The sequence below is a fragment of the Achromobacter sp. HZ34 genome, from assembly GCF_002209485.1.
Lineage (GTDB): Bacteria > Pseudomonadota > Gammaproteobacteria > Burkholderiales > Burkholderiaceae_B > Bordetella_C.
Window position 1 is genome coordinate 228,384 of record NZ_NJIX01000002.1, and the last position, 114,051, is coordinate 342,434.

At 62.5% G+C, this 114,051-nt stretch carries 110 protein-coding genes, 1 tRNA gene and 3 pseudogenes (2 of these 114 running past the window's edge); 51 read left to right on the forward strand and 63 right to left on the reverse strand.

Annotated features, from left to right (window positions below; all coding sequences use genetic code 11):
- Window positions 1-312, forward strand: the 3' end of a protein-coding gene (locus tag CEY05_RS07740) for a DmsC/YnfH family molybdoenzyme membrane anchor subunit (protein WP_088597927.1). 630 nt of this gene lie to the left of the window's left edge; 312 of the gene's 942 nt are visible here — the last part of the coding sequence; its start codon lies off the left edge, out of view; the stop codon is at window positions 310-312.
- 125 nt (window positions 313-437) lie between these two features.
- Window positions 438-1,385, forward strand: a complete 948-nt coding sequence (locus CEY05_RS07745) for a sensor domain-containing diguanylate cyclase (protein WP_088597928.1) — start codon at window positions 438-440, stop codon at window positions 1,383-1,385.
- A gap of 101 nt (window positions 1,386-1,486) precedes the next feature.
- On the opposite strand, the gene CEY05_RS07750 is transcribed toward CEY05_RS07745, so the two are convergent.
- From CEY05_RS07750 to CEY05_RS07805, 12 genes are all read right to left on the reverse strand, one after another.
- Entirely contained in the window at window positions 1,487-2,254 is a 768-nt protein-coding gene (locus CEY05_RS07750) for a PHB depolymerase family esterase (RefSeq protein WP_088597929.1), read from the reverse strand.
- Window positions 2,255-2,498: 244 nt separating this feature from the next.
- Window positions 2,499-3,563, reverse strand: a complete 1,065-nt coding sequence (locus CEY05_RS07755; protein WP_369825899.1) for an alpha/beta fold hydrolase — start codon at window positions 3,561-3,563, stop codon at window positions 2,499-2,501.
- Window positions 3,564-4,033: 470 nt separating this feature from the next.
- Window positions 4,034-4,921: a LysR family transcriptional regulator gene (locus CEY05_RS07760; protein ID WP_088597930.1), complete on the reverse strand. Its 888-nt coding sequence runs from the start codon at window positions 4,919-4,921 to the stop codon at window positions 4,034-4,036.
- A 67-nt stretch (window positions 4,922-4,988) separates the two neighbouring features.
- Window positions 4,989-5,825: an amidohydrolase family protein gene (locus tag CEY05_RS07765; protein WP_088597931.1), complete on the reverse strand. Its 837-nt coding sequence runs from the start codon at window positions 5,823-5,825 to the stop codon at window positions 4,989-4,991.
- Complete coding sequence (locus CEY05_RS07770; protein ID WP_088597932.1) at window positions 5,825-6,511, reverse strand: fumarate hydratase C-terminal domain-containing protein; 687 nt, start codon at window positions 6,509-6,511, stop codon at window positions 5,825-5,827. Before CEY05_RS07770 ends, CEY05_RS07765 begins: the two co-directional genes overlap by 1 nt.
- The gene (locus CEY05_RS07775; RefSeq protein WP_088597933.1) at window positions 6,481-7,440 is read right to left on the reverse strand and encodes a fumarate hydratase; all 960 of its coding nucleotides are present in this window, start codon (window positions 7,438-7,440) and stop codon (window positions 6,481-6,483) included. Before CEY05_RS07775 ends, CEY05_RS07770 begins: the two co-directional genes overlap by 31 nt.
- 27 nt (window positions 7,441-7,467) lie before the next feature.
- Entirely contained in the window at window positions 7,468-9,228 is a 1,761-nt protein-coding gene (locus CEY05_RS07780; RefSeq protein WP_088597934.1) for an L-aspartate oxidase, read from the reverse strand.
- Between the two features lie 2 nt (window positions 9,229-9,230).
- On the reverse strand, window positions 9,231-9,578 hold the full coding sequence (sdhC, locus tag CEY05_RS07785) for a succinate dehydrogenase, cytochrome b556 subunit (RefSeq protein WP_088597935.1): 348 nt from the start codon (window positions 9,576-9,578) through the stop codon (window positions 9,231-9,233).
- Complete coding sequence (locus tag CEY05_RS07790; RefSeq protein ID WP_088597936.1) at window positions 9,575-9,910, reverse strand: succinate dehydrogenase; 336 nt, start codon at window positions 9,908-9,910, stop codon at window positions 9,575-9,577. The genes sdhC and CEY05_RS07790 overlap by 4 nt, the downstream gene beginning before the upstream one ends.
- Window positions 9,911-9,913: 3 nt before the next feature.
- Window positions 9,914-10,684 (reverse strand): succinate dehydrogenase/fumarate reductase iron-sulfur subunit, encoded by a 771-nt coding sequence (locus CEY05_RS07795; protein WP_088597937.1) that lies wholly within the window; start codon window positions 10,682-10,684, stop codon window positions 9,914-9,916.
- 37 nt (window positions 10,685-10,721) lie between these two features.
- Window positions 10,722-12,386, reverse strand: a complete 1,665-nt coding sequence (locus tag CEY05_RS07800; protein WP_088597938.1) for a thiamine pyrophosphate-binding protein — start codon at window positions 12,384-12,386, stop codon at window positions 10,722-10,724.
- A 140-nt stretch (window positions 12,387-12,526) separates the two neighbouring features.
- Window positions 12,527-13,477, reverse strand: coding sequence for a LysR family transcriptional regulator (locus tag CEY05_RS07805; RefSeq protein ID WP_088597939.1), 951 nt, complete (start codon window positions 13,475-13,477; stop codon window positions 12,527-12,529).
- A 235-nt stretch (window positions 13,478-13,712) separates the two neighbouring features.
- Between CEY05_RS07805 and CEY05_RS07810 the strand changes: the two genes are divergently transcribed.
- The gene (locus tag CEY05_RS07810) at window positions 13,713-14,780 is read left to right on the forward strand and encodes a tripartite tricarboxylate transporter substrate binding protein (RefSeq protein ID WP_088597940.1); all 1,068 of its coding nucleotides are present in this window, start codon (window positions 13,713-13,715) and stop codon (window positions 14,778-14,780) included.
- A gap of 76 nt (window positions 14,781-14,856) precedes the next feature.
- Window positions 14,857-15,912 carry a tripartite tricarboxylate transporter substrate binding protein gene (locus tag CEY05_RS07815; protein ID WP_088597941.1) on the forward strand — a complete coding sequence of 352 codons (1,056 nt, stop codon included), beginning with the start codon at window positions 14,857-14,859 and terminating at the stop codon, window positions 15,910-15,912.
- An 8-nt stretch (window positions 15,913-15,920) separates the two neighbouring features.
- On the opposite strand, the gene CEY05_RS07820 is transcribed toward CEY05_RS07815, so the two are convergent.
- The gene (locus tag CEY05_RS07820; RefSeq protein WP_233161420.1) at window positions 15,921-17,294 is read right to left on the reverse strand and encodes an MFS transporter; all 1,374 of its coding nucleotides are present in this window, start codon (window positions 17,292-17,294) and stop codon (window positions 15,921-15,923) included.
- Window positions 17,295-17,394: 100 nt separating this feature from the next.
- Between CEY05_RS07820 and CEY05_RS07825 the strand changes: the two genes are divergently transcribed.
- The 6 genes from CEY05_RS07825 to CEY05_RS07840 all read left to right on the forward strand — a co-directional run bounded on the left by CEY05_RS07825 (window position 17,395) and on the right by CEY05_RS07840 (window position 20,651).
- The gene (locus CEY05_RS07825) at window positions 17,395-18,315 is read left to right on the forward strand and encodes a LysR family transcriptional regulator (RefSeq protein ID WP_198952720.1); all 921 of its coding nucleotides are present in this window, start codon (window positions 17,395-17,397) and stop codon (window positions 18,313-18,315) included.
- Between the two features lie 12 nt (window positions 18,316-18,327).
- Window positions 18,328-18,558, forward strand: a complete 231-nt coding sequence (locus CEY05_RS31680) for a hypothetical protein (RefSeq protein ID WP_233161421.1) — start codon at window positions 18,328-18,330, stop codon at window positions 18,556-18,558.
- Window positions 18,559-18,608: 50 nt separating this feature from the next.
- The gene (locus CEY05_RS31685) at window positions 18,609-18,758 is read left to right on the forward strand and encodes a hypothetical protein (RefSeq protein WP_233161422.1); all 150 of its coding nucleotides are present in this window, start codon (window positions 18,609-18,611) and stop codon (window positions 18,756-18,758) included.
- Complete coding sequence (locus CEY05_RS31690; protein WP_233161423.1) at window positions 18,755-19,042, forward strand: alpha/beta fold hydrolase; 288 nt, start codon at window positions 18,755-18,757, stop codon at window positions 19,040-19,042. The genes CEY05_RS31685 and CEY05_RS31690 overlap by 4 nt, the downstream gene beginning before the upstream one ends.
- Window positions 19,043-19,101: 59 nt before the next feature.
- Complete coding sequence (locus CEY05_RS07835; RefSeq protein ID WP_255407753.1) at window positions 19,102-20,088, forward strand: NAD(P)-dependent oxidoreductase; 987 nt, start codon at window positions 19,102-19,104, stop codon at window positions 20,086-20,088.
- An 80-nt stretch (window positions 20,089-20,168) separates the two neighbouring features.
- Window positions 20,169-20,651, forward strand: a complete 483-nt coding sequence (locus tag CEY05_RS07840) for a RidA family protein (protein WP_088597945.1) — start codon at window positions 20,169-20,171, stop codon at window positions 20,649-20,651.
- 112 nt (window positions 20,652-20,763) lie between these two features.
- Here the strand turns inward: CEY05_RS07840 and CEY05_RS07845 are convergent, their stop codons facing one another.
- Window positions 20,764-22,440 carry a 2-isopropylmalate synthase gene (locus CEY05_RS07845; RefSeq protein WP_088597946.1) on the reverse strand — a complete coding sequence of 559 codons (1,677 nt, stop codon included), beginning with the start codon at window positions 22,438-22,440 and terminating at the stop codon, window positions 20,764-20,766.
- A gap of 214 nt (window positions 22,441-22,654) precedes the next feature.
- On the opposite strand from CEY05_RS07845, the gene CEY05_RS07850 reads away from it, so the two are divergent.
- The 3 genes from CEY05_RS07850 (at window position 22,655) to CEY05_RS07860 (ending at window position 24,495) form a co-directional block, all read left to right on the forward strand.
- Window positions 22,655-23,530: a helix-turn-helix transcriptional regulator gene (locus CEY05_RS07850; protein ID WP_369825900.1), complete on the forward strand. Its 876-nt coding sequence runs from the start codon at window positions 22,655-22,657 to the stop codon at window positions 23,528-23,530.
- A gap of 72 nt (window positions 23,531-23,602) precedes the next feature.
- Complete coding sequence (locus CEY05_RS07855) at window positions 23,603-24,097, forward strand: NUDIX hydrolase (RefSeq protein WP_233161424.1); 495 nt, start codon at window positions 23,603-23,605, stop codon at window positions 24,095-24,097.
- A complete protein-coding gene (locus CEY05_RS07860; protein WP_233161425.1) occupies window positions 24,094-24,495 on the forward strand; it encodes a GFA family protein in 402 nt (133 codons plus the stop codon). Before CEY05_RS07855 ends, CEY05_RS07860 begins: the two co-directional genes overlap by 4 nt.
- Here the strand turns inward: CEY05_RS07860 and CEY05_RS07865 are convergent.
- The gene (locus CEY05_RS07865) at window positions 24,464-25,966 is read right to left on the reverse strand and encodes an MFS transporter (protein ID WP_088597948.1); all 1,503 of its coding nucleotides are present in this window, start codon (window positions 25,964-25,966) and stop codon (window positions 24,464-24,466) included. The two genes, CEY05_RS07860 and CEY05_RS07865, sit on opposite strands and share 32 nt — an antisense overlap.
- A 150-nt stretch (window positions 25,967-26,116) precedes the next feature.
- Entirely contained in the window at window positions 26,117-27,046 is a 930-nt protein-coding gene (locus tag CEY05_RS07870) for a LysR substrate-binding domain-containing protein (protein ID WP_088597949.1), read from the reverse strand.
- 105 nt (window positions 27,047-27,151) lie between these two features.
- Here CEY05_RS07870 and CEY05_RS07875 point away from each other — a divergent pair, with 105 nt between their 5' ends.
- Complete coding sequence (locus CEY05_RS07875; protein ID WP_158219281.1) at window positions 27,152-28,036, forward strand: EamA family transporter; 885 nt, start codon at window positions 27,152-27,154, stop codon at window positions 28,034-28,036.
- A gap of 54 nt (window positions 28,037-28,090) precedes the next feature.
- Here CEY05_RS07875 and CEY05_RS07880 read toward each other — a convergent pair whose 3' ends face one another.
- A complete protein-coding gene (locus CEY05_RS07880) occupies window positions 28,091-28,552 on the reverse strand; it encodes a MarR family winged helix-turn-helix transcriptional regulator (protein ID WP_088597951.1) in 462 nt (153 codons plus the stop codon).
- A 181-nt stretch (window positions 28,553-28,733) separates the two neighbouring features.
- Here CEY05_RS07880 and aceE point away from each other — a divergent pair, with 181 nt between their 5' ends.
- Window positions 28,734-31,436: a pyruvate dehydrogenase (acetyl-transferring), homodimeric type gene (gene aceE, locus CEY05_RS07885; protein WP_088597952.1), complete on the forward strand. Its 2,703-nt coding sequence runs from the start codon at window positions 28,734-28,736 to the stop codon at window positions 31,434-31,436.
- A 143-nt stretch (window positions 31,437-31,579) separates the two neighbouring features.
- Here the strand turns inward: aceE and CEY05_RS07890 are convergent, their stop codons facing one another.
- Window positions 31,580-32,098: a lipocalin-like domain-containing protein gene (locus tag CEY05_RS07890; RefSeq protein ID WP_088597953.1), complete on the reverse strand. Its 519-nt coding sequence runs from the start codon at window positions 32,096-32,098 to the stop codon at window positions 31,580-31,582.
- A 169-nt stretch (window positions 32,099-32,267) separates the two neighbouring features.
- Between CEY05_RS07890 and CEY05_RS07895 the strand changes: the two genes are divergently transcribed.
- Window positions 32,268-33,140 carry a LysR substrate-binding domain-containing protein gene (locus CEY05_RS07895; protein WP_088597954.1) on the forward strand — a complete coding sequence of 291 codons (873 nt, stop codon included), beginning with the start codon at window positions 32,268-32,270 and terminating at the stop codon, window positions 33,138-33,140.
- Window positions 33,141-33,238: 98 nt separating this feature from the next.
- Window positions 33,239-33,898, forward strand: a complete 660-nt coding sequence (locus tag CEY05_RS07900) for an arylsulfatase (protein WP_088598549.1) — start codon at window positions 33,239-33,241, stop codon at window positions 33,896-33,898.
- Here CEY05_RS07900 and CEY05_RS07905 read toward each other — a convergent pair.
- The 3 genes from CEY05_RS07905 to CEY05_RS07915 form a co-directional block, all read right to left on the reverse strand.
- Window positions 33,877-34,500, reverse strand: coding sequence for an FMN-dependent NADH-azoreductase (locus tag CEY05_RS07905; protein WP_088597955.1), 624 nt, complete (start codon window positions 34,498-34,500; stop codon window positions 33,877-33,879). The two genes, CEY05_RS07900 and CEY05_RS07905, sit on opposite strands and share 22 nt — an antisense overlap.
- Window positions 34,501-34,578: 78 nt before the next feature.
- Window positions 34,579-34,905 (reverse strand): multidrug efflux SMR transporter, encoded by a 327-nt coding sequence (locus CEY05_RS07910; protein ID WP_088597956.1) that lies wholly within the window; start codon window positions 34,903-34,905, stop codon window positions 34,579-34,581.
- 40 nt (window positions 34,906-34,945) lie between these two features.
- Window positions 34,946-35,590: a glutathione S-transferase family protein gene (locus CEY05_RS07915; protein ID WP_233161426.1), complete on the reverse strand. Its 645-nt coding sequence runs from the start codon at window positions 35,588-35,590 to the stop codon at window positions 34,946-34,948.
- A gap of 2 nt (window positions 35,591-35,592) precedes the next feature.
- Between CEY05_RS07915 and CEY05_RS07920 the strand changes: the two genes are divergently transcribed.
- Window positions 35,593-36,840 carry a pyruvate dehydrogenase gene (locus CEY05_RS07920; protein ID WP_143220315.1) on the forward strand — a complete coding sequence of 416 codons (1,248 nt, stop codon included), beginning with the start codon at window positions 35,593-35,595 and terminating at the stop codon, window positions 36,838-36,840.
- Here CEY05_RS07920 and CEY05_RS07925 read toward each other — a convergent pair.
- Window positions 36,837-37,694, reverse strand: a complete 858-nt coding sequence (locus tag CEY05_RS07925; RefSeq protein WP_088597958.1) for a LysR family transcriptional regulator — start codon at window positions 37,692-37,694, stop codon at window positions 36,837-36,839. The two genes, CEY05_RS07920 and CEY05_RS07925, sit on opposite strands and share 4 nt — an antisense overlap.
- Window positions 37,695-37,782: 88 nt before the next feature.
- On the opposite strand from CEY05_RS07925, the gene CEY05_RS07930 reads away from it, so the two are divergent.
- Together CEY05_RS07930 and CEY05_RS07935 are read left to right on the forward strand one after the other, a co-directional pair.
- Window positions 37,783-38,163: a tautomerase family protein gene (locus CEY05_RS07930; protein ID WP_088597959.1), complete on the forward strand. Its 381-nt coding sequence runs from the start codon at window positions 37,783-37,785 to the stop codon at window positions 38,161-38,163.
- Between the two features lie 99 nt (window positions 38,164-38,262).
- Entirely contained in the window at window positions 38,263-38,739 is a 477-nt protein-coding gene (locus CEY05_RS07935) for a YbaK/EbsC family protein (protein WP_088597960.1), read from the forward strand.
- 14 nt (window positions 38,740-38,753) lie between these two features.
- Here CEY05_RS07935 and CEY05_RS07940 read toward each other — a convergent pair whose 3' ends face one another.
- Complete coding sequence (locus CEY05_RS07940) at window positions 38,754-39,317, reverse strand: TetR/AcrR family transcriptional regulator (protein ID WP_088597961.1); 564 nt, start codon at window positions 39,315-39,317, stop codon at window positions 38,754-38,756.
- A 78-nt stretch (window positions 39,318-39,395) separates the two neighbouring features.
- Here CEY05_RS07940 and CEY05_RS07945 point away from each other — a divergent pair, with 78 nt between their 5' ends.
- Window positions 39,396-40,145 (forward strand): glucose 1-dehydrogenase, encoded by a 750-nt coding sequence (locus CEY05_RS07945; protein ID WP_088597962.1) that lies wholly within the window; start codon window positions 39,396-39,398, stop codon window positions 40,143-40,145.
- Window positions 40,146-40,170: 25 nt separating this feature from the next.
- Window positions 40,171-40,914, forward strand: coding sequence for an SDR family oxidoreductase (locus tag CEY05_RS07950; protein ID WP_088597963.1), 744 nt, complete (start codon window positions 40,171-40,173; stop codon window positions 40,912-40,914).
- Window positions 40,915-40,971: 57 nt separating this feature from the next.
- Here CEY05_RS07950 and CEY05_RS07955 read toward each other — a convergent pair whose 3' ends face one another.
- Complete coding sequence (locus CEY05_RS07955; RefSeq protein WP_088597964.1) at window positions 40,972-42,924, reverse strand: CocE/NonD family hydrolase; 1,953 nt, start codon at window positions 42,922-42,924, stop codon at window positions 40,972-40,974.
- A complete protein-coding gene (locus CEY05_RS07960; protein ID WP_088597965.1) occupies window positions 42,921-44,507 on the reverse strand; it encodes an ABC transporter substrate-binding protein in 1,587 nt (528 codons plus the stop codon). Before CEY05_RS07960 ends, CEY05_RS07955 begins: the two co-directional genes overlap by 4 nt.
- 228 nt (window positions 44,508-44,735) lie before the next feature.
- On the opposite strand from CEY05_RS07960, the gene CEY05_RS07965 reads away from it, so the two are divergent.
- The gene (locus tag CEY05_RS07965) at window positions 44,736-45,737 is read left to right on the forward strand and encodes a LysR family transcriptional regulator (protein ID WP_088597966.1); all 1,002 of its coding nucleotides are present in this window, start codon (window positions 44,736-44,738) and stop codon (window positions 45,735-45,737) included.
- Here CEY05_RS07965 and CEY05_RS07970 read toward each other — a convergent pair.
- From CEY05_RS07970 to CEY05_RS07980, 3 genes are all read right to left on the reverse strand, one after another.
- A complete protein-coding gene (locus CEY05_RS07970) occupies window positions 45,724-46,602 on the reverse strand; it encodes a tripartite tricarboxylate transporter substrate binding protein (protein ID WP_233161427.1) in 879 nt (292 codons plus the stop codon). The genes CEY05_RS07965 and CEY05_RS07970 overlap by 14 nt on opposite strands.
- A gap of 116 nt (window positions 46,603-46,718) precedes the next feature.
- Window positions 46,719-48,461: an acyclic terpene utilization AtuA family protein gene (locus CEY05_RS07975; RefSeq protein WP_088597968.1), complete on the reverse strand. Its 1,743-nt coding sequence runs from the start codon at window positions 48,459-48,461 to the stop codon at window positions 46,719-46,721.
- 9 nt (window positions 48,462-48,470) lie between these two features.
- A complete protein-coding gene (locus CEY05_RS07980; protein WP_088597969.1) occupies window positions 48,471-49,520 on the reverse strand; it encodes a tripartite tricarboxylate transporter substrate binding protein in 1,050 nt (349 codons plus the stop codon).
- Between the two features lie 120 nt (window positions 49,521-49,640).
- On the opposite strand from CEY05_RS07980, the gene CEY05_RS07985 reads away from it, so the two are divergent.
- Window positions 49,641-50,564: a LysR family transcriptional regulator gene (locus CEY05_RS07985; protein WP_088597970.1), complete on the forward strand. Its 924-nt coding sequence runs from the start codon at window positions 49,641-49,643 to the stop codon at window positions 50,562-50,564.
- On the opposite strand, the gene CEY05_RS07990 is transcribed toward CEY05_RS07985, so the two are convergent.
- The 3 genes from CEY05_RS07990 to prpC all read right to left on the reverse strand — a co-directional run bounded on the left by CEY05_RS07990 (window position 50,561) and on the right by prpC (window position 54,441).
- Window positions 50,561-51,721, reverse strand: coding sequence for an acyl-CoA dehydrogenase family protein (locus CEY05_RS07990; RefSeq protein WP_088597971.1), 1,161 nt, complete (start codon window positions 51,719-51,721; stop codon window positions 50,561-50,563). The genes CEY05_RS07985 and CEY05_RS07990 overlap by 4 nt on opposite strands.
- 89 nt (window positions 51,722-51,810) lie before the next feature.
- Window positions 51,811-53,262: a bifunctional 2-methylcitrate dehydratase/aconitate hydratase gene (locus tag CEY05_RS07995; protein WP_088597972.1), complete on the reverse strand. Its 1,452-nt coding sequence runs from the start codon at window positions 53,260-53,262 to the stop codon at window positions 51,811-51,813.
- Window positions 53,263-53,283: 21 nt separating this feature from the next.
- Window positions 53,284-54,441 (reverse strand): 2-methylcitrate synthase, encoded by a 1,158-nt coding sequence (prpC, locus tag CEY05_RS08000; protein WP_088597973.1) that lies wholly within the window; start codon window positions 54,439-54,441, stop codon window positions 53,284-53,286.
- 178 nt (window positions 54,442-54,619) lie between these two features.
- On the opposite strand from prpC, the gene CEY05_RS08005 reads away from it, so the two are divergent.
- Both CEY05_RS08005 and CEY05_RS08010 read left to right on the forward strand, forming a co-directional pair.
- Window positions 54,620-56,074 carry a short-chain fatty acyl-CoA regulator family protein gene (locus CEY05_RS08005; protein WP_088598551.1) on the forward strand — a complete coding sequence of 485 codons (1,455 nt, stop codon included), beginning with the start codon at window positions 54,620-54,622 and terminating at the stop codon, window positions 56,072-56,074.
- A 108-nt stretch (window positions 56,075-56,182) separates the two neighbouring features.
- On the forward strand, window positions 56,183-57,010 hold the full coding sequence (locus tag CEY05_RS08010) for a hypothetical protein (RefSeq protein ID WP_143220316.1): 828 nt from the start codon (window positions 56,183-56,185) through the stop codon (window positions 57,008-57,010).
- Here CEY05_RS08010 and CEY05_RS31220 read toward each other — a convergent pair.
- Window positions 56,995-57,171 carry a hypothetical protein gene (locus CEY05_RS31220; protein ID WP_158219282.1) on the reverse strand — a complete coding sequence of 59 codons (177 nt, stop codon included), beginning with the start codon at window positions 57,169-57,171 and terminating at the stop codon, window positions 56,995-56,997. The genes CEY05_RS08010 and CEY05_RS31220 overlap by 16 nt on opposite strands.
- Before the next feature lie 189 nt (window positions 57,172-57,360).
- On the opposite strand from CEY05_RS31220, the gene CEY05_RS08020 reads away from it, so the two are divergent.
- Window positions 57,361-58,119: a helix-turn-helix domain-containing protein gene (locus tag CEY05_RS08020; RefSeq protein ID WP_143220317.1), complete on the forward strand. Its 759-nt coding sequence runs from the start codon at window positions 57,361-57,363 to the stop codon at window positions 58,117-58,119.
- A gap of 57 nt (window positions 58,120-58,176) precedes the next feature.
- Here CEY05_RS08020 and CEY05_RS08025 read toward each other — a convergent pair whose 3' ends face one another.
- Window positions 58,177-58,689, reverse strand: coding sequence for a cupin domain-containing protein (locus CEY05_RS08025; protein WP_088598552.1), 513 nt, complete (start codon window positions 58,687-58,689; stop codon window positions 58,177-58,179).
- Window positions 58,690-58,774: 85 nt separating this feature from the next.
- Complete coding sequence (locus tag CEY05_RS08030) at window positions 58,775-59,242, reverse strand: hypothetical protein (RefSeq protein ID WP_088597976.1); 468 nt, start codon at window positions 59,240-59,242, stop codon at window positions 58,775-58,777.
- A gap of 530 nt (window positions 59,243-59,772) precedes the next feature.
- Between CEY05_RS08030 and CEY05_RS08035 the strand changes: the two genes are divergently transcribed.
- From CEY05_RS08035 to CEY05_RS08060, 6 genes are all read left to right on the forward strand, one after another.
- Window positions 59,773-60,927, forward strand: a complete 1,155-nt coding sequence (locus CEY05_RS08035) for a sensor histidine kinase (protein ID WP_088597977.1) — start codon at window positions 59,773-59,775, stop codon at window positions 60,925-60,927.
- A gap of 107 nt (window positions 60,928-61,034) precedes the next feature.
- Window positions 61,035-61,292, forward strand: a complete 258-nt coding sequence (locus CEY05_RS30850) for a hypothetical protein (protein WP_143220319.1) — start codon at window positions 61,035-61,037, stop codon at window positions 61,290-61,292.
- 204 nt (window positions 61,293-61,496) lie between these two features.
- A complete protein-coding gene (locus CEY05_RS08045) occupies window positions 61,497-62,372 on the forward strand; it encodes a manganese catalase family protein (protein ID WP_088597978.1) in 876 nt (291 codons plus the stop codon).
- A 538-nt stretch (window positions 62,373-62,910) separates the two neighbouring features.
- Window positions 62,911-64,314 (forward strand): ATPase domain-containing protein, encoded by a 1,404-nt coding sequence (locus tag CEY05_RS08050; protein WP_088597979.1) that lies wholly within the window; start codon window positions 62,911-62,913, stop codon window positions 64,312-64,314.
- 56 nt (window positions 64,315-64,370) lie between these two features.
- A complete protein-coding gene (locus CEY05_RS08055; RefSeq protein WP_088597980.1) occupies window positions 64,371-64,733 on the forward strand; it encodes a response regulator in 363 nt (120 codons plus the stop codon).
- Between the two features lie 255 nt (window positions 64,734-64,988).
- Window positions 64,989-66,554: a hybrid sensor histidine kinase/response regulator gene (locus CEY05_RS08060; RefSeq protein ID WP_158219283.1), complete on the forward strand. Its 1,566-nt coding sequence runs from the start codon at window positions 64,989-64,991 to the stop codon at window positions 66,552-66,554.
- 237 nt (window positions 66,555-66,791) lie between these two features.
- Here CEY05_RS08060 and xth read toward each other — a convergent pair whose 3' ends face one another.
- A complete protein-coding gene (gene xth / locus CEY05_RS08065; RefSeq protein ID WP_088597982.1) occupies window positions 66,792-67,580 on the reverse strand; it encodes an exodeoxyribonuclease III in 789 nt (262 codons plus the stop codon).
- Between the two features lie 257 nt (window positions 67,581-67,837).
- Between xth and CEY05_RS08070 the strand changes: the two genes are divergently transcribed.
- The 5 genes and pseudogenes from CEY05_RS08070 to CEY05_RS08090 all read left to right on the forward strand — a co-directional run bounded on the left by CEY05_RS08070 (window position 67,838) and on the right by CEY05_RS08090 (window position 70,733).
- Window positions 67,838-68,221, forward strand: coding sequence for a response regulator (locus CEY05_RS08070; protein ID WP_088597983.1), 384 nt, complete (start codon window positions 67,838-67,840; stop codon window positions 68,219-68,221).
- 299 nt (window positions 68,222-68,520) lie between these two features.
- Window positions 68,521-69,255 carry a sigma-70 family RNA polymerase sigma factor gene (locus CEY05_RS08075; RefSeq protein ID WP_198952721.1) on the forward strand — a complete coding sequence of 245 codons (735 nt, stop codon included), beginning with the start codon at window positions 68,521-68,523 and terminating at the stop codon, window positions 69,253-69,255.
- A gap of 4 nt (window positions 69,256-69,259) precedes the next feature.
- Window positions 69,260-70,012, forward strand: a complete 753-nt coding sequence (locus CEY05_RS08080) for a ChrR family anti-sigma-E factor (RefSeq protein ID WP_088597984.1) — start codon at window positions 69,260-69,262, stop codon at window positions 70,010-70,012.
- A 167-nt stretch (window positions 70,013-70,179) separates the two neighbouring features.
- Window positions 70,180-70,437 (forward strand): annotated as a pseudogene (locus CEY05_RS08085) (methylated-DNA--[protein]-cysteine S-methyltransferase); the annotation flags it as partial.
- A gap of 14 nt (window positions 70,438-70,451) precedes the next feature.
- A complete protein-coding gene (locus tag CEY05_RS08090; protein ID WP_088597985.1) occupies window positions 70,452-70,733 on the forward strand; it encodes an Ada metal-binding domain-containing protein in 282 nt (93 codons plus the stop codon).
- Between the two features lie 197 nt (window positions 70,734-70,930).
- Here CEY05_RS08090 and CEY05_RS08095 read toward each other — a convergent pair whose 3' ends face one another.
- The gene (locus CEY05_RS08095) at window positions 70,931-72,004 is read right to left on the reverse strand and encodes a LysR family transcriptional regulator (RefSeq protein ID WP_088597986.1); all 1,074 of its coding nucleotides are present in this window, start codon (window positions 72,002-72,004) and stop codon (window positions 70,931-70,933) included.
- Window positions 72,005-72,144: 140 nt separating this feature from the next.
- Between CEY05_RS08095 and CEY05_RS08100 the strand changes: the two genes are divergently transcribed.
- Together CEY05_RS08100 and CEY05_RS08105 are read left to right on the forward strand one after the other, a co-directional pair.
- Complete coding sequence (locus CEY05_RS08100; RefSeq protein WP_088597987.1) at window positions 72,145-72,879, forward strand: SDR family NAD(P)-dependent oxidoreductase; 735 nt, start codon at window positions 72,145-72,147, stop codon at window positions 72,877-72,879.
- Between the two features lie 72 nt (window positions 72,880-72,951).
- On the forward strand, window positions 72,952-73,551 hold the full coding sequence (locus tag CEY05_RS08105; RefSeq protein WP_088597988.1) for an NADPH-dependent F420 reductase: 600 nt from the start codon (window positions 72,952-72,954) through the stop codon (window positions 73,549-73,551).
- 208 nt (window positions 73,552-73,759) lie between these two features.
- Here CEY05_RS08105 and CEY05_RS08110 read toward each other — a convergent pair whose 3' ends face one another.
- Window positions 73,760-74,566, reverse strand: coding sequence for a tellurite resistance TerB family protein (locus CEY05_RS08110; RefSeq protein WP_088597989.1), 807 nt, complete (start codon window positions 74,564-74,566; stop codon window positions 73,760-73,762).
- A gap of 485 nt (window positions 74,567-75,051) precedes the next feature.
- Complete coding sequence (locus CEY05_RS08115) at window positions 75,052-75,951, reverse strand: LysR family transcriptional regulator (protein ID WP_088597990.1); 900 nt, start codon at window positions 75,949-75,951, stop codon at window positions 75,052-75,054.
- 126 nt (window positions 75,952-76,077) lie between these two features.
- Here CEY05_RS08115 and CEY05_RS08120 point away from each other — a divergent pair, with 126 nt between their 5' ends.
- Entirely contained in the window at window positions 76,078-77,037 is a 960-nt protein-coding gene (locus tag CEY05_RS08120) for an ABC transporter substrate-binding protein (RefSeq protein ID WP_088597991.1), read from the forward strand.
- 154 nt (window positions 77,038-77,191) lie between these two features.
- Window positions 77,192-77,782 (forward strand): hypothetical protein, encoded by a 591-nt coding sequence (locus CEY05_RS08125; RefSeq protein ID WP_088597992.1) that lies wholly within the window; start codon window positions 77,192-77,194, stop codon window positions 77,780-77,782.
- A 204-nt stretch (window positions 77,783-77,986) separates the two neighbouring features.
- Here the strand turns inward: CEY05_RS08125 and CEY05_RS08130 are convergent, their stop codons facing one another.
- Window positions 77,987-78,415, reverse strand: a complete 429-nt coding sequence (locus CEY05_RS08130; protein WP_088597993.1) for a hypothetical protein — start codon at window positions 78,413-78,415, stop codon at window positions 77,987-77,989.
- A gap of 782 nt (window positions 78,416-79,197) precedes the next feature.
- On the opposite strand from CEY05_RS08130, the gene CEY05_RS08135 reads away from it, so the two are divergent.
- From CEY05_RS08135 to CEY05_RS08155, 5 genes and pseudogenes are all read left to right on the forward strand, one after another.
- Window positions 79,198-79,503 (forward strand): 4a-hydroxytetrahydrobiopterin dehydratase, encoded by a 306-nt coding sequence (locus CEY05_RS08135; RefSeq protein ID WP_088597994.1) that lies wholly within the window; start codon window positions 79,198-79,200, stop codon window positions 79,501-79,503.
- Window positions 79,504-79,670: 167 nt separating this feature from the next.
- Window positions 79,671-79,829, forward strand: a pseudogene (locus CEY05_RS08140) (ectoine/hydroxyectoine ABC transporter ATP-binding protein EhuA); the annotation flags it as partial.
- A gap of 93 nt (window positions 79,830-79,922) precedes the next feature.
- Window positions 79,923-80,849, forward strand: a complete 927-nt coding sequence (locus CEY05_RS08145; RefSeq protein ID WP_233161428.1) for a LysR family transcriptional regulator — start codon at window positions 79,923-79,925, stop codon at window positions 80,847-80,849.
- 121 nt (window positions 80,850-80,970) lie between these two features.
- Window positions 80,971-81,972: a tripartite tricarboxylate transporter substrate-binding protein gene (locus CEY05_RS08150; protein ID WP_088597996.1), complete on the forward strand. Its 1,002-nt coding sequence runs from the start codon at window positions 80,971-80,973 to the stop codon at window positions 81,970-81,972.
- Window positions 81,973-82,058: 86 nt separating this feature from the next.
- Entirely contained in the window at window positions 82,059-82,871 is an 813-nt protein-coding gene (locus CEY05_RS08155; protein WP_088597997.1) for an amidohydrolase, read from the forward strand.
- A gap of 127 nt (window positions 82,872-82,998) precedes the next feature.
- Here the strand turns inward: CEY05_RS08155 and CEY05_RS08160 are convergent, their stop codons facing one another.
- Window positions 82,999-83,763 carry an SDR family oxidoreductase gene (locus CEY05_RS08160; protein WP_088597998.1) on the reverse strand — a complete coding sequence of 255 codons (765 nt, stop codon included), beginning with the start codon at window positions 83,761-83,763 and terminating at the stop codon, window positions 82,999-83,001.
- Between the two features lie 55 nt (window positions 83,764-83,818).
- Entirely contained in the window at window positions 83,819-85,228 is a 1,410-nt protein-coding gene (locus CEY05_RS08165; RefSeq protein ID WP_088597999.1) for an MFS transporter, read from the reverse strand.
- 115 nt (window positions 85,229-85,343) lie between these two features.
- On the opposite strand from CEY05_RS08165, the gene CEY05_RS08170 reads away from it, so the two are divergent.
- On the forward strand, window positions 85,344-86,213 hold the full coding sequence (locus tag CEY05_RS08170) for a LysR family transcriptional regulator (RefSeq protein WP_088598000.1): 870 nt from the start codon (window positions 85,344-85,346) through the stop codon (window positions 86,211-86,213).
- Between the two features lie 392 nt (window positions 86,214-86,605).
- On the opposite strand, the gene CEY05_RS08175 is transcribed toward CEY05_RS08170, so the two are convergent.
- From CEY05_RS08175 to CEY05_RS08220, 10 genes and pseudogenes are all read right to left on the reverse strand, one after another.
- Window positions 86,606-86,682: transfer RNA gene (locus CEY05_RS08175), tRNA-Pro, on the reverse strand.
- A 307-nt stretch (window positions 86,683-86,989) separates the two neighbouring features.
- A pseudogene (locus CEY05_RS08180) lies at window positions 86,990-87,367 on the reverse strand (MerR family transcriptional regulator); the annotation flags it as partial.
- A 67-nt stretch (window positions 87,368-87,434) separates the two neighbouring features.
- Window positions 87,435-87,797 carry an integration host factor subunit alpha gene (locus tag CEY05_RS08185; RefSeq protein ID WP_198952722.1) on the reverse strand — a complete coding sequence of 121 codons (363 nt, stop codon included), beginning with the start codon at window positions 87,795-87,797 and terminating at the stop codon, window positions 87,435-87,437.
- 22 nt (window positions 87,798-87,819) lie between these two features.
- On the reverse strand, window positions 87,820-90,261 hold the full coding sequence (pheT, locus tag CEY05_RS08190) for a phenylalanine--tRNA ligase subunit beta (protein ID WP_088598002.1): 2,442 nt from the start codon (window positions 90,259-90,261) through the stop codon (window positions 87,820-87,822).
- 13 nt (window positions 90,262-90,274) lie between these two features.
- Complete coding sequence (gene pheS, locus CEY05_RS08195; RefSeq protein WP_088598003.1) at window positions 90,275-91,297, reverse strand: phenylalanine--tRNA ligase subunit alpha; 1,023 nt, start codon at window positions 91,295-91,297, stop codon at window positions 90,275-90,277.
- 157 nt (window positions 91,298-91,454) lie between these two features.
- Window positions 91,455-91,814, reverse strand: a complete 360-nt coding sequence (gene rplT / locus CEY05_RS08200) for a 50S ribosomal protein L20 (RefSeq protein ID WP_057652409.1) — start codon at window positions 91,812-91,814, stop codon at window positions 91,455-91,457.
- Window positions 91,815-91,831: 17 nt separating this feature from the next.
- Complete coding sequence (gene rpmI / locus CEY05_RS08205; RefSeq protein ID WP_088598004.1) at window positions 91,832-92,029, reverse strand: 50S ribosomal protein L35; 198 nt, start codon at window positions 92,027-92,029, stop codon at window positions 91,832-91,834.
- Window positions 92,030-92,326: 297 nt separating this feature from the next.
- A complete protein-coding gene (locus CEY05_RS08210) occupies window positions 92,327-94,069 on the reverse strand; it encodes a gamma-glutamyltransferase family protein (protein ID WP_088598005.1) in 1,743 nt (580 codons plus the stop codon).
- Window positions 94,070-94,186: 117 nt separating this feature from the next.
- Window positions 94,187-95,386 carry an FAD-binding oxidoreductase gene (locus CEY05_RS08215; protein ID WP_088598006.1) on the reverse strand — a complete coding sequence of 400 codons (1,200 nt, stop codon included), beginning with the start codon at window positions 95,384-95,386 and terminating at the stop codon, window positions 94,187-94,189.
- 39 nt (window positions 95,387-95,425) lie between these two features.
- Window positions 95,426-96,406, reverse strand: coding sequence for a tripartite tricarboxylate transporter substrate binding protein (locus CEY05_RS08220; RefSeq protein WP_088598007.1), 981 nt, complete (start codon window positions 96,404-96,406; stop codon window positions 95,426-95,428).
- A gap of 202 nt (window positions 96,407-96,608) precedes the next feature.
- On the opposite strand from CEY05_RS08220, the gene CEY05_RS08225 reads away from it, so the two are divergent.
- The gene (locus CEY05_RS08225; protein WP_088598008.1) at window positions 96,609-97,499 is read left to right on the forward strand and encodes a LysR substrate-binding domain-containing protein; all 891 of its coding nucleotides are present in this window, start codon (window positions 96,609-96,611) and stop codon (window positions 97,497-97,499) included.
- 218 nt (window positions 97,500-97,717) lie between these two features.
- Window positions 97,718-98,659, forward strand: coding sequence for a LysR family transcriptional regulator (locus CEY05_RS08230; protein WP_088598009.1), 942 nt, complete (start codon window positions 97,718-97,720; stop codon window positions 98,657-98,659).
- A 20-nt stretch (window positions 98,660-98,679) separates the two neighbouring features.
- Here CEY05_RS08230 and CEY05_RS08235 read toward each other — a convergent pair whose 3' ends face one another.
- From CEY05_RS08235 to CEY05_RS08270, 8 genes are all read right to left on the reverse strand, one after another.
- Window positions 98,680-99,447 (reverse strand): ABC transporter ATP-binding protein, encoded by a 768-nt coding sequence (locus CEY05_RS08235; RefSeq protein ID WP_088598010.1) that lies wholly within the window; start codon window positions 99,445-99,447, stop codon window positions 98,680-98,682.
- Entirely contained in the window at window positions 99,444-100,310 is an 867-nt protein-coding gene (locus CEY05_RS08240) for an ABC transporter ATP-binding protein (RefSeq protein WP_088598011.1), read from the reverse strand. The genes CEY05_RS08235 and CEY05_RS08240 overlap by 4 nt, the downstream gene beginning before the upstream one ends.
- Window positions 100,303-101,229 carry an ABC transporter permease gene (locus CEY05_RS08245; protein WP_198952723.1) on the reverse strand — a complete coding sequence of 309 codons (927 nt, stop codon included), beginning with the start codon at window positions 101,227-101,229 and terminating at the stop codon, window positions 100,303-100,305. The genes CEY05_RS08240 and CEY05_RS08245 overlap by 8 nt, the downstream gene beginning before the upstream one ends.
- 8 nt (window positions 101,230-101,237) lie before the next feature.
- Complete coding sequence (locus tag CEY05_RS08250; RefSeq protein ID WP_233161429.1) at window positions 101,238-102,332, reverse strand: ABC transporter permease; 1,095 nt, start codon at window positions 102,330-102,332, stop codon at window positions 101,238-101,240.
- A gap of 8 nt (window positions 102,333-102,340) precedes the next feature.
- Complete coding sequence (locus CEY05_RS08255) at window positions 102,341-103,939, reverse strand: ABC transporter substrate-binding protein (protein WP_088598014.1); 1,599 nt, start codon at window positions 103,937-103,939, stop codon at window positions 102,341-102,343.
- A gap of 94 nt (window positions 103,940-104,033) precedes the next feature.
- On the reverse strand, window positions 104,034-105,461 hold the full coding sequence (locus tag CEY05_RS08260) for a M20 family metallopeptidase (protein WP_088598015.1): 1,428 nt from the start codon (window positions 105,459-105,461) through the stop codon (window positions 104,034-104,036).
- 135 nt (window positions 105,462-105,596) lie between these two features.
- Window positions 105,597-106,898, reverse strand: a complete 1,302-nt coding sequence (locus CEY05_RS08265) for a YbfB/YjiJ family MFS transporter (protein WP_088598016.1) — start codon at window positions 106,896-106,898, stop codon at window positions 105,597-105,599.
- A gap of 182 nt (window positions 106,899-107,080) precedes the next feature.
- Entirely contained in the window at window positions 107,081-108,592 is a 1,512-nt protein-coding gene (locus CEY05_RS08270) for a YifB family Mg chelatase-like AAA ATPase (protein ID WP_088598017.1), read from the reverse strand.
- A 232-nt stretch (window positions 108,593-108,824) separates the two neighbouring features.
- Here CEY05_RS08270 and CEY05_RS08275 point away from each other — a divergent pair, with 232 nt between their 5' ends.
- A complete protein-coding gene (locus CEY05_RS08275) occupies window positions 108,825-109,715 on the forward strand; it encodes a LysR family transcriptional regulator (RefSeq protein ID WP_158219284.1) in 891 nt (296 codons plus the stop codon).
- Between the two features lie 96 nt (window positions 109,716-109,811).
- Here CEY05_RS08275 and CEY05_RS08280 read toward each other — a convergent pair whose 3' ends face one another.
- The 4 genes from CEY05_RS08280 to araD all read right to left on the reverse strand — a co-directional run.
- Window positions 109,812-110,810, reverse strand: a complete 999-nt coding sequence (locus CEY05_RS08280; RefSeq protein ID WP_088598019.1) for a tripartite tricarboxylate transporter substrate binding protein — start codon at window positions 110,808-110,810, stop codon at window positions 109,812-109,814.
- Window positions 110,811-110,915: 105 nt separating this feature from the next.
- Window positions 110,916-111,965: a TauD/TfdA family dioxygenase gene (locus CEY05_RS08285; protein ID WP_088598020.1), complete on the reverse strand. Its 1,050-nt coding sequence runs from the start codon at window positions 111,963-111,965 to the stop codon at window positions 110,916-110,918.
- A 302-nt stretch (window positions 111,966-112,267) separates the two neighbouring features.
- Complete coding sequence (locus CEY05_RS08290) at window positions 112,268-112,984, reverse strand: ribonuclease activity regulator RraA (RefSeq protein WP_198952751.1); 717 nt, start codon at window positions 112,982-112,984, stop codon at window positions 112,268-112,270.
- Window positions 112,985-113,121: 137 nt separating this feature from the next.
- Window positions 113,122-114,051: the 3' portion of an L-arabinonate dehydratase gene (gene araD, locus CEY05_RS08295; protein WP_088598022.1), read on the reverse strand. It continues 810 nt past the right edge of the window; 930 of the gene's 1,740 nt are visible here — the last part of the coding sequence; the start codon falls outside the window, past its right edge; its stop codon occupies window positions 113,122-113,124.

The following is a 114,051-nucleotide window of genomic DNA, read 5'->3' on the forward strand; positions in this document are numbered from 1 at the left end:
CAGACGGCGACGGGCATCCACGCCCGCAAGCTGGAACAGAAGTCGCAGGGATTCACGTCCAGCTCGTTCAATATGCGCGAGTTTTTCCATGGCAAGAGCCCGGCCATGATCGCCACGGTCAAGGCAGGATTCCTGCTGGGCGCCTTCGTCATCCCCTTCGTGCTGGTGTCCTTTGCCTGGTCCATGACCGCCCCGGCGGCCGTACTCGCCGTTGCCTTCGTCGTGCAATATGCCGGACTACTGGCCGAGCGCTGGTTCTTTTTCGCCGAGGCGCGGCATCCGCAGAACCTCTACTACCAGCGGGCGGCGTGACCCTGGCTGGGGACCAGTAAGGCCAGATCGAATTCAAGGAAGACGTAAGGACGATCGCATCGCTATCAGATGTACACAATTTCAGGCTAAAGTGGCTCGCCACCATGGATGAGGAGAAATCGCGTATGTCCGACGTCAGCCCGCTTGATGACAACGCGGTATACCGCACCTTGCTGGAATCGACCAAGGCGATTCCCTGGAGGCTCGATTGGGCCACGATGAAGTTCACGTATATCGGCCCCCAGATCGAGGCCTTGCTGGGCTGGAGCGTCGATAGCTGGGTGAGCGTGGAAGACTGGGCCATGCGTATGCATCCGGAGGATCGCGAGTATGTGGTGAATTTCTGTGTGTCCCAATCCCAGGCCGGCGCGGACCATGAGGCGGATTACCGGGCGCTGACCAAGGAAAACGGGTATGTGTGGATACGCGACGTGGTGCACGTGGTACGCAATGCCAGCGGCGAAGCCGAAGCGCTGGTCGGCTTCATGTTCGACATCACCGAACGCAAGAAAACCGAAGAGAAGTTGCTGAGCCTGCAGAAAGAGCTGGAAGACCTGTCCTTCCGGGATGGCCTGACGAATATCGCCAACCGCCGTCGCTTCGATAGCAGTTTCGAACTGGAATGGGACCGTGCCCGCACCGAGGGCAAGCCGCTGTCCCTGCTACTGCTGGACGTCGATTTCTTCAAGCAATACAACGACTTATATGGTCATTCCCAGGGCGACCAATGCCTCATCGAGATCGCCCAGACGCTGAGCCTGGCCCTGGACGGCCCGCGCGATCTGGTGGCGCGCTACGGCGGTGAAGAGTTTGTCGTGCTGCTGCCCGAGGCCGATGCCGAGGTGGCCATGAAGGTTGCCGAGCGCTGCCAGCGCTTGCTCGATAAGAAAGCCATCGTGCATGCCCTGTCACCGCATGGCCGGCGCGTCACCATGAGCATCGGTGCGGGCACGGTGGTGCCGGGTGAACAGGCGGAGCGCGCCGCCTTCGTCAAGGCCGTGGATCAACAGCTATATACGGCCAAGAACAACGGACGGCACCGGATCGAATATGTAAGGTCGGATTCCGCATGATCCGCTCGTAGTTGCGAACATCGTGGTGACGTTTATCACCGGCGGATGTGCCGTGCTCGGGTGGCTGCTCGCCCAGCCTGCTGCTTTCCCGTTTTTCATGGCTACCGTGCGCGAGGCGTCTGCGCCAGGAAGAAATCGACTATCGTGCTGCTCGCATCGAGCTGCATGCTGGCCCACCCGACGATGCGGGGCCGTGCATACTGTGGTCCTCCCGGCCATGTGTGACCGCCGCCCAGCACGGTATATGCCGTAACCGGGGCGCCGGCCGCGCATCCGGCGTAGTCCGTCCGGGAGACGCGGGTACGGTCAAGAGCCGCGACTGGCGCCAGTAACTGTGCGGGCTCGGCGCGGGCACAGCCATTTCGTTGCGCCCAGGAGGCGACCGTCGCGGCCACCGAGAGCACTTGCCCCCCCTCGCCAGCACCACCGAAATCCGCGACGGCACCGCCTTCGAAGGGCATGATCGGATCCGCGTTGCCATCAATCTGCAAAACCGCCACCGGATGAGAAGGCCGGCACCGCGCTGCGATGTCCACGGGCATTGTTCCCGCAACGGCGGCGATGCCACCGATGCGCTCCGACAAATCGCAACCAAGCCGCTCGGCAAACAGCGCACCATTGGAAATGCCCGTTGCATAGACCTGGTGAGGGTTGACGTGGTAATCGTGCTGGGCGCGATCGATGATCGCCGTAATGAAACGGACGTCGTCCTGGGGATTCTTTATGGTTGAACGGCCGTCGTTCCAATGCCTGCCCACACCGTCCGGATAGATCACCACGACATCGCGCGCATCCGCCACGTCATCCAGATGCGTCAGCCTGCGCATGCCCTCGCCCTGCATACCGCCGCCGTGGAACGCCAGAATCAAAGGATATCCGCCAGCGGGCGGCGCCCGGTCGGGGACATGTACCGAAAAGGTACGCGCTTGCGCACCTACGCGTACTTGTGCGGAGACGTCAGCCGCGAAGGCGATAGTTGAGTGCGCGATAAATGCCACAGCGCAGATACCTGGCCACAGACGTAATGGGGTGACACGATGTTGGGCTTCTTGCACGGCAGGCGGGTAAGACATATCAGCGGCTCTGGTTGAGAATGTGGCTGCGGGGGTGGGGCTATGAAGCCAGATCCTTGAGCAACGTCGAATTGAACTGCTCCGGATATTGCATCTGCGGCGAATGGCCAGCGTCGGGGAACTCGATCAGACGTGCATTGGGGATCGCGGCTGCCGCCGCCTTGCCCAGTTGCGGATAGTTGCCCAGGCTGGAACGAAGCGCCTCGGGCGCATATTCCTTGCCAATGGCCGTATTGTCCTTGTCGCCGATGATCAAGGTCGTGGGCACCTTCAACCTGGGCAGATCGTAATAAACCGGCTGCGTCAGGATCATGTCGTAAAGCAGCGCTGAATTCCAGGCGACAGCCTGTTTCCCCGCACCACGATACATGCCCGCCAGCATTTGCACCCAAGGCTCGTACTTCTCGTTCCAGGTTCCGGCAAAGTAGGTATTTCGCTCGTAGTTGCGGATCCGGTCAGCGGTGGTGCCCAGTTCACGCTTGTACCACTGGTCCACGGAGACAGCGGGGACGCCCTTCGCGCGCCAGTCCTCCAACCCGATGGGGTCGACCAACACAAGTTTCGCGACGTGGTCCGGATAATTGAGTGCGTAACGTATGGCCAGCATTCCGCCGGTCGAGTGGCCGACGAGAATAGCTTTATCGATATGCAAAGACTTCAGAAGGTCATTCGTATTCAACGCCAGCTGATCGAAGGAAAACTGATAAGCCTGCGGCTTGCTGGACTTGCAGAACCCGATCTGGTCGGGTGCAACCACGCGATACCCGGCACCGTGCAGTGCCTGGATGGTGGTTTCCCACGTCGCGCCGCAGAAATTCTTGCCGTGAAGCAGGACCGCGGTCTGGCCATTACCCTTCCCTTGCGCGGGTGCGATATCCATATAAGCCATCCGCAGCGTCTGCCGCTGGGACGCGAATTCGAAGCGCTGAACAGGATGCGGATAGGTAAATCCCTCCAACATCGGGCCATAAACCGGCTCGGCCGCTGAAGGGCTCGCGGCCAGGGCAGGTGCGTTCACCGCGGCACACAGCGCAAACGCGCCAACAAAGGCCGCCATCTGGTGACGATTTAAGGGAAACAGCGCGTTCTTGATCGGCAAATTCATTACTGGCCTTCCTTCGGGTAGTTGTAGAGCTTCGACCGGCCTGCTCCCGAAAGGTTTCCCGGCAGGCAGACGCTGGGCGCTGACGCAAGCCAGACGTTCAGGTGCCTGAACGGTACGTCACTGATCCAGCCAGGACAGTGCGCACCATGTCACGCAAGGTACTGACGGCCGGCAGCCGGTCGCGCTTGGCAAGCGTGATCAATCCACCGCACGCTGATCGACATCGCGTGCTGTCCCGTCGTCAACTTGCCCAGGATCACCTACGGCTACTCCGTACGGTCTATCGAGGGCATCGAGAGGACGGCTCATCGCCATGCCAAGGGCCAACTGCTCCTGGTCGAACGGGGTGCGGTCAGCGGCGAGGTCGAGGGCGGGCTTTGGATAGTGCGGCCGCGCAGCGCGGTCTGGATTCGGCATGAGCTTCGGCCGCTGCCGGCAGCAGCTGCGCATCGTAATAAACACCGCTCACCCTACGCAATCTTCCGCGCCTTGGGCTTACTGACCTCTTCAAGCGCCCCCAGCAGCGACAGGGACAGGTGCGCGCGCGGGTTTTCGCGGGGCATCAAGAGCCCCAGGCGGCGCATGAGCGGAGGATCGCCGAAAGGTACGCTGCGTATGCTGGGCGGGAATTCATTCGCCACGCCCCGATTGGGCACCACGGATACACCCAGGCCATTGGCGACCATCGCGATCACACCTTCGATGGAGTCGATTTCCATGGCCGACTGCACTTCCAGGCCGCGCCGCTCGATCTCGGCACTCACCATGCGCCCGACCCGCGCCATGCGGTTGAAGCGAACATAGGGATTGTTTTCCAGCAAGGCCTGGTCCGTATCGCCCACGGCCGTCTTGTGCGCGATGACCACCATGGCCTCCGCAAAGAACGGATGAAACACCAACTCGCCCCGGCTCAGCTCAGGCTCGGTGACCACCGCCGCGTCGAGTTGCCCGCGCAGCACTTCGTTCTCCAGTTCGTGGGTCAGGCCCGTGGTCAGGCGGATCTCGATGCCCTGGCCCTGCTTCTGCAAGCGCCGCAACGCCAGCGGCAGCCACCCCGACACGGAAGTATGCACGGCGCCCAGCTTCAGCACACCACCCGACACCTCTCTCTTGAGACTGTCGCTCAGGCTTTCCCAGTGCGCAATCAGGTCACGGGCGCCGTCGATAAGGCGCAGGCCGCTGTCGGTCAAAACCGGTGGACGCCGCGTCCGATCGAATAAAACCGTCCCCAGCTCCTCTTCCAGCGCCCGGATCTGCATGCTGACCGCCGACAGCGTAAGGCCGATGGCCTTGCCGGCCTCGGCAAAACTTCCACGATCGGCAATCGCCACGAGGGTGTATAGGGTCTTGACGTCCATCGAGCTTCCCAGAAGACGCGCGCGCACTGGCACTGGCGCGCGCCGGTTGAGCGGGAATTGTAGACTGCTACAGACCCAGCAGCGCCCGCGCATTCTCCCGCATCAGCTTGCGCCGATTCTCCGGCCGTATCGGCAGGGTCTCGAACCAGTCCCGATACCCTTTTACCGGACAAAACGGGAACGAACTCGCATACAGCATCCGGTCCGCCAGGAAGGAATCGGCCGCTTTGACATACGCTTCCCAGCCCGGCATGCGCGAAAAGTACATGTCGGGAGAAAGATAGAGATTGGGCCGACGAAACGCGACATGCAGGATCTCGTTGACCCAGGGCCAGCCCCCATGCGCCACCACGACTTTCAGCAGGGGAAAATCCGCCAGCATGCGATCGGTCCGTATCGGATCCGAATAGCTCAGGTCCGGACCCGCGGTGCCGCCCACCATCAGGATGATGGGCACGCCACGGTCCTCGCAGTGCGCGTAGATCGGATACAGGCGGCGATCGTCGGCATACATGGGCACGGGGTACGCACCTGGCTCGATGTTCACCAGTTTGAAACCTTGCTCGATAGCCTGGTCGATGGTGTCGCACGCGCCCCGACGCGAGGTCGGATCGATGGACGCCGCCCCGATGAAGCGCTTGCCATGGGTCTGCATGATATGCAGCACATCGTCATTCGAAACGCTGCCCAGCATGCCGGCACGTCGCCCGACCACCACGCCATGTTCGATATCCGCATCGTCCATCTCCTTGAGCAGCAGTTCCATCGACTGCTGCTGGGCCGCCAAGGAAGGTTCGAAACCCACGGTGCGCGTAAAGCCATCCCGGCGCTCGCCGGCGTTATACATCAGCGTATCCAGGAAGCCCAGCACCGGCGGGCGCAACCGAAAGTCGATGATGCCCATTACATGACCTCCTTCTTGCGATCGTCGGTTTCGCCGTAGCGATGCAAGGCAGGCGGCTTGAGCCCGGCGTACAGGGCATCGATACCGGCATTGACCTGCTCACCGTGCAGCTGGAACAGCGAATTGCCCGCTGCGTCGCTTTCCACGATGAAGGGGCCGAAGTCCTTGACGTCGAATACCCACATCGCCTGCGCGATGCCCAGTTCATCCAGCCAGTGGACCTCTCGCACCCGGACGATGCCCCGCCCCAGCAGCGCACCGGTGCCGTAGCCGACGGTGGTGAGATAGACCGCGCCATGGGGCACCATGACCCGCGCGTAGTCGTCATGGGGCATGCCCCCCTTGCCGATCACGATGCGCGTGCCCGTCATCTCCAGCCACGCATCCATCCATTTGGAGAAACGGAAGCTGGCCGTGGCGGTCACCGCCCCCACCTTGTAGCCGCCCTTGCCGTCCGGCGCCGCCGCCGGCGAACAGTGGAAATTGACGTTGCTGACCGCCTTCAGGTCCAGGGGCAGTTGCACGCCATCGCCCAGCACCTTCTGGTACACGCCCTCGCGCGCGGTGTAGACGGTGCCCGTCATGTAGACGACGGCGCCGATCTCCAGGCGCTGTATGTCTTCGTCCCGGGCGGGAAGGTCTATGCGGAATACTTTCAGATCGTCGCTGTCGTTTCGGTCGTCCATTCGACTGTCTCCCTGCGCATGTACGGCGTGAACCATTGAGGATCGGTGCGATATTCGATACGCCCATCGGCATGTATGCGCGCCGTGGCACGCCGCGACGACAGGCAGAAGGTATGCATGCTGACGGGCATGCCGCCGGTGTGGGTGTAGCCCACTTCGATATGGCAATCCACCACCATGGACGATCCCACGAAACCCATGGCGCCCATGCCTATCGAATTGCCCATTTTCTTCAGTTCCAGTTCCAGCTCCGCGATGCGCGGATCCGGATTGCGGTCTCCCACCGTGCGCAGGCAGGCCGCCTGCTTGCCCAGCACCATACAGGTGTCCTTGGAACCGCCGATGCCCACGCCGACAATGGCAGGCTGGCACGCCAACCCGCGCTTGCCGAAGGCGATCAGGCCGTCGAGCACGAAGCGCTTGATGCCGTCGATGCCGTCACCGGGGAACAGCATGCGGTAGTCCGTACCGAACAGCCCGCCTTTGTGAACGGTGGTGATATCGATCCAGTCCGCGTCCGGTTCGAAGGTCCATTCGATTTCCGGCGCGTTGATGCCGACGTTGTTGTTATGTTCAGTGCGCCACAGCGGATGCACGCGGTTCGGCCGCAAGGGCACGTCGAGCGTGGCGCGCGCCGTCGCGGAACGCAAGGCGCGCTCCACCCCGACGAAACCCGTCTGCACGCTGGCCTGGTTACCCACCTTGACGTAGTAACGCGGCAGGCCCGTGTCGGCGCACATCGGCCGGCGATCCTTCTCGGCGGCATCCCAGTTTTCCACCATGGCGTGCAGGACGAAGCGCGACAGCTTGCCCTGCTCCACCTTCTGCATGTCACGGATGCCGTTCTCGTAGTCCTCTGGAATCTCGATGGCGGCACGAGACATGATCTCGTAGGCCGCCGCCTCTATCGTGTCGATCTTGATGGCCATATGCCTGTCTCCCAAATGTCCTTAGCCTTATGCCGCGGTGGCCGTCTGAACCACCGGTGGCGCGCCTGCCTCGTCTTCGATCAAGGACTCGCCGGGCTTGACGATGTCGAAGGAGACCGGGACCAGTTCCAATCGAAGCTGCTCGCCGTCCTGCGACACGCGTGTGTAGCGGCTGCCCATCAGGTCCGCCGTTTCCGGGAAATCCTCGCGGAAATGCGCGCCCCGGCTGTCGTCGCGGGCAAGGGCCGCGGTCCCGATGACTTCCGATATCGTCAGCAGGCTTTCCAGGTTCAGCCAGTCGTGCCAGCTGAGATTGAAGCGCCGGTCGCCATCCCTGACGCCGATCTGGCGCAAGGCGGCGCGGTGACCCGCCACGGCGGCCAGGCCGGCCTGCACGCTGTCGCGGGTGCGCAAGATGCCGATCTTGTCCCACATCGTCCGCGAAAGTTCTTCGCGTAGCGGCAGCGAGACGGCCTGTTGCCGGGAAAAGGGATATTCGGCACGGGCGATGCCCTGCTCGATCACGCGCTCGTCGGCATCGCGCCAGGGCGCGCCCGCCCTGACCGCCGCCGCCATGGAGTCGCCCGCGATGCCGCCGAAGACCGTGGAGTTGGCGACGCCGTTGCCCCCCAGGCGGTTGGCCCCGTGCACGCCGCCGCAATCCTCGCCCGCGGCATACAGGCCCGGCGAAGCCGTCGTGCAGTCCACGTCGAACTCGACGCCCCCCATCAGATAGTGCGCCGTAGGCACCACCTCCACCAGCCCGGCTGCCAGGTCGAAGCCGCAATCGGCGCAGCGCTTCACCATCCCGGGGAAGCTCTTGGCGACTTTCTCGGGACCCAGGTGCGCCATCTGGATGTAGACGCCGCCCATGGGCGAGGTGTTTCCGGCACGCATTTCCGCGTAAATGGCGCGGCTGACGATGTCCCGGGTGGCGCGTTCTCCGCGCGCGTCGTACTTGCTCATGAAGCGCTCCTGCGCGCCATTGAGCAGGAAGCCGCCCGCCCCGCGCAGGCCTTCTTCCAACACCGTCCCCGTCATGCGGGTATCGGGCCCGCCCAGCAGCCCGGTCGGGTGGAACTGCACCATTTCCATATCGCGCAGCTTCAGGCCGTAGCGCAAGGCCATGGCCAGGCCATCGCAGGTTTTTTCGCCCGACGGCGTGTGATAGAGGTACATCGTCGGCCCCGCGCCCGTGGCCAGGAGCACCGCCTTGGCCTGCACGAAGCGATAGCCGCCGCTACGCATGTCGATGAACAGCACGCCCGCGATGCCCGATCCGTCGCGCGCGGGCACCAGCTCGATGGCGCGGTGCTCTTCCAGACGGTGGACACCCGCCGCGCGGACCTGCTCCATCAAGCGGTTGATGATCTCGATACCCGTCAGGTCCGATTTGTGCACGGTGCGGTCGAAGCTCTGTCCGGCGAACGCTTTCTGGTGCAGGGTGCCGTCGGGATTGCGGTCGAAGAAGCAGCCGATCTCGTTTTCCAGTTCCTGCACTCTTTCGATTGCGCCCACTACCAGGCGCCATGCCAGGTCCTGGCGCGGCAGCCATTTGCCGCCCGCGATCGTGTCCATGAAGTGCCGCTCGATGGAATCGCCCTTGGCCAGCGCCACGTTGTAGCCGCCCTGGACCATGCGCGTACAGCCGCTCTTACCGATCAGGCCCTTGACCGCCACCGTCACGTCCAGCGTGGGGTCCGCCTGGCGCGCGTGCAGCGCGGCAAACAGGCCCGCGCCGCCTGAACCAAGAATGAGGATGTCCGTCTTGCTTCGTTCGATATGCATATTCAGAACACTCCCATCAAGAACACGACGCCGACCAGCATCGCCAGGCCCGTGCCCCATCCCACCCAACTCAGCCGCGCATCATTGGTCGCGCGCCAAGGGAAGAACTCCAGGACCAGCAGCCTGATCCCGAAGGCCAGATGCAGGCCGAGGAATATCACCAGCCCCCATTCGGCCACTTTCACCAAGGGCAACTCGGCGAATTTCAGAAAGCCGTCCAGCGGCGCCGCCCCTTCCAATGCCAGGCCGAGCGCAAGGAAGTGGAAAGGCAGGAACACCGCCAGCGCCAGGCCCGATACCCGATGCCCGATGAAGGCCCAATAGGCCTTGTGATTGCGCACTGGTTTCATGACATCCAGCCCCCCACCGCAACCACGGCACGCGCGCCCAGGCAGAACAGCACGACGCCAAAGACGGCACAGAGCTTCCCCGCCGCACCTCGCGGCATGCGGAACCACTCGATCAGGATGTTGCGCACGCCTATGGGCGCGTGAATGGCGGCCGCCACCACGAACACGCCATAGAACGCCAGCCAGAACCAGTTCCCTTGAGTGCGATGCAGGATGTCTTCGGCCCGCAGGCCGCCGCGCACCGCGTACAGGATGAGGCCCAGATGGATCAGGACGAACGGCGCCATCACCATTGCCGTCAGGCGCTGCAGGACGAAAAGCCGGTTATCCATCGCTCAATCCCCTTTGAAGAAATCCAGCAATGCCCGTTTTTTCAGCCCCGCGATACTGCCCGTCGGGCTCAGGCTGACTGGGCAATGGGTCATGCAGCTGCCCTGGGTATGGCAGGAGTTGCAGCCGCCATCCGCGGTCGCCTGCTTGATCGTGCCTCGTATGTCGCCATGGCGCTCGTCGTTGACCAGCGTCCAGGCACGATTCAGCGCCGCCGGGCCCAGATAATCCTTGTTCCAACTGACCACGTCGCAGGCGGCGTAGCAGACACCGCAATTGATGCATTCGATGGCCGCATCCGCGAGCTTGCGCTTGCGGCTCGTCGGATCCACCCGCGCGGGCGGATCTTCGCGGGTAGCGGTTCCCACGAAGCGTCCGCCTGCTTTCTGCCATTTGTCGAAGAACTCCGTCATGTCCACGACGAGATCCTTGATGCGCGGCATATTGCGCAAGGGCTCGATTTCGATGACGCCATCCTGCTGCACGTTGCTTACGTGACTGCGACAGGTCCAGCGCGGCTTGCCGTTGACTGTCATCGCACAGGAGCCGCATACGCCCACGCGACAGGAGAAGCGGTAAGACAGGTCCGGCTCGATCCGGCGCTGTATCTCGGTTACGACGTCCAGCACCGTCTGGTTCTCGCGCCAGGGCACTTCATAGGAGGCGAATCCCCCCTCCTCCGTCCCCCGCCAGATCCTGACTTTCAAGGTCTTGCCCTGGGCGACGGGACGTGCGCCGTCCTGCGCCGTGAAAGACGCACTCTTTGTTGTCTCCATCCTGCTATCTCCTGTGGGAGCTAAGCGCCGATCGCGGTCAGTGCGCGCCGGGCGCAGCCACCGCGACGTCGTAAGCGGGTGCCGCCTGTCCGTTCAATTCGATGTTGATGCAGGCGGCCCGGCGCGCCTGCCCCGCCTGTTCGAGCGCGAGGCCCAGGTCGGCCGGCGCCTTCACATAGGCGCCATGCGCGCCGAAGCCGGCCACGGCCAGGTCATAGCGCACGGACGGACTGAGGCTGCAGCCGATGAGCCGCTCGGGGCCGTACTCGCGCATCTGGATGACGTGCTCGGCGTTCCAGCGCGAGTCATTGCCCACCACGGCCATGAAACGGGCGTTCTCGCGGATGGCCGTCTCGAATTCCGTGAAATGAAAGCCCACCGTCCCATCGCCCATCAGCGCCACGATGGTGGCCTCGGGCCGCGCCAGGCTCGCCGCCACGGCATAGCAAAGCCCGCCGCCGATGGCGCCAGAAACGCCGTTGATCAATCGCGTAGGCGCATGGCAGAAGGCCTGGGCCCACTGGCCGAATTCCCCGCCATCGCAGATCAGGATGGGATCCGCGGACGTATCCAGGACTTTTTGCACCGCCGCACAGATTTCCGTCGGCAAGGCAGCGCCCGCCTGCCCATCGCCGGACTTGACGCTACCCGGCTTGAGCGTACGCATGGCCAGTGCGGCGTCGACCGTCGCACCCCACTCCCGGCCGCGCTGTCCCAGCCCGCCGGCCGCCGCGGTCGTCAACGCATCCAGCATCGCATCCGCATCGGCACGCACCGAGACCGTCAACCGGGTGCCCAGGAGATTACGCGCGCGGTCCAGCAGATGCTGTTCCGGGTCGACCACCAGCACCGGTGTCTCTGCATTCCAGGTGGGCGCCCGGCCAAAATCCAAGGTGAAGTCGAGCGGCTTGCCCACCAGCAGGACCAGATCCGCCTGCGCGAGCACGCTGGCAAAAGCCCCCAGCATCGGATCGCGCAGACCACGCGGGCTTTCCATGGGCACTACCGGCACACCCAATGCTTCCCGCAGCGCCTTCAAGCGCGACGCCGCGCGGCTTTCGTTGTGCATCGGGCCGGCCAGGATCAAGGGCCGCGCGGCTTGCGCAAGCTGCTGCGCGATGGCCGTCACGTCGGCTTGCGCCGGCTTCACGGTTTTGCGGGCTGGCGCATTCCCCTGGATGATCTGATCTTCGGGAACGGCCTGCTGCAGCAGGTCGAAAGGCAGCGCAACATGGACCGGCCCGGGCCGGCCCGACAGCGCCACGGTAATCGCCGCACAGACATCGCTCTGCAGCTCAGCCGCGCGGCGTGGCCGCAGGCTGGCTTTCACCAGAGGCGCGGTGATGTCCGTCTGCGCCAATTCCTGGAACGCACCCATGCCATCGGCCGCCAAGGGGGAATCGCCCGACAGCAGCAGCACGGGACTCTCCGCGCTACGTGCCGAAAACAGCGGCGACAGCCCGTTGGTCAGACCTGGCGCGGCCGTCAGCAGGGCGACACCGATCTGCCCCGTCAATTGCGCCCAGGCATCGGCCATATGCACGGCGGCCGCTTCGTGGCGCACGTGCACGATGCGTATCCCCGCATCGATACAGGCATCGTAGATCGGCATGATCTGATTGCCGGACAGACTGAAGACCGTCTTGACGCCGGCGCGTACCAACGCGTCGGTGACAAGATGCGCTCCTGAACGAGAGGACATGTCGCCACACTCCATCGGGACAGCACGCGACACCGCGATGCCGTCGATCACCCACAGGGCAGAATGGCGTCAGTTTATTGATCGTTGTTTTTTGAATCAAGCTTTTTTTAATACATTTTTTCTTAGCTTAATTCGAGCTTTCATCGCTGGGCGGCATTTCGGGGGCTGGACTTCGGGGCTCCCTTCGGCGCTTCATTTCCCCCTGTCCCGCCGCTCTCTTGCGCGAAGTACGCCTTGACCGCTTCCGTGAACCGGGTACGGGCGTGCTGCCGCCGTTCCAGCAGGCCCACGTCGCGACAGACGTGGACGCCCGGCACGCTGATCACCTTCAAGGTGCTGTCTTCGTCCCACGCGACGTTGGCCAGCCGCGGCACGATGGAAACGCCCAGGCCCTGCCGCACCAGCGCGACGATGGCCTCGACCGAATTCAACTCCATGCTGACCGTGATGTCGACGCCGCATTGCTTGATCGCTTCATCGACCAGACTGCCCGTCCAGGTGCCATGGTCAAAGCGCAAAAAGGGTGCGGTCCGAAGGATATGGAGCGGGTCATCCATTAGCAGGAAGTGGGGCTGCCTGGGCACGATGAGCACCAGGGGTTCGCTGTAGAGCGGGGTCCACACCATGGACACGGGCAAGGATCGGGGCGGCCGGGTGACCACCGCCGCGTCCAGTTCCCCTGCCTCGACCTGCGTGGCGAAATGCGCCGACAGCCCCGCGTAGAGACGCACATCCAGCCGGGGATAGTCGTGCTTGATACTCCACAAGGCATCGGAAAACGCGCCCATCAAGGCCGATACCAGGGCGCCCATCACGACGGACCCGCCCAGGTCTTCCGGACTCGATTGCTCCGACAAGCCCTCATAGCCCCTGACCAACTCCTGGATCTGCGGCAGGAGCTTGCGCGCCGAAGGATTCAGGACGACTGCCCGCGCACTGCGATCGAACAGCTGGCAGCGCAGGTCTTCTTCGAGCGCGCGAATCTGCAGGCCGACGGCTGCGGCGGTAAGCCCTACGTTCTTGCCCGCGGCGGCAAATGAGCCATGCCGCGCCACAGCAAGGAACGTCTTCAGCGTACGAATCGACGGCATGCCCGTCCCCCCTTGTTATTCGCAGATCTGCGCAATGACGCAGCGCGGCGAACTGATCGACGCCGTGCTTGCGCAAGCGATCGTGTGGCCTCTCGATGTCCCGGACCGTAAAGTGTTCCTTTGTCTCACGCCGAAAAATACTCGCTTTGCAAAGGGGATTCAATCACCAATACTCTGCGAAAAAAATCGTCGACACCATCCACGCGCTGTCGATGCACAACGATTGGAGACAAACATGCGTCGACCGCACGGCCGTTCTTCATCCCTGCTTTCCGCCTTCTTCCGCCGCCTGGGCATTTCCTGTCTTCCACTGCCCAAGCCCTGGTATGACGTGCCCGATCTCGTGACCATCGCCATGCTCATGATGGCAAGTGGCGCTGCCTGTGCGGCAGACCCGTACCCGAACCACCCCATCACGCTGGTCGCGCCGTTCACGGCGGGCGGCGACTCCGACATCGCCGCCAGGAACCTGGCCGCGCACGTCCGTGACGCCCTGGGCGGCACGATGGTCGTGTTGAATAAAGGCGGCGCCAATGGCGCCATCGGCTCGCAGTACGTTCACGATGCGGCGCCTGACGGGTACACCCTGCTGCTGGCACGCGTGGGATCGCAGGCCGTGCTCCCCGCCCTGCAAAAGGGTCTCACCTATAAATGGGATGACTTCACTTTCATTGGCCTGCTGGAACTCAATCCCATGGCCTGTGTGGTGAATTCAAAATCCAGGTACCACACACTCGATGATCTGGTAAGCGATCTCAAGGGCCGCCCCGGCAAGCTGAACTACAGCACGTCGGGCCCCGCGACGGTCTTGAACCTTGCCTCCCAGACCCTGCTTTCCGCCGCGGGCCTGCCTAAGGCCGGCGCTACCGAGATTCCTTACAAGGGCGGCGCCGACGCGACCACGGCGCTACTGGCCGGTGAAGTCGATTTTTCATGCAACAACGTGATTTCCCTGGTCGGACCGATCAAGGGAGGCACCTTGCGAGCGCTGGTCACCACATCCCCGCAACGCCTGCCCGATCTACCCGATGTGCCTACGGCGCGAGAACTGCACTATCCCCAGCTTGAATCAGTCAATGGGTGGAGTGCCTTATATGGACCGCCCGGACTTCCCGCCGACGTCAAGGCCAGATGGGCCAAGGCCTTGGTGGCGATGAAAACCAACCAGGATTGGCTGTCCGCGGTGCGACGTGTCGGCTCCGTGCCCAACGTGCTGAGCGCGGACGACACCCGCAAGTACGTCGCGGACCAGGTCGCCTTTTATACGACGCTCGGCAAGAAGCTCAATCTGGAGCTGAACTGAGCCCACGCTGTTCGCGGCACGGCGGCGTTGCTTGTCCGCAAGCGTGCCGCCCGACGCCTGTCATCCAGGAGACACAATGCGCTCACCCTCCCCTTGCTGTTCGCCCTTTCCTTCCCGCGTTGCGGCAACGCGTGACACCCGTCAGTGCCGTGGCCGGCGCAAGGCACTGCATGCCCTGGCCTGTGGGGCCGTGGCGACGGTGTTCGCCACTCTCGGTGCCCACGCCCAGGCTGCCGGCTGGCCCGACAAGCCTGTAAAACTGATCGTGCCTTTCGTTGCGGGCGGGGCGACCGACAACATCGGGCGCGCATTGGCGATGCGCCTGGGAACGATGTGGAAGCAAAGCGTGGTGGTGGAGAACAAGCCCGGCGCGGCGGGCATCGTGGGCGCCGAGTATGTCGCCCATGCGGAAGCCGACGGCTATACCCTGCTATTTGCGACTGGATCGATGTTTACGGTCAATCCTTCTCTCTACGCCACCATCCCTTACAAGCTCAAGGATTTCGCGCTGGTCAGCAATGTGGCGACGGGGCCCATGGTCGTCGCGGTTCGCACGAACTTGCCAGTACACAACGTCAAGGAGCTGATCGACTATGCCAAACAGCATCCCGGCAAGGTGAATTTCGGCTCGGCCGGCGTCGGCAGCCAGGTACACATGGCCGCGGAGAAGCTGGCCGATGCGACGGATATCAAGGTCGTCCATGTGCCGTACAAGGGCGAGGCGGCCGCCTACGCCGACTTGATGGCGGGCCATATCGATTTCGTGGTGGGCAATATCGCGGGGCTGGCGCCGCTGGTATCGAGCGGGAAAATCCGTGCGCTCGCGGTAACGGATAAGACCCGCGCCAAGATGCTGCCGGACGTCCCGACTGTCGTCGAGGCGGGCTATCCCCAGCTGCAAACCTACGGCTGGTTCTCGGTGGTGGCACCCGCCCGCACGCCACAGGCCGTGCTGGACAAAATTCAGCACGACATCGCGACCGCCTTGGCCAACCCGGAAACGAAACAGACCCTGGAAGCACAGGGTTGCGTCGCCACTCCTGATACGCCGCAACGGTTGGCGCAGACCATCGACACTGAATCGAAGCTCTGGCATGAGCTGATAATGAAACGGCAGTTGGCGGCCAATTAGGTGGATGCCTACCGGTGGATTCGGGCGATGCTGACCAGCGCCGATACCATTGCGACCGTGGATGCGATCAGGAAGGACAGCCGGGTAAACGCCGTATCGTATGCGCCGCTGCCCGGCACAATCGCCAAGGTCGCCGCTACCAGCGCGGCGCCCAGGGACTGGCCTATGGTCTTCGCGGTCGACAGCACGCCCGAGCCGATTGACGACAGCGGCGCCGGCACATTGCTCAAGATTTCGCTGTTGTTTGGAGGCAGGAATAGTCCATAGCCGATCCCGCACACCGCAACGCGCCAGAGGATGGAAATCAGCGCGGCCTGGGCCGGCAGGACTGCTATAGCGGCAAGCCCGATCGACATCAGGATCACCCCGGCTGACGAGAGCAACGTTCCGCTTACCCTTGCCGCGAGCTTGCCCGCCACCGGGGCGACCATCACGACGGCGAGAGGCCAGGGTGTAAAAACCAGGGCCGACTCCAGGACGCTGTAGCCGTAACGGTGCTGCAGCACGAAGGGCAACGCCACGATTGCCAGCCCCTGGGCCGTGAACATGCACAAGGAAGAAAGCACCGCCATCGAGAATCGGCTGGAACGGAAGATGTCGAGGGGCACGAGCGGTGTCCTCGCCCGCCTTTGCCAATACACCCACACCAAGGCAAGCAGCGCCATCGCCAGGAAATTGGTGACGACCGCCGCGCGGCTCCAGCTTCCCAACTGGTCCACGCCGACTACCAGGCCGCCCAGGACCGCGGCTGACAGCAAGGCGCCAGGGACATCGAAGCCCTTGCCGCTGCCACGGTCAGGCGGCAAGTTCCGATAGGTATAGAAGATGGCCAGGAGACCAAGAGGCAGGTTGATGAGAAACAGCCAAGGCCATGACAAATACAGAATGATCACGCCACCGAGCGCGGGGCCCGCCGACATGCCAAACGACACGACCAGCGCATTCCAGCCTAGCACGGTACTTAACAGCCTTGGCGGGAAAATCGTCCTGTACAAGCCGAGGCCCACCGTCACCATCGCCGCATAGCCGATACCCTGCAACGCGCGCATCGCCACCAGGGTACCGATCGATGTGGCTACCGCACAGCCCAGCGAAGATAGCGTGAAGACAATCACCCCCGCTCCGAACACGCGCCGCCGGCCAAGCTGGCCAGCCAGCGCAGCGAAGACCAGCATGCAGACCGCGCTGGCCACCTGATAGCTGTTGGCCACCCAGACGACAGACGCCTCCTCCACTTTCAACGCCGTGGCCATGGTTGGAAGCGCGATGTTCACGATTGAACTGTCGAGCGATCCCATCAATATCCCCAGCATGATGGCTGCCGCCGCCGCAACGCGCTGACGAGAAGAAAATTCCGGGCTTACATTGCTGGCATCTGGCACCGTACACGCACCTGTCTGAGTTCAAGCGGATCGGGCCGCAATCATCGGAAAATACCCAAGGACACACAATGCGGATTTCTTTCAGTCAGCCTTCCGCTGCTTGAAAGCCACGATCTCTGGTATCTTCCGCGGCATGCGTTTCGACCTGATGGACCTCCGCCTGTTCCTCGCTGTCACGGAAGCAGGAAGCATCACGCACGGCGCGGCTGCGGCAGGCCTTTCCCTCCCTGCCGCCAGCCAGCGGCTGCGCGACATGGAGACCGCCACCGGCGTGACGCTGCTCGATCGCAGCCGGCGCGGGGTGAGTCCCACGAGCGCCGGCGAAGCGCTCGCCCACCATGCCATCCTGGTGCAGCGGCAGATGGCGCAAATGCGCAGCGAGCTTGACGAGTATGCCCAGGGGCGCAGGACGGTGGTACCGCTGATGGCGCCTACCGCGGCGATCACTGAACATCTGCCGGCGCGCCTCGCGCCCTGGATGACGGCGCACCCCGAGATTGACGTCGAACTTAAAGAGCGACAAAGCTCGGAGGTCGTGCGGGCCATCCTGGCCGGGCTGACGGAAGTGGGCATCGTCTCCGACACGGTGAACACGGAAGGCCTGCATCTACGCCCATTTGCCGTCGACCGATTGGTCGTGGTGGCATCACCGGGCCACCCTTTGGCAACCCTGGAACACGTGTTCTTCGCGGATATTCTTCACGAAAATTTCGTGGGACTGGCACAGGGCGCACTGCAGGACAACCTGGACGGCCGCGCGCTCATCGCAGGAGGCCGGCTCAAGACCCGCATACGCACCCGGACGTTCGAGAGTATTTGCCATATGGCCGCAAAGGGTGTCGGCCTGGGCATCGTGCCGGAGACCACCGCCCTCGATTTCCAGCAGCGTACCGATCTTGCGACGCTGCGACTGGCCGACGACTGGGCCACCCGCCGGTTGTCGGTATGTACGCGCGCCAGCAACGATATGAGCGCATCGGCTCGCTCACTTGCAGACCATCTGGCATCCACTGATTCCTGAGCAGAGGCAAACATGTCGCCTATCATTCAGGCAACTATCGAAGCGCCCGGTCCCGCCGGTCCCTTACAGGGTACGCTGCTCTCCCCGGCCGCGAGTGGCGTTCCCGTGGTCCTCATCCTGCCCGGATCGGGTCCGACGGACAGAAACGGCAATAACCCCGCGGGCCTGAAATCCTCCACCTACGAATTGCTTTCCAACGGGCTGCTGCGCGCTGGTATCGCATCGGTGCGTATCGACAATTGAGGGAACAGCTTCGATCGAATCCCGCGAATGCCCCTGTCCTGGACAACGCGATGTCGGTGCTGCAATCGCTCGACGCCGGCGTGCCCGTTGAGTCCGGCAAGATCGATCCTGCATTGCTGCCGTTGTTCGCTCCGCCGGTCCAGCGTTTTCTGATGAGCGAGCTGACGGTTACCCGCGGCGCCTGCTGGCACACTATATGAAGCCGGTATTGATCGTGCAGGGTACGAAGGACATCCAGGTTTCTCCGCAAGATGCACAACTGCTGCGGCAAGCAAACCCACGCGCTGAGCTGGCGATGATTGCCGAAGCGAACCATGTGCTCAAGACCGTTCACACCGAGGAGAGGGACGAGAACCTTGCAGCCTATTCGCATCCTGGCCTGCCTCTGGCTGAAGGTGTACTAAGGACAATTTCCACGTTCATTCTTCGAAACGCGGGCACCACGGCTGTCACGCCCAAGACGCCGCCGGCAGGAGCAAAATAAAGCGGACACAGGCGATTAATTGCATTTACAATCGCCGCCGTTGCACACGAAATCAGGCATTGGCACCTGTATTCCAGAGCGGTGCCGCATGCGCCAAATCTCCAAGTCGACCGGTTCCAAGCTTTCAGGAGCTTCACCTCATGAACAACTCGATCGGATTCATTGGCCTGGGCGTGATGGGAACGCCAATGGCCCTCAACCTGGCCCGCAGCGGCGTGCCGCTCGCCGTCTGGAGCCGCTCCAACACCCACTACGATACGCTGCGCGAGGCTGGTGCCACGGTGGCCGAGAGTCCCGACACCTTGTTCTCCAGTTGCAAGACCGTCTTCCTGATGCTGGCGCACGAGGCGGCGATCGACGAGGTTCTCGGCCGGGGCACGCCCCTGTTCGACCGTCGGGTCGAGGACCGGTTGATCGTCAATATGAGCACCACCTCTCCCGAATATTCCCGGGCGCTGGCCGACGCCATCGAAGCCAGTCAGGGCCAGTATGTCGAAGCGCCCGTTTCAGGGTCGCGCAAGCCAGCTGAAGCGGGCCAGCTCGTCGCCATGGTGGCAGGCGCACCGGATCAGGTCGAAGCGGTCCGCGAGCTGATCAAGCCCATGTGCCGTGACAGCCTCGTCTGCGGGGATGTCCCAGGCGCGCTGACGATGAAGCTCGCCGTGAACCTGTTCCTCATCACCATGGTCACCGGCTTGGCCGAGGCCACGCATTTCGCCCAGTGCCATGGCATCGACTTGTCACAGTTCGCGCGAGCCTTGAATTCCGGCCCGATGGCCAGCGACGTTTCGCGCGTCAAGATCGACAAACTGGTGAAGCAGGATTTCTCCGTGCAGGCGGCCATCACGGACGTCTTGAAGAACAGCCGTTTGGTGGCGGAAGCCGCTCGCGGGATAGGCATCGCGTCGCCACTGCTGGACGTGAGCCACGCTCTCTATGGCGAAACCGAAGCGCTGGGACATGGACCGCTGGACATGGTGGCGGTGATCCATGCCATCGCACAGCGGACCGACCAAGCCGCCGGAAAAATGCCGCCTGCGCCATGACGTAGCGTGGCATTATTCATCTGCTGCTTCTGGCGCGCCAGGCGCGTTGCGATATTACGCTTCTACCGGAGCCACCTCCCATGTCCGCAGACCGCCGTTTCGAAGACCAGGCCCATGCCCTGGGCTTTTCCCTCACCGCCCCGATCAAGATCGGCGGCGATTACACGCCTGCGTTACGCGACGGCGACCTCGTCTACGTCAGCGGCCAGATCCCCCGCATAGGCGATGCCATCGCGGTCGTCGGCGCCGCCGGGGCGGACGTCGCGCTGGATCGTGCCTGCTTCGGGGCGTGCATCAGTACCATTCGTGCGCTGGCGCTGGTCAGGCAGATCTGTGGCTCGCTGGATTCGGTGATCAGCGTCCCTCGTCTCGGTGTCTTCATCCGCTCGGCGCCCGATTTCACCCAGCAAAGTGAAGTGGCAGACGCGGCCTCGCAGTTGCTGCGCACCGTCCTGGGCCCGCACGGCGCCCACACGCGCACGTCCGTAGGCGTCGCGCAATTGCCCAAGGGGGCAACCGTGGAACTGGAGTTCATCTTCAGGGTTACGCCTGCCACGGATTGATGCCAACGCTGGCATTGGCATAGGCTCAGGCGCCGCGGGATAACGCCCGCAGCGCCTTTTGCCCCGCCCTTTTTTGCTTGGGCTTGGTCAGCCGGCCCCATTCAGCCCCCTCTCAGCCGACCGCCTCCGCGTCGGCCGAGAACCTCGACGCCGCGCTCAAGACGGCCATTACCGATGCGGTAGCGATGTTGGCATGCCGGCCCACACCGAACCGCGACCCCGGCACACCTGGCCATGCGGCCTCCACGATCGCCAGCGCCGTGGCGTCCGCCCCCGCGCCCAGGCTGCGCTCCTCGTAGCTGTCGATACGCAGGGGCAAACCCAGCGCCGCCACTGCTGCGGCGATCGGACCGTTGCCCGCGCCTTCGAATGTCTGGACATGACCATCCTCCCGAACCAGTTCCAGGGTGATACCTTGCCCCAGCGGGTGCTCGCTCAATCGGTGGCCGCGATAGATGTAGCCGGGCTGCACGCGGGGAGGCGCCAGGTACGTCCGCTCGAACACATTCCACAGTTGCTCGCTGCTGAGTTCGGTCTCACTGGCATCGGCCAGCGCCTGGACGATGGCGCTGAATTCCACTTGCATACGACGCGGCATCACGACGCCGTGATCCCGTTGCAGCAAGAACGCGATGCCGCCCTTGCCCGACTGGCTATTCACGCGCACGATGCTGTCGTAGGTACGTCCCAGGTCCTTGGGATCGACGGGCAGGTACGGCACGCGCCAGCGCGCGTCGGGCTGTTGCGCGGCAAACCCCTTGGCGATGGCATCCTGGTGCGAACCGGAGAACGCGGTGAACACAAGGTCACCGACGTAGGGATGACGCGGATGAATGGGCAGTGCCGTGCAGGCCTCGGCCACACGCGCCACGGCGGCAATGTCCGAGAAGTCCAGTCCTGGCGCGATGCCCTGCGTATAGAGATTCAATGCCAGCGTCACCACGTCGAGGTTGCCGCTACGTTCACCATTTCCGAACAGGCAGCCCTCGACCCGCTGTGCGCCGGCAAGCAAGGCCTGCTCGGCGCACGCCACGCCCGTGCCGCGGTCGTTGTGCGGATGCACGGACAACACCAGGTGTTCACGCCGCTCCAGGCGCCGATCCATCCATTCGATCTGGTCGGCAAAGACATTGGGCGTGGACACCTCGACGGTGGTGGGCAGGTTGATGATCATCGGCCGTTCGGGCCCCGCGTCCCAGGCGCGGATGGCAGCATTGCAGACCGCCAGTGAAACCTCCAGCTCAGCCATGCAGAAGGTCTCCGGTGAGTACTGCAACACCCACTGCGTCTGCGGATGCCTGGCCGTCAACTGCTTGAACAGGTCTATGTAATGCTCCACCATGGCGATGATCTGCGCCACGCTCATCCCGAACACGATCTGCCGCCAGGCGGGCGCGATGGCGTTGTAGAAGTGGACAATCACGCGCCGCGCGCCGGCCACGCTGCGCACGGTTTCCTCGATCAAGTCGTCGCGCAATTGCGTGATGACCATGGGCGTGACATCGTCGGGGATCTTGCCGGCGTCGATCAGGTTCCGCACGATCTCGAAATCGGTGCGGGAGGCCGATGGAAAGCCGACCTCGATCTCCTTGAAGCCGATGCGCACCAGTTCGTCGAACAGGCGCAGCTTGCGCTCGCGGTTCATCGGTTCGAACAGCGCCTGATTGCCGTCACGCAGGTCGGTGGACAACCAGACCGGGGCGTGGGTCAACGTGCGCGATGGCCAACGACGGTCGGCGAGATCTACCGTGGGGGCGGGATGGTACTTGCGGGAAGGGTCGGTCAGCATGAGAAAGCTCCTGGGAAATCCGATGGCATCCGATTCCCCTTGCTCAAGACAAGCTGACGACGGTCGGGGTCAGGGGGAATCAGGATGGGTCAATGCGCGAACGTGCGCGCGCCGACCCCGACCGGGAGTCAGCGCGGATAGTCGGCGTAGCGAATGACCGAATACAGGCATAGGGAGGAATTCACCAGGGATACGGATCGTGTTCATGATAGGCTTGCCGCCGCAGTCCATCTACAAAAATACGGACATCCATTTCATCGATTTGGACAAACTGCCAAGCATGTATCTCCCTCCACCAACCGAAAGCGGCGATACGCCTGTCTGCAGTGCCGACCCGACCTCCGGCCTGCCCGTCTCCGGTGTGGCCGTCCGCTACGCAGGGGGACACGTGGTTCCCATGCACAAACATGCGCACGGCCACCTGATCTACGCCGACCGTGGCCTGCTGCGCGTGGAATCCGCCAGCGGCCAATGGCTGGTGCCGCCGACCGCGGCGGTATGGTTGCGTCCGCATGTCGAGCACCGGCTGGTCGTCCCCGTTGCGCTGCAGGCGCATGGCTTGTTCATGCGGGAAGACACGTGCGCCCGTCTGCCGGCCTTCGATGGCGTCATGCACGTTTCCGGCTTGCTGCGGGAGTTGATCCTGGGGCTGACGAACAACCGCAGCCCGCCGCGGTCCGAGCGGTACCAGGAGCTTCTGGGGGCACTCCTGGCAGAAGAATTGTGCGCGCAACCTCGCCTCCCGTTCCATTTGCCATGGCCGGCCGATGACGCCTCGGGGACGATCCACCGGGTCTGCCAGGCGCTGCTGCAGGCGCCGGGCGATACCGCCACCGCGACCGATTGGGCCAGCCGCCTGGCGATGGGGGACAAGACGTTTCACCGGCGCTTTCTGCAGGCAACGGGCATGACTTTCGGCAAGTGGCGCCAGCAACTGCGGTTGATGTCGTCGCTGACCCTGCTTATGAAAGGCATGCCGATCACGCAGGTGGCGCTGGCCAGCGGCTACGAGAGCCATAGCGCCTATGCGACGGCATTCCGCAAGCAGTTCGGGGAGCCACCTTCCGCGTTCGTGGCGAACACGGAGTAGGCGTGGTGGGCGAAGTACGCATGTACGCGTAGTATTGAATACCTTGCCTCTACTTGCCTCATAACTGGCCTCATGAGCGAAGCCACCATGACGACACCTGCTTCTCTTCCCGCCCTGCCCGCCGAGGGTTCGCGCCCGATCGCGGCGACGATCGCGGTGGTTATCCGTTCGGACAATGTCCTGCTGGTCCGGCGTGCCAATCCGCCCGACGCAGGGCGGTGGGGATTTCCGGGTGGAAAGGTCGATTTCGGGGAAACCATCGAGATGGCCGTCCTGCGCGAACTGCTTGAGGAAACGGGCATCCACGGCGAAGCGCCGCGCATCTACACGGCGGTCGATGTCTTCGACCGCGACGCTTCCGGGTCGCTGCACCGGCACTTCCTGTTGATCGCGGCGTTGTGCCGCTACGTGAGCGGCGAACCGGTACCAGGCGACGATGCCCTCGATGCCCGATGGTTTCCGCTCGACTCGCTGGATTCCGCGGAACTGGCGCTCAGCCTGAACGTGGCACGAATCGCGCGCGAAGGTGCCAGGTTGCAAGCGATGCTCGCGGAGGGGGAACCATGAACGCCAGCGTGGGGGCGACGAAGACATATCGAGGGTCATGCCATTGTGGCGCATGCCGTTTCGAGGTCGATATGAACCTGGATCATGTGCGCAGCTGCAATTGCTCTATCTGCCGCAAGCGCGGCGCCTTGAATCACCGGGTTCCCGCCGAAGCGTTCCGCCCGCTCACGCCACTCACGGACCTGACGATCTACCAGTGGCATACCCGCACGGCCAAGGATTATTTCTGTCCGACGTGCGGCATCCTGCCATTCAGGATTCCAAGTGCCCCCACTGCCGAAGAATTGGCTCAGGGCGCGGTTCCGTTCACAGGCTGGGTCATCAACGTCCGCTGCCTTGAGGGTGTGATTCTTGAAGACATTCCGATCAAGAAAATTTTCGGTGCGGATCTTTCCTGACGGGACTCGTACGTAGCGTGGCAGGACGCAGCCGGGCCGACAGGAATCCGCCCATGGCAAGCAGCGCGATGTTGCAGCCCAAGGTGACGGCAAAGGCGTGCTTGTAGCTGGCGGCGGTCGGAGACTGGCCCAGTACGGAATAGAAGACGCCGCCGATGACGGCCACGCCCAGGGCCGCACCGATCTGGAACGTCGAGATGACGACACCCGAAGCCAGGCCGGCGTGCCGCGCTTCGACATTGCCGATCACAGCCTTGATGACGGAAGGCATCACGATGCCGTAGCCTGTGCCCGCGACCGCCAGGGCGATCTCGGCAAGGTGCCCGGCATCGGCACCGATGGCGCCGATCAATCCCCCGAATCCCAGCACCTGGATTGCGAATCCAAGGGTCAGCGCTCGCGGACCCAACCGCTGCATCAAGCGTGCAGCGGCAAGAGACGCCAGGAAATAGCCCAGGCCGAAAGGCAGCATGCGCAGGCCCGCTTCCAGCGGCGTAAGGCCCAGTCCACCCTGCAGATAGACGGAATACGCCAGGTAAAAGGCAGAAAGCATGTAGTAGAGAAACGCCATGGCGACGCCCGTGGCGAATCCGGGAACCTTGAATAGCACCAGGTCGACCAGCGCACTGCCACCACGCGCGGTCAGGGCTCGCTCGTAAGCCAGGAAGGCGATCAAGGCAAACGGTGCCAGCGACAGCATGGCGATGGTCCAGAGGGGCCACCCTGCCCCACGCCCCTGGATCAGCGGATACACCAGCAGCCCCAGCGTCAGGGAAAGCAGCAGGACTCCGCCTGCATCCAGGCGCTGATCGGCGTGCGCGCGCGATGCGGGAAGCAGGTAGCACCCGCCCACATAAGCCGCCAGGCCGATTGGCGCGTTGATCAGGAAGATTGCCTGCCACGCCAGACCGAATGGATGAAGCGTGACCAGCGCCCCTCCAAGAATCTGCCCCGCGATGTTGGCAAGCCCGAAGGTCGCGCCGTAGAGCGCCAGGGCTCTGCCTTGTTCGGAATCGCGAAAGATCTCGCGGATCGTGGCCAGCACTTGCGGCGCCATCAGTGTCGCGGTGAGCCCCTGCAGCATGCGCGAGGCGATCAGGAAGGCTGGCGAGGCAGCCACCCCGCACAGTACGGACGCCACGGTGAAGCCCAGAACGCCCAGCAGGAACATGCGCTTGCGTCCCAGCAAGTCTCCAAGGCGGCCACCGGTGATGAGGAATACCGCATAGATCGCGGCATAGGCAGAGATGACGAACTGGGCATCGCTGGCCGTCGCGCCCAGGTCGTGCCGGATTTCAGGCAACGCCAGATTGACCACATTGAAATCGAGGACAGGCAGGAAGGCGCCCGTCAGCAATACCGGCAGGGCCAGCCAGCGGCGCGGGTGCGGATCCGCCTCGCAACCATCCCTGACACCGACTCCAGCGGATTGATGATGGAATGCGGGTGACTCTTGATTTGAGGCAGGCATGATTGGCGATCGCTTGGCAGCGCTTCCCGACAAAGCCGACCGTTGTGGCCGGCCCAACGCGATGCAGTGTGCCGGCCTCCAGACATAATGGGTAGATATGCCTATTTATTTCTAAAATAATAATTTCAAATGACCGCTTTTTCGAATATTTCACTCGGCCGTTTTCCGGGCGGCTTCGAAGCTATCGCGAGGATGGGACGCCACGGCCGAGGACAGCCAGGAACGGAACGTCGAGATCTTGGGCTCCGCCTGCCGCGCGAGGGGACAGACGAAGAAATAGCCGTAGCGGGTCGGGCACGCCTTGTCGAACAAGGACACGAGCGTGCCGGCCGCCAGCGCGTCGGCGACCAGCGTCTCACGCAACAGTCCCACTCCCGCCTGATTGATTGTGGCGATCGCGACAAACGCCGGATCATCCGCCACGATTTCTTCCATCGGCGGAAACTCGAGACCGAAATACTCGAACCAGTCGCGCGGCGAATCATGGCTGTCGCGTATCAGGCGCAGGCCCGCGAGATCGGCCGGCGTGCGAGGAAGATGCCCGTCCCTGAATGCCGGGCTGCAAGCCAGGATCAAGCGATCCTCCAGCAGCGGCAGGGCGTGCAGGCCCGGCCAGCCGCCCGCGCCATAACGGATCGCCGCGTCGACGCCATCGTCCGTACCGAAATGGGTAAGCGCTTGGGTCAGCCGCACGTCGATCAGCAAATCGGGATGGCGTTCGAAAAATTGGCCCAGGCGCGGCGCCAGCCAGCACGCGCCAAATGAAGGATGCACGCTGAGGGTCATCCTGTGCTGCGGCAGGCTGGGCGTGGCGGCACGCAATACGGTGTCGAGGCGATTGAACAGCCCGCTCAGGTTGAGCGCCAGACTGCGCCCGGCCTCGGTCAGCGTGATGCCGTGACGACCGCCATCGAACAGCGGGACGCCCAGATGCCGCTCAAGATCCTTCACCCTGTGGCTGACAGCGCTGGGCGTGACATTGAGCTCTTCGGCCGCGCGCGCCACCTGTCCCAGCCGCGCAACCGCCTCGAACGCGCGGAGCGAAGCAAACGAAGGAAACGAGCGGGACGGCGTTTGCATGATTTTTTATCTCGATCATTGATATCTAGTCAATTTACGCAGCGGTACCCCTGTCCCGACTATAGCGATCCTGCAAGGAGAAGCTGCATGAAATCGCGCGACGTGTTGTTGGCGGTCATCGTTACCGCCTTATGGGGCATCAATTTTTCCGTCATCAAGATCGGCTTGGGTGCTTTCGACCCTTTCCTGCTCGCCAGCCTGCGCTTCGTGTTCTGCGCGCTGCCATGGATATTCGTCTTCAAGCGCCCCCGGGTGCCGTTCAGCTTCGTCTTCTGGTACGGACTGGTACTAGGCGTCATGCAGTTCGGCATGCTGTTTCTCGCGATTCGGCTTGGACTCTCCGCGGGCCTGGCTTCCGTGGTGCTGCAGTTGCAAGTGTTCTTCACCATCGGCTTCAGTGCCCTGACCATGGGTGAACGCATCACACCACGCCAACTCTCGGGAATGCTGCTGGCCTTCGCCGGCGTCCTGGCCGTGACCCAAACGACGGATTCGGGCAATGTCCTGGCGATTGCGTTCGTCGTCGGGGCGGCTGCATCATGGGGTATCGCGAATATCATCGTCAAGCGATCGGGCGCGTCCGATATGCTGGGATTCACGGTCTGGTCCAGCCTGATCCCGCCGATTCCGCTGCTGGGATTCGCGCTCCTGGTCAACGGCCCAGAACGCGTCGCGGCCGATCTGACACATGTCGATTGGCGTGGACTCGCCGCCGTACTCTACCTCGTATATCCAACGACGCTATTCGGATACTCCGCCTGGAATTACCTGCTGCGCAAGTACCGGACGTCGCTGGTGGCGCCATTGACCTTGCTGGTCCCGATTTTCGGCATGTTCGCATCTATGTCGATCTTCGATGAAGAACTGACCGCGCGCAAACTGTTGGCGGCCGGCCTGGTGCTAGGCGGCCTTCTGATAAACATGCTGGGCGGATCGGTGCGCCGGGGCAGCAGCCGTACGCCTCAGCGACAGCCGATCGAGCCGTCCTGACCATGATGGCGCTTGCCCTGCCCGCGCGTTTCCGGCCCGCTGCCAAGGCCAGGATCAGGCCGCGGGCGCCCCGGCGCGCAGCGACCGCGCCACGGCGGCCGTCCGGTCCAGGCCCTCGGCGAAGCTGGCCTGTTGCTCAGGGCTGAACTGGCTCAGGAATACCTCGGCGACCGTGGACTCATAGACTTTCCACATTTTCTTGCGCAAGGCACGCCCTTCCTTCGTGATGGCGACAAACGCGGCGCGGCCATCGTCGGCGGATCGGGTGCGCTTGACCAGGCCCTCCTGCTCCAGCCGATCCACCAGGCGCGTGAGGTTGTAGCGCTCGATCGCCAGCGCATCGGCCAGTTCGTGCATCCGCCGTTCGCCTCCGGGTCCGCTTTCCAGCCCCCAAAGCGCGTCGTACCAGGCATAGACCGGCAGGTTGGCCGCCGACAGGCGATTCTCCACCTCGCGGATGAGCAGACGGTGGGTGCGCACGAAAGAAAACCAAAGGTCGGTGCCGGCAGTCGTCATGGAAAGATTCCCCTCTTTTCAAGTTGCGTTTGCAATTCTAGAACACAACACTACAATTGCCATTGCAACGATTGCACATGCAATCAGAAAACAGAATCATGCATGACTGCGGCGCACCTGCCTGCCAGGGCCAGCCGCCGGCAGCCAGGCATCTACACCCGATTCCACCTGGAGAGCCGCTGTGAATCACCCCTTTGAGCTGGTCGACGTCGATCCGCAGGAAACCCAAGAATGGCTGGAAGCGCTGCAGGCCGTCGAAACCGTGGAAGGCCGCCCGCGCGCGCATTACCTGATCGACCAGCTGACCGAGTCCGACGCCGCCCGCAACGGCGACCTGCATGGCCGCGTCACCAGTGCCTACGTCAACACCATTCCCACGCAACGCCAGCCCGTCTACCCTGGCGATCTGAATATCGAGCAGCGCCTGAACGCCTACATCCGCTGGAATGCGATGGTGATGGTGCTACGGGCGGGCAAGCATTCCAACGTCGGCGGCCACATCGCCACGTACCAATCAGCCGCTGTCCTGTACGACGTCGGTTTCAACCATTTCTTCCGTGGCCGTACCGACACCTTCGGCGGCGACATGGTCTACGTCCAGGGCCATTCCGCTCCCGGCATCTACGGGCGCGCCTACCTGGAAGGACGCATCAGCGAAGCACAACTGGACAATTTCCGTCGGGAGGCGGGACGCGACGGCCTGTCGTCCTATCCGCACCCCCGCCTGATGCCGGAATTCTGGCAGTTCCCCACCGTGTCGATGGGCCTGGGCCCGCTTACGGCCGCCTACCAGGCGCGCTTCATGCGTTATCTGGAATACCGCGGTTTGCTACAGCACCAGGGCCGCAAAGTATGGGCCTTCCTGGGCGACGGTGAAATGGACCAGCCTGAGTCCCTGGCGGCAATTTCCGTGGCTGGGCGCGAACGCCTGGACAACCTGATTTTCGTCGTCAACTGCAATCTGCAGCGCCTGGACGGCCCCGTGCGGGGCAACAGCAAGATAGTCCAGGAACTCGAAGGCACGTTCCGCGCGGCCGGCTGGAATGTCATCAAAGTTCTTTGGGCCAGCGGCTGGGACGACCTTTTGCAGCGCGATACCAGCGGTCTCCTGCGCCAGCGCATGATGGAATGCGTGGATGGCGAATACCAGACTTTCAAGTCGCAGAACGGCGCCTACGTGCGAGAGCACTTCTTCGGCAAGTATCCGCAGCTGCTGGACCTGGTGGCGCACCTGTCCGACGATGAGATCTGGGCATTGACGCGGGGCGGCCATGATCCGGAGAAAGTGTATGCGGCCTACGCGCAAGCGGTGAGCAACGAGGGCCGTCCCACGGTCATCCTGGCCAAGACGGTCAAGGGCTTCGGCATGGGTGAAGCCGGCGAAGGGCAGAATATCAACCACCAGCTGAAGAAAATGAGCGCGGATGCGGTACGCGCCTTCCGTGACCGCTTCTCGCTGCCAGTCGCCGACGACCAGCTTGAGGAAATGCCTTATCTGAAACCGGCACCGGACAGCGACGAGGGACGGTACTTCGCGCGGCGCCGCGCCGAACTGGGCGGCTATGTCCCGGCCCGTATCAGCACGATCGCGCCTCTTCCCATTCCCCCGCTGAGCGCGTTCGCCACGCAATTGAAAGACAGTGGCGAGCGTGGTGTCTCCACCACCATGTCCTTCGTGCGCATTCTCACGACCTTGCTCAAGGATCCCGTCCTGGGAAAACTGATCATCCCCATCGTGCCGGACGAATCGCGCACCTTCGGCATGGAAGGATTGTTTCGCCAGATCGGCATCCACTCCTATCTGGGGCAGCTCTACACCCCGCAGGATGCGGGCCAGCTGAGCTATTACAAGGAAGCCAAGGACGGCCAGATCCTGCAGGAGGGCATCAACGAATCCGGCGCGATCGCATCATGGATCGCGGCCGGTACAGCCTACAGCAACCATGGTCTGGCTGCCATTCCCTTCTATATCTTCTATTCCATGTTCGGCCTGCAACGGGTCGGCGACCTGGCCTGGGCGGCTGGCGATGCGCGCACCCGCGGTTTCCTGCTGGGCGCAACGTCGGGCCGCACCACGCTCATGGGAGAAGGCCTGCAACATGATGATGGCCACAGCCATGTGCTGTCCTCCGTCATCCCGAATTGCGTCTCCTACGATCCCACCTTTGCCTATGAGCTGGCCGTCATCATCCAGGACGGTTTGCGTCGCATGTACTCAGAGCAGGAAGACGTCTACTACTACATCACCCTGCTCAATGAGAACTACCCGAATCCAGGGCTGCCGGAAGGAAGCGAAGCCGGCATCCTCAAGGGCATGTATCTGCTGCGTGACGGCCTGGCGGGCGGCGCGCAGGAGCATGCCACGGCATCGAAATCCCCAATCAGGCCGCACGTCCAGCTGATGGGCAGTGGATCCATCCTCCGCGAAGTCATCGCCGCGAGCGACCTGCTGCTACAGGACTTTGGCATCCCTAGCGATGTGTGGAGCGCCACCAGCTTGACCGAATTGCGCCGCGAAGGGCTGGCCACGGAGCGCTGGAACATGCTTCATCCCGATCGCGAGCCGCGCGTGCCGTACGTCAAGCAGTGCCTGCAGGACCGGTTCGGACCAGTCGTGGTCGCGACTGACTATATGAAGATCATCGGAGACCAGATCCGGCCATTCATCGACGACCGTCGCTTCATCAGCCTGGGCACGGATGGCTTCGGCCGTTCCGACACGCGCGAGTCCCTGCGGACCTTCTTCGAGGTGGATCGCCACTTCATCGTCCTCGCCGCGCTCAGCGCGCTTGCCAGCGATGGCGAGATCCCGCGTTCAATCGTCAGCGAGGCGATCCAGCGATATGGCATCGACGTGGAGAAACTCGACCCCGCCACCGTCTAGCCAGGATTGGAGATGGGCGACTTGCTGCACACCATGCGCCAGCCTGGTGGCCTGTGGCCGAATGCGGCCTTGACGCGGCCGGTATCGTCCGCGCGATCCGCGCGTTCACTGGCCGCATCGACCCACGACGCGGCCAGTAAGCCTTAGTTCACACGGCGCCAGATCGAGATCGGCACGTCGCCATTCGGCCGTGCGGTCACCTTGTAGCTCAGGGTGCCGTCTTTCAGTTCATAGGTCCGCTTTTGCTCCTCCCCTTCCCAATTCGGGAACGACGCATTCTGGATGTGGAAGACCAGTGTGCCCTTGGCGGGGTCGACGCTGAGGGTACCGAAGTGCGTACTCGATCCCATGACGGCCTCCTTATATTCGGCCGGCGTGGCGGCGGACTTGTCCGGCGATGCAAAGCGCTGGCGCTCCGACTTGAAAATCTGCAGGGAATAGCGCCCCTGCTTATCCACGATCAGCAATCCCTTCGGCGCGGCGCCGTAGTCACGCCCTCTCGATCCGTCGGGATGCTGGACATCGGCCGCAACGAGCGTCCAGGTACCCGCCATGGATGACGCAGCTGCCGGCGTATTCGCCGAGGCGACCGCCGACGACAACGACGCCGTCACGAACAAAGCCGTGGCGACACCAAACTTGAATGAGGAACGATGATGCATTTCTTCTCCAGACTACGAATAAGGACTGCCGCGAGTCGCCGCCTTGTGTCGAAGGACGACGACTCGGGCATCGGGCGTAGCGTTCGTCACGCTGCACCTTTGCATGATAGGTATGCGACGCCCACGTGGATGCGATAATTCGACACCCTCGATTCAGAAAAACCGCATCATGCTTCTACCGAATCTTGATATGGATGCGTTACGCACTTTCCTCACCGCGCAGCAGGCGGGAAGCCTGGTCCGTGCCGCCGAGCAGGTGGGCCGTTCTCAGTCAGCCGTCAGCCAGCAGATGCGCAAACTGGAAGTGCAAGTCGGCCAGCCGCTGTTTCGCCGGCAGGGACGGGGCTTGACGCTGACGGACGCCGGCGAGCAGGTGCTTTCCTATGCGCGCCGCATTCTTGAACTGAACGATCAAGCGATCATCGCATTGCGGGGGGCGTCCCTGGAAGGCAGCGTGCGCTTCGGTTTGCCCGGTGACTTTGCCGAAACCTGGCTGCCTGCGGCGCTGGGGCAATTCAAAAAGGCACACGCCGGGGTACGCGTGGAGGTTTCCGTCGAGCGCAATGGCGCCCTGCTCGAACGGCTGGATCGCGGGGAGCTGGATCTCGTCCTGGCGATGGGCTATGAACGCCGCGAAGATGCCGAACCTGTCGCCACCTTGCCAATGACGTGGATAGGACCGGCGACGGACGCCGTCATTCTGCGTCCGGGCCGGCCCCTGGATCTGGCGCTGTACAACCCGCCATGCTTTTTTCGCCGGGCGGGATTGGAGGCATTGAATGGCGCGAACATCGCATGGAGACTGGCCTATACCACCGCCAGTTTGAACAGTCTCTGGTCGGGTGTCGCGGCTGGCCTGGGCATCACATTGAGAACAGGCAGCGGTTTACCTGCTACGTTGAGGCCACTTGGCGAGCAGGATGGCCTGCCTCCCCTCCCCGTCGTAAAGCTGTGCTTGCACGCAGGCGGGCGGGAAATCTCGCCTGCCTTGGCGCGCCTACGCGAAGCCGTGATAGAGAGCGCCCTGGGGAATCTGCAGTAGAGCAGGTACTGAAGATACCAGTATTGCCAATGGCCTTGATGCGACATCGAGACAATGGAAGTATCCACGTCGAACCTTACTTCGAGAGGATTGTTCACGTGAAAATATCTTTCTTGCACACGATGGAAAGTAACGAAGCCGTTTTTGGGCATGCAGCAATGCAAGCGGGTTTGTCACCAGCTCAAATTCGTCATGTCGTTCGTCCGGATCTGCGTCAGGCAATGGAGCAGCAGTCATCGGCGGGACCCAGCGCGCATGACCTGGTCCATGAAGTCCTGCGGGATTTGGCTATCGACGCCGATGCGGTAGTCGTGACCTGTGCAACGCTTGGGCCCGCGGTCGACACCATGGAAGCGTCCGCATCCCGCTTTGTCCGGGCAGATGCCGCATTGGCACAGGCTGCGTCGCGCTCCGGGAAGAAGCTTGCCGTTTTGTGTGCGGTCGAATCAAGCGTTGCGCCGAACCGGACACTCTTCGAGCGCTACGCGGCCGCCACCGGTGCCAGCGTGACGGTCCGGCTCATCCCCGGCGCCTGGACGCTTTACCAGGAAGGCAAACATGCCGCATGCTTGTCGGCGTGTGCGCAGGCAGCAAGTCAAGCCTATGCCGATGGCCATGATGTCGTTGCCTACGCGCATCCCTGGATGGCAGGCGCTGTCGGGCTGGTGGAAACCGAGGGTCAACCGATGCATGCCGCAAAAGCCGCGTTGGATGCGGTCGGTTCCGCTCGTGGGTATCAAAACACCGAGGCTATATAGCTCGCATCGGCTTTTCCGCGCTCGATGGTTTCCTGCGCCCTGCCGTCCCAGGTGTGTTCGATCATGAGTGTCTTGACCTCGTTCACACCGATCAGCTTCAGCCAGAACTCGATGTAGTCCGCCTGGAACGCGAAGCCGGGCGCGCCTATGGCCGTGCCGGCCTGTTCGCTTTGGCCTCGGACATGGATGACCAATGCACGCGGAATCTTGAGCATCGGACCGTATCTCTTGCCGTCAAAGCTGAACAGCATATTCCTCTGGCTGACGAGGTCGATCAGCTGCTTGAGCTTGTACGGGTAGTCGAAGTTCCACATCGGCACACCGATGACGATGCGATCCGCTTCCTGAAAACGCGTGACGAGCGACTTTATCCGCAGCCAGACCGCCTGCTCCTTGTCGTTTAGCGGCGTGTTCGCCACGCCCTTGTATTTTGCCCCTATGGCCTCGTGGTCGAAATCCGGAAGGTCTTCTTCCCAGACATTCAGCGTGTCTACATGGATCGAGGGATCATTCCTGCAATACGCGTCGATAAAGGCGTTTGCGATAGCGATGGATGCCGACTTCTCGCGGCGTGGAGAAGATACGATGTTCAGAAGGCGCATCGGGGCGCTCCAGATGAGGCACAGCGTGTAAGAGAAAAACAATTGAAAGCCCTGCGGAGGGCGCACTCAGGCTGACGATCAGCTGCCCGCGGCTTCGGAATAGCGCAGACCGATGATTCCGATAAACGCCAATCCCATGAAACAGCCTCGGCTCCAGCTCATTTCTTCGTTGAAGGCCCAGACGCCGACGATGACCAGGCCCAGGGTGCCTATGCCCGTCCATATCGCGTACGCCATACCGACTGGCAGCGAACGCAGCGCCATGGCGAGCAGGTAGATACTGCCTAACGCGGCCACTACCGCGCCGACGCTCGCCACGGGCTCTGTCCACCCCCTGTTCAGTTTGAGAGCGACGCCCATGACAATTTCCAGCCCGGCGGCCAGGAAAAGATAGATCCAGTTCACGGCAACGACCTCCCGGTGAAATGAAGCGCTCGGGCCGGGGTCAGACCGCGCCCTTGCTCGCAAGAAGCCCCGCCTGTACCGCGGGCCGGGCATGAATCACGTCCAGCCACCGCCGTACATGCTCGAAGGGCTCGATGTCCAGGTCCAACTCATGCCAGGTCTCCAGCCACGTGAACGCGGCGATGTCGGCAATGCTGTAGTCGTTCGAAGCAAGGAACCTGGATTCGCCCAGGCGGGTGTTCGCCACCTGATAAAGCCGGAGCGACTGCGCGCGGTAACGCTCGACGGCCTCGGCATTCCAGTTCTTGGACGCGTGCAGGAACCACCATAGCTGCCCAAGCATCGGGCCGATACCGCCGATCTGGAAATGCAACCACTGCTGGACGGCGACGCGCCCGGCGTCCGTCTCCGGTAGCAAGCATCCTGTATCCGATGAGAGATAGGACAGGATGGCGCCGGACTCAAAGATGGCCAGATCCTTGCGGCGATCGACGATGGCGGGGATCTTGCCATTGGGATTGATCCTCAAGAACCCTGGCTGATGCTGGTCTCCCCTCGACAGGTCAAGATTGAACTGCTCATAGTCCAATCCAGCTTCCTCAAGGAAAATACTGACCTTCCGTCCATTGGGCGTGTCAGCGGTGTAGAACGCAATGTCTTTGTCGTTGGGCATGAGCTTGTTCATCCATGGCTTTTCCGCATCATACAATTGCATATACAATCATTGCAATTGCAATTCATAAATCCATGTCAATTGCACAAACCAACCCTCAGCATGAAGGCCTGAGCATGATTGGGCGACACCCTCTTTCGTCTCCATCGGAACGACCTGGCCGGCAGGTTGCGCGCGCGTGTATCGAATGCCTCGATTCGGCGGAAATGGCGCGCCTGTGCGAAAGGGCTACGCCTTACGAGGCGTTCCACGCCATCGCCAAGCGCCTGAAGCAGGACGAAGCATTCGGCAGCGACGTCTTGCTTGTGAAGGCGACCGGGACAAGGACCGTCAGCCGGTCAGGGGCTGCGATCAGCGCAGCACTGGATGATGGGCACGTCAGCGCCTGGCCGCTCTGGTTTCGTCACGCAGAGGACGACTTCGACATGCCCCTCCTCTACCTGCTGCGTTCCGATTCCGTCGCAAAGCTGCGTGCGGCGATGGGCGAAGCGATGGATCGCGCCATCCTGTGCAACGACGCCGAAACGGTGAAATCCCGATGGCCCAAAGGCGTGCAACCGGGCGTACCCCTCTGGCTCGCCGGCAGCCCGGACAGCTTTCCCTACGATCCCGCCTCGGGCGCCGAAGCCTTGTCCATACTACGTTCGGCCATGCAGGCCCTGTACGTCGACGACAAGCCAGGCTATTTCTACTTCACCCTGCACAATGCGGCGAGTGACGTCCCGGCCCCGCCGCAGGCCGATCTTGCGCACGCACCCAGGGGTATGTATCAGGTGACTCATGCCCCGCCATCCAATCGCAGGGTAATAAGGCTACTCGGCGCGGGCCAGGCCTTGTCCCGCGTCATGCTCGCCGCCGATGTCCTCAGGAATCAGTGGGGCGTCGACAGCGAGATTTGGAGTTGTCCAAGCTACACCTGCCTGGCACGGGAGGGCTACGCCGCGGAACGCTGGAATACGCTGCATCCTGCTGCAATGAAAAGGACTGCGCATGTCGAGGCCTGCCTCGGCGCCAACCGCAACCCCGTCCTGGCAATCACAGGATACGGACAACATATTGCCGACCAGATCGGCAGGTTCGTCCCCTCCCGATTTGTTGCAATGGGATCGGACTCGCACCCGGGCCTGGCGGGATGTCCCGAAGTGGACTGGATCGTTGCTGTCGCGCTCAGAGTCCTCGGCGACGAGGGCATCGTGCCCTCGCACTGGGCTCACGAAGCGCTGCAGCGCCGTGCTTCCCGCGGCCGCGCAAAGCCGTCCTAACCCCGTACCGCGCTGCGAAAGGCTGCCGCGAGTGCGCCTAGCGCATCCCGCCCCCGCCCGTCCTTGACTCTCGAATAGAGTAGAACGGGAAGCCGGGGCAGCTCGGGCAGCCCCAGCTTGGGACCGACGTCGAGGGCGCCGAAGGGAACCATGCGCGGCGACAAGGCGGCGACGCCCAGCCCGGCCATGACGGCAGCGGCCACGGCCATTACCCCGCCTCCCACAAAGACTTCGGTCCAGGCAATACCTGCCTCGTCGAGCAGCTCCTCGGCCATTGCGCGCACGCCGCAAGGCGCTGCCATCGTGGCAAGCGGTAGCGGCTCGCCCGCGCGATGTTCCCAGCCGGGGACGGCAAACCAGCCGAATTTTTCTTCCGCGATCATCTCGCCATCGCTGCGGTCGACGTGCTGGCGCACCAACACCGTATCCAGCTCGCGCCTGTCGAAGTCGTGCAACAAGTCACCCGACGAACCAATCCGGATTTCGATAAGCAGTTGCGGATTCTGGCTATTCATGCGGGCGATGAGCGCGGGAAGCTCTGGCCCCGCCACATGGTCGCTGATGCCGATGGCCAGCCGTTGCCGCGCGCTGACAGCGACAGACAGCGCGCGTTCATGCGCTTCCAGGAGTGCTCGCGCGTGGACCAGGAAAGCGGCGCCCTGCCCTGAAAGCTCGACATGCCTGGGGGTACGTTCGACCAGCCGGGCGCCCAGCCTTTCTTCCAGACGCTTCAGCTTCAGGCTGACCGCGGCCTGCGTGGTCCGAAGCGCCTCCGCTGCCCGCGTAAAGCTGCCCAATTCCGCAATGCGGACAAATGCCCTGACGGCATCGAGATCCAGGGTGCGCTCAGCCATTCTTATTGCTTATCTTTGAAATAAACACTCATAGCTTATCAGAATAGATAATAGCCAGCACGGCAATCAACCGACAAAGGAAATCACCATGCCACTCGTTCATATCTCATTGCGTTCCGGAAAACCGGAAGCCTATCGGCAGGCCATCTTCGACGGCGTCTACCAGGCATTGCAGGACACCTTCGATGTGCCCGAAGACGATCAGTTCATGGCCCTGACCGAGCACGAGGCCGCGAACTTCCGCTACGGCAAGTCCTACCTCGATGTCGCGCGCAGCGATGACGTCGTCTACATCCAGATCACCGCGAACAATACTCGCAGCATCGATCAGAAGAAAGCGCTGTTCCAACGCATCGCGGAATTACTCGGCGAACAACCAGGCATCCGTCGTGAAGACGTCTTCATCAACATCGTGGAGGTGTTGAAGGAGAATTGGTCGCTGGGGAACGGCGTCGCGCAATACGCCTGAGCGCATGAAGAAAGTCTCCTATACTGCGCGGCTGGGCCAACCCGAAATGCTCCCCTGGGCAGCCAGGGTTGAGCCAACCCCCGGTATCCAGGAGACAGCATGAGTGTGCATTCGGTACGCGCGTTTTTCGCGGAGCGCCATCCCGAGATCGAAATCGAAGAGTTCGACACGAGTACCGCCACGGTCGCCCTTGCCGCCGCCGCGCTATCGGTGACCGAGGGGCAAATCGCCAAGACCCTGGCGCTGCGGGTCGAAGACAGGGCCATCCTGGTGGTCATGCGCGGCGACTCGCGCCTGGACAACAAGAAGTTCAAGACAGCCTTCGGCACCAAGGCGCGCATGGTTGGCACCGAAGACGTCGAACAACTGACGGGCCATCCCGTCGGCGGCGTTTGCCCGTTCGGGCTCGCGACGCCTCTGCAGGTCTACTGCGATGTGTCGCTGAAGCAGTTCGACGTGGTCTTCCCCGCGGCCGGGTCAAAGAATACCGCTGTGCGTATCGAACCTGAACACATGGCCACGCTCGTCGGCGCCGAATGGATCGACGTCGCGCTTGCTCCCGAGGCTGGCTTTTGACGGAGCTGGATCGCTCAACGCTTCCCGATGCCATCGATGAACAGGTCGACCAGATGACCGACGCGCGATGCCGCCGTGCCCCCTTGCTCGACGGCAAGAGAAACTGCCATGACGACGCACACGAGATCGTCGACTGAAACATCCTTGCGTATGACCCCTGCCTTTTGCGCGCGCTGCAGCAAGCGCTGGCCTTCTTCCTGGCCAGCCTGGCAGCCCGCGGTCCCGCACTTCAACACCGTACCCAGCGACGCAGCCAAGCCACGGTAGTGACTGGCGTGCGCCACCAGGTCCCTGACGAAGGCGCGTATCGAAGCGCTGGGCTCCATCATGTCATCCCGCGCCTGGCTGGCCGCCGCGAGCGACAACATGCGCTCGTCACTGGTAGCGGCGAGTAGCGCCTCGCGCGTCGGGAAGCGGCGATACAGCGTCCCGATGCCGACTTTCGCGCGTTTGGCGACTTCGTCCAGCGACGCATCCGCGCCCCGCTCAAGGAAAACCTCTTCCGCCGCCGCCAGGATGCGCTCGCGATTGCGCGCTGCGTCAGCCCGCAATGGCGCGTCTTCGATTTTGTTCGTCATTCTTGGTCTCGATTGCCAAAGCGGATGATACCTCCATATAATAAGTGGAGTAATTCTCCACTTAAGGAACGAACAACGATGACCAGGCGTTTCGAGAACAAAGTCGTAGCGATTACCGGCGGCACCGAGGGCATAGGCCTGGCGACCGCCAAATGCTTCGCAGCCGAAGGCGCAAGGGTTTACGTGACGGGTCGCCGCGCGGACCGCGTGGACGAAGCAGTGCGTGAAATTGGCAATGGTGCCGCCGGCGTGCAGGGCGACGCCGCCAATCTTGAGGATCTGGATCGGCTCTACGGCCGCATCCGGGATGAGCACGGCAAGCTGGATGTCGTTTTCGCCAATGCCGGGATCGCAGGGTCCGAGCCACGGCCCCTGGGTACCATCGCCGAAAAAGACTTTGACCAGATCTTCGGCCTGAATGTACGTGGCCTGCTGTTTACGGTGCAGAAGGCCCTGCCACTGCTGGCCAGTGGTAGCGCTATCGTCCTCAACGGATCGGTGGCGGGCAGCAAGGGCTTCCCCGATCAATCGCTCTACAACGCCACCAAGGCGGCGGTGCGTTCCTTCGCGCGCAGCTGGACGGCCGACCTGAAGGAACGGGGCATACGTGTGAATGTCGTATCTCCGGGCGGGACCGACACGCGCCTGATGCGCGATTACCTCGACACGCGCCCCGGCATCGAGGATGCGCTGAAACAGATGGTGCCGCTCGCACGCTTGGGCCAACCCGATGAAATCGCCCGCGCCGTGCTCTTTTTGGCGTCGGCCGAAAGCAGCTACATCGCGGGCGCCGAACTGTTCGTGGACGGCGGCGCGGTCGCCATCTGATCCCATTCACTGAAGGAGTACTTTCATGGCGACTGAGAAAATTGCCCTCGTGACCGGTGCCAACAAAGGAATCGGACGGGAGACCGCCCGCCAGCTTGGCGCGCTCGGCCACACGGTCTGGCTGGGCAGCCGCGACGAAGCGCGTGGCAAACAGGCCGCCGAAGCGCTGCAGCGTGAGGGGATTCGAGCGCATTTCGTCCAACTCGACATCACCGATGATGCTAGCGTCCGCGCCGCTGCCGCCCGCATCGAAGCGGAATCGAAGCGCCTCGATATTTTGGTCAACAACGCCGGCATAGGCTCGGGCCTGGCGTCTCCACCCAGCGAAGAAAGCATCGACGACATGCAAAGCATGTTCGACGTCAATTTCTTTGGCACCGTGCGCGCCACGCAGGCGTTCCTGCCTTTGCTGCGCAAATCCGAGGGCGCCCGCATCGTCATGCTGAGTAGCGGCCTTGGCTCCATCACCCTCACCGGCGATATGAAAGCCCCGACCTGGGGGCTCCATGCCACCGGCTACTCGGCATCCAAATCCGCCCTCAACATGTATACGGTCAAGCTGGCGAAGGAAGTGCTGAGCGAAGGGATCAAGGTCAATGCGGCCTGCCCCGGGTCGGTGGCCACCGATATGGGCGGCGCGCATGCGCCCCGCTCCGTCGAACAAGGCGCCGTGATTGCCGTGCGCCTGGCTACGCTAGGATGGATGGGCCCTACCGGCGGCTTCTTCCACGATGGAGATGGCCCCGGCCTGGCTCCCTACGGGTGGTGATGCGCCGCTAGCGTGCACAGGCAATCGCCTGCCAGGCGAGGTGCGCCATCCATTTTGTCAACCCGCCCGCGCGAAATCCGGCGTCAGGCCCTGCAAAACAGCCGGATCCGCCAACGGCAGCGTCATGGACGACGGGTGCTGCTTCGATAGGTGCAGGGTGTTCACCGCAATCCGCGTGACGCGCGCATCGGCCGCCGACTCGCCGGTGTTGGGGTTGACGTCGTACTTCGGAAAATTGCTGCTGGCGATATCCAGGCGGATGCGGTGTCCTTGCTTGAACAGGTTGCAAGTGGCAAACGGCTCGATGGTGATGGCATATACCTTGCCTTGTTCGAGCGCCGTCGCCTTCTCCCACGACTCGTGGAAGCGGCAGCGGAATATGCCGTCGGTAATGTTCAACGCATAGCCTTCGGGATAATCCGCGCTGGGTGGATAGACATCGACCAGCTTGGCCGTGAAGTCGGTGTCGGGCGCATCCGAGGATATGAACAGCCGCACCGTCACGGGCCCGATGACGGCGACGTCCTTGTCCAGCACGTCGGTCTGGAACACCACCACATCGTCGCGCGCCGCCAGCGGCATGCCAGGATGGTCGCACCCGAAGAAACGTTCGTCTTCGCGCTGGTCGAAGCCGCCGCCGGAAAACACCGGCTCACCGGACGTCAGCGAGCCGCCGATCGTCGGCACCGGACGGCGGGGATCCGAAGCATACGAGATGCACGCATTGCCGGACGCAGGCTGTTGCGTAGACAGGCCGCCGTCGGCGTGCAAATAGAACGCCGTATCCGTCGCTTCGGGCAGGGGCCACCCCGCGGCGGTTATCCAGCGCCCGCCATGTTCGAAGCGCCCGTGCGCATTACGCCGGCCGCTGCCGCCGCCCATCAGGAACAGGCGCGCTACCGGGTCATCCATACCCGTTAGCGCGACGGCAGGCGCAAGACCGCCTGCTGAAGCGGCGCCTGCCCCATCGTCGCCCGCCACAGCGCCCTTCAGCCAACGATCGAACCACGCCAGCCTGAATGCCAGCCAGTGTTCGGCAAGATGGCCGTCCAGCTTCGCCGCCTCGCCAAAATCGGCGTCGCCCGAATACGGGGTGTTGCGGTCGCCGTGCAACCAGGGTCCCATGATCAGGCGTACCGGCGCACTGCGCCCCTGCGTCAGCCCATGGTAATTTTCCATCGTCGTACGCACATACGCGTCGTACCAGCTGGACATCAACGCTATCGGGATATCCGGGATTTTGTCGTAGTAGCCTTGCGCGTAGATGCCCGTGCGGCGCCACGACTCGTCGAACGTATCGGCGCGCCATTGCTCGAACAGGTAGTCCTCGTACTCCGGCACAAACTTCAGCGGCGAATGCCCCGGTCGCCAAGGCATGCGTGTGAACCACTGCTTGATGTCCTGCGCGTCCAGCGCCGCGGCAACCAGCGGATCGCGCTGCGCGGCAGGGCTGAGCCGGGCTTGCTTGAAAGCCCAGGTGGCCTGTTTCAGTTCGAATGCCCCCGACTGCCGGATGCCGCATTGGTACCCATTGGAGAAGCCACCGGAGTCCAGCACCATGCAGGCCAGGCCGGGCGGATTCAGGCAGGCCGCTGCCATCTGGGTATGGGCCGCGTAGGACAGGCCCATCGTGCCTATCCTTGCACACCAGGGCTGCTGCGCGATCCACGCCAACGCGTCGTAGCCGTCTTCGCCATCGGACAGATACTTCACGAAGTGGCCTTCCGAGCCGTAGCGCCCCCGGCAATCCTGGAAGACCACCGCATAGCCACGCGCCACGAAATATTGCGCCACCTCGCCACGGGGCACGCCCTGGCGGTCGCCGATGCGTTCGGACCGTGATACCTCGGCCTTGCCATAGGGGGTGCGCTCGACGATCGTGGGCAAGGGCACGTCGTGGCCCGGCCGGTAGCCCGCCGGCAGGTAGATGTCCGTGGCCAGGCGCACGCCGTCACGCATCGTGACCATGACGTCGCCCAGTAATTCATAGCCAGTGGTGGCGCTGCTCATTTCTGCTCCTCTATGTACTGGGCCGACGTGCGTTCCAGCTTGTTGGCGTGGAAGATGATCCCTTTTCGGGCCGCCCACTCGGCCACGGGAAAGTACAGCGGCACCACTGCCACGTCGTTGAAGGCGGTTTCGGCCGCCTGCCGCAGCAACGCGTTTCTCTGCGCCGGGTCGAATTGCGACGAGGCCTGCGCCAGCAGGCTGTCGAAGCGCGGATTGGAATAGCGCGACCGGTTGAAAGCACCAGTGCCCTTGTCCGCGTCAAATGTCGCCAGCACGTTGGTCAGGCCGTTGGCCGAGTCGCTGGTGCTGTTGCCGTACGAAAAGATGAACGCGCTGTAGGTTTGCTTGGCGGCGGCGCCGGCATAGATGTTGTAGGGCTGCGGTACCACCCCATTGACCTTGATACCGCCACGGGCCAGCATCTGGCCCATGGCCTGGCCGATTTCGCTGTCGCCGAAAAAGCGGTCGTTGGAGGTATGGATGGTGATACCGAAGCCATTGGGATAACCCGCTGCAGCCAGCAGCGCCTTTGCCGCCGCCGGGTCAAATTTCGGCGCGGGCAAGGCCGGCGAATAACCGCCCAATCCTTCGGGCACCATCTGTCCCGCCGGCACGCCGGCACCGCTCAGCAGGCGTGCCGTTATCGGTTCGCGCATGATCAGGGCAGAAATCGCCTGGCGCACCCGCACGTCCTTCAACGGGTTGACCGACATGGGCTTGCCGGCTGCATCCGTAATGAACGGACTGCGGTCGCGGGCCGAGTCCAGCGCCAGGTAGATCAGGCGCGCCGATGGCGACGAAAAGACGCTGACGGCGGGATTGGTCTTCAGCTTGGCGGCGTCGTTGGGCGGAACGCTGTCGATCAGGTCCACCGTACCGGACAGCAAGGCCGAGACGCGGGTTGCGCCGTTGCCGATATAACGGATGGTCAGGCTTTCGAAATCCGGCTTGCGGCCCCAATAGTCATCGTTGCGCACCAGTTCCAGCCGATCGCCGGGCTGCCAGTGCTTGAATTTGTAGGGGCCGGTGCCGATGGCAGCCGTGCCACGGTTGAAATCCTCGTTCTTCTTCCCATCTGCCGCATGCCTGGCCAGTATGTACACCAGGCCGATCTGCTCCATGAAGTCCGGCACCGCACCCTTGGTGTGGAAGCGCAACGTCGAGCCATCGACGATGTCGATCTTGTCGATGCTGCGCACCGCCCCCGTGAAAGGCGCCGGGCTGTTGGCCACGCTGTTCGCGCGCTGCATGGAAAACACCACGTCTTCAGGCGTCAACGGCGTGCCGTCGTGGAATTTCACGCCCTGGCGCAGCTTGATTTCCCAGGTATCGGGCGCGCTGGCCTTCCAGGACACGGCCAGCCCGGGCTGCACCTGCATGTTCTCGTCGGTAGACACCAGGCGGTCGAAGATGTTTTCCGCCGCGGCCTGGTTGTTGCCCGTGCGCGAAAACAGCGGGTCCATGGAAGACGGCTCGGCGGCGACGGCGATGGTCAGTGGTCGGGCCGCCGCCGGCGCGGCTGCCCCTGCCAGCGTGACGGCCAGCGCCAATGTCAGACCGGCACGGCGGGTGGCTTCGATCATGATGCGGTTTTCCTTGTGGCCGGTGATGCCGGCGCAGACGGCGGTCCCAGGCGGCGCGCCATGGTCCGCACAGAATGCCGGTGGCCGGTATCGCAGGCAACGTTATGCTTAAGCCACATGCCGCTATGCGTTTTCCAGCAATCTAAGTGTTAACCCTGGCGAAACGTACGCATAATCCCGTCGCGCGCGAGCCTGATCCTGGCGGCGCCTGCCTCATCTGACATCATCATGAATTACAAACAACTGGAAGCGTTTCGGGCCTTCATGATCACCGGTTCGACCATCGAGGCGGCGAATCGCCTGGGCCTGTCGCAATCGGCGGTCAGCCGGCTGCTAAGCCAGTTCGAAGCCGACCTGGGCATAGCCTTGTTCTTGCGGCGCAAGGGGCGATTGCATCCAACCGAGCAGGCCGAGGCGCTGCTGCCCGATGCCGAACATATGCTTGCGGGCGCCAACGGCTTTCACCGCCACGTTAACCAGCTGCGGCTGGGCGGGCCGCGCCGCACGTTGATTCGCGTGCAGATGCCTACGACCATCGCGCACCTGATCATGCCCGGCGTGGCGCGCGCCTTCATGGCGGACCATCCAGAGGCAGTGCTCGAAGTATTTTCGGGCGCCTACGAGCACGGCGAGCTGTCGGTGCTGGGGCGCGAGGTCGATATGTCGCTGCTGCGCATTCCTACCCAGAACCATGGCCTGGACGTGACGCCGTTCATGTCCACCGAGGCGGTGTGTATCTTGCCCACGGGCCATCCGCTGTTGCGCTTGAAGGAGATCGCCGCGGGTGACCTGGAGGACACCGACCTGGTGCTGCTGGGCCGGCAGCGGCCGCTGCGCCACGACATCGACATGGCATTCCGGCATGCGCGCGTGCGGCCCAGGATACGCGCCGAGGTGCACTCCGTGGATATGGCCTGCCGATTCGTGGCGCAGGGCCTGGGCGTATCCATCGTCAATGGTCTGCTGGCCAGCCTGAACCGCGACTTGCCCATCGAGCGACGGCCTTTTCGGCCAGCCATCGAATACCGCTTCGGCATCGCGACGTTGCAGGGCCAGCCGGCGCATCCCCTGGTGCCGGCACTATCCGCCCGCATCATCGATGCCCTGAAGGCCGCGGCCGGCGCGGATACCTATCGCGTGATTACGCCGGACGCCGAAGCGAACCTGCTCGGGCACGGCAGCGCTTCCGGAGTCCATCAGCCAGCCGCCCCCTCTCCTACTGCGCCGTAGCGCCCGCCGCCTGGACGAGTTGCGCCTGGCGAGGAATTTCGGCGTTGAGATACGTGGTCACCTCCGACGGCGGACCCGCCTTGATCTGGATACCCATTTCTTCCACGGTCGCGCGCAGTTTTTCATCGCGGAGCACGCTGCCGAGCGCCGCGTTGAGTTTGTCGATTGCCATCGGCGGGACGCCGCGGGGCGCGAGCAGGGCGAAACAGGTATCGCTTACGAGATCCGGAAATCCTTGTTCGGCCGCGGTAGGGACATCGGGTAGCACCGCAGCCCTCGATTGGGAGAACACCGCAAGTACCTTGATGTCTCCCGACTTGGCGTGCGCAACCGTCATGGGAACGACGGGAAACATGGCGTCCAATCGTCCTGCCTCCAGGTCCGTCAAGGCGGCACCGGGTGTTTGATACGGAATATGCGCCATGTGGTTACCCGCGACGCGGTTCACCATTTCTCCCGCGATATGCCAGGAACTTCCCACCCCGGTCGTGCCGTAGCTGAGCTTGTTCGGCGTCCGCTGCGCAAACGCTATGAACGTTCTCAAATCCCCCGCCGGACTGGCCTTGCCAACCGCCAACACATTCGGTGTACATCCCACCATGCCGATTGGTGCAAAATCAGTGCGCGGGTCATAGCCAACCTGTTTATACAGCGCGAGATTCGTCGCCAACGGACCAGTCCACGATATTGCGATCGTATAGCCATCGGCGGGCGCCCGTGCAGCTTGCGCCATGCCCACATTGCCACCGGCGCCCGGTCGATTCTGGACCACGATCGATGTGTCCAGGCGCTTTCCCATCTCGGCGGCAAGCAGTCGCGCGAGCGGATCCGATGAGCCGCCCGCGCCCGCGGGCAAGATCATCATGATAGGCCGCGCCGGCCACTCGGCAGCCTGAGTGGGCGAGGACAACAAAGCAGCGACACCCCAGCACGCAAGATGCACCCTCTTCCAATGCCGCAAGGACACCATGTTCATCCCCTTTACATCACGCTGACACGGGTTTGGATGCTCGCGCGCGGCACCAGGCAGGAATTCAGTCCGATCACCGAACGAACCCGTGAGCCGACGGCACTCGTTGCCCATTTCCCCGTCCCGGACACGCCATTGACAGCCAGCGGATCGACCTCCTTGCGCAGCTTTTCGGCCTCGGCCCGATCGCTCGTCTTGAGGGCAATCCGCAAAATGACCTCGTAAGGATCCGCGCTCGACGGCGGACTTGCCTCGCGATGGACACCATTGACCCCAAGGAAATCGAAACGCAGCTCTTGCGCACTCAACTTGATGGCGTCGAATCGCTTGCGTAACAAATCCCGGGTCATCATCGCGCGGTCAAGCGCGCCAGGGCCCGCGAAAATGACCATTTCCTCGGTCATATACCCCTCACGGACGCCGACCAGGGCCTTGAGCGTTTGCGGTCGCGGCGCTCCGACCGCGGTGCCCAGATGGACGGCGACCTCGTCCTTGGCCGTCTGGGTGAACGTGACAGCCCCCAGGTTCGTCACGCAGTCGGGGCCCAGGTAATGCGCGGGATCCCCGACCTCATAGAGCAGTTGCTCCTTGCACGTCGCGGGAGTAAGCAGCCCACCTGACCCCGGCAATTTGCCTAGCCTGATGTCGTCTTCCCAGACCTCCGCTATGGGACTGCCCAGGTTCTCCAGCCCCGGCACGTCCTTATATCCTGGATCGGCGAAGTAGCCACCCGTCAATTGAGCGCTGCACTCCATCAAATGCCCGATCACCATACCGCGAGCCATTTTCCCGTAATCGTCGAGTGACCAGCCGAACTCGTGCGCCAGTGGGCCCAGGTACAGGCAGGCATCGGCCACCCTTGTCGTCACCACGACATCGGCGCCATCGCGCAGCGCCTGCACGATGCCATCGCATCCCAAATACACCTCGGCGGAAACGATGCGCTCCGCAGCCGATGAGACTAGCTCCTTGGTCTCCAGGAAGCTCAGGCCCAGATCGGTGATCCGCTCCGTCAGGTCGGCGCCACTTACCGCGGCAACTTTCAGGTCGGGCAGTCCCAGCTCCCCGGCCAGCGCCTTGATGCGGCGGGCGGCACCCTCGGGATCGAGCCAACCCTGGTTACTGATGATGCGGATACCCTTTTGCTTGCAGGCTTTGAGTATGGGTTCGAACCGTTCGACGAGGTAGGGGTCGTAGGCAACAGTAGCGCCCGCATCCTGTCTCGCGACCTGCGCCGCGCTCATCGTCACTTCGGACATGGTCTCGAAGCAGAGGTAATTCAAATCCCCCCGCTCCACCAGGTCGAGTGCCGCGCCAAATCGGTCCCTTGACCACGCGGTGGCAGAGCCCAAGCGGACACTCCGGCCAATGGGCGTTTCTCGCGGCTCGATGGGATTGGACTGATCCCTCTCCTTGCGGCCGACGTAGGCGGAGGGTACCTGAATGGGCAGCGTCAGCATCAAGGACGACAATGCCTTGCCCGACTCTTCAAAGGCAAGTGTGCGGGACCGACCGCCCTCCAGGACCTCGTCCATCATGAAGTTCAAGGCGCCGATGGCGGGCACCTCGAAGCGCGTGATTTTTCCCCTTGCGATCGCGCCATATACCTTCTGCACGGCCTCTACGGTGATCTGGTCACGAATCAAGGGATAGTCCTGTGGATCGTAGGCGATGACGGAAACCATGCTGCTGTTTCCTTTCTCCCCGGACCGCGAATGCGCGACCTCCCTGAGTGCTACGGTCTTTTCCGTCATGAACGATTCCTATTGGATTTGCGCGCCAGTGGCTTGTATGACTTCTGCCCACTTGTCGATGTCGCGCGTTAGAAATTTCTGAAAATCCTCCGGCGAGCTTCCGACCAACGTGAAGCCCTGCTGTCCCAGCTGCTTGCGCAGGTCCGGGTCGGCGGTCGCCTTCTTGATAGCCGCATTCAGCGCGTCGACGATCTGTCGCGGGGTTCCGGCAGGTGCAAACAAGCCCATCCACGCGGTTGCGTCGAAATCCTTGATTCCCTGCTCCAGCGCGGTGGGGACATCCGGCAGAAGGGGCGTACGCTGAGGCGCCAGCACGGCAATCGCCTTGATCTGTCCGCTGTTGATCTGGGACACCACGGCAGGCACCTGATAAAAAAGCAGGGGAACGTGGCCGGCTATCGTGTCGGCAATGGCCTGGCCGACCTCCTTGTAAGGAACATGATTCAACGGCGCGCCCGTACGAAGTTTCAGCAGCTCGCCAGCCATTTGTCCTGACGAGCCTATGCCGCCGGTGGCGTAATCCAGGCCACCGCGTGCACGCGCAACCTTCACGACATCCGCGATCGTGGACGCGGGAAGGTCCTTGTTCGCGACGAGCACATTGGGGAAATAGGCCACCAACGACACAGGTGCGAAGTCCCGAAGCACGTTATAGGGCAGACTCTTCATCATCGACTGGTTGATGGAGTGAGACGAAATCGTGCCCATGGCCAAGGTATAGCCATCCGGTGCCGCGTGCGCGACCATGCCACTGCCGACCGCCCCACCCGCACCCGCCTTGTTCTCCACGATGACCGGTTGCCCAAGCTGGGCTGCCATGTTCTTCGCAATGATTCGCGTGAGAATGTCGGTACTCGACCCGGCACCATACGGAACGATTACGGTGATGGGATGATCCGGATACCCCGGTTTCGCCGTTTTCGTCGGCTGTGTCGATTGCGCCGTCGCCACGCCGTTCGCGGCAACTACGAGCGAGCATCCGGTCAGCGTGCGCGATAGCTTGCCGACCGCCCGCTTCACACGCGGCAGCACGCCTGAAGCGCGAGATGTGGTTCCCATGTCCTTGTCTCCTGAGCGACGCGCATCTGGAGTGCGCTGGAAGCCATCTTAGGCACCCCAAAGAGATCGGACAAATGCTATGTTTTTGTTAATTATCAACGTGGCGCGATCACTGATTCCATGGACGAACACTGGCTTTCCATCTTGCGGCGCATCAATCTGAACCACTTGATCTCGTTCTCGGTCATTGCCGAAGAAGGAAGCTACCGACGCGCCGCCGCCCACTTGCACATCACGCAATCCGCACTGAGCGTGCAGATCCAGAAACTCGAAGCCGGGCTGGGCGTGCGCTTGCTGCACCGCGACACCCGCAGTGTCCGGCTGACGAATGAAGGAGCCCGTCTTCTGGAGTCATTCCGGCACTCGGGGCAAGGCTTGGCCCTGATGGTGTCCAATCTTCAGGCCGAGGGGCGTTTGCAGCGCGGGACGGTCACGGTTGCCGTCCTGCCTTCGCTGGCAGCAACCTATCTCCCCGATATCATGCTGCGGTTTCGGAAGGCGGTTCCCGGAATCAAGATCCGGCTCAAGGATGCAGACTCCCGGCGCGCTCATGAGCAGATCCTTCAAGGAGCCGTGGACATTGCCATTACTTCGCGACACGCGACCGAAGTCACGTTTCATTCGCTCTTCAAGGAGCCGCTTGTCGCCGTTACGCCCGCCACTGACCCGTTCTTCTCAAAACGGCGCTCCGTTACCGTTGCGCAACTGGCGACGCGGCCGCTGCTATTGAACCCAAGAGGGGTCGACTTGCGCGAGCAGGTCGAGAGATTGTTTGAAGCCGCCGGTTTGCCGGTGGTCGCCGCGCAGGAATTAACCAGCACTGCTCCCCTTGTTGCAATGACCGCCCGAGGTATCGGCGTTTGCATACAGCCGGCAAGTTCCTTGCAAGGCCTGGATCTGTCGCATTGCCGATTACTGCCTTTGCGGCCAGCGGCAACCAGGGAAATCGGTGCCATTCTGCTATCGGACCGGACGCCATCGCCGGCCACGGCGGCCTTCCTGGAATTTCTCCTGAGCCCTGGCGCGCCGACAGCGGATGCTTAGAACGAACGGGGCAATCCCAGGACGTGTTCCGCCACGTAGGCATAAATCAGGTTCGTCGAAATCGGCGCCACCTGGTACAGGCGCGTCTCGCGGAATTTGCGCTCGATGTCATACTCATTCGCGAAGCCGAAACCGCCGTGCGTCTGCAGGCAGACATTGGCCGCTTCCCAGCTGGCCTTGGCAGCCAGGTACTTGGCCATGTTCGCCTGGGCGCCGCAATCCTGATGGGCATCGAACCGGCGGGCTGCTTCGAACCGCATAAGATTGGCCGCCTCGACTTCGATGAAAGCATCGGCGATGGGAAATTGCACGCCCTGGTTCTGGCCGATCGGACGGTCAAAGACCACGCGTTCGCTGGCATAGCGGCGCGCACGCTCGATGAACCAGTACCCGTCGCCGATACATTCAGCGGCGATGAGTGTGCGTTCGGCATTCAAGCCATCGAGGATGTACTTGAATCCCCGCCCTTCCTCACCAATCAGGTTTTCTTCGGGAATCTCCAGATTCTCGAAGAACAATTCATTGGTTTCGTGATTGACCAGATTGGGGATCGGACGAACCGTCAGGCCCTTGCCGATCGCTTGGTGCAGGTCGACGATGAAAATCGACATGCCTTCGGATTTTTTCTTGACCTCGGCCAGGGGCGTGGTACGCGCCAACAGGATCATCAGGTCCGAATGCTGCACGCGGGAGATCCACACCTTCTGGCCGTTGACCACGTAACGGCCGTCCTTTTTCACGGCCGTGGTCTTGATCCTGGTCGTGTCCGTGCCGGTGGTGGGCTCGGTCACCGCCATGGACTGGATACGCAGCTCGCCAGCGGCGATGCGCGGCAGGTATTTTTCTTTCTGCGCCACGCTGCCATTACGCAGCAGCGTGCCCATGTTGTACATCTGTCCATGGACCGCCCCGGCATTGCCACCGGAGCGGTTGATTTCCTCCATGATCACCGTCGCGGCCGTCAGGCCCAGACCCGTACCGCCGTAGTCTTCGGGAATCATGGCGGCCAACCAGCCGGCTTCGATCAGGGCATCGACGAATTTTTCAGGATATGCCTTCTCTTCGTCCACCTTGCGGAAGTATTCATCGGGAAACTGCCTGCACAGTTGGCGGACTGCGTCGCGAATCTCCTGATAATCGTCGGCTTCGTCGAACATTGAGTTTCTCCGGATAGTTTTGGTACCAGACGTGGCCGACGGCGTCCACTCCGGTGCGCCTGTCCCCCTCACTCAATGTCCGGTGGCACTCATATTACATACATGTCGACGTACTCATGGACCGGCATGACTTCCAGTTTCTGCTGATCCAGCGACACGTCCAGGATGCGCGCCTGTTGGCGTGCGGGGAACTGCCTGGCCAGGTTCACGCGGAATTTTTGCTCCAGCAAGGGGATGCCGTCCCCACGCCGGCGGCGATGCCCGATCGGGTATTCGCATACCACCTCGTCCAGGCGGCTGCCATCCGTAAACTCGACGGTCAGCGCGTTGGCGATCGAGCGTTTCTCCGGATCGTGGTAATCGCGGGTGAAAACCGAGTCCTCGACACATTCGATCTTGTCGCGCAGGGCATCGATGCGAGGATCTTGCGCGAACGCGTCTTCGTAGTCGGCCGCCGTCAGGTGCCCGAAAATCAAGGGCACCGCGACCATGTACTGGATGCAATGATCCCGATCGGCAGGATTATTCAGCGGCCCTTTCTTGTCGATGATGCGTATGCAGGCTTCGTGCGTGCGGATGGTGATCTTCGCGATGTCGGCGGCCGTTTTGCCCGAGGCCGTAACCTTCCCATGCAGTTGCATCGCACACTCCACCGCGGTCTGCGAATGGAACTCCGCCGGATACGAGATCTTGAACAGCACGTTTTCCATCACGTAGCTGCCGTACGCGCGTTGAAACTTGAACGGCTGGCCCTTGAACAGGACGTCGTAGAAACCCCAGGTCTTGGCCGTGAGCACCGACGGGTAGCCCATTTCCCCGGTGCGAGCCATCAGCGCCAGGCGCACGGCGCGGCTGGTGGCGTCCCCCGCCGCCCAACTCTTGCGGCTGCCCGCATTGGGCGCATGGCGATAGGTGCGCAGGCTCTGGCCGTCCACCCACGCCAGCGAAACCGCGTTGATGACTTCGTCGCGGCTTAGCCCCAGCATCTCCGCCACCACGGCGGTGGAGGCCACCTTGACCAGCACGACATGGTCCAGGCCCACCTTGTTGAATGAGTTTTCCAAGGCGATGCAGCCCTGGATCTCGTGGGCCTTGATCATGCCCGTCAACACCGCACGCATGGTGAGCGACGGCTTGCCGGCGGCGACCGCGTTGCGCGACAGCCAGTCGGCGGTGGCCAGGATGCCGCCCAGGTTATCCGACGGATGCCCCCACTCGGCCGCGAGCCAGGTGTCGTTGAAATCCAGCCAGCGGATCATGGCGCCGATATTGAAGGCCGCCTGCACGGGATCCAGCTGAAACTGCGTGCCCGGCACCTTGGCGCCATGGGGGACGACGGTGCCCGGCACGATCGGGCCCATCAGCTTGCGGCAGGCAGGATATTCCAGTGCCTCCAGGCCGCAGCCCAGGGTATCGATCAGGCAGTTGCGGGCGGTTTCATAGGCCAGGTCGCTCTTGATTTCGTAGTTCAGGACGTAGTCGGCGATATCGGCCAGGACCTGGTCCGGCTGCGGGCGGACATTGGAGATGTGCGTGGACATGATGGGCGGTCTCGGAAAGGGTTACGCGCGTTCTTCGATGGGCACGAACTTCTGGTCTTCAGGACCGACATAGTTCGCGGTCGGCCGGATGATCTTGTTGTCGATGCGCTGCTCGATGATGTGGGCCGACCAGCCCGCCGTGCGCGCGATGACGAATAGCGGGGTGAACATGGCCGTGTGCACGCCCATGGTGTGATAGCTGACCGCCGAATACCAGTCCAGGTTCGCGAACATCTTCTTGGCGTCCTTCATCACGCTTTCGATGCGTTCGGCGATGTCGTAGAGCTTCATGCTGCCATGATCGCCCGCCAGCTTCTTCGAGATATCCTTGATGACCAGGTTGCGCGGATCCGAGACTGTATATACCGGATGCCCGAAGCCGATGACGACCTCCTTGTTCTCGACGCGACGGCGTATGTCCGATTCGGCTTCGTCCGGCGTTTCGTAGCGGCTCTGCACCTCGAAGGCAACCTCGTTGGCGCCGCCATGCTTGGGGCCGCGTAGCGCGCCAATGCCGCCGGTTATGGCCGAGTACATGTCCGATCCCGTGCCGGCCACGACGCGGCAGGTGAAGGTGGACGCGTTGAATTCGTGCTCGGCGTACAAGATCAGCGAGCTGTGCATCGCCTTTACCCACGCCTTGGGAGGCGCTTCGCCGTGCAGCAGATGCAGGAAATGGCCGCCGATGCTGTCGTCGTCGGTCTCCACGTCGATCATGCGGCCGTTGTGGCTGTAGTGATACCAGTAAAGCAGCGCCGATCCCAGGCATGCCATCAGCCGGTCAGCGATATCGCGCGCGCCCGGCACGTTATGGTCGTCCTTCTCCGGCAGCACGCATCCCAGCACCGAGACGGCGGTGCGCATGACGTCCATGGGATGGCTCGACGCCGGCAGCGCCTCCAACGCCGACCGTAGTTGCGCGGGCAAGCCCCTGAGCGCGCGCAATTTGCGCTTGTAGGCCTTGAGTTCGGACTCATTGGGCAGCTTGCCATGCACCAGCAGGTAAGCCACCTCCTCGAACTCGCTGGTGCCGGCGATATCCAGGATGTCGTAGCCGCGATAGTGCAGGTCGTTGCCGCTGCGGCCGACCGTACACAGCGCGGTGTTGCCGGCCACGACGCCGGACAGCGCGACGGATTTCTTGGGCTTGGGGGTGTTTGGGACTGCGGTGTCGCTCATTTTTCGTCTCCTCGGTCAATGAGGCGCGCCGGGCCAAGCCAGGCCGCTGCTCTTATTCGCAGTCTACGCAGCCGGACAGGGAGAGTCATGCAGTAAGGGGTGAACTCCAGCGAAGGGGCCATTGCATTTTTGCGAAGTTTGCAAATATGATCTACGGAATACCAGAAGGATGTGGATCGTGCGCAAGATTTTCATGGGTGTTCGCCTGCGCCGGCTACGCGAGGAGCGTCGCCTCACGCAGGCCGCACTGGCGGAATTGCTGGGGCTGTCACCCAGCTATCTGAACCAGCTGGAAAAGAATCAAAGGCCGTTGACCATGCCGGTGCTGCTGCGGCTGGGCGAAGTGCTGGGCGTCGACGCCCAGAGCTTCTCCGATGAAGAGGAAGCCCGCATGATCTGGGCGCTACAGGAAGTCGCCGCCGACCTGCCGGCATCGGCCATGGGCGGCCGCGACGACGGGCGTATCTCCCGCGCCGAGATCGCTGAAATCGCGACCAACATGCCCGCGGTGGGACGCGCGATGATTCAGCTGCACCGCCGTCACCGCGAAGCGTTGGAGCGCCTGGAAGCCCTGGCCGCCATCGCCGGTGACGAGGCCAACCGGACCTCCAGCCTGGCGACGGTACAGCCCTATGAGGAAGTGCGGGACTTCTTTTTCACGCACCACAATCACTTCGCCGAGCTCGACGCACATGCCGAGCAGTGTTTCCAGGCCTGGGGGCTGGATGGCATCCCCCCGCTGCGCATCGTCGACGCGCTGGAACAACGCCTGCAGGCGCAGCACGGCGTCACCATCGAACTGCAAGACCTGCACGATGGCGCCAAACGGGTGTATGACCCCGCTACGCGGCATTTGACCCTGCCGACGAGCTTGACCCCGGGACAGCGCAGCTTCCAACTCGGTACGCAGCTCGCTTTCCTGGAAATGGGGCAGACCCTCACGCGCATGGCGGACGCGCCGCGTTTCACCGGAGAGGCAGTGCGGCAGCTCGTGCGCACGGGGCTGGCCAATTATTTCTCGGCGGCGCTGATACTGCCTTACCAGCGCTTCCTCGATGCGGCGGAATCGTTACGCTACGACATCGATCTGCTGAGCCAGCATTTCGGCGTCAGTTTCGAGACCGTCTGCCATCGCTTGAGCACCATGCAACGGCCGCAAGCGCATGGCGTCCCTTTCTTTTTCATCCGGGTGGACCGCGCGGGCAACGTATCCAAGCGCCAATCCGCGGCGCGTTTCCATTTTTCCCGAGTGGGCGGGACCTGTCCGCTATGGAACGTCTATGAAGCCTTCGCGCATCCCGGACGGATCTTGCGGCAACTGGCACGCATGCCCGACGGGCGCGTCTATCTGTGGATCGCCCGCACCGTATCCCGGCAGATGGGCGGCTACGGGGAACTGGGGCAGGTGTACGCCGTTGCGCTGGGTTGCGATGTGGAGCACGCGCATCGCCTGGTCTATGCCAAGGGACTGGACCTGCATGATCCCGCGGCAAGCACGCCGATAGGCATGGGCTGCCGGGTCTGCGAACGCGCAGACTGCCCCCAGCGCGCGTTCCCCTATATCGGCCAGGGCCTCGCGGTAAGCGAGAACGTCAGCAGCGCCATTCCCTATCCACCGGCACACCGAAGTTAGCCAGGGCGGGCATTACCTCCACGATCCGTCGGCGTCGTCGCCCTCCGCCACTCGTGTTATGTTTTTTAGCGGTACGAATGGACCGTCTGAAACGTAACGGGAGCATGCATGGCGAATCGATCTTACTTGTATAGCCTCGACAACCGGCCTGCATCGTATGCCGATCGTCCGGGAACAATAGGCGGCTTGTCTGAATGGCCGTATGACGTGCCTTTCATATACCGGTTGTTGATGTCGGCCGACCCACAGCGTTGCGCGTCGCTGATTTCGGACGGCCTGGATGGATCGCCTGTGCCCCTGCATGCCATCAGCGCGCCTTTCGATGCCGGGTTCGAGCGGGTGAGCCGCTTCGCCGCCATCGTGAAGACCTTGATTGCCTTGCCGGAGCCGGAGCCGGCGACCGCTGCCGCGCCGCCGCCGGAAAACGACAAGCCGACGATCGCGCGCCAGGTTCTGCAATGGCTGGGGGTGGGGACCGCGCCAGCCGAAGCCGCTGAAGCCCCCGAGGCCGTCGCGGCAACGAAGCCGACAACGGTTGGCAGCGGATATCTGCGTGAAGCCCTTGACGAAACCCTCACGTTTCTCGAAGAGAATCGTGACGACTACCTGCTGCTCGAAACGGTAGAACTCGACGTCATGTCCGAGAGCGATCCGGACGCGCTGCGCGCGCTGGTCGGCGCCGAGATCGAGCGCTGCCGGCACGTGGGCGCCGCGTTCGACGCATTGCCCGCCGATATCACCGAGGCCGCGAAGTTGCTACGTCAAGCGGCTGCCGCATCCGCGCCAGCGCCCCTCGATGCCTTCCACGGCCTGCGCTTCGACGACGCGTTCGACAACACGCGCACTGGCGAAACGGAATGTCCGCTGGGTCTGGCATGGACCGACGTACTGTATTTCGCACCGTCCGACCGGGAGGAGTTTCAGGCCCGGGAGTGAGAGGCCCCCGACAGGCCGGCGCCTGAAGCAGCGACAGCCTCCATCATCAAGGCAGCCTCGAAGATACCCAGGCCCGCGCCGCGCTGGGCGGACTGATCGACCGGCTGGAAAGCCAGGAGCTGGTACGGCGCGGCGCCGATGGCCAGGACCGTCGCGCCCACCTGGTGTTCCTGACCCCGGCGGGCAGCGGATGATCGAACGCACAGATTGAATCCATTGTCCTCAGGAGCACCTCAGCAGTAATCTCCGGATTAACGACACTCCCGCTCAGCTTTCATTTCTATTAATATTTCGCTCCAAATGCGTTGATTTTTGTTGATATATGTAATCGACCAGGCGTGGTGAGTGAAGTGACTCCGTTCATACTGATAGAAGATAACCGCCGCCTTACCCTGCAAATGTGCGAGATGCCGCGCGCAAGGTATACCTGGTTCCTGTTCATGGCTGACTGCGAACCCGCCGGGTTTGGCCGGGATCGTCTCATTGCCGCCAGCGCCGCCCTCGCCGGCGAGTCGGAAGCCAAGCAGGAAGGAATGAGCGCCCTGCTTGAACAGAAACGGCGGATCGCTTTTCCTGCCGTCGTCACCCTGCCGAGTGTCAGGGACCAGCCTTTGGAACCCGTCGACCGCCACGTCATCGATCAGCTTCTCGAAGATATAAGCGACCGGGCCGATGCGCTGGCGAACATGCTGCAACTTCTGCGGCAGCGCCTGTCGGTAGCCGACGAACGGCCGGCTCCCCTACCCGTTCTCACCAATGACGCTGAGGAAGCGCGCCAGCCTGCTGTTTCTGTCCAGCAGACCTGGCGTCTCCTTGAAGGCCGTTTCTCCCTGCTTTCGCCCGAAGGTAAATCGGTGATCCTGACGCGTACGGAATATCAGTTCCTGCTCGCGTTATTCCAGGCGCCGGGATGCTGTCTTACCTACCAACAAACGCACCACGCCATCTATGCACAGGAAAGTGCATCGCCGCGCTCGCCCGGATCCATCTCGGTTCTGCTGAGCCGGCTGCGGGCGAAATTCCGCAAACTCGATGTAGAACTGCCCTTGCACACCCTGCGCGGACAAGCCTATGTCTTTTCGGGCAAGGCGACGATTTTGGCTCGGTAGTTTCTCCCGGTGCTGCGCTACGCAGCCTGGCTTTGCTAGACCTGGGCGTGCGCCGATTCAGGACTTGCCCCACAAATGGGTTAATGGACCGCCTTTTCCCGATACCGGGTCACTGTCCGGGAACGGCAAGTTTTCCATCCGCTCCAGCATCTCGGGGGTCGGCGCTTCGCGGCATATATCGAACTGCTGATTCGGCGGATACGCGCCCACCACCAGGAAGTCCGGCGTTGCTGAAAGCGCGCAGTGACCGATGCCCGAGGGCAGGACGAGCACATCGCCTGCGCTGACTCCGATCCGTCTGCCATCCGGCCCGCCCAGCATCAATTCCGCCGAGCCCCCGGCGACACAAAGCACTTCATGCGCCGTGGAATGGTAATGGTGGTAGTCGTATATCCCGGCGCGCCATTGGGCCGGCCAGCCATTTCGCGCGACCATTTCCTCGAACGCAGAAGCAATCGCGTCGATGCCACCCGGCTGCAATACGGCGGCATAGTGCAGCACCGGCAAACGCGGATTGTTCGGCACCCAGCCGTTCTTTTGCAGGATGAAGCTATCTGGCTTATCGAGCATCTTGGCCACCTTTTCAGCACCTTTCGATCACCGCGGCGACAGGGCCTCGGCTGGAAGCGCCTGCCATATCTCCAGGCGTACACGCCTATTCCAAGTCCTCATCACGCTCGTAGCTATCCTCGAAATCCAGATAGTCCTCGTGCAGGCCTTGCACGAGGCGTCCGGTCGGTTTGCCCTCGGCGTCCGTCTCCATCAACTGCCAGCGGGGAACATCGTCGTCCTGCGGACCGTGATCCAGCGCCATGACGAAGGTATTTCCCAGCGCCTTGCCGTAGGCGAGCAAGAGTTCATTCAGCGCGTCGGGGGCCACGATGCTGCGCAGGGTCTTCAAGGTCACTTCGAGGTCCGGGCGGTCGAACAAGGCTTCGCTCACCGTCACCTCGACCGCATCCGCGGCCCGGTGCACCTCCTGCAGCAAGAGGAAGCGGGCGAATTGGGGAATATCCTCACTCAATTCGCTATCGACCCAACTTTTGGGGTCCGTGCAGCCCGCGGCCTCCATGGCGGCGGCCAGCGCGGCGCGGCGCTCGGTGTTGGACTTGTTGTCGGTCATGGCTATCGCTCCCGGAATCGCATGGCAACCAAAGAGCTGCCATTCTATGCGACGGAAATGGCGATGTCCGCTTGTCAGCAGGGTCCTCACGCTTCGCGATCGCGACATTGGCAGGACTGCGGCGCGGTGCCATCCCTGCCGGACGCCCTTCCAACGATGGATCGACATTCCTCACGATGAGCGTTACGATTTGAATCCGCGCAACCGGAAAGCCTCCTTGGAACCGTCAATTCTCTCAACCGCTATCGGCGCATCTCATAGGCGTGGAAGGCGGATCCCTACTCTGCCTTTAATGAACTGCGGGCGCAAGGTCGTGGCGTATCTGCTTTAGAGGGCAGGAATTTGTAGTTAACGCCAGCAGCAGCCTTGGCGGCCTATTTGTTCATACGGTTCATTATCCGGCCCTCAGCACCAATCTGACGGAAGGATCCAAGGGAATCTGGGCTAGCGGGCCCATCCCCTCGTTGCTTCTGTAATACACCTCCGAAGTCGGATCGAAGCCATCTTACGAGCGCCATGGGAGTCAGTGGATGTCCTCTCTATCCCGCTTTATCCGGACGTACGCCGATGCACTGGTCGACGACTGGGTCGCTTATGCGTTGGCGCTGAACGAGGGTCGAAGCAAATTATCGCAAGCTGACCTTAGAAATTCCGGGCCCGGCATTCTCGCCGCCCTGGCGGCGAACATGGGTCAGTCGCAAAGCAAGAAGCAAGCAGTCGAAAAATCCCATGGCATGAAACGCCAGGCTGACCAGAGCTTCGATCAGGTCTGCCAGGCTCACGCAGGGGATCGCTTAGCCCAAGGATTTTCGCTCAATGACATCATCGCGGAGTTCCGCGCTCTGCGCGCAAGCGTGGTTCGACGGTGGCGCGCCCACCCCGATTTCACTGCGCATGATATTGACGATCTGGAGCGCTTTCATGAAGCGATCGACCAGGCCCTTACCGAATCGGTGAAGGAATATTCCGCACGGGCAGAACGCGCGCGCGCACTTTTTGCCGGCGTACTTGCGCACGATCTGCGCGCGCCGCTCGGGGTGGTTCTCCATGCAGCCACTTTACTGAGCCGCAATGGGAATGCAATTACAAGTCCAGAATGCGCGAAGCATTTCGATTTCATTCAGCGAAGTACCGCCACGATGAAGCTGCTGATCGATGATCTCCTAGTCTTCGCGCGCACTCGACTGGGCGACGATCCGGTTATCGCGGCGTCACCTCAAGACATGGGGATCATCTGCAAAGAGACAGCCGACCACGTCGGTTCAGTATTTGATGACAAGGCCATTGAGGTCAAATGCATCGGGGATCTCCATGGGGTGTGGGACCGCGGCCGGATCGCGCAACTCTTGACCAACTTGCTATCCAACGCGGTTCGATATGGGGATGGTGTCGTCAAGCTGTCGGCCGTTGGAGGTGAGAGCGAAGTCGAAGTACGGGTCGAAAACGGCGGCAAGCCAATTCCTGAGCGTGCTTTGCCCACGTTATTCGACCCCTTGACGACATTGAATGCGGTCAGCGGGAGCCCGGACATGGCAGCTGGCGTGGGACTTGGCCTTTATATCTGCCGCTCGATCGCTGTCGCGCACCAAGGTTCAATTGCGGTCGATTCGAATGAATCACGTACGGTGTTTACGCTGTTGTTGCCTAAAGAGCGGCACGCCAGACCCTTTCCTCTGGATCAGTAAGCACGGCATGAGGTTTGCCATGATGCGGGCGGGCTCATTGCGCCCTACTCCGCGTCGGTGCCAACCAAAGCCGGCGCACCCCTTACTGTCTATTCCTGAGGTCACTCATGACTAACCCAGACCCCACCACACCTACCGGCAACCCACCCGCATTCGAACCATCTTCAGAAGATCAGGTGGACATCGCAGATCGCGTTCAAAAAGACCTCGACAAGGCCAATGAGCACGAGCGTGCGCAAACGCCCGAGTCCTCCGGTAAGGCCACCGAATTCGACGGCAATCCTAACGTAGATACCGATGACGATGGCGGCGTATTCAGCCCTCGCGATGACACGCCGCAAGTTATTCCTACGAAGGACAATTGAGCGCTTGGTGGTCTTATGCACAGCGCTAAGCCTGGAGACTAACGATGCGCAGGATTCGCTCATGAATGGGCATATCGTTTAGCGCTTTCTACAAAATCTCCAGGTTTTCCCCGGCGAAAAGGACATTTCCGCATCGCGGCACACCGATTGCAAAGAGGACGCGGGTCCTGCATTCGGCGGGACATCCACAATCGGGACTCTTCCATGTTCGCTCATAACAAACGTCTGCAATACACAGTACGCGTAAGCCAGTCCAATCCTGGCCTGGCTAATCTCCTGCTTGAGCAATTCGGTGGACCGCAGGGGGAATTGGCTGCAGCCTGTCGGTACTTTACTCAAGCGATTGGCGAAGACGATCCGGGCCGCAAGGATATGCTCTTTGATATCGCCACTGAAGAACTGAGCCACCTGGAGGTGATTGGCTCTCTGGTAGCCATGTTGAACAAGGGTGCGAAGGGCCAACTTGCCGAAGCAACCATGACGGAAGCGGAGCTCTACCGTTCCCTCCAGGGTGCTGGCAACGATTCGCACGTCACGCAGATCCTGTACGGCGGCGGGCCCGCGCTGACGAATTCAGGTGGCCAGCTTTGGAATGCCGGCTACATCGATACGATTGGTGATCCTACTGCCGATCTTCGGTCCAACGTGGCAGCGGAAGCGCGGGCGAAGGTCATCTATGAGCGCCTGATCAACGTCACCGACGATCCGGGCGTGAAGGAGGCGCTCGGCTTTCTGATGACGCGAGAAATTGCACATCTGCAATCCTTCGAGAAAGCGCTGTATTCAATCGAACCCAACTTCCCTCCAGGGAAGCTGCCCGGCGATCCCAAGTTCTCCAATGTCTATTTCAACATGTCGCAGGGCGATGGCGATCTCAGCGGCCCATGGAATAAGGAATCGACCTTCGAGGTGATTTCCGACCAGGACGAGCAATCGGCGGTGGACGGCGGAGACGGCTTGGCGACTGTCAAACTGACAGAAGATGAGTTGGCGGCAGTGCAGGCGTTGGCGTCGCGCACCGCGTCCGATCTGGAAAGTGACCCGGAAACCAGCGCAGACCGGGGCATGGCCCTGTCATAACTTCGTACCACTCTCGTAAGGAGGCCAAAGTTTCTTCGCGGCGGCTCCTTAAGACGACACCAGGCAGGAGGACACAACGTTTCGAACGTGTTCTCCTGCCTGGTGTCGTCGCCCCTCCTTTTTTGAGACCTTTTTTTATGACCGCCAGCCAGCGGTGGGAGGCTGATTGCCTCCCAGGAGCCCGGCTCCGGTAATCCGTGGCCGATGGGTAACCGCTGAATGAGCTGGCAGTGCATCATTGCGACTCTCGATTACCCGTACGCCGGCGCTGTCCGTCGTTTTCGTCGGCAGCCGCGGCCTAAATGGCGGATAAACCGCCCACTAACGTGGGTGTACCAGCGCGAACTTCAGCCCCGACACCCCGGCAATTAGCCAGCGCAGAGACCTGAAGCGCGTTCAACTGGCGGCCGAAGCTGTTGCGCTAGCCACGGTTTCGCAGCGGGGGAGACTGATGGCAGACCGAAGATTACCCAGGAAAACGATTAGAATAGGCGCGCTGCGTTGACGCAGTGCACACAGTAGAGATCGGAGAATTCCATTGAAGCATCTCCCGCGCATGCAAAGCGGTATCCCTGGGCTTGACCAGATATTAAACGGCGGGTTCATCGACGGCGCGTCCTATATTGTTCAAGGGCGACCTGGGGCCGGAAAGACGATACTGGCGAACCAGATTGCGTTCGCGCGAGCATCCGCGGGCGCCCGAGTGCTCTACGTCACGCTGCTCGCGGAGAGCCATGAGCGACTGTTCCAGAGCATGTCCACCTTGGACTTCTTCGATGATCAAAAGCTTGGACGCGAGATCATCTTCGTCAGCGTTTTCCACACGTTGCGTGAGGAAGGCCTTGACGCTGTTGTGCAACTTCTGCGCCAGGAAACGAAGCGCCATCGAGCTACATTGCTCATTTTTGACGGCCTGCTCAACGCGCGCGATCGCGCCGCCACCGACCTGGATGTCAAGACCTTCGTTGCCGAGGTACAGGGACAAGCCGCTTTTGTCGGTTGTACGGTCCTCTTCCTGACAAGTGCACGGCTGGAAGACAATAGCCCCGAATACACCATGGTTGATGGTGTGATCGACCTCAGCGACGAACTTTTCGGCGTTCGCTCGGTTCGGCAGATGCACGTGCGCAAATCAAGGGGCAGCAAAGCGATAAGCGGTTTACATCAGTACGAGATCTCTGATGCCGGCATCACAGTCTATCCGCGCATCGAGGCGATGACCTGGCCTGCTGCGGCGACGATGCCAACGCAGGCCCGAGCCACCAGCGGTGTGGCGAGCATTGATGCGCTGTTGAACGGCGGACTTCCTCAGGGTTCGATCAGCCTGTTGGCGGGCCCGAGCGGCAGTGGCAAGACCAGTCTAGGATTACATTTCCTCAGCGCCGGCTCCGTCGATGAGCCAGCGCTTCATTTCGGCTTTTATGAAGAACCCGAGTCCCTGCTCGCCAAGGCTAGGGCATTGGGCATCGATTTGTCCAAGTCGGGCTCTCCCGCGCTGGAAATTTGCTGGAACCAGCTCGGCGAAAATCTGCTCGATAAACTTGGGCATCAACTCCTCGATCTGGTGCGCCAGAACAAGACTCGGCGCGTATTCATCGACGGTTTCGGCGCGTTTGATCGCGCCGCGGTTCATAAGGACCGCCTGGTTGAATTCGCATCGGTTTTGACCAATCAACTACGGCGACTGGGGGTCACCGTCTTGATGACGTGGGAGCTGAGAGACTTTGGGGATTTGACCGAACGGTTTCCTTCTGTGGAGCTATCGGCCATGTTTGACAACTTGATCATGATCCGGCAGTCGGAACAGGATCACGACTTGCTAAGAAGCATCGCTGTACAAAAAATGCGAAATAGCACCTTCGACTCAGCTGCTCATGCCCTGCAATTAGGTATTGACGGTTTGAAGATTGGGGCGAAGCTGAGCCCTTCATCCAAAGCCTAACGACGCCATACGCCCTGAGCAGGAAGCTATTGAAAATGATCGGAGGTTGAGGCGCTATGGCGTTGATTTTGGTGGCAGACGATGAAATCTTGTTGGCCGAGGTGCTCAGGGATATCCTTGGGGACGCCGGCCACGAGGTGGTTGTCGCTCAGCATGGAAAGCGCGCACTCGAGATGATTCGGGAGAGACGACCTGCACTTGTCATTAGTGATTTCATGATGCCCATCATGACGGGCCTGGAATTGGCGGAGGCAGTCAAAGCGGACGCCGAATTGGCAGACCTCCCTATCGTCCTGGTAACCGGGGCGCAAGGCCACATCGCAAGAGATCACGGTGACTTGTTTATCGACGTTCTTGACAAGCCTTACGACTTGAACCGCTTGATCGAATTGATCGACTCTGTCGTAACCAAGCCCTGATTACATTCCCGCTTCAGACCGGGGCCCGCGCTGACCCGCTTCCCTGCTCTATATCGTGACATCCCCCCGCAGCGCGTAGGAATACTCCAAGGGCGAGGCCCTTTTGATCATCGACAGCGGTCAATGGCGCGAGGACCCTCACGGACAGCTCTCAAAGTAGCCAAGAATTGGACTACCGAAGGCACACACGAATCCCTCCCCCCAACAGAAAGGCCGACCAAGGCTGAAGCGTCCCTTGCAGAGCTCCATCGAAAAATGAACGCGCGAATTTTGGTCGTTGGGAACGACTCTGTTGAACTTGCAAAGATCCAAGACGAGCTGAGACGGGCACGGCCGCAGTTCGACGTTCGATATGCAACTGGTGAAGACGTATTCGAAAGGATGCTGAGGCTGGGTGAAATCGACGCCATCGTCGCCGACTTTGACATGCTCGATTTTGGGAACGCCGCCGTCATCGACATGGTGAAGGACATCAGTCCGGACATTCCGCTTATCTTCCTGTCACAAGGAAGCGGAGAGGAACTCGCCATCGCGGCCTTGAAACAAGGGGCCACGGACTATGTCCTCAAGCATCTTCGACTTCGTCTTCCTTCCTCGATCGACCGCGCGCTGACCGTCGCCGACACTGCCCGTAAACGACGAGACGCTGAGACCTCCTTGCGCGCGCTTAATTCGATGCTGGAAGATAGGGTGCGCGCGCGCACGCAGGAGCGCGATCTCGTTTGGCGGATCACGCGCGATCTGATGGTGATCTGCGATGCCGATGGCGAGGTTCTGAGCTGCAATCCCGCGTGGACCACCCTACTCGGCTGGGAACAAAGCGTGTTGATAGGCAGACACTTTCAATCTTTGCTTGCACCGCCCAGCAAGGAAATCGCCGTCCAGGCTTGTGCGCAATTGAGCAGGTACCACTACATTCCCGACGTGGATCTTGAGCTGATGCGTGCCGACCTAGCCACCGGTCGCGAGTTCAATTGGAATTTCACGAAGATCGAGGACGGCCGTGTCTTCGCGGTTGGCCGGGATCTCACACAGAGGAAAGCGATCGAAGCACAGCTTGTGCAATCGCAACGCATGGAGTCGCTAGGCCAGTTGACCGGGGAGGCCGCTCACGATTTCGCCAACGTCCTCATGATCATTCAGGGTAATTTGCAAACCCTGAAGAGCTTTCACGGCGCGGCGTATACAGAGCGGCAATCACGTTTTCTAGAAAACGGACTGAAGGGAATTACCCGCGGTGCATATCTGACGAAAGCCTTGCTTGCATACGCCCGCAAAGGGGCGCATTCGCCCCAGGAGACAAACGTGGGTGAGGTCGTCAAACGGACAGCCAACCTCCTGGCGCCAGCGCTAGGCGCAGAGATTTCCCTTGAGCTTGACATCGTCGATGGTGTTTGGCCGGTCTTCGTCGACGGCAACGAGCTGGAAGTCGCTTTGGTCAACCTCTCGAACAATGCCCGCGATTCATTGTCAGAAGCAAGGCGAGGCCGGCTCCTTATCTCGGTAAAGAATTGCACAATCAAGGATGAATTTTCTGGCGGCGGCCGGCTTCCTGCGGGCGACTATGTCGAGTTGACGATGACCGATAATGGCATGGGTATGCTACCTGAGGTTCAAGCGAAGGCCTTTGATCCCTTCTTCAGCACGAAGCGGGGAGGTCACAGCAACGGCATAGGTCTGAGCCAAGTCTACGGGTTCGCCAAACAATGTGGAGGGAATGCGGTCATTCTGACGACCCCCAACGTCGGAACCTCGGTACGTCTACTATTTCCCAGATTAGCCAAGTCTGCATCGGAATCGAGTCGAGAACCGGCCGTTTGAATTTCACCCATCCTCGATTGCACCCCCTCGACCACAACCGCTCGATGCGCTTTCTGGCCTCCGGTTGATATTTCCTTCTCGGCCACGACGGACAGCTCACAGCTATCGCAATGCCCGCAGCGCCGCCAAGCGCGCGATATCCATCCTGGCAGTCCTTCGCGACAAGTTCGGCATCGGTCAGTTTCAGTAACGCTGCCGCGCGTAGCGGGCCCAGGTGACACCCACACCAGGGTGAGATCAACGGCCGCGCCCTGTCTTCGCAGGAATCAATTCCGCCCAGACCGGTGCATGGTCGCTTGGGCTTTCAGCGGCCCGTTCGTCCCGGTCGACACGGGCGGCCTTGACGTGCAGCGCCGCACTGACCAGGATGTGATCGATCCGCAAGCCCGCGTCGCGTTCCCAGCGTTTCCGACGATAATCCCAGAACGTGTAAGGCGGGTGCTTACCATGGACTTGCGCCAGGGCGTCGGTCCAACCCTGCGCGAGGATTTGGGCATAAGCCTCGCGGACCTCGGGCTGCAACAGCGCGTTATCGCGCCACGTAGCGGGCTTGTAAATGTCCAGGTCGGTCGGCACCACATTCCAGTCCCCCAAGAGGACGACCGGCTGCCCCGTATCCCACAACGCCTGGGCGCGAGCGCGCATCCGTTCCATCCAGGCAAGCTTATAGGCGAATTTTGGGCCGGGTTGGGGGTTGCCATTGGGTGCATACAAGCAGCAGAACAAGACGCCGTTAATGGCCGCCTCGACGTAACGGGCTTCCTTATCCTTGCCGTCCCCGGGCAGTGCCGTCAGTACCTGGACGGGTTCGAGGTCTCGAGCAAGTAGTGCCACGCCGTTCCAACTGCGTTGACCGACGACCACACTGTAATACCCTGCCCGCTCGAACGCATCGGTAGGGAATTGAGTAGCGGGAATCTTCAGCTCTTGCAGGGCCACCACGTCTGGCGCCGTCCGGGCCAGCCAATCGATAAGCTGGTCCAGTCGCTTGAGTACGTGATTAACGTTCCAGGTCGCCACCCGCACCGCGCTCTCCCCCTTGCACCGTCTAGCGCCTGACCCACGTTGGCCTTCAGCAGCGCTATCGTTGCCGCCAGGGAGGCATCCTCGGCAGGCAACCTCGAATCCAAAAGCAAATTTCACGCCCAAGCCCCCGGAGACCGCCAAATCCCTTGCGACTGCGCGTCCAGGGCTTTCACACGCGGAAACCGCCTCGTTAGCCCTGCGGCACGGAAATTGCTAAGCGACGCGTTTTAACGCTTTCCACTTCGCTCTGATAAATCATGAGTAAAAATGTTTTGGTGGTCGATGACGACCCGATGGGGCTTGCTGTTTTGGCCGAAATCTTCGATGGACTGGGATTCCAGACCATCAGTGCCGCAAGCGGTCGCGAAGCCACCACGATTCTTGAGTCCAGCACCTCGATCGATCTGGTGGTCACAGATGTAAACATGCCTGAGATTACAGGGCTGGACGTCTTTGAAGCTGCCCGCCGCCGGGATGCTCACCTCCCCGTGGTCTACATCACCGGCTTCATCCCGAAACCCCTGCAGCGCGTTCTTGCGGACGCCAGCTCCACGGTGGTCCTGCAGAAACCGTTCGAGCTTTCTGCCTTGCTAAAAGCGTTGAACACGGTAATACCCCTGGATCCGCCAGCAAAAGCCTGACGGACTCCGCGAGCCCGGCGCGCCGGTACCTTGCTCTACACCTCGGACGCCGACACGGGCAAGCGGGAAGCGTCTTTGGGAATTTTTTGAATTGGATGGTGATCCAGAGGAAGCATTGCGCCGTATGAAGGGTACGAGCAGCACCGGGCCGGTCGACTCAACCCTGGAGAATTTCATGGCGCGCTTTTCCAAGACATTCATACCCGCCGTCGCTACCAGCATATTGCTCGCCGATCTGCTTAATTCGAACGGTATGGTATATACCGTCGACGAAGTATTGATGCCCAAGTGACATCGTGATGGGTACATCCGCCACGCTCGCGGGTATGCTACCGGTTTCCGTCCCGCGCGAACCTCGTTTCGCGCAGGACGGGCGTCGGAATATTTCATCCGTTGCCCGCTCATCCGATAAGAGGCAGGCAAGCTTCTCCCCGGCAGCGGTGACATCGGAGCCCGTGATTCAATCGCTAGAACCCTCAACGCCATCGACAGCGCCATCTCGCACACAGCACGATTGGGCCGCGCTGGTGCGATCGGTCGCTCAGGAACGGGACCGAGCCAGCTTCATCACGATCTACGATCATTACGCACCACGGCTGCAGCGGTATCTGGAAGGGCTTAGCGTCCCGTCCGGCCTCGCCGAGGAACTGGTGCAGGATGCGCTGCTCAAGTTGTGGCACAAGGCCAATCTTTTCGACCCTGCGCGAGCATCCCTCAGTACCTGGCTCTACCGCGTAACGCGCAACCTGTATATCGATCACCATCGGAATGACAAGGGTTGGATCGAGGTACAAGCCGTCCTTGAAGATTTCGAGGCCGACGACACCAGCAGTACTGAAGAGGAAGCGACGGAGCAGGCCTTGCTTGCCGCGCTGGCGCAACTGCCGGAACAGCAGGCCCGTGTCGTTCACATGTCCTACTTTCAGGCCAAGACGCAGCGCGAGATCGCCGCTGATCTGCGGATGCCATTGGGCACTGTCAAGTCCCATATCCGCCGGGCCTTCGACAAATTACGCAAACGGTTAAGAGATTGAAGTCATGAAACCAGACCACCATCTGGACGATGCGACGTTGCTCAGCTATAGCGCTGGTGCCCTGCCCTTGCCGCTCTCGGTCGTTGCCAGCGCCCATCTTGCAGTCTGCGCCCGCTGCCGCATCAGGTTGCGACAAGCCGATGCGCTGGGCGGTGCGCTGATAGAAGCGGACGTCGCCCCGTGCGGCGAAGAGCGGCCACGTGACGCCGAGCCGATATCAGCCGTCGCAGCGGCGGCACGTATGGCAATGTTGCGACGTCTCGATCAAAGCGACAGCACCGATGAAGCCGGTATGAACGCCGCCCGTGCGACTGGCCGAGCACGCCACGGCGGGGCTGGGCTCGACGTTTCGCCCACGGCGAGTGGCATGGAGCAGGACGACGCATTGCCCGTGGCGGTGCAGCCGTACTTTGGCGCGACGTTGAGCGGGGTGCGGTGGCGCTTCCTTGCGCCGGGCGTGCAGCACGTACGTGCCCGCGTCCCGGAGGGACGACTGTTCCTGCTCAAGCTTGCCCCGGGCATCCGACTGCTGGAACACGGGCACGGCCGCAACGAACTCAGTCTCATCCTGCGTGGCGCCTACACCGATCACTTGGGTGTATTTCGAGCGGGCGACGTTGCCGATCTGGACAGTGACGTCGAGCACCAACCGGTCATCACCAGTGCTGAACCGTGCATCACCCTGGGCGCCACCGACGCACCGATGCGCATCAAGAGCCGGGGCCTGCGGCTGTTGCAGCCCTGGCTACGTCTCTAGCGCTTACCGATAACAATCGGGTGGAAACTCAGATCAGGGCCAGGGTTAGCACATTACATCGCAAGAATTGGAGTTTCCCAGAACTTCCCCGCAGGCAAAGTATTGCCAAACGCGATAGCGGTGATACCTATCTGTTCGGTGACCTGGGTGTAACGCGCCTCTAATAAGCGGGCACGACCACGAGCTATGGCAAGCTGGCCAAGTCCCTGGGGTTCGACGACCCACGTGCGGCCATCGACATAGGCGCTGCGAACGGCGGAAACCCGATCGCCATCATCGTGCCTTGCCATCGGGTCATCGCCAGCAATGGCGACCTCAAGGGCTATGCCTGGGGCCTGCATCGCAAGCGTTGGCTGCTGGAGCATGAAGAAGCAATCGCTTCCCGGAAGGAAGCGCCACAGACCGCCATGCTGCCAGGGCTCTAACGGAAGAACACGCTGTGAGCAAGGCATTCACGCTGCTAGGGCCGGATGGCAGGCTTTACACCAGCCCGATACCAGGCACCTATGGCGGCCATCGTGGCGGCAAGCTGTACGGCCGGCTCGATTGCCGCGCCGCGCTGCAGGCGATCGCGCGTGGCGGCTATGTGAAACAGCGCGTGTTCTTCGCCGATGCGGCAACGGCAGTGGCGGCCGGCTACCGGCCGTGTGCGGTCTGCATGCCGGATGAATATGCGATTTGGAAGAAGGTTCTGCCGGCAAAGAAGCACGCGGCCAAATGAGAACGCCGGGAATGCGCGGGCGCTGCTCGCCAGGCTCGTTGCGGTGACTTCGTTGTCCTCGCCGTTCCGTACTCGAGCGTCGCGTCGGTCGTGGCCGACTTTGATGGTGCGCTCGCAGCACTCGGCTTGATGGCAGCGCTACGCAGCCGCGGAGGGCGAAGACGCTCAAGCCCGCCGGATTCGGGAAATGGTCCCGACTAGACGAGCGTACGCGATCGCTTGCCCTTGACACGTGCGACCGCCGGCGCTGCCTTTGGCGCGACCTCGGATAGCACCTGGTGCCTTTCTGCCACCGCCTTCGCTCGGGCTTCCCTCGCGGCAGCGGGACGCTGACCACGCGCGGTGTCATCGTTCAACACCTCCAGGTAGCTCTCCTCGATATTCAGCCGCTCGACCAGAAAATCGACGAACGCACGCACTTTCGGTGACTGCACCTGGCCGCGCGGGAACAGCGCATGCAAATCGACGTCCATGCCACGCCAGCCGGGGAGCACGCGTTGCACCAAGCCCTGCTCGACGAGCGCCCGCACATAGACGTCGCTGGTCAGCATCAAGCCTTCGCCATCCAACATTACGGTGCGCACCGCGCTCGGATCGCTGGCAATCATGACGGGGTCGACCGGGAACTCGTGCGGATTTCCGTTGCCATCGTCGAGAGTCCAGGCGAAGCCGTGGGCGCTACGGTGATTGGTCTGCACCGTTGCCCGATGGTGGATCAGATCGTCGGGATGCATCGGCTCGGAGAAACGCGCGATGTAACTGGGCGCGGCGTAGATTGCGGTATGGAACACGGCAAGCTTGCGTGCCGCCAAGTTGGAATCCGCCAGTGCGCCCACGCGCAACGCCACGTCGATTTCGCCGGCGATGATGTCGACCTGGTCGTTGCTCAGCAGCAGTTCCACGCGCACTCCCGGATGTCGGGCGTGGAATTCGCTGAGCAAGGGCGCGACCCATGTGTTGCCCACGGGATGCGATGCGGTGACGCGCAGCCAACCTCGCGGTCCGCTCTGCAATTGACCTACAGCGCTTTCCGCCTCGTCGAGGTCGCGCGCAATGCGTTGGCAATGCGCGAAATAAATATTGCCCGCTTCGGTCAAGCCGAGCTTGCGGGTGGTGCGATGCAGTAGCTGGGCACCCAATCGCTCTTCTAGCTCCTGCACCCTACGACTGACGGTCGCTTTAGGCATGTGCAGCGTGTTCGCGGCAGCCGTGAAGCTGCCCAGCTCTACTACCTTGACGAACACCATGGTGTCATTGAGATCTCGGTTCATGAAGTTTTCTGAAAATTGTTCCGCTGGTGAAACAATTATTCCAGGAAATGCCATCTAATCAAGCGAAAACGACAAGATTATATTGGCAGGGTCAACAAAGGAGGTCACTACCTCCATCTACCGACCTAAGGATGCGTAACATGAACCAACTGAATGGAAAAACTGCTGTCGTCACAGGCGGCGCGACCGGCATTGGCCTCGCGGCGGCAAAGCGCTTCATCAAGGAAGGCGCCTTCGTCTTCATCTACGGCCGTCGGCAGAAAGCGCTCAACGCTGCCATGGCCGAGCTCGGGCCTAATGCCCGCGCGGTAATGGGCTCGGTCTCGGATGAGGCCGACCTTGATCGCCTCTATGCAGCGGTAAAGGTTGAGCGCGGAACCCTCGACATCGTCTTCGCCAATGCCGGCGCGGGCGGCCCGCTCAAGCTTGGCGACATCACTGCTGCGCACATCGACGAAACCTTCGACACCAACGTGAAGGGCACGATCTTCACGGTCCAGAAGGCGCTGCCCCTGATGAGCGAAGGCGGTTCGATCATCCTGACCGGATCGAGCGCCGGCACAACTGGCGCCCCCGGATTCACTGCCTACAGCGCGAGCAAGGCAGCCGTGCGCAACCTCGCACGTACTTGGGCGGAGGACCTGAAGGGCACCGGGATCCGTGTAAACGTGCTGTCGCCCGGTGCGACGGCGACCGACCTCGCGAAGGAGGCGCTGGGCGAAGAGGGCCAGAAGGCCTACGGCGCGATGACTCCGCTTCTGCGCATGGCCGATCCGGCGGAAATCGGGGCCGTGGCTGCATTTCTTGCATCGTCGGACAGCAGCTTCATGACAGCCAGTGAGGTTGCCGTTGACGGCGGCCTGGCGCAACTCTGAAACGCAGCGTCCGGTGAGTCAGTCCATCCAACATCTGGACGTTATCGGGCGCTGCCAACCAAGCGAATACATATGAACTACGCAATTATCGGATTCGGCGAGGTGGGCCGAGCCTTGGCTCACGCGTTTACCCGCAAAGGCATCGAAGTAGCCGTGGCAACCACACGCGAGCCGGAAAACTTTGCTGCCGATGCGGCAGCGATCGGCCCCACGATTATCCCCAAAACACTGGCGGAGGCCGTCAACGCGGACATCATCTTCCTCGCCGTCCGTTTTGAGGCGCATCGAAATGTCGCGAAGGCGCTGCCCAGTTGGGAGGGAAAAACAATCGTCGACGTGACGAATGCCTACGGCGTGCCCACGGAGGAAATGGGAGGACAGCCTTCCGCCAGTTTCGTCGCGCAGGCTTTTTCCGGCGCAAAACTGGTCAAGGGCTTCAACCATCTAGTCGCTCCCCTCCTTGACCAGGATCCGGCTGTGCATGGTGGCAGAAGGGTCGTGTTTCTAGCGAGCGACGACGATGATGCTGCCACGCAGATCGGCACGCTTGCGGAAAATCTCGGCTTCGCACCGATCAAGCTCGGCGCGCTTTCGGAGGGTGGACTGCTTGTGCAGGCGCACGACAAAAGCTGGGGCCAGCTGATTTTCAAGGACTTGGTCAAGTTCGACTGATGATCATCACGACCATCAGAATTGGAGACATCTCCATGAACACTGAGAAGAACGTCCAGACAGTGTGAATCCCCCCGGTTTTGGCGGAGGCTGTTTGGTTAAAGTAAAACAGCCTCTTTAACTTCGATTCCGACAAGGGCTTCGCCGATGGCTCACTTCGGTCTTCTACAGAGCATCAATGGTCTCGGCCATACAGCTAATATCCAACTCAAGCCGCCGAATGTGTCTGGGCAGTATTCTCCAGGTGCTGCTTGAGATCAGGAGGCAGACCGAGCTGGCGGGCCAGTTCATCGAGGTAGGCGCGCTCCATGAAACTGTCGGCATCGGTGATCAGCAAGCTGGCGAGATAGATTTCCGCCCCTTGCTCAGCAGTGGTTGCCAGCTTCGCGATGGCGGCGGGATCTGCCGGGCCGGCCAACTGCCCAGCGATCCATTGATGGTCCTGCTCGGAGCCTTGCAGCTTCTTGAATTCCGTATCAAGCAACTGCTGCTCATGTGGGCCAATGTGCCCATCTGCCTTGGCCGCGGTGATCATGGCGGCCAGTACATTGCGGCTGTCGTTTTCGATTTCGGGGGCGGGCAACTGGGCGTAAGCCTGTGGAGTGACGGGCAGGGATACCGCAGCGGGGCCGATTGAAGCATTGACATGGTTGGCCGCGGCATGGGCCTGCTGCGGCATCCGCGGCGCAGGTTGCTGGGAATGCGTCTGGGAGGATTGATTGCGCGACTGGTTTTGCCAGTCTTGGTAAGCCCGGAACGCCACTGCACCGAGTGCGGCCATGCCGCCATAGGCAGCCACCTTGCCGCCCATCTTGCGGAATTTCTTGTTGCCGAGCAGCAGCCCCAGCGCTCCTCCCGTCAGAGCGCCGCCTGTAAAGCCCCCAAGCTGCGCGGACTTGCCCTGGCCGGCGTTTTGCCGTGGCTGTTGCTGACCCAGTCCAACCGAAGAGGCCACATCGTTGGTCAGGCCTTGGCCCGACTGGAGCAATTGCTGCAGGATGGCTTGAATCGACATATTTTCAGTTCCTTGTCAGATACGTTTCAACGTTCGGACCAGGGACTGGAAAAATAGTTCACTGAAAATATATGAGACTGAGCCTGGTGTCTTACATCACGCCGCTGCTTACGCATCCGAACCACGGTGCCTGGACTTTCTCGCCGAACATTCGCCAACGACGTTGCCATTCGGCTGCAGAAAGCGCTCCAAAAACACTCAAGAGATCACCGCATACCTGATGGAAAATCCGGCCAAGAATATAAGTCATTGATTTCAATCAGGATTTTTATTGTACAAGGAAGTGTGAGGTCGCCAGACGTTGACGCCGTCGTGCCGGACAACACGAGATTGGCCGCCGACTGCAGCGTAATCGTGCCGTTAGAGAATACCTTGCCCGCCGAGGCCAATGGACCCGCGGCCTGCATCGCCAAAGCAATGCGTTACGAACGAAAGGAAGCGCTGGCAATCTATCGCGGCGTCGGGCGCGCGCACGCCTGAGCGCCTCATTCCGTTTGAAATATCCGTCCGAAGTCACATTGTTCTGCGGCCAAGTCGGCGATTGAACGAATGATTGTGCTGCCGAGTTCACCCTTGAACACTGCGGCATAGCTCGCGGGGGGCAACGTTGGAGTAACCGTCAACAGCTGAAGCACGCCTGACTCGAGCATTGGTGTTAGACAATTCTTCGGCAAATAACTGATGCCCAATCCAGAAATGGTCAGGCCGATAATAGCAAGTACGCTATTGCTTACGACGCGGTCGTCAGCGCTATGCCCGAGGGATCGCAGCCAACGGTTGTAAAGAGGCCCCGTTCCAGATCGCTCGTCTTGAATGAGCAAGCGGTGCGATGCCATTTCATGCGCGTGGAATTCCGTTTTGTCTCCGACGAGTCCGGGCTTACACATCCAAGCACTATCCACTTCGCCGAGGGGCACGGATTCGAAGCCGTCGGCTTCGACGGCATCTGGCACGATCATCAGATCCACGTCGTCGTCGACGAGCTTGTCGCGCAGGACCACGCCCGTGTTTACGATCGGCACGATGACAACCCGATTAAATCGCTGCTGGACGGCACTGACGAGTCTGGGCAACCACGTCATCGCAGTGAGTTCCGTGATCCCGATGCGCACGTGGCGGTCGATTAGATGAGGAAGTTGGAAACCCTCAATCGCGGAATCTCGTTGTTCAAGCATACGACGAGCGAGCTCAAACATTTGGTCTCCGCGTTCGGTAAGGCGAGCAGATCGTGCGGATCGGTCGAAAAGGGTGGTGTCGAAGAGCGTCTCCAATTCCTGTATACGCTTCGATATGGCCGACTGTGTCGTGTGAAGCTTGTTGGCGGCCTGCGCGAAGCCGCCGAGCCGGACAACCCAATAAATGGCCTCAAGTTGCTTGAACGTCATCTGGCTGAATTCCCTACCGGCGAATAGATCACTTTTAGGAATGTGATTTTAAGCTAATTAGTCGCTTTTCCTGATACTGGCGTGAATGGAGAATTTGGGTCCGATTGCTTAGTTGATAGACCTTTCATGATTACTCGTCGAAACATGCTCAAACTGTCCACAGCCGCACTCGCGGGAGCTGCGTTCGCTTCGAAGGCCACAGAGACCGTACGAATCGAATTCACGCTGTTTTCCGCCTTTTATTCGCCTTTGGTGTTGACGGTCGCTGGCCGCTATCTGGCCGAAGAAGGACTTAGCCCTGTCATCTCTGTGTCGTCGGCGGGTCGATCCGCGCTGGCCAGTCTCGATAATGGAACTGCGGATGTGGTTCAAACCGCACCCAGTCAAGCCTTCAATGACTTGGAGAAGGGCAACCGTCCCACCAATGTCCACTTCGCTCAAATTAACCAGAAGGATGGGTTCTTTCTGGCCGCTCGTGCGCCGGATCCCTCTTTCACGTGGAAGCGGCTGGAAGGAAAGAAAGTATTGGTCACGCCTGGAGTGCAGCCGACGACGATGTTCAAGTATGCGTGCTTCAAGGCCGGCATTGATATCTCGAAGGTGCAGATGATCGAAGCGGGACCGCCCGAGGCAATGTTGAAGGCCTTCGCCAGTGGCACGGGGGACTATGTCCACTTGCAAGGGCCCATGCCGCAGCAACTTGCTCACGACGGCAAGGCTCACATTGTGACGTCGTTGGGCGATGTGATCGGCCTGTGCGCGTTTTCCAGTTTGGCTGCCAAACGTGAATGGTTGGCGACGCCGAAGGCTGCGGCGTTCGCGAGGGCCTATCGTAAGGCCTGCGGTGACCTGCTCAGCCGCCCGGCTGCGGAGATTGCGCGTATCGAACAGTCTTATTTCGAGGGCGTGCCGCTGGATGTCCTTGAAACAACCATCACCAGCTATCAACAGCTCGGAAACTGGAGTTCGGACATCGCAATTTCACGTCCCTCATTTGAAGCGACGCTGGACATCTTCCAGCATGCCGGTTTGATTCGCCAACGGTATGCGTATGAAGATGTCGTTGCTGCGGTTCCTGGCGCCTAACCCGTCCTAGGCGTCGGGCGGCTACCTTCCTGACCTCTGGCAATTCGCGCGCCATCCGATACTGCCGGCCACCGTTGCGCCCCTCGATCGCGCAGAGATCTGGAGGCGAAGCGATGAAGACTCCCATATACGAGAATCCGTCACGATCCTGGCGTTGGACACCCAGGGTGAGGCGCTCGTCAGGCGTTACAGCGTCGAAGACTATACCGACGCAGAGGACTGGCACTATGAGGTCATGCCGGCCGAACAGGCGTATGCGCTCCGTGAATCGTATCGGCAGGCGCGCCGGCATGCGCCGACCCTCGAAAACCAGACCGAGCCTACCTCAGTGTGGGTCCTCCCCGCGATCATCGCCATCGACGGTCCCGAGACGGGGGAGCGTTATCACGGCCCCCTGAACGGGATTCAAGGCGGCAAGGCATCTCAGGAGGTCAGTGATGGATTTTATGTGGCCCATCCCGCCAACGCGCTCGCAGTTGACGATCCCCAACGCTTTGTGGGTAAAACGATCGATATCCACTATCCATGTGGCATCGTAGGACTGCTTCGAGAGGCGGCGCTAGAAGCGGCCCCCACGCAGCTTGACCATCCTGAGAAGACACACGGCGGTCCCACCTACGAACGGTGCCGCCGGGCCCGTGCACCCCCTGGCATGCCTGGGCCGGACGCTTGCGTGGACAAGGCTGGCATATCCAGACCTATGCGTCGCTCGACTCGGCGATCTCAGCAAGAGACCAGAAAATAATGGCTAAGCAGTCCTCACGAGAAGGGATCCAGCACTCGAACTCCGCAAGGCCGTGCTGGGCAATGTACTGTTCGTATTCAATTGGGATAGGCGGACGCATAGCGTCTCCACGGGATGACGGGATGGCCTTCGGGCTACGCGATAAGTAAGCTAACGCCCAAGAGGGATGGATAACGATGCACGACGCGTCGTCACGCTCCGCCGCTATGGATTCGGCCGAGACAGGGTGACGCGCGTCAATCGTCCCTCGGTAAATTCGTAGTGAACCCAGGCAGTGTCGTATTCAAACCGAATCCAGCCGTCACCAGACTGAGATTGGGTGGTTCGAATCCCCTTGTGCTGGGCGTAGTCACGCGCGAGCGCAAAGCGATCGAAGGCCGGCGTACCCAACGTGGCGAGATCTACTGCCGCATGACCTTCGGCCGGACTCACATAGGTCCAGATCACGTTGAGCACTTGGTGCTCGTTAAAGCCGCACTGAAAACCACCGTCATACGCCGAGGCGTAATAGGCGTCGGGCGAATCTTCATGGAGCCGGTCGAATTCGTAGACCACCTGCATATCGAAACGCTCAAGTAGCTCGATGACCTCATCGCTCTTCAACGGCTTACCGAGATAGCTTAGGAGTTGCATGGCTAACGTTCCACATGAGATCGCCGGGGTGCTCACTATACCGTCTCGCATCACCCCGCGCCGGTACGAGGACCTTTCATGGGGGTCCCATCCTGAGCGCCCCTTGAGAGATTCGCGCGACAGCCCGGCCCGAAGCACCCGCGGAGGGACTCGCTCAAACCGGCACCACCACCACGCCCCTGTGCTCCCCTTCTTCGCCCTTGCCCCCTTCCAAGGTCCAGGCGATCTTTCGGCCGACACCTCTTGAGGCGGGCCGAGCCCTGACGAGGCAGCCCCCCGGCATGGTGGGCATGCCGCTGCCGCCCCAGCCTTTCGCATCACCTGTACAACGCCGCATAGGCCGCGGTGTTCAGGCATTCTTGGGGCTGACAAATGGTCGCGTTCGAGAAGGTCAAATGTCTGGAGTGAGTCGAGAGCGGGCTTGACCGTGATGATCAAGTTCGACGCGCAAGCCTCGGAGTTTGGCAAACGCGCCGTCAGCAATCGGCGCGGCGACCGTGCAGGCCTCTGTCGAGGCAATTAGAGAAATTCTCCGCTCTCCGAAGATTACCGGCACAAAGCTCATGGTCGGTAGAGCACGCTGGGGGCGCTGGCGAACCGTTTTCCCTCAGAACCAGCTCCGATCAGTGCCATGGCTTTGGTAGCGATGGCTCTTGCTGCACGCGACTGCCCTGCGTGTGCGGTCAGCACAGAAGCCTTTGTGGCGTTCGTGGCACTTGCCTGTGCGCGGGAATGCGTACAGTATGGCTGAACGCCTTAAACCCGCCCTGTGAGCGTTCCCTATGCGACCTTTGCTTGATGCAGAAAGTGTTCAGGCCTTCATCCAACAATCTCCTGCATGGAATTTCGATAAGGCCCCAGCAGGGGCAATCCATCGCGATTACGTATTCAAGGACTTCAGAACCGCTTTCGGGTTCATGACCCAGTGTGCCCTGATGGCAGAGAAAATGGACCACCACCCGGACTGGTCGAATTCCTACAACAAGGTCCACGTTTCGTTGACGACCCACGACGCCGGCGGCGTCTCTCAACTTGACGTTGATTTCGCGAGATTCGCTGACCAGGTGTACGACACCCTCAAGCGATGAGCCTCCGCGGCCCCCCTCCGGCGATCGGCAAAGCGCGACCTCCTTGCTTCTGATCAATTAGCCAGGCTGATGCGCGCATAAACGCAGGCCTATGCAAGCCCAAGCATGAGATCCTGCAGAATACTTCGCGCTGCTTCCGTGGCACCAGCGCAGGCGCAGCCGAGGACGCGGCCCCGCACGCCTTGGCGATGCGACCGGAGTTGATACTTTTCGACGAGCCAACTTCGGCGCTCGACCCCGAGCGGCTAGGCGAGGTCCTCGACGTGATCGAGAATCTCGCCAATTCCGGCATCACGATGATCGTCGTGCCTCACGAAATCGGCTTTGTTGGTATGGTCAAGCCCGCTCGGATCCCGGACTGTGCATGGGCGCAGCGCCACACGCTTGGGAGGCTGATCCGAGGCTGAATCTTTGCTTTAATGGCATGCATGCAAATCGACTTCCTGGGCATGCAGGCCTTTCTGGCCATTATTGAGCAAGGCGGCTTCCAACAAGCGGCAGCACATCTGTGCTTGTCGCAAACCGCCATCAGCCACCGCATCCGCAAGCTGGAGGCCAGCCTGGGCGTGGCCTTGCTGGCCCGGACCACGCGCGAAGTGACGCTCACCGATGCCGGCCGCGCGTTGCTGCCGAGAGTGCGCGGCGCGATACGGGAATTCGAGCTTTCCTACGACACCTTGCGGCAACACAGCCGGACCGCCCCGCAATGGCTCGCTTTCGGCTGTCTGCCCACGTTAGCCGCGCATCGCATTGCCCCTGCCCTGCTGCGCTTCCGTGAGGCGCATCCGCGGATCGCGGTTCGGGTCTTCGACAACTCGATTCAGGAGATCGCAGAGCTGACCCACGCGCAAACGACGGCATTCGGCATTTCCGTCGCGACATCGAATCCACTTCACCTGGCGGTCGAGCCGTTCGCCGAGGAACCCTTCGTGCTGGTCTGCCGGGAGGATCATCCTTTGGCACATGAGCGCGTCGCGCGCTGGGCCCAGCTACAGAGCGAAACGTTGATCCGCATCAGCCTGCCCGCGGGCAATGCCACCACCATCGATGACGCGCTGGGAGACCAACGGCTGACTTTACGCTGGGCCTATGAGACGCAACACACGGCAATCGCACTGGATCTGGTACGTGCCGGGCTTGGCTTGACCATCGTACCGGCACTGGCCGTGGCCGCTAGTGAAGGCCTGGTGACACGGCCATTGCTGCAGCCCAGCATTTCGCGCCGCCTGGCGGTGTTGACACGCCGTGGGGTGACGCTGCCGGAAATCGCGCAGACCCTGCGCGGTTTTCTCATCGATGCATTGCGTGCAGGGCTGCCTGCCGCGTCCGATGAAAGCAGCGAATAAATCGGTCCAAAGAATTCATTTGTAGCGCACGGCCGGCCTGCCTAGACTCCTTGTAATACAGCCCTTGACGCCCTTCCCCGGGCGCCATCGGACTGTAAATGAATAAAACCAGGAGACAGGCATGGCCCACGCTACCGTCCGGCTTACCGCCGGGCCCGCCGCGCACAGACGATGGCACGCCGCGATAAGCGGCGCGCTGCTGGCAGTGTTGCTGGCCACAGCGCCGGCAGCTCAGGCACGCTATCCGGACAAACCCGTCAGAATCATCGTGCCGTTCGGCCCCGGCGCCCTGGCTGACATTTCTATGCGCCTCGTCGCGCAAAAGCTCGGCGAGCGCTTCAACGAGAAGGTCATCGTCGAGAACCGGCCCGGTGCCGGCGGCATAGTGGCCGCGACAGCAACATTGAATGCCGAACGCGACGGCTACACCTTCATCGCTTTCTCAAGTGGCACCGCGATCAGCAAGTCCTTGTTCAAGCTGCCCTATGACCCGGTGAAAGATTTCGTGCCGGTATCGACGGTCGCTTATTTCGACCTGATCCTGTTGGCCAAGGCGGGGGGATCGCTGCGCTCGGCCGCCGATGTCCTCGCGCGAGCGAAGCAACGCCCTGTCGTCCTGGGCACCATCAATCCCGGCAGCACCCAGAACCTCTCTGCCGAGCTGTTCAAAACGTCGTCGCATCTGAATGCTTCCATCATCCCCTTCAAGACCACGTCAGACGTCATCTCGGCCGTGGTTCGGGGTGACGTGGACATCGCCTTCGACTCCTACGCCGCGGTCAAGGGGATCGTCGACGCGGGCAAACTCATTCCAATAGCGGCGACAGGCTCGCGGCGTTCGGCCTGGCTGCCCGATGTCCCGACGGTCCGCGAGGGCGGGTTGAATTACGAAGTCACCGGCTGGAATGCCATCTTCGCGGCCAAGGGTGTGCCGGACGAAGCCGTCACGCTGCTGAACTCCCAGCTCAACGACGTTCTCAAGATGCCGGACGTACAACAACGGCTGCGGGACCTGGGCACGGAAGCCAAGGGAAGCAGCCCTGCGGAGATCGGCGCCATCTTGAGCGACGATGTCGACAAGTGGGCTGCCGTCATCAAGCAGGCGGGCATCCAGGCGCAATAAGCGGCATCGGAACGATCCCGCCCCGCATGGGGCGATCCAGGAGCGGTTCATCGAATCTTTACTGTTACATCATGAAGGAGCCATGCATGAGCATCCCGCCCTATCCCCCGGAAGGTTTGCTGGTCGACGGTCATGTCCACGTTTTCAAACAGGACATGCCGCTGATTCCCAACCCACGCCACAATCCTGACTACAGCTTCACGGTGGAGGACCTCATCGCCGCGATGGACAAGCACGGCGTCCGTTATGCCGCCATCGCCGCAGCAAGCCCGTGGGGCGACTACAACGACTACGTCATCGAATCCATACGCGGCAATCCCCGGCTACGCGGGACGATCATCACGCAGCCGTCCATTGAGCGGGTGGTGCTGGATCAGATGGATCGCGACGGCATCGTCGGCGTGCGGTTGCCCTTCATCAGCATGAAGGAATTGCCCGACCTGGACAGCTGGGATTACCGGAAATTCCTGCGCCGGCTGGTCGACCTGGACTGGCACGTCCACCTGCATATCGACGGCCCGCGCCTGCCGCAAGTCCTGCCGTACCTGGAAAAGTCGGGCGTGAAGATCGTCATCGATCACATCGGCCGCCCAGATCCCGTCAAGGGCACGGCCAGCGAGGGCTTCCGTGCCATGGTCGAATCCGTCGAAAAAGGCCGTACCTGGGTGAAGCTGTCTGGCGCGTACCGGCTGGGCGACTATGCCCTGGGATGTGCGCAGGAGCTGTGCCGACGTGTCGGCTACGACAAGATGCTGTGGGCCAGCGACTGCCCTTTCGTGGGCGGGGAGAAGGACACAGATTATCGCCGCGCCATCGACTGGCTCAAGCTGGCCATTCCAGACGAGCATGCGCGCAGGCAGGTCTACGGCGCGAACGGCCTGGCGTTCTATTTCACCTGAGCCGAACCACGGATAGCGACGACCCATCAGGAGCAACGACATGCCCTAGTTGACGCCCCCTCCGGCCAAAGTGGACCAGACGACAATCATCTTGGTCATGCTCTTTCTCCATACATGCGCCGCAGAATCAGGCGCTTATGCCGCCATCGACAAGGATGCCCGAACCGGTGATATAAGCGGCGCCAGGTCCGGCCAGGAAGGCGACCGCTTCGGCGACCTCCCTGGTCTTGCCGTAGCGGGCAATGGACAGGCTAGGCAGAATAGAGGACGCCAACGGACCGTCGGCGGGATTCATGTCCGTGTCGATAGGTCCAGGGCGGACTAGATTGACCGTGATGTCACGAGGACCCAGTTCACGGGCAAGCCCGCGGGTAAAGCTCTCCATCGCGGACTTGGTCGCCGCGTAGACCGCAATGCCAGCGAACGGCACCGACAGGCCGGCGTTGCTGCCAATGATGATGATACGACCGCCATCGGGAAGGTATTTCAGCGCGGCCTGGGTAGTCATGAAAACGCCGCGCACATTGACGTCGAGCTGCAGGGTTATATCCTCAAGCGACTGTTCGGAAAACGGACCTGGGATCAGGACGCCTGCGTTGTTGACAAGGATGTCCAGCCCCCCTAGGTCCCGCACAGTCTGTTCAACCGCGGCCTTCGCAGCATCAGGGCTGGCCGCATCGGCTTGGATGGCGACGGCATTTCGGCCCAGGGCGCGGATCTCGGCAGCCAGCGCCGCGGCCTTGTCGGCCGATTTCTCGTAGGTGATGGCAACGTCTGCGCCGTCTTCGGCCAGCTTTAGCGCAATTGCTGCGCCAATGCCACGCGCGGCACCGGTAACAAGCGCCCGCTTATAGGCGAGACCAGATAAGGGCGTCTTCAAGGCAGTATTCATGACAGCGCGTTCTCTCGGAAGCATTCATCCACGATGCAAAGGGATTTTTGATTATTCATGTTGCTTGGCGTTTCCAACTCAGCACTGCGGCCAGTGCCAGTGACGCGGCGATGGCCAATGAAGCCACCGTGAAGCCGAGCCGCACTTCCTGAACACTCGCACCATCAGGCGCGATCGCGACGAATAGACCGCCGAACAGGGCGACGCTTACCGCCGCGCTGATCTGCAAGGTGGCGGTGACCAAGCCCGAGGCCAGCCCCGCCCACCGTGTTTCCACGTGATCCACGTTCAAGCGCACCAGCGCGGGAAGGGCTATCCCCTGCCCGGCGCCGATCAGAAACAAGGGCAACGCAAGCCACGGCGAGGCACCGGCGAAAGCCAGGGCTGCGACCGTGACCAGACCGGCCACCTCCAGAACCATGCCAAACCCGGCGGTGCGTGAGCCCATTCGCCGTGAGATGTGCGGGCTGATCAATGGGCCGAGGAAGAAGCCGACGCCTAGCGGCAAGATGGCCAGGCCGGCAGTCAACGCATCATGGTTCAGGCCAACCTGTTCGTACACAGCAAACACCAGGAAGAACGCGGCCAGCGCATAGAAGAGGAACGTCGATGCCAAACTGCGTCGCAATCCACGCACGGCCAGGAGCGAGGGCAGGACCAGAGGCGTCCTACCGGCGCCCTCCTGGGCTTTTTCATACCGCCAGAAGAGCCATAGCAGCGGCATGCTTAAAACCAACGGCGCGATGCACCACCACGGCCAGTGATGTGCCTGCCCTTCGATAAGCGGAACCACGAGCGCCAGCAAGCCCACCGCCAGCAGCAGAGCGCCAGGCACGTCCAAGCGAGGCGAACGCTCTGCTCGACTTTCACGCAGCAGCATGATTGCAGCGGGAACGGCGATGATGATGATGGGAAGGTTGATCAAAAAGACGCTGCGCCACCCCAGCCCCCACGGACTGGTCGAAACCAGCACGCCTCCGAGCAGTTGACCGCCCACGGAGGCCAAGCCGAATGTCGCGCCGTATAAGCTCAGCGCGCGATTCTTCTCGCTTGCCGGAAAGATGGCGTGGATCGAGGCCAATGATTGCGGCGCCATGATCGCTGCCGATATCCCTTGCAGCAGTCGACCGGCGACCAGCATGCCCGGCGACTGCGCCCCGCCACACAACGCCGAAGCGGCGCCAAAGCCAAGCATGCCGGCGATGAATACGCGCTTGCGGCCATAGAGGTCCCCCAGACGACCGCCCAGGATCAAGGTGACGGCATAGGCTGCGGCGTACACCGAGATCACCAGTTGCGAGACGTCGGAAGAAGCTTGCAGGTCCGTCCGTATGGCAGGAAGTGCCACATTGACGATAAAGAAATCCAAGGGTGGCAGCAGGGTGCCTGTCAGCAGAACGGCCAAAGCGAGCCAGCGGCGCGAGTCAGGGGCCGCCGTCCGCGTAGTTTGGGTGAATGTGGTCATAGCGCGTGCGAGTCATGGACAGTCGTCCTGGAGTCGCATGATGATCCAAACAATATTGTTCTAACACTGCCATTCATGTACATTTCTCGTACATTTTTGTACGGACACGCTTGGCATGGAATGGAATGACGTTCGCATCTTCCTGGCAGTCGCTCGCAGCGGGTCCTACGGCGAGGCCGCCCGCGTGCTAAGCGTGAGCCATCCGACAGTGGGTCGCCGAATAAAGGCGCTTGAAGACGAAGCCAGGCAACCGCTTTTTCGTAGAACAAAGGACGGGCTGGTGCTCACGGATGCCGGTGACAACGTGCGGGCACTGGCCGAGTCCATGGAGGATTCCGCGCTGTCCATGGAAAGACGTCTGACCGGCAACGACCAACGCCTCGAAGGCATTCTGAGGATCTCGTCAGCGGACTGGTTCGCCGGCTATGTCCTGGCGCCCGTCTTGGTCGAGTTGAAACATCGTCATCCCGCTGTCGTGCCGGAAGTGATTGCAAGCCATCGATTACTCGATCTCTCACGTCGGGAGGCCGACGTGGCCTTTCGCATCGTACGTTTCAGCGAACCGGAAATTGTTCAGCGCCGCCTGATGCGAATTTCATATGGGGTGTATGCCTCGGCTTTGACCGCCCAGGCATTGCAGGACGATCCCGCATCCGTGGGGGTCATTCTCATGAATACCGCCCAAGCGCACTTTCCCGATGTCGCTTGGGTACTGGAAAGGTTCCCGCTTTGCCGACGTGCTTTTACAAGCACGAATCGGTCGGTCCAGGCTCAGATGTGCCTGAGCGGGATGGGCATCGCGGTGCTGCCAAGGCCACTCGGCGATGCAGTCCTCGGATTGCAGCGGATCGACACGCCGGACCAGCCTCCGACCCGGGATATATGGGTTGGCTACCACCACGACCTGCGGCACATGGATAGGTTGCGGGCAATGCTGGATATCGCCGAAACCATGCTGTCGGACTCCGCGACCGCATCGCAATGATTTGCCTGCCGCCAAGACCGTGCATGCGCCATGCGCCTTCGGTCCATGTCAGCATCGCTGAAAATGTCTCTACTGCATCCGTGTGCTCGACGTAAAAGCCAAATGGGCGGCTTCGATGATGCGGAATATCGCCAACCGCGCGCCGCGCCTGGAGTCCGATGCAATCGTCGGCGACCTGATCACGCGCGTCACTCGGCACCGGCCCCGCGTGGATTGCCCCCTTGATTGCAAGGCAACGAAAAGAGTTCACGCGGCCGATCACATGCCCAAGGGTGCTGTGTGCGGCTGATGCGAAACACGGCGCTGGATGAGGCCATGCGTGCGGCACTGGGCTAACGCTCGCCAAAATGAAGAAGGCCGTCTGTGTTGCCACAGACGGCCTTCAGTACTACTGGTCGGGACGGCGGGATTCGAACTCGCGACCCCTTGCACCCCATGCAAGTGCGCTACCAGGCTGCGCTACGCCCCGAAGAAGAACGAAAGTATATCAGAGTTAAAACAGGAATGTTGGGGACCGGTGAAGAAAACCTGAATTATTTTGATGATGCCCGCCTGTCGTCATCAAGATCGATGTCGTCGTCATCATCTCCATCCTCGTCGACATCGAAACCATCGTCGTCTTGCGCATCATCGTCGCGGCCATCGACACCCTCGTCCGCATCGCGCACATCACGAACATCGAGGCTATCCGCGACGTCGCCACCTTGCACGACACCCGCCCCCGTGGCACCGGCAGCAGCACCCGCAACCGCCCCACCCGCCTCGGGCAAATTCCGCAACGCCTCCGCCAGCACCGCCGACACGCCATGCAACTCCGCACGCAAGGACTGCATCTCGGTACCGCTCAAACGCACCGCGGCGTCCTGGTCCAAAGGCGGCACGTCGCGCGTATCGCCCAGACGATTGCGCGCACCGCTGATCGTGAAGCCCTGCTCATACAGCAAGGAACGGATGCGACGGATCAACAGCACTTCATGATGCTGGTAATAGCGGCGATTGCCACGCCGCTTGACGGGCTTGAGTTGCGTGAATTCCTGCTCCCAATAACGCAGCACATGCGGCTTGACCCCGCACAAGTCGCTCACCTCACCAATGGTGAAGTAGCGCTTGGCGGGAATGGGAGGCAAAGCGACAGCGGGTTCGGGTCGAGTCATGGTTGGAACGTGATTCAGCATGGCCTCGCGGCCGTGGACACATCAACCCCGGGCAGGCCCGGGACGATTACTCAACGGAATCGCTGGCCGTCGACGACGGCGGCGCGTTTTCAACGACGCTCTTCAATTTCTGGCTGGCGTGAAACGTCACGACCCGGCGTGCCGCAATGGGTATGGTCTCGCCTGTCTTGGGATTGCGGCCAGGACGCGGCGGCTTGTCGCGTACCTGGAAATTCCCAAAACCCGACAGCTTGACTGAAGGCGGCTCCTCATCCGGCTCGCCAGGTCCTGGACGAACCGCCAAGGCATCGCGGATCTCTTCAAAGAAGGTATCAACGAAGTCCTTGGCCTCACGCTTGTTCAGACCCACCCGTTCGAAGAGCAGCTCGGCCAACTCGGCCTTGGTCAACGTTCGAGGTTCGGTAAGCATGGTCATTTCCCCTGTTGTTTTCTTACGCGCGCTGCCGGGCCTCGTGCGCCTTGATCAGCGCATCACGGATGGTACCCAGGCATTCCGCAACGCGGGCTTCGTCCAGCGTGGCGTCAGTGTCCTGTAGCCAGAACCGGAAAGCAAGGCTTTTTTCCTTAACAGAATCAGCCACTTGGGCACCGCTCTGGGCTTTTTCGCGCCACACGTCGAACAGCCTGTAATGCTGAACAATGGCCAGGCGCGGATCGCCAGCGACCGTGCTGGCAATGGTGTCCTGCAGCGACTGGGCAGTAACGCCCTCATCCACCCACAAGGCCAGATCGCGTACCACCACCGGCTGGCGCGACAGCTCACGCACCTGCGGCAAGGCACCTTGCTCCAACACATCGACGTCCACTTCGAACAGCACCGGCGCATGCACCAGTTCGGCCTTCTGCGCCCAACGCGGATGCAATTCACCGATCCAGCCCACAACCTTGCCGTCCAGCTCGATGCGAGCGCTGCGGCCCGGATGCAAGGCCGGGTGTGCTTCCGGTGCATGCACCGCGACGAATCGCAGGTCAGCACCCCGCTTGCCGAACAGCACCGTGACGTCCATCTTGACGTCGTAGAAGTCCACCGGACGCACAGGCGCGCCCCATTGTTCTTCCACGCTGGGGCCCCAGGCCGCCGCCGCCAGCTTCAACGGCTGCTCGACCGCGGCAACCGCCAGCGGACCATCGGCCACTGCCTTGTCGCGGCGGAACACACGGCCCAGCTCGAAAACACGCACGCGCGACTGCTTGCGATTGGCGTTGTGCACGATGTTGGCGACCAGGCCGCCCAACAGGCTGGAACGCATCACCGCCAGTTGGCTGGCGATGGGATTCAGCAGGCGGATGGGATCCGCGTTGCCGGCATAGTCGCGTTCCCAGTCTTCTTCGACGAAGCTGAAGTTCACCACTTCCTGATAATCCTGCCCTGCCAGCAGATGGCGCAGCGCGTGCGGACCGCGCAGGGTCTCGGGATCCATGCGCATCTTCGCGCGCGCCACCGGCGGCACATCGGGAATACGCTCGAAGCCATAGACCCGCGCCACTTCCTCGATCAGGTCTTCTTCGATGCTCAGGTCGAAGCGATAGGACGGCGGCTGCACCACGAAGGTGTCGCCATCCATTTCGAAGGGCAAGCCCAGGCGCGTGAAGATCTGCTCGACCTCGGCACGCTCGACCGGTACGCCCAGCACACGATGGCAACGCGCCAGGCGCATGCGCACGGGCGGACGTTGCGGCAGATTGATGACCTGGTCATCCACGGGACCGCACTGGCCGCCGCAGATCGCCACGATCAGGCTGGTGATGAATTCCAGATGCTCGGGAATGTTGGCGTAGTCGACGCCGCGCTCGAAGCGATGGCTGGCTTCGGTGCTGAACTTGTAGCGGCGCGCACGGCCGGCGATGGCGTCAGGCGCCCAGAAGGCGGCCTCGACGTAGATGTTCTGCGTGTCCAGCGTCACCGCGGTGGCGTCGCCACCCATGATGCCGGCCATGCTCTCCACCGTATCGCCAGCGACGATCACGCCGACGTCCGGCGCCAGCTTGATGGTCTGGCCATTGAGCAGGGTCACCGGCTCTTCGGCGCGGGCCCAACGCACCACCAGATTGCCCTTGATCTTGTCCAGGTCGAAGACGTGGGTGGGACGGCCCAGTTCCAGCAGCACATAGTTGGAGATGTCCACCAGCGCCGACACGGAACGCTGGCCAGCGCGCTCCAGGCGCGTCTTCATCCAGTCCGGCGTGGCCGCGCGCGCATTCACGCCACGGATCACACGGCCAGCGAAACGGCCGCACAGATCCGGCGCTTCGACGCGCACGGGCAAGCGGTCCTGCAGCGTCACCGCCACGGGTTCAGCCGTCGGCGCCTGCAGCGGCGCGCCGGTCAGGGCAGCGACTTCACGCGCCACGCCCAGGATCGACAGGCAGTCGGCGCGATTGGGCGTCAACTTCAGGGTGAACACGGTGTCGTCCAGGTCCAGCGCCTCGCGCAGCGAGGTGCCTGCGACCATGTCGGCGGGCAGCTCAAGCAGACCGCCGTGATCCTGCGACAGGCCCAGTTCACGCGCGGAACACAACATGCCCGACGACTGCACGCCGCGCATCTTGGCCACGCCTATCTTCATGCCGCCGGGCAGTTCGGCGCCCACGCGCGCCAGCGGCACCCGCAGGCCAGCGGCCGCATTGGGCGCGCCGCAGACGATCTGCAGCAACTGGCCGGTGCCATCGTCAACCTGGCAGACGCGCAGCTTGTCGGCATCGGGATGAGGCGCGATCTCGACGATATGCGCCACCACCACGCCGCTGAACGGCGGCGCGGCGGTTTGGGTTTCTTCGACTTCCAGACCGGCCATCGTCAACCGATGCGCCAGCGTCTCGGTATCGATGGGCGGATTCACCAGGGCACGCAGCCAGGATTCGGGGAATAGCATGATGGGCCCTGTGTTATTCGTTGAACTGGCGCAGGAAGCGCAGGTCGCCTTCGTAGAACTGGCGCAAATCGTTGACGCCGTAACGCAGCATCGTCAGGCGCTCAAGGCCGGAACCGAACGCGAAGCCGACGTAACGCTCGGGATCCAGCCCGAAATTGCGCACCACTTCCGGATGCACCTGCCCCGAACCGGAGATCTCCAGCCAACGGCCGCGATTCGGCCCGCTGGTGAACATCATGTCGATTTCGGCGGAAGGCTCGGTGAAGGGGAAGAACGAGGGACGGAAACGCACCACCAGGTCGTCGCTTTCAAAGAAGCAACGGAGAAAATCGGTATAGACGCCCTTCAGGTCGGCAAAGGAAATATCCTCGGCGATCCACAGCCCTTCGACCTGATGGAACATCGGCGAATGGGTGGCATCGCTGTCCACACGATACGTGCGGCCGGGCGCGATGACCTTGATGGGCGGCTTGTTCATGCGCGCATAACGCACCTGCATCGGGCTGGTGTGCGTGCGCAGCAGCAAAGGCAGGCCCTTGTCGTCGTTCATGTCGACGTAGAAGGTGTCCTGCATGGAACGCGCCGGATGGTTTTCCGGATTGTTCAGCGCGGTGAAGTTGGTCCAGTCGTTTTCGATTTCCGGGCCGTCGGCGACATCGAAGCCGATGGAACGGAAGATGGCCTCGACACGCTGCCAGGTGCGGATCACCGGATGTATGCCACCCACGCCGCGGCCACGGCCGGGCAAGGTGACGTCGATGGTTTCAGAAGCCAGGCGCGCGTCCAGCTCGGCCTGCGCCAGGTCGGCGCGGCGCTGGTTCAGCAGTGCTTCGATCTGCTGCTTGGCCTGATTGATGCGGGCACCCGCCTCGCGCTTCTGCTCGGGGCTGAGCGTCGCCATGCCCTTGAGCAATACCGTAAGGGCGCCTTCCTTGCCAAGAAAACGCGCCTTGGCGTTTTCCAGCGCGGCGGCGTCGGGGGCCGCGGCGAATCGTTCTTGCGCCTGAGCGATCAGGTCATCGACCAAAAGAGTCATGGGTTCAGCGATCCCGAAATACTGACCAGGGGGCCGCGCGGAGCGCGGTTCGGAACAGGCTGGACCAAACCCGGCCGCAGCCTATCCCCACAAACGCAAACAGGGCCATGACAGCCCTGTTTGCAGCGTTACTACTTGCGGTACTACCTAACAGCGATCAGGCAGCCAGGGCAGCCTTGGCCTGGTTCACCACGGCGGCAAAGCCAGCCGCGTCATGAACAGCCATATCGGCCAGCACCTTACGGTCCAGGTCGATCGACGCCTTCTTCAGGCCGGCGATGAACACGCTGTAGCTGACGCCCAGTTCACGGCAGGCAGCGTTGATACGCGTGATCCACAGAGCACGGAACGTACGCTTTTTGTTGCGACGGTCGCGATAGGCATACTGGCCAGCACGCATGACCGCCTGCTTGGCGATACGGAATACATTACCGCGGCGGCCACGATAGCCCTTGGCGGCGTTGATGACTTTCTTGTGACGAGCGCGGGCTGTTACACCACGTTTGACGCGAGGCATGTCGGATCTCCCTTAAATCAAGCGAAAGGCATCATCGCCTTGACGGAGGCGATGTTGGTTTCATGGACGGCCGCGGAACCGCGCAGTTGGCGCTTTTGTTTCGTGGTCTTCTTGGTCAGGATGTGGCGCTTGAAAGCCTGGCCTCGCTTGATCGATCCGCTACCGCGAACCTGAAAGCGCTTTGCGGCGCTTTTCTTGGTCTTCATCTTGGGCATGATAAGTCCGTTCTTAAGACATCGTTAACGTTATGACCACACGGGTGCTTACGCCCTCTTCAGTACCGCGCAGCGCGCGACCTGGACGGGAGGAAGACTTGGTCTACCCGGGGACACTTGTGGGTTTTTCCAGTGAAAGCCTTGGGTTATCAACCACATAGGGCTTTTTGCCTGTATCCGGAATACCTTGACGGCATCGGCCTGAGGAAGCCCGACTAACGCTGGAAAGCCTTTGATTATATGGCATTTTTTCCGCGCTTGTCGAGTCTGCTCACAACTCGTGTAGCAAAGGGGCAATTACCACCCCATCGCGTACGCCGTCCGCCGTGGATCGGCGCCGGCGGCACGCGGCCCGTACTCCGTGTCCACGCAGATGGCGCACAACGCCCCCGCGCTGGCGATGAAATCCGGCCATTTGGTGACCTGATGCCCCTTGGCCGCCAGTTCCGCCAGCGTCGATTCGGGGATGCGCCCCTCCGCGCACAGGTGGCCGGGTGTGTAGTTGTGCGGATGCTGGCTGGCGGGGAAATTGAAGGTGGCCACGCGCGGTTGCTCGATGGCCGCCTGCACATCCATTTTGTAATCGACCACGTTAAGGATGAGCTGGGCCATCGCCTGCGGCTGCACGTCCAGCCCCGGCGTGCCGAAAGTCATCGCCAGCTTGCCGTCCTTGAGCATCAGGGCGGGACTGGGCGTCAGCCGCGGCCGCTTGCCCGGCTGCAGGGACGAGGGATGCTTGGGATCCAGCCAGCTTTGGAAGCCACGGGGCGACAGCACCACGCCTACGCCGGGCACCACCGGGGTGTAACGGACGCCGTCGCTGGGCGTGGCGGAAAAGCCGTTGCCTTCGCTATCGACCACGCAGCAATAGCTGGTGTCCGATCCCAGCGGGCCCGGCTGCGGCGCGGGGGGACGATAGCCGCCGGGCCCGGCCTGGCCCTGGAAGGCCCATGGATCGCCGGGCGCCGGCATGTCCTTCCAGGCCGACTCCAGCGAGATGCGCTCCACCCATTGCTTCGCATAATCCTTGTTGAGCAGGCCTGCGATGGGGACATCGACGAAATCCGGATCGCCGTAATAGGCGTGGCGGTCCGCGAAACTGGCTTTCAGCGCCTCGATGATCACATGCAGGCTCTTGGCCGAATTATGACCATAGGATGCCAGGTCGTAGTTCTCCAGGATATTCAGCGCCTGGGGCAGCACGGGCCCCTGGCACCACGGTCCGCAGGCAAAGACTTCATAGCCGCGATAGGTCGTCTTCACCGGGGGTTCCACGCGCACGGAGAACTCGGCCAGGTCGTCGTAGTCCAGGAAACCGCCCTGCTCCTGCGAAAAGCGCGCCATCTTTTCCGCCAGGTCGCCCTTGTAGAACACATCGCGCGCGGCCATGATGGCGGCCGCGCGGTCGCACCCACGCGCCGCGGCTTCGCGTTCAGCGTCTATCAATACCCGCAGCGTGCCCGCCAGGGTCGGCTGGCGCACCATGTCGCCGGTCTGGTACGGCGTGCCGTCCGGCCGCACGTATTCCCGCGAAGTCGGCCATTGCGTGAGATTCGCATGGATGCCCGTCAGCATGTGGGTGAACAGGCGGCTGGCCGGAAAGCCTTCGGACGCCAATTGGAGCGCGGGCTCCAGCACCTGGCCCAGGGTCATGGTGCCGTAACGCGCCAGCGCCGTGAGCCAGGCGTCGCAGGCCGACGGCGTGATCGCGTTCTTCACGCCCAGGGGGATTTCGCCCTTGAGTTCGTCGCGGAAGTATTCCAGGCTGGCCTTCTTCGGCCAGCGGCCCAGGCCGGAAATGGTGACCACTTCGCGGGTCTTGGCCAGATAGATGATGATGGGGGCCACGCCGCCCAGGTTGGTCAGGTCCGGCTGCGTGACATTGATGCAGACGCCCGCGGCTACCCCGGCATCGACGGCATTGCCGCCCATTTGCAGCAGGTGCATGCCCGCCTGCGTGGCCAGGTAGTGGCCGGCGGAGACGGCGTAGTGCGCCGACGTGATGACAGGACGAAATGTTGGGGTGACGAAAGTTGCCATGACTGCTCCTGAGACCTGTTAGTACTGGATCCGTATCCGGAGAAAAGAAAGCCAACCCTGTGCTGCATCATTCAGGCATCCGGACATCCGGCCATCCGGCGCCCGGGCGTCCCGCCATCATCCGGGCATGAGCGCGTCCGCCAGCCGCCGGGCCGTATTGACCGAACCAGTGAGGCCCAGGTGCCCATGGCCGACAGCCAGCCACAGGCCGGCATGGCCCGGCGCCGGCCCGATCACGGGCACGGAATCCGGCATGCACGGCCGATGTCCCATCCAATGCTGCGGCGCGATGCCCGCCAGTTGCGGAAACACTTCCACGGCCAGCCGTTCCAGCACGGCCGTCCGGCGCGGCGTTGGTGGTGCATCCAGGCCGGCGATCTCCACCGTCCCGCCTATGCGCAGGCCATCCACCATGGGCGCCATGAATACCTTCTTGTCCGCCAGCACCACCGTGCGCGAGATCAACGAGGATTGCCCGGGGTACTGGACGTGGTAGCCGCGCTGGCTTTCCAGCCGCAGCTTGATGCCCAGCGTGCCCAGCAGGCGCGGCGCCCAGGCACCCGCCGCCACCACGACCTCGTCGCAATGAAGCGGCGCGCCATCGGTCTTCAGCGTCCAACCGCCCCCGCCCGCCGCCGGCGCCACGGTACGTACGTCCGCGCGCAGCAGCTCCCCGCCCCGCGCCACGAAGGCCCGCACCACCGCCTGCACATAGCGCAAGGGATCGAGCACGGTGGCATGGTCGGGAATCAGGACGGCCGACCGGTATCTGGCGGGCAGCCCGGACTCCAGGTTCTCGATGCCGGCGCGGTCCAGGTAATCCAGGCGCTGTCCGTGCGAGCTGCGCAGCGTCCAGGTGGCCTTGTCCTTGGCGCGCGCCTCGTCATCGGGATAAAGGAACAGGTGGCCTTTCTGCTGCAGCAGATGCGGGACACCGACCTCTTGCGCCAGGGCGGCATGCGCGGCGTGACTACCCTGGTACAGGTCGTGCAGCCGATCGGCGTTGGCGTGCACGGTTTGCGGCTTGGCCGAGGCCAGAAACTGCCATAACCATGGCAGCGCGCGCGGCAGGTAGCCGGGCGCCAATGCCAGCGGGCTGTCACGATCGCTCAGCATCGCGGGCAGCGTAGAGACGATGCCGGGCATCGCCAAGGGGGCGATGGAACTTTCGCTGATGGCGCCCAGATTGCCATAGCTGCATGCACGGCCGGGTTCGTCCCGGTCGATCAACACGACGCGCGCGCCGCGCTTGACCAGCGCAAAGGCGATACACGCACCCACGATACCCGCGCCGATCACGGCGACCTGCTTGGTCATGCTAAGACTTCTCCCTCTTTACTTGTCCCGCTGTTTTACCTACTGCTTTTCCATATGCGCGGCAATGCGCAATTTGTCGAACCGTTCGATATCGCTGCGGATCAATTTATCGTAGCCGGCCGGCGTCTCGTGCACGGGCACCGAGCCCACCTCGGCCAGTTTCTTCATCACGTCGGGCGAAGACAGCGCTTCGTTGATCGCCTTGTTCAGCTTGGCGACAATATCGGCCGGCACGCCTGCCGGCGCAATCACGCCCACCCAGTCCGCCACCTCATACCCGGGCAAACCCGACGCGCTGATGGCAGGCACGTCAGGCAGCAGCGCCATGGGCTTGGCGCTGCCCACGCCCAAGGCGCGCAATTGTCCGCCTTTGATCAGCGGAACATATGCCGTGACCGAGTCGATCGACGACACGACTTCGCCGGAGATCAGGTCGCGTAGTGCCTCGCCCGTGCCCTTATACGGGACATAAGTCACGTTGGTACCGGCGAGCGTATTGAACATCAACCCGGCGAAATGCGCGGAAGACCCCGGCCCGCCGGAGGCCATGGTCAGCCCCGGGTGGCTTTTCACGTAGGCGATGAACTCCTTGACGTCATGTACCGGCAAGGACGGATTGACCACCAGCACCTTGGGCGTGCGTGCGACGGGCGCCACGGGCTGGAAGTCCTTCAGGGTGTCATAGGGCAGCTTCTTGTAGGTGGCTGCGTTGATGGCATGCGACGTCGACGCGAACAGCAGCGTGTAGCCATCGGCGGGAGCCTTGGCCACGGCCACGGAGGCCACGGTGCCGCCGGCCCCCGCACGGTTCTCGACCACCACGGACTGGCCCAGCCGCGTCGTCAGTTGTTCGGCGGTGAGCCGCGCCATCATATCGGTGTTGCCGCCGGGGGCGAAACCCACGACCAGCCGGATGGCGTGGGTGGGATAACCCTGAGCCGACGCAGGGGGATGATAGGAGCCTGCGATGCCGAATACCAAACAGGCAAGCACAGCGCGCGCACTTCGATTCGCGTTCATGATTTCCCTTGATCTGTTCTAGCTAACGTCCACGTTGTGTCGTGGCGGCCCCTGTTCGTGGTGGCGCAATCAGGTTAGCCTCCGGCATACCCCGGGTCCAATCGTTTTTAATTGTGGTTCCATAAGCGCATTGGATACTCCAGCGGGCCGGATGCTTCGTGCATAGCGGCTCCCCGCGCCTTGGATCTCCGCAACAAGCCTCATGCTCAATATCCGACAACTCAGGGCTTTCGCGGCCGTCATGCTGGCCGGTTCAGTCACTGGCGCCGCCACGCGGCTGCGCATATCGCAACCCGCGATCAGTGCGCTGATCGCCGGCCTGGAACGTGATCTGGGCTTCAACCTGTTCGTGCGCGACCGCAACCGGCTGCAAGCCACCAGCGAAGCGACGTCCTTCTACCGGTCCGTGGCTTCGGTGCTGGAGAATCTGGACGGACTGGAGCGCCTGGCGACGGACATACGCCATGCAGACGAAGGCACGCTGCGCATCGCCGCCCTGCCCATGCTGGCGCTTGAATTCCTGCCCAGGGTGGCGGCGGGCTTTTTGGCGCGGCACCCCAATGTCAGGATGATCCTGCAGGCGCACAGCTCGCCCACTGTCGCCAGCTTGATGGCCATGCAGCAGTTCGACCTGGGCTTTTCCGAGTCGGCCTACGATGAGGGATGGATCAATGCCCAGCGGCTGCGGGTGCGCTGCGTATGCGTGCTTCCCATCGGTCATCCCTTGGCGGCCCGCACCGTACTGACGCCGGCCGACCTGGATGACCTGCCCATCGTGACGGCGCCGGCGGATCATTTGCGCACCCAGCATCTGGCGGAAGTATTCCAGGCAGCTGGCGCGCATTTGAACGTGCGGGTCGAAACGCCGCTGTTCGCATCCATGTGCGCCTTTGTATCGCAGGGCGCGGGTTATGCATTGGTGGACGCCATCACGGCCGGCGGCGTCCATGGCGGCGGCTTGATTACGCGCCCTTTCGAGCCCGCCTTCTACAACGACTTCGCCGTGCTTTACCCGGCCAGCAAGCCCGTTTCGCGCATCGCCGATGCTTTCATGCAGGAAGTGACGGCGGAACTGGCCGGGTTCGCGCAATAGCGGATTTGAAACCGCGGGACGAACGCCGCTGCTCGCGCCGGCGTCCATGTGCGCCTTTGGCGGCCTGGCTCGGGATAACCCGGGCGTGCAACGTCGACGTTATCGCTCATAATCCAGCGACAAGACACCTGCGACCCCCGGGGGCTTGCGCGCCTCTGGCCGCGCCGTGGATTTCGGCGCCTTCCGTTCGGCTCGACAGGGCAACTCAAGGGCGCGGCATGGAACTGAAATGGCTGGCGGACTTTTTGAGCGTGGCCGAAACGCAGAGCTTCTCGCGTGCGGCCACGTTGCGGCATGTCACCCAATCGGCCCTGAGCCGGCGGATACAACAACTGGAACAATGGCTGGGCGTCAGCCTGTTCGACCGCACCGTTACGCCGGTGCGGCTGAGCCGCGGCGGCGAGGACCTGCTGCCGCGCGCGCGTGAGTTGCTGCAACTCCTGCAAGCAACCCGCGAGGAAGTCGGACGAACGGAAAACACCGAAGAAGACGTGCTGACGTTCTCCATGCTGAGTACGCTGTCGCTGACCTTCTTTCCCCACTGGGTGCAGTCGCTGGGCGACGCTTGCGGCATATTCAACTGGCGGCTCAACGACGCCCATACGCCCATGGCCGAAAACGTCGCTTGCCTGGCTCGCGGAGAAAGCGATTTCCTGCTGACCTACGCCCATCCAAGGGTAGACCTGGGAATGGACAAGGCCAGCTACGCCTTCCATAGCCTGGGATACGAAAAAGTCCTGCCCGTAAGCGTACCGGATCGCGACGGCAAGCCAGTGCACGCCTTGCGCCGGGACGGTTCCCCCATCCGCTACCTCAGCTACGGGCCATCGGCCTTTCTGGGCAGTGCGGTGAACGAGATGCTGGCGCGGCGCCCCTTGCCCTTGAAAACCGTCTACCAGAACGCCGTTGGAGCAGGCCTGAAGGCCATGGCCCTGACCGGTGCCGGTACGGCGTGGATCGCGGAAAGCCTGGTCAGGACCGAACTCGACGCCGGCACCCTGGTCATGGCGGGCGATGCTTCATGGACGCTGGTCGCGGAAATCCGCCTCTACCGGTCCCAGTCCAACAGCAGGCCGATAGTGGAAAGATTCTGGAAAGCCGTCGGCGCCAGCGTGGCGCGGCAGCAATCCGCCCCCGACCTGATCGGCGCGGCGGCGTAGCGACCCGGCACACCCACGCCTCACTGCGCCATCGGCATGCTGGCGTTCAGCAAGGTGCGGGAGTATGGCTCGCGGGCATGTCCATGGCGGACATCGTGTTCGCTCATCGCTTCGATGAAGCGCCCGCCATCCATGACCACCACCCGGTCGCACAAATGGGCGACCACCGCCAGGTTATGGCTGACCATGAGATACGTCAGTCCCCGCTCCACGCGCAGCGCCTTCAGCAGGTTCAGGATCTCCGCCTGCACGGACACGTCAAGCGCCGATGTCGGCTCGTCCAGCAGCAGGATCTCCGGCTCGATGATCAATGCCCGGGCGATGGCGACGCGTTGGCGCTGTCCACCGGAAAGCTCATGGGGATACCGGTAACGAAACGCCGGCCCCAGGCCGACGGCCGCCAGCGCGTCATCCACGCGTCCCTGCCGCCGATCCATGCCGTGGATGGCCAGCGGTTCCAGCAGCGCCTGCTGCACCATCTTGCGCGGATGCAGGCTGGCGTAGGGATCCTGGAACACCATCTGGATGCAGCGATGCACCGCCTTGTCGCGCACCCGGCCGACCTCCTTGTCCTGCAGCAGGATGGAGCCCCTGTAATCCGTGTTCAGGCCCGCGATGGCGCGCAGCAATGTGGATTTACCGCAGCCCGACTCCCCGATCAGGCCGACGGACTCTCCCGCCATGACCTGGAACGAGACATCGTCCACCACGGTGCGCGCGTCGACGCCGTGGCCGAACGCCACCCGCAGGCCTATCGCTTCGACGATACGTTCACCCGCCCGCATCATGCCTGCTCCCCGTGCATGTCTCGGACCGGCAGCAGCCAGTCCGGATCCCGCGCCACGGTAGCGAGCCTATCGACCTTGCGATCCAGGCGCGGCAGGCAGTCCAGCAGCGCGCGCGTATAAGGATGGCGCGCCTGATGCAGGGCCCAGGCCGGCAGGTCCTCCAGGATCTGGCCCGCATACATCACCAGCACGCGATCGCAGAAGTCAGCGACCAGGTTCAGGTCATGGCTGATGAACAGCAGGCCCGCGCCCCGCCGCGTGACCAGGTCGTCCAGGATGCGCAGCACCTGGCGCTGCACGGTTGCGTCCAGCGCGGAGGTCGGCTCGTCGGCGATGATGAGGTCGGGCTCCGGGATCAGCATCATGGCGATCATGACGCGCTGGCCCATGCCGCCGGACACCTCATGCGGGTACTGGTTGAAGACGCGCTCCGGATCGCGGATGTCGACGGCGTCCAGCATCTGCAGCGCCCGGGTGCGCGCCTGCGCGGCACCGGTGCGCTGATGCAGCCGGTACGCCTCGGTGATCTGGTGGCCGATGCGCATGAGCGGATTCAGGGAGAACTTCGGATCCTGGAGAATCATGGAAATGCGGTTGCCGCGGATGGCACGCATACGCCGTTCGGATGCCGTAAGCAGGTCGATGCCGTCGAAGTCCATCCGGCCGGCGCTGATCCGGGCGGCCCGCGGTGCCAGCTTCATGATGGCACGGCCCGTCAGCGATTTACCCGAGCCCGACTCGCCGACGATGCCGACTTTCTGCCGCCCGATGGCAAACGACACGCCTCGCACCGCATGATGGCTGGTGCCCGCGCTGTCGAAGCGCACGTTCAGGTCTTCGATCTCCAGCAGGGTGTCAGCCATTTTTCGGATCCATGATGTCGCGCAGGCCATCGCCGAACAGATTGAAGGCGAGTCCGGCCACCAGGATGGCGCAGCCCGGCGCGGCGGCGACCCACCACGCCGTCATCAGGGATTGCCGCCCCGACGCCAGCATGGCGCCCCATTCCGGGCTGGGCGGCTGCGCGCCCAGACCCAGGAAACCCAGCCCCGCGGCGGTCAGGATGATGGACGCCATGTTCAGCGTCACCCGCACCACCACCGACGTCAGGCACATGGGCACCACGTGGCCCAGGATGATGCGCGCGGCCGAGGCACCCTGCATCCGCACCGCCGCCACATAATCCGACTTGCGCACGGCCAGGCTCTCCGCGCGGGCCAGGCGCGCGATGGGCGGCCAGGACGCCAGCGAAATCGCCACGATGGCGTTCTCGATGCCGGGCCCCAGGGCGGCAACGAAGGCCAGCGCCAGGATCAGGCTGGGAAAAGCCAGGAAGATGTCGACCGTGCGCATGATGACGAGATCCACCCAGCCGCCGAAGTACCCCGCGGCCGTCCCCGCGAGCAGGCCGATGGGCGCGACGATCACGGCGGTCAGGAAGACGATGTACAGCGTGATGCGGGTGCCATGGACCAGGCGGCTGTACACATCCCGGCCCAGGTCGTCGGTGCCCAGCCAGTGCGCGGCGGACGGCGGCTGCAGCCGCGCGGCCAGGTCCTGCGCATAGATGTCGTGCGTTGCCAGCCAGGGCGCCAGCAGCGCCACGAGCAGCAGCGCCACGATGACGCAGAACCCGAACAAGGCGGGCGGATTGCCCGCCAGGCGGCGCCAGTTGCGCCACGCCTGCTGCAGGCGGGCATGCCACGGCGACCGCGGGATCGGCGTGCGTATCCAGTCGGAGAATCGCTCGCGCGCGGGCGCGCTGTCCGTCTTGGTCTGCATGGTGGCCTTCATCGCGTGCGGGGGTCGACGATCCGATACAGCACGTCACAAAGCAGGTTCAGGGTGACGAAGATCAGGCCGATCAGCAAGGTGCAGCCCACGACGGCATTCATATCCCCGGCCAGCAGCGCATTGGTCAGGTAGCGGCCGAAGCCGGGCCACGCGAACACCGTCTCCGTCAGCACCGCGCCTTCCAGCAGGAAGGCGTAGGACAGCGCCACCACGGTGACCACCTGCACGGCGATATTACGGAAGGCGTGGATCCATACGGTACGCGCCCAGGACAGGCCTTTGGCGCGCGCCGTGACCACGTACTCCTGGCCCAGTTGCTCGATCATGAAGCTGCGGGTCATGCGGCTGATATACGCCATGGCGCTGAATCCCAACAGCGAGGCAGGCAGGACGATGTGGCTGAACACATTGGCGAAAACGTCCCAGCTGCCGGACCGGGCGGCGTCCAGCAGGTAGAACCCGCTGCCGTCCACCAGGTCGAATTCGTAGGCCAGGTCGATGCGGCCCGGACCGCCGATCCAGCCCAGCTTGCCGTACAACAGCACCAACCCCATCAATCCCAGCCAGAAATTCGGTGTGGAATGGCCCAGCAGGCCGATGACGCGCACCAGGTGGTCCAGCCAGGTATCGCGGTACATCGCCGAGAAGACCCCCGCAGGGATACCCAGGCCGGTACCGATGACGACCGCCACGCTGGCCAGTTCCAGCGTGGCCGGAAACACGCGGGCGATATCCTGCAGCACCGGTTTGCCGGTGGTCAGCGCCGTACCCAGGTCCAGCGTCAGTATCCCGTGAAGATAGGACCCGAACTGGACGATCAGGGGTTGGTCCAGGCCAAGCTGGTGGTACATCGCGTCATACGCTTCCTTGGTGACGTTGTCCCCCAGCACCGCGACCACTGGATCCAGCGGCAGCAGCCGGCCGATGAAGAACGTCAGCGCGGCCAGCCCCAGCAAGGTAATACAGACCGACAGCGCCGTGCTTGCCACGGCCCGCCCACGCGCAAGAAGGCGCCTCCGCGGCCGGGCCGCTTCACGATCCGGCCGCCGCGGGACGTCCGACTGGTCCACCATCCGAGTTTCCGTCGTCATGCGGCCCCCTACTTTGACGCCTTGTCGTAGTAGACGCGGAAGCCGTTCCAGGTCCAGTCGTGGACCTCCTTGCGCACGCCGGCCACATTATACGTCTGGAACATCACGGCGATCGGCCCCTTCTGCATCCACTCCTCCTGCAGGCGGGCGTACATGGCGTTGCGCTTTTCGGGATCGCCTTCCAGCAAGGCGGCCTGCACCTCCGCGTTCATCCCCTTGTCCTGCCACGACGTGCGCCAGACCGGGTATTGGGTCAGCTTGGCCTCGGCGCGGTTGTCGGGGTTCTGCACCAGGCGCGAGGCATTGCCGTGCGCGTCCGGGATGCTGGTCTGCCAGGGCTGGATGGCGGTCTGGTATTCGCGACCGCGCGTGCGGCTGAACAACTGGGTATTGGCCATGCGTTCCAGGGACAGCGTGACGCCCACTTTGGCCGCGTTCTGCTGGATGCTCTCGCCGAGCGGGGACGAATAGGACAGCGTGCCGAGCAACAAGGACGCCTTGAAGCCGTTCGGGTAGCCCGCCTCGGTGAGCAGCTGCTTCGCCTTCGCCAGGTCCAGATGGAAAGGTTCACCCGCCTTCGCATCCAGCGCGCCGGTGGCGCCCAGTTGCGCGAAGCTGGCGCGCGGCACGCCCGTATAGGCCATGACGGTCTTGGCCAGGCCATCGTAATCGACCAGGTAGCGCATCGCCAGGCGCACCTTCTCGTTGGCGAAGATGGGATCGGCGGTATTGAAGGTCCAGAGCACCAACTGGGGCTTGAGGACCTTGTCGATACTGATGTCCTTGGATTTCTCCATCGCCGCCAGGTCGTCCGAACCAAGATCGCGCGCCACGTCCACATCGCCCTTTTCCAGAAGCAGGCGTTGCGTGCCGGGCTCCGCGACGTGGCGAATCAGGATCCGCTTCAGTTGCGGCTTGGGCCCCCAGTAATCGTCATTGGCCTGCAGCACCACCGATTCGCCCGCATGCCAGGTGACCAGGCGATAGGGACCGACGCAGGCCGTGTTGGTGGCGAGATACTTGTTGCCCATGTCGCCGTTCTGCTCGTGGGCCATGACGGTCTTCATGTCCAGCACCGCCGACACGCGATACGCCGCGATGGCCTGCAGGATCACCGAGGTGGGATACGGCTTGTCCAGTTTCAGCACCAGGGTGTCATCGTCGGTGGCGACGATGCGCTCATCGACATTGCCCTTGGTGAACCCGTATTCCGTCAATGCCGCGGCATTGCCGAAGCCCAGCTTCACCACCCGGCGCATGCTCTGCTCCACATCGTGCGCCGTGGCGATATTGCCGGAGGGAAACTTGGCGCCGTGGCGCAGATGGAAGGTGATCTGCATGCGGTCCGGCGCCACGTCCCAGCTTTGCGCGAACGACGGCAGCACCTTGGACTCGTCCTTGGGATCGAAACGGGCCAGCGTGTCGCAGGTATTGTCCATCAGCTCGCCCGTCACGACCTCGCCGATCTGCGCGGGATCGAAGGTGCTGATGGCGTCGATATTCCACGCCATGACCAGCGCGGTCTTGGGCGTCGCTGCGTGCACGGTCGCGCACAGCAACAGCGCGGGTAGCGACAGCAACGCCGCGGCCTCGAGTTTTCTCGTCATTGAAATCCCCTTGCATGGTCTGTTCCGGATCCGGCGTTCGTTGTCGAAGCCCCTCTCGGCGTCTTGACGGAGCCAACGCGGCTCCCGGTGCTGTCTAGGCGGCCTTCGACGGCCGCGGCTGTATGGGCGGACTGACCGAATCCGGTATCGGACAGATATAGGGCATGCGCTGCGTCCGGTCCTGGTGATCCTTCTTCGCACGGGCCATCAGCGTTTCGTCGGTCAGCACCTCCAGCGCCGTGCCGGCCATGATGCGGGCCGCGTGAACCATGCCCTTGTGCGCCAGGGGCGATTTTCCCTGCGCCACGACCTGCCACGAATGCCCCGGCGTGCCGATGGCCTGCGTGGCCACGCGCGCCTGGATGGTCGGCACCACCCAGCTGACGTCGCCGACGTCGGTCGAGCCTATCATCAGTTCCCCTTTGGCATCGATGGGGACGATGAAGTCGCACAGCGGCGTGGCGCGTGGTTCGACGCCCGTGCGCCGGTACGCGGTGCTGATGTCCTCTTCGCTGAGCGTGGCCTGGATGCGCGCCGCGAACGCCATGTCGTCCGCATCGAAAGGCACCGGCCCAAGCCGCTGCATGACCTGGTACATGGCGGCTTCCAGCGGCTTGTTGGGCAGCATGTTCGACAGTGCGCTCATGACGCTGTACTCGACGTGCGTTTCCGTCATCAGCGCCGCGCCCTCCGCCACTTTCTTGACACGTTCGATCAGCGCCATCATCCCCTGCAGGTCACGCGAGCGGATGGCATACCGCACCTTGGCATTGGCCTGCACCACATTGGGAGCGATGCCGCCGCTATCGAGCATTGCGTAATGGATGCGGGCATCGGAGGGCATGTGTTCGCGCATGTAGTTGACGCCCACGTTCATCAGCTCCACCGCATCCAGGGCGCTGCGGCCCAGATGCGGCGCGGCCGCGGCGTGCGATGCCCGGCCGGTGAAGTGGAAGTCCATGCGCGTGTTCGCCAGCGACTGGGCTTCGTCCACCCGGGTCATCGCGGCCGGGTGCCAGCTGATGGCGATGTCCACGTCCTTGAAACAGCCCGCGCGCACCATGAATGCCTTCGCGGCGCCGCCCTCCTCCGCCGGACAGCCGTAGTAGCGCACGCGGCCGGGTTTGCCGGATTTTTCCAGCCATGCCTTGACGGCGGCGGCGGCCATCAAGGAAGCGGAGCCCAGCAGGTTGTGCCCGCAACCATGGCCATGCCCGTTCGCGTGCACTTCCTTATGCTCGGTGGCGCCCGCCACCTGGCTCAGGCCCGGCAGCGCATCGTATTCGCCAAGGATGGCGATGACCGGACCACCCTCGCCCGCCTCGCCCATCACGGCGGTAGGGATGCCGCCGAGGTCCTCGGTGACCCGGAAGCCATAACGGCGTAGCGTGTCCACGTGGGCGGCGACACTGCGGAATTCCGTGTAGGCGATTTCCGGCGTCTCCCAGACACTGTCGCTCAGGTCAGTGAAAGCGCCTGTGTTCTCATCGAAGAAAGGCAGGAGTTGATCCAGGGATGTCATGGCGATGTACCTCGGAGGGCGGGGGGAAAGGAGCGGATTGAGTATGAAAGCCTGCCGGACGTGCGTCCAATTCCGATAATTCATCGCCCTATGCGTATGCAGAATGAAGCCCGTGCGCCCGCTGGCCGCTCCTTCCTATACCCGCATCGCGTTCCTGACCGGGAAGGGGCGGGCCGCGAGGAGCCAGATGAGACCGCCCATCAGCAGCGCGGCGCTTGCCGTGTGCAGCGACCACGTGAAGACCAGGCTGTGGCCGATGCCGCTTCTGAGCAGCGCGCCGAACAGCGGGGGACTCAGGATCTGGCCTATGGCGTAGACGGCGGTCATCAAGCCAATGACCGCCGTTGACTTGTGCGGCCAGCGCAGCCTGACTTCCCGAAAGGCAAACAAGGTCAGCGCGGTGAACGGCGCTCCCACGAATACGCTGCTCAGCACGAAGCCAGCCGCACTGGGCCACCATAGCCCCATCACCACGCCAAGCGACTGGGTGAAATAGCAAACCGCCAACAGCCGGCCATTATCCCAATGCGACGGCATGCGCAAGGATGCCAGGCAGCCCAAGGCCGCGCTGATGCCGTAGATCGGCCAGATCCAATCGACCCATATGGAACCGGGGATCACCTCGCGCGCCATCACCGGCAGGAAGGTCGCGGTGATGACATAGCCGAATCCTGCCAACCCATAGGCAAGCATCAGCCAGCCCAGGCCGACGCCGGAATTCAGCGTTTCAGTCAATGTTTCAGTCAAGGATCCAACGGACCGTGCCGCGGACTGCGGCAGGTGAGCGACGGCGCTGGTGATGCCATGCATGCCTTCGCGCCGCCATGTATGCCGGCGGCCACGACGCAATTCGTACCCGATCCACAGCACCAGCACGCCCACCACGCCGCCTAGAAGCTTCCAGCCGGTGGCTGCGCTCCAGCCCATCGAAGCGGTGGCACTGGCCAGGACGCCGCCCAGCACGATGCCCACGCCCGACCCACAATAAATCAGCCCGGCCAGGGAGGTGCGGTTCTGCTGCGCGAGTCGCCGCAGGCACCAGCTGGATGTGAACACGAACGCAAACGCGCTCGCTATTCCTGAAAAGAAGCGCAGCCACGCCCATAAGTCAGGCCAAGGCAAGGCCATGCCCAGCGTCAGCGCCACGGTTGCGGCCAGGCCGGCGACAGCCAGGGTTTCATCGGGTGCGTCCCTGCGGGTCAGGCGCAACCAGACGCCGGGAATCAGGGAGCAAAGTATCGCGCCGACGAAATAGCCGAGCAGATTACTTTCGGCCAGCCAGCACGCTTGCGCCAGCGAGAGCCAGCCGTCGCTCAGCATGATGGGCAAAAGTGGCGTGAAGGCGAAACGCCCGATACCGATGGCCGTGGCGACGGACAACATTCCCATCAGGGCAATGCGTGTCGCGCTCTGCTGTGACATGGGCTCAACGGTCATACGAGGTATCTCCTCAACGCGTCAGAACTTCTGGCAGATCTAGGGCGGAAACTACGATACACGCGTTTTGATTTAATTCGACAATGTTGGTGTAACAGCCACGCTTCGTTACACACCACAGGCGCAGCCTCCGCACCTGGGCCTATGATCCCTTCCGCAACTCGGCGGGGCACACGACTGCATCACGACAGCCGATATTGCACGGCCTCGGCGATATGCGTTTCCGCGATCAGGCGCTCGCCATCCAGATCGGCCGCCGTTCTTGCCACGCGTAGCGCGCGATGCGTGGCGCGGGCGGATGCGTGCAGACGGCTCATTGCGCTGCGCAACAGTTCGCGCGCCTTCCCCGTCATGGGACAGGACACCTCCAGCTGATGACCGACCAGGGCGGCGTTCGGCTCGCCTTGCCGCGCCATCTGCCGCGCCCGGCAGGCCACGACACGATCGCGTATCGCCGCCGAAGGTTCGCCCGCCGGCAAGGACATCCAGTCCGCCTGGGCTGGCGGCAACATCACGTGCAGGTCGATACGGTCCAGCATGGGACCGGATATCTTTGCGCGATAACGCGCCGCCTGCTCCGCGGAGCAACGGCAGGCATGCCGGGGATGCCCGCGCCAGCCGCAAGGGCACGGATTCATCGCCGCCACGAACTGGAAGCGCGCCGGATAACGCACCGTCTGCATCGCCCGGGAAATGGAGATCTGCCCCGTCTCCAGCGGCTCGCGCAAGGCCTCCAGGGCACGCCGGCTGAACTCCGGCAATTCATCCAGGAACAGCACGCCATGATGCGCACGGCTTATCTCGCCAGGTCGAGGCCGCGCACCGCCCCCGACCAGCGCCGCGGCCGAAGCGGTGTGATGCGGCGCCCGGAAGGGAGGCTGCGTGCCCAGGCTACCCGGCTCCCCGGTCAGGCTGGCGATGGCAGCCGCTTCCAGCGCCTGTTCCGCGGCAAGCGGCGGCAGGATGCCGGGCAGCCTCTGCGCCAGCATGCTCTTGCCGGCGCCCGGCGGACCGACCATCAGCAGGCTGTGCCCACCCGCCGCCGCCAGTTCCAGGGCCCGGCGCGCCCCGCCCTGCCCCCGCACATCCGACAGGCAAGGCAGCGGCGGCGGTTCCGCCCAGGGCGCCGGACGCGCCATGGCCAGTGGCGCTTCCCCGGTCAAATGCGACACCACTTCCGTCAAGGTGTGCGCCGCCCATACGCGCAGGCCTGGCACATGCGCCGCCTGCGCCGCGCTGAGGGCCGGCAGGATGAGCTCTGCGTCGGCGTGATCGCTCGCCGTACCCAGGGCGATGGCCAATGGCGCCGCCACCGGGACCAGGGTGCCGGTAAGCGACAGTTCGCCTGCCATGACCACGCGCGCCAGCGGATCGTCCCCGTGACCCGCGCGCGCGGTGGGCACGGAGATCTGCCCCGATGCCATCAACACGCCCAAGGCCATCGGCAGGTCGAAACGCCCGGACTCCTTGCGCAGGTCCGCCGGCGACAGGTTGACCGTGATGCGGCCCGCCGGAAAGTCATAGCCGCTGTTGAGTATCGCCGCCCGCACCCGCTCGCGGCTTTCGCGCACCTCGACATCCGCCAGGCCCACGACGGTGAAGGTGGGCAGACCCGCGGCCAGATGCGTTTCCACCCGCACGGCGGGCGCGTCCACGCCCGCCAACGCACGACTGGTCAGAACGGCTAGGGACATACGGGCCGCCTTGCAGGAGATGATCGAGGCGGCAGTATGCGGGGCGAGCGGGCGGAAAAAGCGCGCAAGGGACACTTATGTCACTGCGATGGACGTTGCCGCGCCCCTGCGCGCAGCAGCGCGGCAGCGGCAGGCACGGAGCGAAGCAGGCGGAACGACACGGCGGGCGGGGCAAGCCCCACCGTACTTTTCCCGATTGCCGCTGCCGCGCGGTCCCGGCACACTGGCTGGAATGAATATTCGACAGCTGGCCACGTTTTGCCGCGTCGCCGAGGTCGGCAGCTTCGCGGCGGCCGCCAAAGCCCTGCACGCTACGCAATCCACCATTTCCACCCGCATCCGCGAACTGGAAACGGCGTGGGGCGTCGAACTCTTCGACCGATCGCATCACCGCCTGCAACTGTCGGCCAAAGGACAGGAAATCCTGCCCTGGGCCAGGCAGATCGTCGGCCTGTCCGAACGCATCAGCTTTCATCTGGGCGAGCCGGATGCCATCACCGGCCTGCTGCGCATAGGGTGCGCGGGCCGTATCGCCCACACCTGGCTGCCCCGGCTCATCGCCGCCATCCGCGCACGCTACTCGCAGGTACGCTTCGACATCGTGCTGGGCTTGACCGCGCCGCTGCTGCAGAAGGTAAAGTCCGGCGAGCTGGATATCGCCTTCGCGGGAGCCCCCATCACCGACCCGGCGCTGGAGGCGGTGTCCCTGGGTTACGACGAATTCGTGTGGATGGCATCGCCCGAACTCGATATCCCCTTGGAGCGGACGCTGGCCCCCGCCGACCTGGTCAGATGGCCGATCGTAGGCCTGTCCCAGGCTTCGCCCCACCACCCCGCCATCGCGCAGTGGTTCGGCGCCGCCAACGTCGAATACGATCCGGTGATCTCCTGTAGCGACATGGGCATGGCCGCCAAGCTGATTACCGCGGGGCTGGGCATCGGCCTGCTGCATCGGTCGTCCCATCGCAACGAGGTGCTGGCCGGCCTGCTGACGGTGCTCGACACATCGCCGACGTTCCCCCGGCTGGAATTCGTCGCGGTTCATCAGCGCAACAACAGCAGCGCGCTCGTCACGGCAGTGGCCTTGCTGGCGGCGGAAATCAGCGAATTCCCGCACGCATAGCCGCGCCGAAGCGAGGGCGACGCGCGTTTGCCTGGCGTAACCTGCGTGCAGGCGACGATAGCTCCAACCGCGCCCTGCACGCAAGGCCAAGCGCGATCAACGCGCTGCCATGCTGATACCCGCCTTGTGTATGACCTCGGCCCACTTGGTCCGCTCGCCCGTGATGAATGCGCCGAATTCATCGGGGGCCATGCTTTGCGGTTCGGTGCCGATGTCGATCAGCTTCTGGCGGATGTCAGCGCGCGCCAGGATCTTCGCGGTTTCCTTGCTCAGCATCTCGACGATCGCCGGCGGCGTGCCCGCTGGCGCCAGCAAGCCATACCAGACCGTCACGTCGTAACCCGGCAACCCCTGCGATGCCACCGTCGGTATCTCCGGCACCATCGGCGACGGATGCGCCGCGGTCACCGCCAATCCCCGCAACTGTCCGGACTTCACCATCGCGGCAGCGGTGGGCATATTGTCGAACACCAGGTTGATGCGTCCAGCCACGGTTTCACTGAGCGCCTGCGGGCCGCCCTTGAACGGCACATGGGTCATCTCGATTCCCGCCATCGATTGGAAGAGTTCGGCGGACATATGGGGCGACGAGCCGGTACCCGCACTGCCGAAGAAAAGCTTGTGCGTCTTGCCGTACGCGATCAGCTCCTGCACGTTCTTGACCGGCAGCGAAGGATTCACAAGCAGGATGTTCTGGATGCCCGCCACAAGCGAGATGGGAGCGAAGCTGCGCGCGGCATCGTAGGGAAGATCGTTCAGCAAGGCGGGATTGACCGCCAGCGCCGAACTCGACCCCATCAGCAAGGTATACCCGTCCGGCGCGCTGCGTGCCGCCACGCCGGTGCCCAGGGCACTGCCGGCGCCGGGGCGATTTTCCACGACGACAGGCTGGCCCAGATCCAGCGCCATCTGCTCAGCGACGGTGCGCGCCAATACGTCGGAGGTGCCGCCGGGCGTGAACGGCACGATGATCTTGATGGCGTGCTCGGGATACGTGCCGGCGCAAGCCGGTGTCATCCATGCCGCGGCAAGCGTGAATGACAAGGCGGCCAACGAACATGACCGGATGACGCGAATGGTGGAAAGAAAATCCATGGCAAGCCCCTTGTGTCGTTATGAAAGACTGACGTCCATGTCTCCCCCCTCTCCGGCACTTCGGGGCGTGTAAAGCGCTTTTTATTTTTCTTGATGCGGGTGGCGTCAGCCGTGATACGAGCGACGGCCCGTATCGCGCAGCCACAAGCGCAACAGGTGACGCTTGCGCTCGGGTTCAGGATAATCCACGAAACCGGTGCGGCGGTGACCGCAACGGCGGTTGTCGACGATCTGGATCTGGCCGCGTTCGAAGAAGAACTCGCGGTTCCAGCGCGGCTCGGCCATGATGGATTCCAGCGCATCCAGCGCCTGCAAGCCCAAGGGATCGAGCGCCTGCCCCGCCAGGTGGTAGCCGCTGAGCGTCTGGTGGCGCGACAGCTTGCAGTTCAGAAAATCGCCATCATAAGTAAACAGCGGGCGGTTCAGCACCATGGGATCGCCAGGGAAATGCTCGCGCTGGCGGTTGGCCAGGTAAGGCCGATACAGGCGCTCGACCAGCTCGATGGGATGGCGCTTGAGCATCTCGTTGTAGACGGCGTAGAAACTGACGATGCTGTTGATGCCGCCGGTCATCGCGGGATGCAGGCAGAACAGCGCCACATAGTGCGGCGGGCAGAGGTTGTAGTTGTTGTCGGTATGGAAGTTCTGGTCCTTGCGGGTGGTGTCGCCGCGCACGGAGGTACTGTAAGCGCGGCCCTGATCCTTGACGTCATAGATCATCTTGCCGTCGAAGCTCTGTGCGACCGGACGCGCCACCATCTGCCCCAACATCCAGTAGATCGCCCGGCATTCCTCCTGCGAATACTGCTGCACGGGAATCTTGTCCAGGATGACGAAGCCTACGCCATCACGCAGGATGTCGCGGGCCCGTGCCATCAAGACCGAGCAGCGGGGCATGGCGTGGTCGGCCGGCGTCAGCAGCAGGGTGGGCAGGGGATTGCGGCGCAGGTCCTCCACGAAAGCATCGATCTCGGCCAGCGCCACGTCGTCCAGCTGAACCTTGCCGTCCTCGGGCGCCAAGGTGTCGCGATCCCAGACGATGGGGCCCGCCAGTGGCGTATCGCGTATCAGCGGGCGACCCGGCTTCGCTGTATCCAGAATGGTCACTTCCTCGCCTTCGGCGAGGTCCCGCGTACGTTCCGCTTGCATTTCCATGAAACCCAACTCCCCTTGATCAGGGCAGCCAATGCGGCTGCCCGCGCGCCGTGTGATCGGCTATTGCATGTGGTGCAGGGAAGTATAGGGAGGACGTGGAAGGGGAAAAAACGAATAATTCCGTCGACGCAGCAACGGGAAATTCGATATCCGGGATTTCCAGTAGGGGGTATGCGAGCCGGACCGACAGGTCCGGCCGCGCGTCATGCGTCAGTGGCGGGATTCGCTCGACTCAACGCTGTGCGGTCGACGTTCAACGTTCAACACTGGTCACCCATTGCCTGCCGCCGGCCGTCCGAGACTCAGCGATTATGTTCCTTGCGCCATGCCGCGAAGTCGATGGGCGTTTGCGGGTCGGTGGCGGGATAGAGGCCCAGGATCGAGCGGCCGTTGGCCACCTGTTCGGCGACGAAGTCCTCGAACACGGTCATTTCCGCGGCTTCGGCGGCGATTTCGTCGGCCATGTGGGCGGGGATCACCAGCACGCCTTCGTCGTCGCCCACGATGACGTCGCCGGGGAAGACCGGTGCGTCGCCGCAGCCGATAGGGACGTTGATGTCGATGGCCTGATGCAGCGTCAGGTTGGTCGGCGCGGACGGGCGCTGGTGGTAAGCACGCATCTTCATCTTGCCGATCTCGGGCGCGTCACGAAAACCACCGTCGGTCACCACGCCTTCCACGCCGCGGGCCTGCAAGCGGCCGACCAGGATGCCGCCCGCCGACGCGGCGCGCGCGTCCTTGCGGCTGTCGATCACCAGCACCGCGCCCGGCGGGCAATCTTCGATCGCCTTGCGTTGGGGGTGTGCGCGGTCGCGGAACACTTCGATGCCATTGAGGTCTTCGCGTGCCGGCATATAGCGCAGCGTGAATGCCTCGCCCACCATGGAGGGGCCGCCACGCACGCCGCCTACCGGCAGCGCGCCCTGGATCATCTGCGAGCGCAGGCCGCGCTTGAACAGGCAGGTACACAAGGTGGCGGTGCTTACGCCGCGCAGCAATTCACGGGTTTCGGGTTTCAACATGATCGGTGTTCTCTAAAAGACAGGGGAAAAAGGAGCAGATCTGATTCACCATCAGGCGCCCTGCCAATGCCGCCGGCATCCTTCCTGCGGAATGGGAGGAAATCGCGTAAAGCCGTGCAGCGACGCCGATGCCATCAGAAAATATCCGGCTCGCGCACGGGGGCGCCGAAATCGGTGCGCAGGAAATCGAAGTCGCAGCCCTGGTCGGCCTGCTCGATGTGCTTGGAGAACATCCAGCCATAGCCGCGCTCGTAGCGCCGTTCCGGCTGCTTCCACTCCGCGCGGCGCCGCTGCAGTTCGGCATCATCGACATCGAGGTTGATCGTGCGGGCATCCACGTCCAGCGAGATGATGTCGCCATTGCGCACCAGGCCCAGCGGACCACCCACATAAGACTCAGGCGAAACATGCAGGATGCAGGCGCCATAGCTGGTGCCGCTCATGCGCGCATCGGACAGCCGCACCATGTCGCGCACGCCCTGCTTCACCAGCTTCTTCGGCACGGGCAACATGCCCCACTCAGGCATGCCCGGCCCCCCCTGCGGCCCCGCATTACGCAGGATCAGCACATGGTCCGCCGTGACGTCCAGGTTCTCGTCATCGATGGCCGCCTTCATCGACGGATAGTCGTCGAATACCAGCGCCGGCCCTGAATGCTTGAGGAAACGCGGATCGGCCGCGCCCGGCTTCATCACGCAGCCGTCCGGCGCCAGATTGCCACGCAGCACGGCCAGCGAACCTTCGGCATAGACGGGATCGTCCACGGTGCGGATGACGTCGTCGTTGTACACGGCCGCGCCCTCGATGTTCTGCCCCAGCGTACGGCCGGTGACGGTCATCTCGTCCAGGTGCAGATGCTCGCGGATACGGGTCATCATCGCCGGCAGCCCGCCGGCGTAGAAGAAATCTTCCATCAGATACTTGTCGCCGCTGGGCCGCACGTTGGCGATCACCGGCACCGTGCGGCTGGCCTTCTCGAAATCATCCAGGCTGATGTCGTGGCCCGCGCGCCGCCCCTGGGCAATCACGTGAATGATGGCGTTGGTGGAACAGCCCATGGCCAT

Coding starts and splice junctions, on each gene's coding strand:
- CEY05_RS07840 (WP_088597945.1), top strand. CDS start 20,169: ATGTCCGCAGACCGCCGTTTCGAAGACCAGGCCCATGCCCTGGGCTTT.
- CEY05_RS08215 (WP_088598006.1), bottom strand. CDS start 95,386: ATGACCAAGCAGGTCGCCGTGATCGGCGCGGGTATCGTGGGTGCGTGT.
- CEY05_RS07775 (WP_088597933.1), bottom strand. CDS start 7,440: ATGGCCATCAAGATCGACACGATAGAGGCGGCGGCCTACGAGATCATG.
- CEY05_RS07890 (WP_088597953.1), bottom strand. CDS start 32,098: ATGCATCATCGTTCCTCATTCAAGTTTGGTGTCGCCACGGCTTTGTTC.
- CEY05_RS07930 (WP_088597959.1), top strand. CDS start 37,783: ATGCCACTCGTTCATATCTCATTGCGTTCCGGAAAACCGGAAGCCTAT.
- CEY05_RS07780 (WP_088597934.1), bottom strand. CDS start 9,228: ATGCATATCGAACGAAGCAAGACGGACATCCTCATTCTTGGTTCAGGC.
- CEY05_RS07915 (WP_233161426.1), bottom strand. CDS start 35,590: ATGAACAAGCTCATGCCCAACGACAAAGACATTGCGTTCTACACCGCT.
- CEY05_RS30850 (WP_143220319.1), top strand. CDS start 61,035: ATGACTAACCCAGACCCCACCACACCTACCGGCAACCCACCCGCATTC.
- CEY05_RS07960 (WP_088597965.1), bottom strand. CDS start 44,507: ATGATCGAAGCCACCCGCCGTGCCGGTCTGACATTGGCGCTGGCCGTC.
- CEY05_RS07935 (WP_088597960.1), top strand. CDS start 38,263: ATGAGTGTGCATTCGGTACGCGCGTTTTTCGCGGAGCGCCATCCCGAG.
- CEY05_RS08025 (WP_088598552.1), bottom strand. CDS start 58,689: ATGCTCGATAAGCCAGATAGCTTCATCCTGCAAAAGAACGGCTGGGTG.
- CEY05_RS08100 (WP_088597987.1), top strand. CDS start 72,145: ATGAACCAACTGAATGGAAAAACTGCTGTCGTCACAGGCGGCGCGACC.
- CEY05_RS08105 (WP_088597988.1), top strand. CDS start 72,952: ATGAACTACGCAATTATCGGATTCGGCGAGGTGGGCCGAGCCTTGGCT.
- CEY05_RS08255 (WP_088598014.1), bottom strand. CDS start 103,939: ATGACGAGAAAACTCGAGGCCGCGGCGTTGCTGTCGCTACCCGCGCTG.
- CEY05_RS08070 (WP_088597983.1), top strand. CDS start 67,838: ATGAGTAAAAATGTTTTGGTGGTCGATGACGACCCGATGGGGCTTGCT.
- CEY05_RS07950 (WP_088597963.1), top strand. CDS start 40,171: ATGGCGACTGAGAAAATTGCCCTCGTGACCGGTGCCAACAAAGGAATC.
- pheS (WP_088598003.1), bottom strand. CDS start 91,297: ATGACTCTTTTGGTCGATGACCTGATCGCTCAGGCGCAAGAACGATTC.
- CEY05_RS07895 (WP_088597954.1), top strand. CDS start 32,268: ATGCTTCTACCGAATCTTGATATGGATGCGTTACGCACTTTCCTCACC.
- rpmI (WP_088598004.1), bottom strand. CDS start 92,029: ATGCCCAAGATGAAGACCAAGAAAAGCGCCGCAAAGCGCTTTCAGGTT.
- CEY05_RS08045 (WP_088597978.1), top strand. CDS start 61,497: ATGTTCGCTCATAACAAACGTCTGCAATACACAGTACGCGTAAGCCAG.
- CEY05_RS07805 (WP_088597939.1), bottom strand. CDS start 13,477: ATGCCGTCGATTCGTACGCTGAAGACGTTCCTTGCTGTGGCGCGGCAT.
- CEY05_RS08120 (WP_088597991.1), top strand. CDS start 76,078: ATGATTACTCGTCGAAACATGCTCAAACTGTCCACAGCCGCACTCGCG.
- CEY05_RS08110 (WP_088597989.1), bottom strand. CDS start 74,566: ATGTCGATTCAAGCCATCCTGCAGCAATTGCTCCAGTCGGGCCAAGGC.
- CEY05_RS08235 (WP_088598010.1), bottom strand. CDS start 99,447: ATGATGCGGGCGGGTGAACGTATCGTCGAAGCGATAGGCCTGCGGGTG.
- prpC (WP_088597973.1), bottom strand. CDS start 54,441: ATGAGCGACACCGCAGTCCCAAACACCCCCAAGCCCAAGAAATCCGTC.
- CEY05_RS08170 (WP_088598000.1), top strand. CDS start 85,344: ATGGAATGGAATGACGTTCGCATCTTCCTGGCAGTCGCTCGCAGCGGG.
- CEY05_RS08245 (WP_198952723.1), bottom strand. CDS start 101,229: ATGCAGACCAAGACGGACAGCGCGCCCGCGCGCGAGCGATTCTCCGAC.
- CEY05_RS08135 (WP_088597994.1), top strand. CDS start 79,198: ATGCGACCTTTGCTTGATGCAGAAAGTGTTCAGGCCTTCATCCAACAA.
- CEY05_RS07755 (WP_369825899.1), bottom strand. CDS start 3,563: ATGAATTTGCCGATCAAGAACGCGCTGTTTCCCTTAAATCGTCACCAG.
- CEY05_RS07815 (WP_088597941.1), top strand. CDS start 14,857: ATGCGCTCACCCTCCCCTTGCTGTTCGCCCTTTCCTTCCCGCGTTGCG.
- CEY05_RS07955 (WP_088597964.1), bottom strand. CDS start 42,924: ATGAGCAGCGCCACCACTGGCTATGAATTACTGGGCGACGTCATGGTC.
- CEY05_RS08250 (WP_233161429.1), bottom strand. CDS start 102,332: ATGACGACGGAAACTCGGATGGTGGACCAGTCGGACGTCCCGCGGCGG.
- CEY05_RS07975 (WP_088597968.1), bottom strand. CDS start 48,461: ATGACGGAAAAGACCGTAGCACTCAGGGAGGTCGCGCATTCGCGGTCC.
- CEY05_RS07995 (WP_088597972.1), bottom strand. CDS start 53,262: ATGTCCACGCACATCTCCAATGTCCGCCCGCAGCCGGACCAGGTCCTG.
- CEY05_RS08055 (WP_088597980.1), top strand. CDS start 64,371: ATGGCGTTGATTTTGGTGGCAGACGATGAAATCTTGTTGGCCGAGGTG.
- CEY05_RS07970 (WP_233161427.1), bottom strand. CDS start 46,602: ATGATGATCTTGCCCGCGGGCGCGGGCGGCTCATCGGATCCGCTCGCG.
- CEY05_RS07905 (WP_088597955.1), bottom strand. CDS start 34,500: ATGCGCCTTCTGAACATCGTATCTTCTCCACGCCGCGAGAAGTCGGCA.
- CEY05_RS07940 (WP_088597961.1), bottom strand. CDS start 39,317: ATGACGAACAAAATCGAAGACGCGCCATTGCGGGCTGACGCAGCGCGC.
- CEY05_RS07745 (WP_088597928.1), top strand. CDS start 438: ATGTCCGACGTCAGCCCGCTTGATGACAACGCGGTATACCGCACCTTG.
- CEY05_RS08075 (WP_198952721.1), top strand. CDS start 68,521: ATGGGTACATCCGCCACGCTCGCGGGTATGCTACCGGTTTCCGTCCCG.
- CEY05_RS08150 (WP_088597996.1), top strand. CDS start 80,971: ATGGCCCACGCTACCGTCCGGCTTACCGCCGGGCCCGCCGCGCACAGA.
- CEY05_RS07795 (WP_088597937.1), bottom strand. CDS start 10,684: ATGGAGACAACAAAGAGTGCGTCTTTCACGGCGCAGGACGGCGCACGT.
- CEY05_RS08160 (WP_088597998.1), bottom strand. CDS start 83,763: ATGAATACTGCCTTGAAGACGCCCTTATCTGGTCTCGCCTATAAGCGG.
- CEY05_RS07990 (WP_088597971.1), bottom strand. CDS start 51,721: ATGTTCGACGAAGCCGACGATTATCAGGAGATTCGCGACGCAGTCCGC.
- CEY05_RS08080 (WP_088597984.1), top strand. CDS start 69,260: ATGAAACCAGACCACCATCTGGACGATGCGACGTTGCTCAGCTATAGC.
- CEY05_RS08275 (WP_158219284.1), top strand. CDS start 108,825: ATGAATATTCGACAGCTGGCCACGTTTTGCCGCGTCGCCGAGGTCGGC.
- CEY05_RS08185 (WP_198952722.1), bottom strand. CDS start 87,797: ATGCTTACCGAACCTCGAACGTTGACCAAGGCCGAGTTGGCCGAGCTG.
- pheT (WP_088598002.1), bottom strand. CDS start 90,261: ATGCTATTCCCCGAATCCTGGCTGCGTGCCCTGGTGAATCCGCCCATC.
- CEY05_RS08260 (WP_088598015.1), bottom strand. CDS start 105,461: ATGACATCCCTGGATCAACTCCTGCCTTTCTTCGATGAGAACACAGGC.
- CEY05_RS07925 (WP_088597958.1), bottom strand. CDS start 37,694: ATGGCTGAGCGCACCCTGGATCTCGATGCCGTCAGGGCATTTGTCCGC.
- CEY05_RS07870 (WP_088597949.1), bottom strand. CDS start 27,046: ATGCAAACGCCGTCCCGCTCGTTTCCTTCGTTTGCTTCGCTCCGCGCG.
- CEY05_RS07760 (WP_088597930.1), bottom strand. CDS start 4,921: ATGGACGTCAAGACCCTATACACCCTCGTGGCGATTGCCGATCGTGGA.
- CEY05_RS07845 (WP_088597946.1), bottom strand. CDS start 22,440: ATGCTGACCGACCCTTCCCGCAAGTACCATCCCGCCCCCACGGTAGAT.
- CEY05_RS08265 (WP_088598016.1), bottom strand. CDS start 106,898: ATGACCGTTGAGCCCATGTCACAGCAGAGCGCGACACGCATTGCCCTG.
- CEY05_RS31685 (WP_233161422.1), top strand. CDS start 18,609: ATGTCGGTGCTGCAATCGCTCGACGCCGGCGTGCCCGTTGAGTCCGGC.
- CEY05_RS07945 (WP_088597962.1), top strand. CDS start 39,396: ATGACCAGGCGTTTCGAGAACAAAGTCGTAGCGATTACCGGCGGCACC.
- CEY05_RS08060 (WP_158219283.1), top strand. CDS start 64,989: ATGAACGCGCGAATTTTGGTCGTTGGGAACGACTCTGTTGAACTTGCA.
- CEY05_RS08230 (WP_088598009.1), top strand. CDS start 97,718: ATGGAACTGAAATGGCTGGCGGACTTTTTGAGCGTGGCCGAAACGCAG.
- CEY05_RS07860 (WP_233161425.1), top strand. CDS start 24,094: ATGAACGCCAGCGTGGGGGCGACGAAGACATATCGAGGGTCATGCCAT.
- CEY05_RS08130 (WP_088597993.1), bottom strand. CDS start 78,415: ATGCAACTCCTAAGCTATCTCGGTAAGCCGTTGAAGAGCGATGAGGTC.
- CEY05_RS07920 (WP_143220315.1), top strand. CDS start 35,593: ATGGCTTTTCCGCATCATACAATTGCATATACAATCATTGCAATTGCA.
- CEY05_RS07985 (WP_088597970.1), top strand. CDS start 49,641: ATGGACGAACACTGGCTTTCCATCTTGCGGCGCATCAATCTGAACCAC.
- CEY05_RS07980 (WP_088597969.1), bottom strand. CDS start 49,520: ATGGGAACCACATCTCGCGCTTCAGGCGTGCTGCCGCGTGTGAAGCGG.
- CEY05_RS08030 (WP_088597976.1), bottom strand. CDS start 59,242: ATGACCGACAACAAGTCCAACACCGAGCGCCGCGCCGCGCTGGCCGCC.
- CEY05_RS08220 (WP_088598007.1), bottom strand. CDS start 96,406: ATGAACGCGAATCGAAGTGCGCGCGCTGTGCTTGCCTGTTTGGTATTC.
- CEY05_RS08115 (WP_088597990.1), bottom strand. CDS start 75,951: ATGACGTTCAAGCAACTTGAGGCCATTTATTGGGTTGTCCGGCTCGGC.
- CEY05_RS08035 (WP_088597977.1), top strand. CDS start 59,773: ATGTCCTCTCTATCCCGCTTTATCCGGACGTACGCCGATGCACTGGTC.
- CEY05_RS08240 (WP_088598011.1), bottom strand. CDS start 100,310: ATGGCTGACACCCTGCTGGAGATCGAAGACCTGAACGTGCGCTTCGAC.
- CEY05_RS08155 (WP_088597997.1), top strand. CDS start 82,059: ATGAGCATCCCGCCCTATCCCCCGGAAGGTTTGCTGGTCGACGGTCAT.
- CEY05_RS07810 (WP_088597940.1), top strand. CDS start 13,713: ATGCGTCGACCGCACGGCCGTTCTTCATCCCTGCTTTCCGCCTTCTTC.
- rplT (WP_057652409.1), bottom strand. CDS start 91,814: ATGCCTCGCGTCAAACGTGGTGTAACAGCCCGCGCTCGTCACAAGAAA.
- CEY05_RS08285 (WP_088598020.1), bottom strand. CDS start 111,965: ATGGAAATGCAAGCGGAACGTACGCGGGACCTCGCCGAAGGCGAGGAA.
- CEY05_RS08095 (WP_088597986.1), bottom strand. CDS start 72,004: ATGAACCGAGATCTCAATGACACCATGGTGTTCGTCAAGGTAGTAGAG.
- sdhC (WP_088597935.1), bottom strand. CDS start 9,578: ATGAAACCAGTGCGCAATCACAAGGCCTATTGGGCCTTCATCGGGCAT.
- CEY05_RS31680 (WP_233161421.1), top strand. CDS start 18,328: ATGTCGCCTATCATTCAGGCAACTATCGAAGCGCCCGGTCCCGCCGGT.
- CEY05_RS08225 (WP_088598008.1), top strand. CDS start 96,609: ATGCTCAATATCCGACAACTCAGGGCTTTCGCGGCCGTCATGCTGGCC.
- CEY05_RS07880 (WP_088597951.1), bottom strand. CDS start 28,552: ATGACGACTGCCGGCACCGACCTTTGGTTTTCTTTCGTGCGCACCCAC.
- CEY05_RS07865 (WP_088597948.1), bottom strand. CDS start 25,966: ATGCCTGCCTCAAATCAAGAGTCACCCGCATTCCATCATCAATCCGCT.
- CEY05_RS07855 (WP_233161424.1), top strand. CDS start 23,603: ATGAGCGAAGCCACCATGACGACACCTGCTTCTCTTCCCGCCCTGCCC.
- CEY05_RS07770 (WP_088597932.1), bottom strand. CDS start 6,511: ATGGACGACCGAAACGACAGCGACGATCTGAAAGTATTCCGCATAGAC.
- CEY05_RS07765 (WP_088597931.1), bottom strand. CDS start 5,825: ATGGGCATCATCGACTTTCGGTTGCGCCCGCCGGTGCTGGGCTTCCTG.
- CEY05_RS08010 (WP_143220316.1), top strand. CDS start 56,183: ATGGCGAATCGATCTTACTTGTATAGCCTCGACAACCGGCCTGCATCG.
- CEY05_RS08270 (WP_088598017.1), bottom strand. CDS start 108,592: ATGTCCCTAGCCGTTCTGACCAGTCGTGCGTTGGCGGGCGTGGACGCG.
- CEY05_RS07800 (WP_088597938.1), bottom strand. CDS start 12,386: ATGTCCTCTCGTTCAGGAGCGCATCTTGTCACCGACGCGTTGGTACGC.
- CEY05_RS07790 (WP_088597936.1), bottom strand. CDS start 9,910: ATGGATAACCGGCTTTTCGTCCTGCAGCGCCTGACGGCAATGGTGATG.
- CEY05_RS08280 (WP_088598019.1), bottom strand. CDS start 110,810: ATGGATTTTCTTTCCACCATTCGCGTCATCCGGTCATGTTCGTTGGCC.
- CEY05_RS08165 (WP_088597999.1), bottom strand. CDS start 85,228: ATGACCACATTCACCCAAACTACGCGGACGGCGGCCCCTGACTCGCGC.
- CEY05_RS08145 (WP_233161428.1), top strand. CDS start 79,923: ATGGCATGCATGCAAATCGACTTCCTGGGCATGCAGGCCTTTCTGGCC.
- CEY05_RS08210 (WP_088598005.1), bottom strand. CDS start 94,069: ATGGCAACTTTCGTCACCCCAACATTTCGTCCTGTCATCACGTCGGCG.
- CEY05_RS31690 (WP_233161423.1), top strand. CDS start 18,755: ATGAAGCCGGTATTGATCGTGCAGGGTACGAAGGACATCCAGGTTTCT.
- CEY05_RS07965 (WP_088597966.1), top strand. CDS start 44,736: ATGAATTACAAACAACTGGAAGCGTTTCGGGCCTTCATGATCACCGGT.